Annotated in this window: 106 protein-coding genes and 6 pseudogenes (2 of these 112 cut by a window edge); 75 read left to right on the forward strand and 37 right to left on the reverse strand. The window is 60.3% G+C overall.

The window, feature by feature from the left end; genetic code table 11:
• Both BCY88_RS31395 and BCY88_RS31400 read right to left on the reverse strand, forming a co-directional pair.
• Nucleotides 1–389, reverse strand: the 5' portion of a protein-coding gene (locus BCY88_RS31395; protein ID WP_120348029.1) for an MFS transporter. Its footprint begins 982 nt before the window's first position; only the first 389 of its 1371 coding nucleotides appear in the window; its start codon is at nt 387–389; the stop codon falls past the left edge of the window.
• 738 nt (nt 390–1127) lie between these two features.
• Complete coding sequence (locus tag BCY88_RS31400) at nt 1128–4178, reverse strand: transglycosylase domain-containing protein (protein WP_120348030.1); 3051 nt, start codon at nt 4176–4178, stop codon at nt 1128–1130.
• A gap of 239 nt (nt 4179–4417) precedes the next feature.
• On the opposite strand from BCY88_RS31400, the gene BCY88_RS31405 reads away from it, so the two are divergent.
• The 5 genes and pseudogenes from BCY88_RS31405 to BCY88_RS40530 all read left to right on the forward strand — a co-directional run.
• A complete protein-coding gene (locus tag BCY88_RS31405; protein ID WP_310796140.1) occupies nt 4418–4957 on the forward strand; it encodes a hemerythrin domain-containing protein in 540 nt (179 codons plus the stop codon).
• 468 nt (nt 4958–5425) lie between these two features.
• Nucleotides 5426–5782 carry a SpoIIAA family protein gene (locus BCY88_RS31410; RefSeq protein ID WP_120348031.1) on the forward strand — a complete coding sequence of 119 codons (357 nt, stop codon included), beginning with the start codon at nt 5426–5428 and terminating at the stop codon, nt 5780–5782.
• 506 nt (nt 5783–6288) lie between these two features.
• Complete coding sequence (locus BCY88_RS31415; protein WP_183081496.1) at nt 6289–7200, forward strand: class I SAM-dependent methyltransferase; 912 nt, start codon at nt 6289–6291, stop codon at nt 7198–7200.
• Nucleotides 7201–8179: 979 nt separating this feature from the next.
• Complete coding sequence (locus tag BCY88_RS31425; RefSeq protein ID WP_259461570.1) at nt 8180–8776, forward strand: cytochrome c4; 597 nt, start codon at nt 8180–8182, stop codon at nt 8774–8776.
• Nucleotides 8777–8999: 223 nt separating this feature from the next.
• A pseudogene (locus BCY88_RS40530) lies at nt 9000–9170 on the forward strand (cytochrome C); the annotation flags it as partial.
• On the opposite strand, the gene BCY88_RS31435 reads toward BCY88_RS40530, so the two are convergent.
• On the reverse strand, nt 9160–9375 hold the full coding sequence (locus BCY88_RS31435) for an NUDIX domain-containing protein (protein ID WP_120348035.1): 216 nt from the start codon (nt 9373–9375) through the stop codon (nt 9160–9162). The pseudogene BCY88_RS40530 and the gene BCY88_RS31435 overlap by 11 nt on opposite strands.
• Before the next feature lie 342 nt (nt 9376–9717).
• On the opposite strand from BCY88_RS31435, the gene BCY88_RS31440 reads away from it, so the two are divergent.
• A complete protein-coding gene (locus BCY88_RS31440; RefSeq protein WP_183081497.1) occupies nt 9718–10065 on the forward strand; it encodes a hypothetical protein in 348 nt (115 codons plus the stop codon).
• Nucleotides 10066–10113: 48 nt separating this feature from the next.
• On the opposite strand, the gene phoU is transcribed toward BCY88_RS31440, so the two are convergent.
• Complete coding sequence (phoU, locus tag BCY88_RS31445) at nt 10114–10821, reverse strand: phosphate signaling complex protein PhoU (protein WP_120348036.1); 708 nt, start codon at nt 10819–10821, stop codon at nt 10114–10116.
• Nucleotides 10822–11102: 281 nt separating this feature from the next.
• Here phoU and BCY88_RS40535 point away from each other — a divergent pair, with 281 nt between their 5' ends.
• The 3 genes from BCY88_RS40535 (at nt 11103) to BCY88_RS40540 (ending at nt 13758) form a co-directional block, all read left to right on the forward strand.
• Nucleotides 11103–11312 (forward strand): hypothetical protein, encoded by a 210-nt coding sequence (locus tag BCY88_RS40535; protein ID WP_259461571.1) that lies wholly within the window; start codon nt 11103–11105, stop codon nt 11310–11312.
• Between the two features lie 191 nt (nt 11313–11503).
• A complete protein-coding gene (locus BCY88_RS31455; protein WP_120348037.1) occupies nt 11504–13165 on the forward strand; it encodes a Na/Pi cotransporter family protein in 1662 nt (553 codons plus the stop codon).
• A gap of 251 nt (nt 13166–13416) precedes the next feature.
• The gene (locus BCY88_RS40540) at nt 13417–13758 is read left to right on the forward strand and encodes a GNAT family N-acetyltransferase (protein ID WP_259461572.1); all 342 of its coding nucleotides are present in this window, start codon (nt 13417–13419) and stop codon (nt 13756–13758) included.
• A 282-nt stretch (nt 13759–14040) separates the two neighbouring features.
• On the opposite strand, the pseudogene BCY88_RS31465 reads toward BCY88_RS40540, so the two are convergent.
• Nucleotides 14041–14448: pseudogene (locus BCY88_RS31465) on the reverse strand (chromate transporter); the annotation flags it as partial.
• 132 nt (nt 14449–14580) lie between these two features.
• Here BCY88_RS31465 and BCY88_RS31470 point away from each other — a divergent pair.
• The 22 genes from BCY88_RS31470 to BCY88_RS31580 all read left to right on the forward strand — a co-directional run bounded on the left by BCY88_RS31470 (nt 14581) and on the right by BCY88_RS31580 (nt 37378).
• On the forward strand, nt 14581–15252 hold the full coding sequence (locus BCY88_RS31470) for an ArsR/SmtB family transcription factor (protein ID WP_120348038.1): 672 nt from the start codon (nt 14581–14583) through the stop codon (nt 15250–15252).
• A gap of 25 nt (nt 15253–15277) precedes the next feature.
• Nucleotides 15278–16015: an MBL fold metallo-hydrolase gene (locus BCY88_RS31475; RefSeq protein ID WP_120348039.1), complete on the forward strand. Its 738-nt coding sequence runs from the start codon at nt 15278–15280 to the stop codon at nt 16013–16015.
• Nucleotides 16016–16018: 3 nt separating this feature from the next.
• Complete coding sequence (locus BCY88_RS31480) at nt 16019–17272, forward strand: MFS transporter (protein ID WP_120348040.1); 1254 nt, start codon at nt 16019–16021, stop codon at nt 17270–17272.
• A gap of 236 nt (nt 17273–17508) precedes the next feature.
• Nucleotides 17509–17853 (forward strand): hypothetical protein, encoded by a 345-nt coding sequence (locus BCY88_RS31485; protein WP_120348041.1) that lies wholly within the window; start codon nt 17509–17511, stop codon nt 17851–17853.
• A gap of 81 nt (nt 17854–17934) precedes the next feature.
• On the forward strand, nt 17935–18750 hold the full coding sequence (locus BCY88_RS31490; protein WP_120348042.1) for a creatininase family protein: 816 nt from the start codon (nt 17935–17937) through the stop codon (nt 18748–18750).
• 60 nt (nt 18751–18810) lie between these two features.
• Entirely contained in the window at nt 18811–19986 is a 1176-nt protein-coding gene (locus tag BCY88_RS31495; protein ID WP_120348043.1) for a YncE family protein, read from the forward strand.
• A gap of 553 nt (nt 19987–20539) precedes the next feature.
• A complete protein-coding gene (locus BCY88_RS31500) occupies nt 20540–20902 on the forward strand; it encodes a hypothetical protein (RefSeq protein WP_120348044.1) in 363 nt (120 codons plus the stop codon).
• A gap of 89 nt (nt 20903–20991) precedes the next feature.
• Entirely contained in the window at nt 20992–22287 is a 1296-nt protein-coding gene (locus BCY88_RS31505; protein WP_120348045.1) for a TolC family protein, read from the forward strand.
• A gap of 11 nt (nt 22288–22298) precedes the next feature.
• Nucleotides 22299–23846 carry an efflux RND transporter periplasmic adaptor subunit gene (locus BCY88_RS31510; protein ID WP_120348046.1) on the forward strand — a complete coding sequence of 516 codons (1548 nt, stop codon included), beginning with the start codon at nt 22299–22301 and terminating at the stop codon, nt 23844–23846.
• Nucleotides 23843–27049 carry an efflux RND transporter permease subunit gene (locus tag BCY88_RS31515; protein ID WP_120348047.1) on the forward strand — a complete coding sequence of 1069 codons (3207 nt, stop codon included), beginning with the start codon at nt 23843–23845 and terminating at the stop codon, nt 27047–27049. Before BCY88_RS31510 ends, BCY88_RS31515 begins: the two co-directional genes overlap by 4 nt.
• Complete coding sequence (locus BCY88_RS31520) at nt 27046–27402, forward strand: copper-binding protein (protein WP_120348048.1); 357 nt, start codon at nt 27046–27048, stop codon at nt 27400–27402. The genes BCY88_RS31515 and BCY88_RS31520 overlap by 4 nt, the downstream gene beginning before the upstream one ends.
• A gap of 89 nt (nt 27403–27491) precedes the next feature.
• Nucleotides 27492–29351, forward strand: a complete 1860-nt coding sequence (dsbD, locus tag BCY88_RS31525; RefSeq protein ID WP_120348049.1) for a protein-disulfide reductase DsbD — start codon at nt 27492–27494, stop codon at nt 29349–29351.
• A gap of 624 nt (nt 29352–29975) precedes the next feature.
• Nucleotides 29976–30299 (forward strand): hypothetical protein, encoded by a 324-nt coding sequence (locus BCY88_RS31535; RefSeq protein ID WP_120348051.1) that lies wholly within the window; start codon nt 29976–29978, stop codon nt 30297–30299.
• A gap of 50 nt (nt 30300–30349) precedes the next feature.
• Nucleotides 30350–30553, forward strand: coding sequence for a DUF2933 domain-containing protein (locus BCY88_RS31540; protein ID WP_120348239.1), 204 nt, complete (start codon nt 30350–30352; stop codon nt 30551–30553).
• Between the two features lie 331 nt (nt 30554–30884).
• Nucleotides 30885–31436, forward strand: coding sequence for a PCYCGC domain-containing protein (locus BCY88_RS40545; RefSeq protein ID WP_259461573.1), 552 nt, complete (start codon nt 30885–30887; stop codon nt 31434–31436).
• A gap of 61 nt (nt 31437–31497) precedes the next feature.
• Nucleotides 31498–31815 carry a P-II family nitrogen regulator gene (locus tag BCY88_RS31550; protein ID WP_120348052.1) on the forward strand — a complete coding sequence of 106 codons (318 nt, stop codon included), beginning with the start codon at nt 31498–31500 and terminating at the stop codon, nt 31813–31815.
• An 85-nt stretch (nt 31816–31900) separates the two neighbouring features.
• Nucleotides 31901–33529, forward strand: coding sequence for a multicopper oxidase family protein (locus tag BCY88_RS31555; RefSeq protein WP_120348053.1), 1629 nt, complete (start codon nt 31901–31903; stop codon nt 33527–33529).
• Between the two features lie 79 nt (nt 33530–33608).
• Complete coding sequence (locus tag BCY88_RS31560) at nt 33609–33920, forward strand: high-potential iron-sulfur protein (RefSeq protein ID WP_120348054.1); 312 nt, start codon at nt 33609–33611, stop codon at nt 33918–33920.
• Between the two features lie 261 nt (nt 33921–34181).
• Complete coding sequence (locus BCY88_RS31565; RefSeq protein ID WP_120348055.1) at nt 34182–34829, forward strand: thiol:disulfide interchange protein DsbA/DsbL; 648 nt, start codon at nt 34182–34184, stop codon at nt 34827–34829.
• A 293-nt stretch (nt 34830–35122) separates the two neighbouring features.
• Nucleotides 35123–35647: a TlpA disulfide reductase family protein gene (locus BCY88_RS31570; RefSeq protein ID WP_120348056.1), complete on the forward strand. Its 525-nt coding sequence runs from the start codon at nt 35123–35125 to the stop codon at nt 35645–35647.
• A 442-nt stretch (nt 35648–36089) separates the two neighbouring features.
• The gene (locus BCY88_RS31575; protein ID WP_120348057.1) at nt 36090–36755 is read left to right on the forward strand and encodes a c-type cytochrome; all 666 of its coding nucleotides are present in this window, start codon (nt 36090–36092) and stop codon (nt 36753–36755) included.
• 185 nt (nt 36756–36940) lie between these two features.
• Entirely contained in the window at nt 36941–37378 is a 438-nt protein-coding gene (locus BCY88_RS31580) for a TlpA family protein disulfide reductase (RefSeq protein ID WP_259461574.1), read from the forward strand.
• A gap of 371 nt (nt 37379–37749) precedes the next feature.
• On the opposite strand, the gene BCY88_RS31585 is transcribed toward BCY88_RS31580, so the two are convergent.
• The 4 genes from BCY88_RS31585 to BCY88_RS39985 form a co-directional block, all read right to left on the reverse strand.
• A complete protein-coding gene (locus BCY88_RS31585; protein ID WP_120348059.1) occupies nt 37750–39075 on the reverse strand; it encodes an Nramp family divalent metal transporter in 1326 nt (441 codons plus the stop codon).
• Nucleotides 39076–39140: 65 nt separating this feature from the next.
• A complete protein-coding gene (gene copM / locus BCY88_RS31590) occupies nt 39141–39539 on the reverse strand; it encodes a CopM family metallochaperone (protein ID WP_120348060.1) in 399 nt (132 codons plus the stop codon).
• 23 nt (nt 39540–39562) lie between these two features.
• Nucleotides 39563–40771, reverse strand: a complete 1209-nt coding sequence (locus BCY88_RS31595; RefSeq protein WP_120348061.1) for a permease — start codon at nt 40769–40771, stop codon at nt 39563–39565.
• Nucleotides 40772–40799: 28 nt separating this feature from the next.
• Nucleotides 40800–40967: a hypothetical protein gene (locus tag BCY88_RS39985; RefSeq protein ID WP_183081498.1), complete on the reverse strand. Its 168-nt coding sequence runs from the start codon at nt 40965–40967 to the stop codon at nt 40800–40802.
• An 872-nt stretch (nt 40968–41839) separates the two neighbouring features.
• Between BCY88_RS39985 and BCY88_RS31605 the strand changes: the two are divergent.
• Nucleotides 41840–42292, forward strand: a pseudogene (locus BCY88_RS31605) (DsbC family protein); the annotation flags it as partial.
• A gap of 236 nt (nt 42293–42528) precedes the next feature.
• On the opposite strand, the pseudogene BCY88_RS31610 reads toward BCY88_RS31605, so the two are convergent.
• The 5 genes and pseudogenes from BCY88_RS31610 to BCY88_RS39675 form a co-directional block, all read right to left on the reverse strand.
• A pseudogene (locus tag BCY88_RS31610) lies at nt 42529–42756 on the reverse strand (cytochrome b/b6 domain-containing protein); the annotation flags it as partial.
• Nucleotides 42757–43554: 798 nt separating this feature from the next.
• Nucleotides 43555–43992 carry a DUF4148 domain-containing protein gene (locus BCY88_RS31620; RefSeq protein ID WP_120348064.1) on the reverse strand — a complete coding sequence of 146 codons (438 nt, stop codon included), beginning with the start codon at nt 43990–43992 and terminating at the stop codon, nt 43555–43557.
• Nucleotides 43993–44171: 179 nt separating this feature from the next.
• Nucleotides 44172–44600, reverse strand: a complete 429-nt coding sequence (locus tag BCY88_RS40750; RefSeq protein ID WP_183081499.1) for a DUF4148 domain-containing protein — start codon at nt 44598–44600, stop codon at nt 44172–44174.
• 113 nt (nt 44601–44713) lie between these two features.
• A complete protein-coding gene (locus BCY88_RS31630; RefSeq protein ID WP_120348065.1) occupies nt 44714–45190 on the reverse strand; it encodes a DUF4148 domain-containing protein in 477 nt (158 codons plus the stop codon).
• A gap of 335 nt (nt 45191–45525) precedes the next feature.
• Nucleotides 45526–45915, reverse strand: a complete 390-nt coding sequence (locus BCY88_RS39675) for a hypothetical protein (RefSeq protein ID WP_147408583.1) — start codon at nt 45913–45915, stop codon at nt 45526–45528.
• Nucleotides 45916–46469: 554 nt separating this feature from the next.
• Between BCY88_RS39675 and cueR (BCY88_RS31640) the strand changes: the two genes are divergently transcribed.
• From cueR (BCY88_RS31640) to BCY88_RS31715, 16 genes and pseudogenes are all read left to right on the forward strand, one after another.
• Entirely contained in the window at nt 46470–46916 is a 447-nt protein-coding gene (gene cueR, locus BCY88_RS31640; protein WP_120348067.1) for a Cu(I)-responsive transcriptional regulator, read from the forward strand.
• Between the two features lie 60 nt (nt 46917–46976).
• Entirely contained in the window at nt 46977–47354 is a 378-nt protein-coding gene (locus BCY88_RS39680) for a hypothetical protein (RefSeq protein ID WP_147408584.1), read from the forward strand.
• A gap of 170 nt (nt 47355–47524) precedes the next feature.
• On the forward strand, nt 47525–47779 hold the full coding sequence (locus BCY88_RS31645) for a hypothetical protein (protein ID WP_120348068.1): 255 nt from the start codon (nt 47525–47527) through the stop codon (nt 47777–47779).
• A 93-nt stretch (nt 47780–47872) separates the two neighbouring features.
• A complete protein-coding gene (locus BCY88_RS31650) occupies nt 47873–48124 on the forward strand; it encodes a DUF2933 domain-containing protein (protein ID WP_120348069.1) in 252 nt (83 codons plus the stop codon).
• A gap of 18 nt (nt 48125–48142) precedes the next feature.
• A complete protein-coding gene (locus BCY88_RS31655; RefSeq protein ID WP_259461575.1) occupies nt 48143–49309 on the forward strand; it encodes a cytochrome c biogenesis CcdA family protein in 1167 nt (388 codons plus the stop codon).
• A gap of 11 nt (nt 49310–49320) precedes the next feature.
• Nucleotides 49321–50001, forward strand: coding sequence for a peroxiredoxin family protein (locus tag BCY88_RS31660; protein WP_120348071.1), 681 nt, complete (start codon nt 49321–49323; stop codon nt 49999–50001).
• A 9-nt stretch (nt 50002–50010) separates the two neighbouring features.
• Nucleotides 50011–50271, forward strand: a complete 261-nt coding sequence (locus BCY88_RS31665) for a glutaredoxin family protein (RefSeq protein ID WP_120348072.1) — start codon at nt 50011–50013, stop codon at nt 50269–50271.
• Between the two features lie 385 nt (nt 50272–50656).
• Entirely contained in the window at nt 50657–51316 is a 660-nt protein-coding gene (locus BCY88_RS31670; protein WP_120348073.1) for a methyltransferase family protein, read from the forward strand.
• A gap of 496 nt (nt 51317–51812) precedes the next feature.
• Nucleotides 51813–52004, forward strand: coding sequence for a hypothetical protein (locus BCY88_RS31675; protein ID WP_120348074.1), 192 nt, complete (start codon nt 51813–51815; stop codon nt 52002–52004).
• A 181-nt stretch (nt 52005–52185) separates the two neighbouring features.
• Nucleotides 52186–52805: pseudogene (petA, locus tag BCY88_RS31680) on the forward strand (ubiquinol-cytochrome c reductase iron-sulfur subunit).
• Between the two features lie 272 nt (nt 52806–53077).
• Complete coding sequence (locus tag BCY88_RS31685) at nt 53078–53323, forward strand: hypothetical protein (RefSeq protein WP_147408585.1); 246 nt, start codon at nt 53078–53080, stop codon at nt 53321–53323.
• 533 nt (nt 53324–53856) lie between these two features.
• Nucleotides 53857–56304 carry a heavy metal translocating P-type ATPase gene (locus tag BCY88_RS31695; RefSeq protein ID WP_120348077.1) on the forward strand — a complete coding sequence of 816 codons (2448 nt, stop codon included), beginning with the start codon at nt 53857–53859 and terminating at the stop codon, nt 56302–56304.
• A 31-nt stretch (nt 56305–56335) separates the two neighbouring features.
• Nucleotides 56336–56794, forward strand: coding sequence for a Cu(I)-responsive transcriptional regulator (gene cueR, locus BCY88_RS31700; protein ID WP_120348078.1), 459 nt, complete (start codon nt 56336–56338; stop codon nt 56792–56794).
• A gap of 76 nt (nt 56795–56870) precedes the next feature.
• Nucleotides 56871–57071 (forward strand): heavy-metal-associated domain-containing protein, encoded by a 201-nt coding sequence (locus tag BCY88_RS31705; protein WP_120348242.1) that lies wholly within the window; start codon nt 56871–56873, stop codon nt 57069–57071.
• A gap of 264 nt (nt 57072–57335) precedes the next feature.
• A complete protein-coding gene (locus BCY88_RS31710; protein WP_120348079.1) occupies nt 57336–58409 on the forward strand; it encodes an MBL fold metallo-hydrolase in 1074 nt (357 codons plus the stop codon).
• Between the two features lie 200 nt (nt 58410–58609).
• Nucleotides 58610–59263, forward strand: coding sequence for a peroxiredoxin (locus BCY88_RS31715; RefSeq protein ID WP_120348080.1), 654 nt, complete (start codon nt 58610–58612; stop codon nt 59261–59263).
• A gap of 621 nt (nt 59264–59884) precedes the next feature.
• Here the strand turns inward: BCY88_RS31715 and BCY88_RS31720 are convergent.
• Nucleotides 59885–60379: a hypothetical protein gene (locus BCY88_RS31720; RefSeq protein WP_120348081.1), complete on the reverse strand. Its 495-nt coding sequence runs from the start codon at nt 60377–60379 to the stop codon at nt 59885–59887.
• 615 nt (nt 60380–60994) lie between these two features.
• On the opposite strand from BCY88_RS31720, the gene BCY88_RS31725 reads away from it, so the two are divergent.
• The 4 genes from BCY88_RS31725 (at nt 60995) to lgt (ending at nt 65360) form a co-directional block, all read left to right on the forward strand.
• Complete coding sequence (locus BCY88_RS31725; protein ID WP_404935752.1) at nt 60995–61960, forward strand: Tim44 domain-containing protein; 966 nt, start codon at nt 60995–60997, stop codon at nt 61958–61960.
• 374 nt (nt 61961–62334) lie between these two features.
• Nucleotides 62335–62775 carry a MerR family DNA-binding protein gene (locus BCY88_RS31730; RefSeq protein ID WP_120348083.1) on the forward strand — a complete coding sequence of 147 codons (441 nt, stop codon included), beginning with the start codon at nt 62335–62337 and terminating at the stop codon, nt 62773–62775.
• A 219-nt stretch (nt 62776–62994) separates the two neighbouring features.
• Nucleotides 62995–64329 (forward strand): preprotein translocase subunit SecY, encoded by a 1335-nt coding sequence (secY, locus tag BCY88_RS31735; RefSeq protein ID WP_120348084.1) that lies wholly within the window; start codon nt 62995–62997, stop codon nt 64327–64329.
• 149 nt (nt 64330–64478) lie between these two features.
• Nucleotides 64479–65360, forward strand: coding sequence for a prolipoprotein diacylglyceryl transferase (gene lgt, locus BCY88_RS31740; RefSeq protein WP_120348085.1), 882 nt, complete (start codon nt 64479–64481; stop codon nt 65358–65360).
• 371 nt (nt 65361–65731) lie between these two features.
• Here lgt and tolA read toward each other — a convergent pair whose 3' ends face one another.
• Nucleotides 65732–66730, reverse strand: a complete 999-nt coding sequence (gene tolA, locus BCY88_RS31745; RefSeq protein WP_259461576.1) for a cell envelope integrity protein TolA — start codon at nt 66728–66730, stop codon at nt 65732–65734.
• Nucleotides 66731–67590: 860 nt separating this feature from the next.
• Here tolA and BCY88_RS31750 point away from each other — a divergent pair.
• The 5 genes from BCY88_RS31750 to BCY88_RS31770 all read left to right on the forward strand — a co-directional run bounded on the left by BCY88_RS31750 (nt 67591) and on the right by BCY88_RS31770 (nt 72540).
• Nucleotides 67591–67836 carry a DUF2933 domain-containing protein gene (locus BCY88_RS31750; protein WP_120348086.1) on the forward strand — a complete coding sequence of 82 codons (246 nt, stop codon included), beginning with the start codon at nt 67591–67593 and terminating at the stop codon, nt 67834–67836.
• 275 nt (nt 67837–68111) lie between these two features.
• Entirely contained in the window at nt 68112–68339 is a 228-nt protein-coding gene (locus BCY88_RS40820) for a DUF2933 domain-containing protein (RefSeq protein WP_183081500.1), read from the forward strand.
• Between the two features lie 100 nt (nt 68340–68439).
• Nucleotides 68440–70842 carry a heavy metal translocating P-type ATPase gene (locus BCY88_RS31760; RefSeq protein WP_120348088.1) on the forward strand — a complete coding sequence of 801 codons (2403 nt, stop codon included), beginning with the start codon at nt 68440–68442 and terminating at the stop codon, nt 70840–70842.
• Between the two features lie 98 nt (nt 70843–70940).
• Complete coding sequence (locus BCY88_RS31765; protein WP_120348089.1) at nt 70941–71555, forward strand: hypothetical protein; 615 nt, start codon at nt 70941–70943, stop codon at nt 71553–71555.
• A 367-nt stretch (nt 71556–71922) separates the two neighbouring features.
• Complete coding sequence (locus BCY88_RS31770; protein WP_120348090.1) at nt 71923–72540, forward strand: class I SAM-dependent methyltransferase; 618 nt, start codon at nt 71923–71925, stop codon at nt 72538–72540.
• 720 nt (nt 72541–73260) lie between these two features.
• Here the strand turns inward: BCY88_RS31770 and merB are convergent.
• From merB to merT, 4 genes are all read right to left on the reverse strand, one after another.
• Entirely contained in the window at nt 73261–73920 is a 660-nt protein-coding gene (gene merB, locus BCY88_RS31775) for an organomercurial lyase MerB (RefSeq protein WP_259461577.1), read from the reverse strand.
• A 10-nt stretch (nt 73921–73930) separates the two neighbouring features.
• Complete coding sequence (gene merA, locus BCY88_RS31780; protein ID WP_120348091.1) at nt 73931–75616, reverse strand: mercury(II) reductase; 1686 nt, start codon at nt 75614–75616, stop codon at nt 73931–73933.
• Between the two features lie 101 nt (nt 75617–75717).
• Complete coding sequence (merP, locus tag BCY88_RS31785) at nt 75718–75993, reverse strand: mercury resistance system periplasmic binding protein MerP (RefSeq protein ID WP_120348092.1); 276 nt, start codon at nt 75991–75993, stop codon at nt 75718–75720.
• 12 nt (nt 75994–76005) lie between these two features.
• On the reverse strand, nt 76006–76356 hold the full coding sequence (merT, locus tag BCY88_RS31790) for a mercuric ion transporter MerT (protein WP_120348093.1): 351 nt from the start codon (nt 76354–76356) through the stop codon (nt 76006–76008).
• 71 nt (nt 76357–76427) lie between these two features.
• Here merT and merR point away from each other — a divergent pair, with 71 nt between their 5' ends.
• Complete coding sequence (gene merR, locus BCY88_RS31795; protein WP_120348094.1) at nt 76428–76856, forward strand: Hg(II)-responsive transcriptional regulator; 429 nt, start codon at nt 76428–76430, stop codon at nt 76854–76856.
• Between the two features lie 503 nt (nt 76857–77359).
• Here the strand turns inward: merR and BCY88_RS40560 are convergent.
• Nucleotides 77360–77524: a hypothetical protein gene (locus BCY88_RS40560; RefSeq protein WP_259461578.1), complete on the reverse strand. Its 165-nt coding sequence runs from the start codon at nt 77522–77524 to the stop codon at nt 77360–77362.
• A gap of 20 nt (nt 77525–77544) precedes the next feature.
• Between BCY88_RS40560 and BCY88_RS40825 the strand changes: the two genes are divergently transcribed.
• The 10 genes and pseudogenes from BCY88_RS40825 (at nt 77545) to BCY88_RS31840 (ending at nt 86580) form a co-directional block, all read left to right on the forward strand.
• Entirely contained in the window at nt 77545–77826 is a 282-nt protein-coding gene (locus tag BCY88_RS40825) for a hypothetical protein (protein ID WP_404935753.1), read from the forward strand.
• Between the two features lie 440 nt (nt 77827–78266).
• Nucleotides 78267–79121: a cytochrome b/b6 domain-containing protein gene (locus BCY88_RS31805; protein WP_120348096.1), complete on the forward strand. Its 855-nt coding sequence runs from the start codon at nt 78267–78269 to the stop codon at nt 79119–79121.
• On the forward strand, nt 79108–79878 hold the full coding sequence (locus BCY88_RS31810) for a molybdopterin-binding protein (RefSeq protein ID WP_120348097.1): 771 nt from the start codon (nt 79108–79110) through the stop codon (nt 79876–79878). Before BCY88_RS31805 ends, BCY88_RS31810 begins: the two co-directional genes overlap by 14 nt.
• A 329-nt stretch (nt 79879–80207) precedes the next feature.
• The gene (locus BCY88_RS31815; protein ID WP_120348098.1) at nt 80208–80462 is read left to right on the forward strand and encodes a metal-sensing transcriptional repressor; all 255 of its coding nucleotides are present in this window, start codon (nt 80208–80210) and stop codon (nt 80460–80462) included.
• Nucleotides 80463–80477: 15 nt separating this feature from the next.
• Nucleotides 80478–80564 (forward strand): annotated as a pseudogene (locus tag BCY88_RS40135) (IS21-like element helper ATPase IstB); the annotation flags it as partial.
• A 408-nt stretch (nt 80565–80972) separates the two neighbouring features.
• Nucleotides 80973–81971 carry an integrase catalytic domain-containing protein gene (locus BCY88_RS31825; protein WP_259461579.1) on the forward strand — a complete coding sequence of 333 codons (999 nt, stop codon included), beginning with the start codon at nt 80973–80975 and terminating at the stop codon, nt 81969–81971.
• 12 nt (nt 81972–81983) lie between these two features.
• Nucleotides 81984–82217, forward strand: coding sequence for a hypothetical protein (locus tag BCY88_RS40565; RefSeq protein ID WP_259461580.1), 234 nt, complete (start codon nt 81984–81986; stop codon nt 82215–82217).
• A 2448-nt stretch (nt 82218–84665) separates the two neighbouring features.
• Nucleotides 84666–85166: a hypothetical protein gene (locus BCY88_RS31830; RefSeq protein WP_120348099.1), complete on the forward strand. Its 501-nt coding sequence runs from the start codon at nt 84666–84668 to the stop codon at nt 85164–85166.
• Nucleotides 85167–85175: 9 nt separating this feature from the next.
• Nucleotides 85176–85868, forward strand: a complete 693-nt coding sequence (locus tag BCY88_RS31835) for a nucleotide-binding protein (RefSeq protein WP_120348100.1) — start codon at nt 85176–85178, stop codon at nt 85866–85868.
• Nucleotides 85861–86580 (forward strand): hypothetical protein, encoded by a 720-nt coding sequence (locus BCY88_RS31840; RefSeq protein ID WP_259461581.1) that lies wholly within the window; start codon nt 85861–85863, stop codon nt 86578–86580. Before BCY88_RS31835 ends, BCY88_RS31840 begins: the two co-directional genes overlap by 8 nt.
• 61 nt (nt 86581–86641) lie before the next feature.
• On the opposite strand, the gene BCY88_RS31845 is transcribed toward BCY88_RS31840, so the two are convergent.
• The 3 genes from BCY88_RS31845 to BCY88_RS31855 form a co-directional block, all read right to left on the reverse strand.
• Nucleotides 86642–86881, reverse strand: coding sequence for a hypothetical protein (locus tag BCY88_RS31845; RefSeq protein ID WP_120348101.1), 240 nt, complete (start codon nt 86879–86881; stop codon nt 86642–86644).
• A gap of 115 nt (nt 86882–86996) precedes the next feature.
• Nucleotides 86997–89330, reverse strand: a complete 2334-nt coding sequence (locus BCY88_RS31850) for a ParB/RepB/Spo0J family partition protein (RefSeq protein WP_120348102.1) — start codon at nt 89328–89330, stop codon at nt 86997–86999.
• A 132-nt stretch (nt 89331–89462) separates the two neighbouring features.
• On the reverse strand, nt 89463–90296 hold the full coding sequence (locus tag BCY88_RS31855) for a DUF932 domain-containing protein (protein ID WP_120348103.1): 834 nt from the start codon (nt 90294–90296) through the stop codon (nt 89463–89465).
• Nucleotides 90297–91071: 775 nt separating this feature from the next.
• On the opposite strand from BCY88_RS31855, the gene BCY88_RS31860 reads away from it, so the two are divergent.
• Nucleotides 91072–91314 (forward strand): hypothetical protein, encoded by a 243-nt coding sequence (locus tag BCY88_RS31860; RefSeq protein ID WP_147408586.1) that lies wholly within the window; start codon nt 91072–91074, stop codon nt 91312–91314.
• A gap of 409 nt (nt 91315–91723) precedes the next feature.
• On the opposite strand, the gene BCY88_RS31865 is transcribed toward BCY88_RS31860, so the two are convergent.
• The 11 genes from BCY88_RS31865 to BCY88_RS31915 form a co-directional block, all read right to left on the reverse strand.
• Nucleotides 91724–92347 (reverse strand): SET domain-containing protein, encoded by a 624-nt coding sequence (locus BCY88_RS31865; protein ID WP_120348245.1) that lies wholly within the window; start codon nt 92345–92347, stop codon nt 91724–91726.
• A 187-nt stretch (nt 92348–92534) separates the two neighbouring features.
• Nucleotides 92535–92726, reverse strand: coding sequence for a hypothetical protein (locus BCY88_RS40570; RefSeq protein ID WP_120348105.1), 192 nt, complete (start codon nt 92724–92726; stop codon nt 92535–92537).
• A 499-nt stretch (nt 92727–93225) separates the two neighbouring features.
• Nucleotides 93226–93636, reverse strand: coding sequence for a hypothetical protein (locus BCY88_RS31875; RefSeq protein ID WP_147408587.1), 411 nt, complete (start codon nt 93634–93636; stop codon nt 93226–93228).
• Between the two features lie 327 nt (nt 93637–93963).
• On the reverse strand, nt 93964–95676 hold the full coding sequence (locus tag BCY88_RS31880) for a hypothetical protein (RefSeq protein WP_147408588.1): 1713 nt from the start codon (nt 95674–95676) through the stop codon (nt 93964–93966).
• Nucleotides 95677–96316: 640 nt separating this feature from the next.
• Nucleotides 96317–96856 (reverse strand): AAA family ATPase, encoded by a 540-nt coding sequence (locus BCY88_RS31885; RefSeq protein WP_120348108.1) that lies wholly within the window; start codon nt 96854–96856, stop codon nt 96317–96319.
• Nucleotides 96853–97377 (reverse strand): ASCH domain-containing protein, encoded by a 525-nt coding sequence (locus BCY88_RS31890; RefSeq protein WP_120348109.1) that lies wholly within the window; start codon nt 97375–97377, stop codon nt 96853–96855. The genes BCY88_RS31885 and BCY88_RS31890 overlap by 4 nt, the downstream gene beginning before the upstream one ends.
• Complete coding sequence (locus BCY88_RS31895; RefSeq protein WP_120348110.1) at nt 97364–98599, reverse strand: hypothetical protein; 1236 nt, start codon at nt 98597–98599, stop codon at nt 97364–97366. Before BCY88_RS31895 ends, BCY88_RS31890 begins: the two co-directional genes overlap by 14 nt.
• Nucleotides 98592–99626 (reverse strand): radical SAM protein, encoded by a 1035-nt coding sequence (locus BCY88_RS31900; RefSeq protein WP_120348111.1) that lies wholly within the window; start codon nt 99624–99626, stop codon nt 98592–98594. The genes BCY88_RS31895 and BCY88_RS31900 overlap by 8 nt, the downstream gene beginning before the upstream one ends.
• Entirely contained in the window at nt 99574–100218 is a 645-nt protein-coding gene (locus BCY88_RS31905) for a DUF4186 family protein (protein ID WP_220669707.1), read from the reverse strand. The genes BCY88_RS31900 and BCY88_RS31905 overlap by 53 nt, the downstream gene beginning before the upstream one ends.
• The gene (locus BCY88_RS31910; protein WP_120348112.1) at nt 100218–101681 is read right to left on the reverse strand and encodes a helix-turn-helix domain-containing protein; all 1464 of its coding nucleotides are present in this window, start codon (nt 101679–101681) and stop codon (nt 100218–100220) included. Before BCY88_RS31910 ends, BCY88_RS31905 begins: the two co-directional genes overlap by 1 nt.
• Entirely contained in the window at nt 101678–102121 is a 444-nt protein-coding gene (locus BCY88_RS31915) for a DUF6932 family protein (RefSeq protein ID WP_120348113.1), read from the reverse strand. Before BCY88_RS31915 ends, BCY88_RS31910 begins: the two co-directional genes overlap by 4 nt.
• 239 nt (nt 102122–102360) lie before the next feature.
• On the opposite strand from BCY88_RS31915, the gene BCY88_RS31920 reads away from it, so the two are divergent.
• The 6 genes from BCY88_RS31920 (at nt 102361) to BCY88_RS31950 (ending at nt 111412) form a co-directional block, all read left to right on the forward strand.
• Nucleotides 102361–103074 (forward strand): DUF6088 family protein, encoded by a 714-nt coding sequence (locus BCY88_RS31920; protein ID WP_220669708.1) that lies wholly within the window; start codon nt 102361–102363, stop codon nt 103072–103074.
• A gap of 4 nt (nt 103075–103078) precedes the next feature.
• On the forward strand, nt 103079–104125 hold the full coding sequence (locus tag BCY88_RS31925; RefSeq protein WP_120348114.1) for a nucleotidyl transferase AbiEii/AbiGii toxin family protein: 1047 nt from the start codon (nt 103079–103081) through the stop codon (nt 104123–104125).
• Nucleotides 104126–104584: 459 nt separating this feature from the next.
• Nucleotides 104585–105913 (forward strand): ImmA/IrrE family metallo-endopeptidase, encoded by a 1329-nt coding sequence (locus tag BCY88_RS31930; RefSeq protein ID WP_120348115.1) that lies wholly within the window; start codon nt 104585–104587, stop codon nt 105911–105913.
• A gap of 988 nt (nt 105914–106901) precedes the next feature.
• Nucleotides 106902–108638: a methyl-accepting chemotaxis protein gene (locus BCY88_RS31940; protein ID WP_120348116.1), complete on the forward strand. Its 1737-nt coding sequence runs from the start codon at nt 106902–106904 to the stop codon at nt 108636–108638.
• Nucleotides 108639–109050: 412 nt separating this feature from the next.
• Complete coding sequence (locus BCY88_RS31945; protein WP_183081501.1) at nt 109051–110121, forward strand: GGDEF domain-containing protein; 1071 nt, start codon at nt 109051–109053, stop codon at nt 110119–110121.
• Nucleotides 110122–110695: 574 nt separating this feature from the next.
• Complete coding sequence (locus BCY88_RS31950) at nt 110696–111412, forward strand: glycoside hydrolase family 75 protein (protein WP_120348118.1); 717 nt, start codon at nt 110696–110698, stop codon at nt 111410–111412.
• A 143-nt stretch (nt 111413–111555) separates the two neighbouring features.
• On the opposite strand, the gene BCY88_RS31955 is transcribed toward BCY88_RS31950, so the two are convergent.
• Both BCY88_RS31955 and BCY88_RS31960 read right to left on the reverse strand, forming a co-directional pair.
• On the reverse strand, nt 111556–112740 hold the full coding sequence (locus tag BCY88_RS31955) for a porin (RefSeq protein WP_120348119.1): 1185 nt from the start codon (nt 112738–112740) through the stop codon (nt 111556–111558).
• 72 nt (nt 112741–112812) lie between these two features.
• Nucleotides 112813–114974, reverse strand: the 3' portion of a protein-coding gene (locus BCY88_RS31960) for a glycoside hydrolase family 31 protein (protein WP_120348120.1). The gene runs 262 nt beyond the window's last position; only the last 2162 of its 2424 coding nucleotides appear in the window; the start codon falls outside the window, past its right edge; its stop codon occupies nt 112813–112815.

The raw sequence follows: 114974 nt of genomic DNA on the forward strand, positions 1-114974 counted from the left end.
ACCGTAAGCGCGACGGCGCCCCAGACGCCGATCGTCGCATAGGTCGGAACAAAGGCCACGGCAAACGTGGCCAATCCCATCAGCAGTAGCGTCACGATTAGCGTGGCCTTGCGGCCGATGCGATCACCGTAATGGCCAAAAATGGCGGCACCAACCGGCCTCGCTACGAAGCCGACGGCATAGATGAGAAAAGCCTGCAGTGTGCCGACGAGTGGGTCCGAACCTGGGAAATACAGCTTCGCGAAAACCAGACCGGTGACAATACTGTAGAGGAAGAAGTCATACCATTCGATCGTGGTACCAACCGTGCTGGCGACGACGGCACGGCGCAACTGGCGCCGGGAGTCCTCATCGGAGAGGGGCAGCGCCCCCGAGTGCGTGGCAGCCATTTGACATCCCCCACAAAAAGGGCGACATCATGTATAGACCATTTTCACGATGAGTGGTTCCGGCGGCGGCAAGGAACGCGTCACGATGACAAGCATGTGCGTCTCGGCAGGCCGCCGATGCCGTCGGACTCGATGCGGTTATCCGGCAACCCGTTGGTGCCGCGGCACTTGGCTTACGGGCTCTTGAAGAATCTCAAATAGAGGGCTGCAAACACCAGGACAATGCCGATGTTCACTATCAGCCGTTCCCGGAATCGATTCTTGAAGAACAATAAATCTAAGCTAACGACAACGGCTATCAACACCACAACGTAAAGTACGACGGAAGTGTTCCTTGTCATCCCAATCACCAGTTCGAATAGATCAAGAGCTCATTACCTATGGAGTTCCCGGATTTGCCCCTGGGAATTCGCTGAAGTACAAACAGGGCAGGAGCGAGGATCCGGAGCGCCTCGTCAAGCACGTTTCTTAAATTATCGACGCGTACGGGGGTGGGATCTCATAGCGACACTCGCGCTGAATCCCGGCCTTGCGCGGCGCGATGTCAATCAGCGTCACAGTCGTGCCATCCCTGCTTGCGATCAGGCGCAGCGCGCGACACATGCGGCTGGTTTCAAGCTCGCGCAATGTCAACAGACTCGGTTTGCCTCCCCAGCAAGGGATTCGCTTTTCGGTGGCAAGCTCGTGCAGATTAGCCAACGAACATCGGCTACGCTGCGACTATTCCCAGCGTGCCGTTTAAGATGCGATTGCCCAATGGCTATTGCTATCGAGCAACGGCTGCAACGCCGGCGCGAGCGACTTCAGAAACTGCACCGCCATCGCACTCGTAAAATCGTAGCGGGCCGCATACGGTTCGTGAACGTAAGCGGTCAACGCACCAAAGAAACGGTCGCCGAACGCGAACACAAAAATTGCGGTCCGGTTGACCTTGCGCGACTCGATCAGCCGGGCACCGGGCGCAAACACGTCGAAGCGCTGGTCGCCCGTACCGGTTTTGCCGTACACCGCGAGCGTCTTGCCATCGGGGAACGTCATGCCTTGGGCAAGGCGCCTTGCGGTGCCGCCCTGCACCACATCGCTCAACAACTCACGCACCACGTTGACAATCTGTGGCGACACCATGGCCCGCGGGGCCACCGACGCTCGCGTGAAATGCGTCTCGTACGGCGTATCCTTCGCGAAGTCGAGTCGCGCGATGCTTTCCGTCGGCACCTTGTCGCCGCCGTTGACGATGATGCCGATCAGTTGCGCGAGCGCGGCCGGCCGGTCACCCGATGCACCGATGGCCGCCGCATACGAGGGTGTCAGGTTCGCAAACGGGTACCCTAGCGCCTGCCACGATTTGCCGATCGCGTCGTACGCACGCAGTTCCACCATGCGTTTGATCCGGCGGTCCTGCGTCGCGTGGTAGCGCGTCTTGAAGAGCCAGGAATAGGTGCCAGGACGTACAGCGCGGCTCGCGTTCTGCAACTGGTCGAGCGTTGCGTCCGGATGTTCACGCAGATAGTTGACGGTCCACAACTCCAGCGGATGCACGCTCGCGATGTAACCGCGATCATTCAGGTTGAAGCGGTCAATCGCGTACTTCTTGTAGAGCTTCGCGAGATCGTCATCCGTTAGCGACGCCGCGGATGTGCCCTTCAAGGCCGCGCGCATCCGCGCGTCGAACCATGCCTGCGAGCCGTCGGGCGCGATGCTGCGCAGCACCGTCGCAATCTTCGGCGGCGACTTGCGCACGCCTTGCAGCAGAATCACCAGCGCTTCGTCGGGAGCCTTGCCATCGTACTTCGTGTAGAAGCGCTTCATGTACACGCGGCTTTCCTGATCGGCAAACCGCGTGAGATACAGCTTGCGTGTCGCCGGATCGTCGAGCCAGTAGGAAGACGGCCCCGAGGTGTGGATCATCTCGTAGTGCACGACGTCGCGCATCAGACGCACGAACACGAGATTCACCGAGTGCTGGAACGCCACGTGCACGGTCAGAATGCGGCCGTTATCGCTCGATTCGAAATTACTGAACGTTTGCGCACCGCCGCCCGTATAGAACGTCTCGCCCGGGCTGGCTGAATATTTTCTTTCCACCGCGGCATCGAGCATATCCTGCAAGGAGCGGTCCGACGTATGCGCGAGGTAGTCGAGTGCCCAGCGTGTCAGCACATCCATCGGATCGGGTTTGACGCGTTTGAGCTCCGCCATGCTCAGCGACGCATAACGCGTGTGCAGGTCGGAGACGATCTGCAGGTACGTGATGACCGTGCGCAGCTTGGCCGTCGAGCCGAGATTCAGGCGCGCGCCCTGGTTGATGTCGAACGGTTCATTCACGCTGTCGGTTTGAACCCTCAGCAGGTTCGCGCCGTTGCGCCGTTCAAACAGCGTGAAACTGTAGGCGATCTTCGATGGGTCGTCCTGAGGGCGCAGCATTTCGAAGCCGTATAGTCCCGCAGCCTGCGCGCCGTCGCGGGTTGCCGCGCTCGCGAGCCGGTCGCTCACCGTCTGCTGAACGGCGTTATTGAGCGTACCGGTCACCTGCAGATCGAGCCGGTCGAGTTCATAGAAGCCCGGTATGCCGAGCGCCGCCAGTAGATGGGCGCGCATTGAGGTGACTGCCTTGCGGTTGACGAATGATTCGGTCGAATGGCTGCGCGGCGGTGGACGCAGTTCGATATGCGCGGCGAGCGCCGCATCGCGCAGCGAATGCGAAATGACACCACCTGTCGCCAGCAGCCGCAGATAGCTGTCGGTCCGGCGCTCGAGATCGCCATAGCCATGATGCAGAAAGTACGACGGCGCGCGCTGCGCGATCATCAGCGACAGAACCTCCCTGAACGCCACCGCCTGGTCGGCGAGGCTGTCATCGGACGTAGGCACATCGAGGATGCGATTGACTTCGTCGAAGTTACGCCCGTACCACGCGGCAAGGCCGTCGCCAATACCGTTGATCTCGCCGATGCCAGGAAGCGCCGCAAGCGGCACCGAGTTCAGATAATGCACGACAATCTGGCGGCGTACGGGCATGGTCTGCGGCCCGTCCAGGTAGGCGCGTACCGAAGCCGATGCGATCTGCCGCAGCTTCTCCGGCGGCGTCTTCGTGCGCCCGCCAGGCGAGTGGCGGAATTTCTCGATCTGCGTGGCGAGCGTGCTGCCGCCCGGCGTCGATTGATGCCGGTTGAACACGCGTATGCCCTGGTCAACCAGCGCGCGGCTGAAGCGCCCCCAGTCGATCGCGGGGTTGCGGTCCGGCTGATCCGCGTCGAGCAGGTAACGGTCTTCGATGAACAGCAGCGAGTTGACGACCAGCGGCGGAATCGCCTCGAATCTATTGTAGACGCGGTTCGGATAACGTCTGTCAAACAGCGGCGCGCCGGTGCCGTCAAACAATTGCAGGCCTGCCTGATCTTTCTCTTGGTAAGGCAGGAACAGGCCGTCGTCCGCGAGCGACAGCATCCGCTCGGAATCGCGCGCCTGTGACGCGACAGCGAAGTCGCGCGCAGTCAGACGCTGCTGGAACGACGGCAATAGCGTGTAACCAAGACGCTCATCGTAGGGGCCGTGGGTGGGAAAGCGGATACTGGGGCTCACGCCCTCGCCGAGGGTGAAACCGACGTCGTGCGTCAGTTCGGACAAATAGCGTGCCTGGAACCGGGAGGTTTCGATTTCGATCTGGCAAAGCCTTGCGACGACTAGCAGCGCCAGCAGAAAGGCTGCGACCAGAGACCACTTGAGCCAGTTCCAGACCCGCGCAGCACCGAGCGTACGAAGCGAAAACCGAACCAGCGGCCGGTTCATGGCGGCGTCTCCCGGGTAGCTGCCCGATCACAAAAAACCTAACCAGCTTCAGTCTAGCGCGGAAAACGGATACGGACCCGTCCGGGCTTACCCGACGCTCAGTCCTTCCCGGGTTACAACCAGTAGTATTTCAAGTGCGCTGATCGCGTTGTACGCTGTCGACCGCGCCGGATGGAATGCATTTGCACCTCGGTCCAGGCGGTCTATCGTGCACTTGAACGATTTCAATGGAGCACGCCATGGCCGACCCACTTGCCGAATGGCACACCGAGCACATTAATTTCGTCCGGCTATTCGACATTCTGGAAGAACAGGTAGCTGAGCTCTGCCGGGGCGAGAGTCCAAATTACGCTCTCATGGCCGATATCCTTTACCACATGCGGAATTTTTCCGATCGTGTTCATCATCCGCGGGAAGATGTTGCGTACGCGCGGCTTGCAGAAAGGGATCCCGGCACTCAAATTGTGGTGGATCGCCTTCTGCAGGAGCATCGCGTGATCGCCACGGCCGGCGATGAACTCTTGGTTCGAATCAGTGAAGCCGCGGGAGATGTTGTAATCCCGCGCGCGGCTCTGGAGGCGGCAACGGCGACGTATCTTGTATATTATCGTCACCACCTTTCCACTGAGGAGCGAGGCGTGATGCCTCGTGCTGCGCAGGTGCTGACAGAACAGGACTGGGCTGCAGTCGATGCGACCGTATACCCGCTAGCCCGGATCCGCTTTTCGGAGACAATGTACTGGAGCGCTTCGAGGCGCTTCGCAGGCAGATCGCTCTAGACGTGCAGGTGTCAAAGGACTTGGGTCAACCACCGGGCACTCATTGATTGACGCCGGCTAAGGGTGCTGTTCGCGCGCGTCAGCGATGCAACGGCATCCGGCTCACCTGTCCGTGGAAAAATGTCCTCGCGCAGGCCGTCGACTTACTTGTAAGAGATTGCCAGGTGCGCTGTCAGGGCGTAACGATGCTCGAATGTCCGCAAACGGGTTTGGGTGAACGCCCCGAGCTGGCCGCGAGGTGCCGCACCTTCCTGCTCGTACTCGAACCGAACGGCTGGCCACGCAGCGACACGTGTCGCACGGGCGGGGGCATGGTAACGGGGCGGCGCCGTCAGCGTGCTCTAAACGGCATTAAACCCGCGTAACCGAGCCATGAAAAAAAGGGGTATCGTGAAGAAGTAATTGAACGCCAGGCTCATCCGCGCTGTGCCTGCACATGTAGCGTCTCCGTAGTCAGGCGGTCTTGCCATGATCTTGTATGACACCGAGCCCGATTCCCCTGTCATCGAAATTTTCGTCGAAGGCAAAATCACCGACCACGATCTGGGCGAAGCCATTGAGCGCATGCGTGGTGATCTCGGACTGAACGGCAAGACTCGCGTGCTCGAACGCATCGAGCATTTCGCCGGCATCGAGCCGAAGGCGCTGTGGACCGATATAACGCTCGGTGTTTCAGAGACCCGCAAGGTCACGCGCGCCGGCGTGGTGGCCGATGCGGGCTGGATCCGTGCCTCGATGCATCTGGCGCGGTTCTTTGCGAAGGCCGAGGCCAAGGCGTTCCACGTCAACGAGCTGGACCAAGCGGGCATCTGGATCAAAACCTGAGCGCCGCCCGGTGAATTTCGTCGCGATGAGCGCGTGCGAGCCGGGACGGAGAGGTGGTCGGGCGAGGCTTTAAGAGGGGGCGTTTTGTGCGCTACAGATTTGCTACAGCAATGGTAGCAATCCATATCTGACAGGCCTTGCGCCTGTCATTCCCCCCTGAGCCATCGCCGCGCGAGGAAATCCGGCCAAGTGACTTTAGGCGTCCTAGTTCGGCCTTTACAGTCCTTCGGTAGGCCTTTTCGGAAGTCCGAACCATGATGAATAGCGGTCGTTCATACCCGGATCTGCGCGACTTCAGCGTAACCCGCTCCGTTTCATGTTGTCGGACCTGTTAGCTAGCCGGTTGCGCCCCGTCGTAAATGATGCCGAGCAAGAAACATATCTGGGTGTGTTGCGCGCTTAAGGCATCCATAAGGTATCCCCGATACCATCTCCGCCACTCCCAGCAGACGGGCAACGGACGCGAAACGTCAAGTCGAATGTTTAAGCAGGTTGAGAATCGTTCAGTGAATACCGAAAGCTCCGACATTTGGTCAGAATGGCTTTTAAATCACCGCCACGGCGGTGACGCCGGGCATGAGAAAACTATTCGCGATGATGTCACGCGATACACGGATCGTGTCCTTGATACTGCAGATTTAAGCGAAGGTATGACGCTCGCGGACATAGGCACCGGAGACGGTCTGGTTGGTTTCCGTGCAATCGAGCGCATTGGCCCATCGCTAAACGTACTACTGACTGATGTGTCCAAGCCGATGTTGCGTTACGCGGAAATGCTCGCGAATCAGCGGGGCATTCGACAACAATGTCAGTTTTTTAATTGCTCTGCAGATTCGCTCGCCGGAATCGACGATGCGGCGGTGGATGCCGTGGCGATGCGCGCGGTCCTAGCCTATGTTGCCGACAAAGTCGCCGCGATGCGAGAGTTTTACCGGATTCTCAAACCCGGTGGACGCATCTCGATTGCCGAGCCCATTCTCCGCGATGAAGCGTTCGAGGTATGCGCGCTAAGGAAACTGGTCGACGGATTTACCCCCGAGTCTGACGATCCATTCTTTCCGCTGATGCTCCGCTGGAGGTCTGCGCAATTCCCAGACACCGAAGAAAAAGCTCGTCAACTTCCCATTACCAACTATGGCGAACGGGATCTCATCCGTTTTGCGATGGACGCGGGCTTTACCGAAATCCATCTTGAGCTACATATAGACGTTTTACCCGCCAACGCGCCTTCGTGGGAAGTATTTGTTAACAACTCGCCTCATCCATTGGCTCCAACACTCAGGAGTATTCTTGAGGACAGGTTCACCCCGGAGGAGCGGCAATTCTTCGTATCGAGGTTGCGACCATTGGTCGAGAGTGGCCGACAGTTGTCTGCATCACGAATTGCCTACGTCACCGCGGTAAAGCCGCGTGGGTAGTTGGACAAGCGGCCACAAGTCTGCTCCGTTTCGATGAGGCGTCGCCCGTTTGTGTCGGCAATGATTGCAGCTGGCAAAAATCGAAGAGAGCACGCGAAACAGACGGTTTCGGCGGATATTCTGCGAACTGACTAACTGAAGATTTCTTCCGCGAATCCGGCGAATCGAGCGTGAAGAATAACCAGGTGACGCCGCGGACAAGTTGCCGAAACCGATACGAGACTATGCCGAGCGTCAAGAAATGTCACATCGTTGCGGCCGATGGCAGCCACGAAGGCGATCCGCGCGACGCACCTTATTGCGCCCACCATACCTAGAACCAACGCTGCAGCTGAGAGCCGAAACATGGTTGTCTCGAACAAATGCTCTGGCACCCCGGCCAAAAAAATGGCTGCGAGCGCAACCAACTGAATAGACATCGCCGCCACAGACGCCGCTATTAGATGCGCACGAAAAGCACGCACGGTCTCTCCCGCATTCAGGCCAGGCATCCACCTTGCCGAATTGAACCTCGATATCATTCTCATTTCGGTCCGAACCCCCGCACAACTTAACCAAGCCGTTTGGCGTTGATTATCAGAACAAGTCATAATAGTCCCATGACCACTCTACAGAACGTACCTGAGTGAAACCTGAAGCATTCCAAACGGGCCGCCTCCGATGGAGTATCCACGACAACCTTAGGCGCATGAAAACGGAGTACTGGTTGGTGCCATTGTGTAACGCGCCCCGAAGGGGGCCGATCAGTGCACTTTGGCCGCAGTCCATGGCCATGGCGTAGTCTCCGGAATCAGCTACGTTCTCGGCACGCAAGAATACTGCTACGCGGTCACAGGTCATATGTGTGGCACAAGACGTCGGCCTTCAACTTTCGCTTCACGTTGAGTTCAAAAGTATCCTATTCTGCCTGGCCAGGTTGACATCTTCCATCCGTTCGACTTGAAGACAACGCTGATAAAAAATGATGCTCGGTCCACGAATGCCCGTGATCGCGCTGCTTTCCGCCGCTGGTCTCACGGTGGCGCCATCCCTCGCACAAAGTGAGGATGGTGCCCGCATTGCCATGCAGATTTGTTCCGGCTGCCACGGTGTAGGCGGGCGTAGCGAATCGCCGATGTTTCCGAAGCTCAATGCGCAGACCCCCGAATACATCGAAGCCCAGTTGAAGGGATTCCGAGAGCACGCGCGCGGTGAAAACACCGCTCGCGATTACATGTGGGGCATGGCCGCCCTGCTGGACGTCGCCGCCGTCAAGTCTCTGGCCGACTATTTCTCGCACCAGCCGGCAACGCGAGGCGCGACTGGAGATGTCGCCTTGACGGCCAAGGGAAAGGAAATCTTCGGACGCGGCGTGCCGGACAAGGGCGTACCGGCTTGCGCAACATGTCACGGCACGGAGGCCCAGGGAGTCGGCGCGTTCCCACGGCTGGCCGGGCAACACAAGGAGTATCTATTGCATCAGATCGAGGTTTTCAAAAACGGTACGCGTGGCAATGCGCCTGTGATGAGCGCAGTGGCCCATACCTTGAATGACGAACAGGTCAAGGCCGTGGCGGTCTATCTGCAATCCAAATAAGGTATTCCCCGCATGGCGGGTCGGCGGACTCTGAACAATCTATTCCGAAGGGCAGGTGATCTTGCTCAATGCGACGCTGCCAAGGCACAGCGAGAGTCATTTATGCTTGAATAAATCGCCTTCGCTACCGATTCCTTAAAGGAAGAGTGCGACGCGGGGCGGCACTGTAGAGGAAGAATCGATCATGACGTCCGCTCTTACCCGCGACCAAACATCCTGCTGCATGCTTCGCCGCGCCTGGATTGCTGTGCTGACGGCCCTCTGCCTGCTCCAGGCCTCTGCCGCCCATGCGTTACCCATATTCGCACGACAGACGGGGCAAAGTTGCGTGGCGTGCCACGCTGGTGGGCAATTTCCCGAACTGACACCATACGGGCGCTGGTTCAAGTTAAATGCGTGCCCAGACCACCAAACCGGAACAGATAGGTCAGTGTTGTCGCAACAAGTCCCGTCTCTTCTTCAAGCTCGCGCCGCGCGGCATCAGCAGGCGTCTCGTCACGCCTGATCCTGCCACCGGGGAGCGCCCACCTGGCGCGCTCCCTTGCGACCAGCAGTACCCGGCCATCCCGGATACATAGCACCGTTGCCCTGTCTTTCATGCGAAGTCTGTCCTCTTATGCGAGGCGCCGATTTTATGACGACACGGACGATGAATCGATGAAGTTGCGCGATCAAAACCTGGTGCCTTTCCTTGACGCTGGCAGCAAGCGGCGATCCGTGCAGCGCGACTAGCAACGGCATTCCGATGTGCACTTCGCACACTATATCGTCACAAAAATGTCACAATTATGCGTTTTCAAGGTGTCGCATGGCTATCGAAATAGGGATTTGATAGCTATTGCGATCCGCGCGCGACTGCGAGTGGATTCCGATAGATTGCGCGGCTGAAAACCATGTCAGGCATGCGAGCCTGCAAGTACGGCATGTCAATGGAGCACGCCATGACACAGACATACGAATACAACGGCTTTACCCTGCAGGTCGCGGTCGAATCTGATTTCTGCAACTGCCCGACAAAGCTTGCATCGGCCCATCCGGGCTATGTTGCTGTTGTTCGCATTTTCGAGGCCGGCAGTGCGATGCCCCGATTGTCGCGACTCAGGCTGGGTGAGGCGGGCGGCCAGCCGTTCGATAGCGAGGCCGCCGCCCTGCATGGGGGGTACATCGCAGCATGCACGATCGTCGACGATCTTTTTGGCCAGGACTTGGCAGACACCTTCGTCGTGCCATTACGGCCGCCGGCAGTGATGCCAGGACGCCGGGCATGGTTGTCGTCCAGAGAAACGTGACGATCATCCAGTGCTTCGCCCGATCGTTGAGCCTCCGCTGTCCGGTGCTCAATGATTCAGGGCTTCGCGCTCAAGCCGCTCGCGCGACACATGGCGCACATCCGTGCCCTTGACGACATAGATGGCGAGTTCTGCCAGATTCTTCGCGTGATCCCCGATCCGTTCGATGGCCGATGCAATGAACAGGTAGTCGAGCGCAGAAGCGATGGTGCGTGGATTCCCGGCCATATACGCTGGCAGTTTGCGCACAAAAGCGCGGTACCGGTCATCGATCGCCTCGTCCTCGCGCATGATCCCGGCTGCCGCAACCATATCGAGTCGGGCAAATGCGGCGAGCGCGTGATGGAGGATGGATGCCGCCATCTGGCCGGATGACTGGATCTCGGTGATGTTTATGTCCCTGCCCACACCGTCCATCGCGATTCGCCGCGTGCGCTTCGCGATCTTGCGTGCCTCATCGCCGGCACGCTCGAGATTGGTAGTGCCTTTCGAGATGGCCATCACTCGACGCAGGTCGGAAGCGGTCGGCTGGCGCCGCGCGATGATGTTGCCGCACTCGGCATCGATCTCGACTTCCATTGCATTGAGTCGATGCTCCTGATCTACCACCTTCTCCACCAGATCCATGTCGAAGCGGCCAAGCGCATGCATTGCATCGGTCAGTTGTGATTCGACCAGTCCGCCCATCTCGAAAAATCTCGACGACAGGTGATCAAGGTCAGTGTCGAATCTGCTGGAAATGTGCTTGTCTGACATTGAAAACTCTCCTTGCCAGAAAGAGGATAAACTGTTTGTACGGTTTGTCCAATCTGCGCAAAACCATGAAACCACAGGCCACCAGGAAGAGAAGCGGCAAAGGACGGTCCATGCGCACGGCAACAGGCGCCATCGAGGTACCTGCGGACAGGGAGTCGGTTAGCACGACGAAGCCTCGACGTTCGTCGACGAATGGGGCGGCCCGGAAGGTAGCGCCCGTTGAAGCGCCGCCTACGCGCGTCGCCCGGGACCGCAAGGAGGAGGTAAAGCGGGAAAAGGTCGTGCGAGACACCTTCACGATGCCGAGGGCAGACTACGAAAAGATCGCGGTGCTCAAACAGCGATGTCTCGACGCGGGCGTAGCCGTAAAAAAGAGCGAACTCCTGCGTGCGGCGCTGCTTCTGCTGGCGTCTGAACCGACGAAAGGGCTGCTCGCGACCATCGCGGCGCTCGAGCTGGTCAAGACCGGCCGGCCACCCAGATCGAAGTAGAAGCCGGGCACGAGGCCTGAGGGTCGCGCTGTATGGCGGCCAAAGCCGGGGACTTGTGTCAGGAGAGCGGGCTGTCCGGGTTCCGGGGTCCAGCCTGACGTTCGGGCGCCGTGCGACCTTGCAGGCAAGGCGCGACACACCCGCACGAAGAGTCACATGACCTCGCCGTCCGGCACGGAGGGCTCTGAATCATGACATTGACGTTCACGCTGATCGATCTGGCTGGGTCGGTTGCGCTGCTGCTGTGGGGTACCCACATGGTGCAGACCGGCATCCAGCGCGCGTTTGGTGCCAGCCTCCGCACACTGCTCGGTCGGGCCCTGCATGGGCGACTGGGCGCCTTCCTGGCCGGCATGGGCGTCACTGCGGTATTGCAGAGCAGTACGGCGACGGGACTCATGACGGCCGGCTTCGCTGCAGGGGGCCTGGTTGACCTGGTTCCCGCGCTCGCCATCATGCTCGGCGCGAATGTCGGCACGACACTGATCGTGCAGGTGCTGTCGTTCGATGTCGCCGCGGCCTCACCGGCGCTGATCCTCGTTGGCGTGCTGATGTTCCGCAAGGCGTCGACCACGCGGGCACACGATCTGGGCCGCGTGCTGATTGGCCTGGGCCTGGTGCTGCTTGCACTGCACCAGCTACTCGGGCTGATGACGGACTACGAGGATGCGCCCAGCCTGCGCATGCTGCTGGGTGCCGCATCCACAGTGCCGGTGGTCGATGTGCTGCTGGCAGCGGGTCTGACCTGGGCTGCGCATTCGAGCGTAGCGATCGTCCTGCTCATCATGTCGCTGTGTGCGCAGAATGTGGTCCCGCCCGACGCCGCGTTCGCGCTGGTGCTGGGTGCGAATCTCGGCACTGCAATCAACCCGCTGGTGGAAGGGGCCACCGCAGGCGACCCGACGTCGAAGCGCTTGCCGGTGGGCAATCTGCTTTCGCGGGCCGTGGGCGTCGTGATGGTCCTCGCCGCGCTCGGGCCACTTGGCCGGCTCATGGTCACGCTTGAACCAGACAACGCCCGGGTGGTGGCCGATTTTCACACGCTGTTCAACCTGGTGCTGGCCTGCCTGTTCCTGCCGGTGCTGTCTCCTTACGCGCGACTGTTAGGCCGGTTGCTGCCTCAGCGCGCAAATCCCGCCGACCCGTCGCGGCCGCTGTATCTCGATCCGGCCGCACGCCAGATTCCGATGGTTGCACTTGGCAATGCGGCGCGTGAAGCCCTGCGGCTGGCCGACGTGCTCGGCGAGATGCTCGCGGGTGCCCGCGCGGCGCTGGTAGAGGGCGACCGGAAACTGATTGCGGAAACCCGCCGGCACGATGACGTGCTGGACAGCCTAAATACAGCGATCAAGACGTACCTGACATCGCTCGATTCGGAACAGCTTGCCGACAACGACCATCGGCGGTTGCACGAGATCCTGACCTTCGTGATCAACATCGAGCAGGCGGGCGACGTGGTGGATCTGAACCTGCTCCCGCACACTACCAAGCGCGTGAAGCGCGGACTCGCGTTCTCGAAGGAAGGGGAAGCGGACCTACTGGCCATGATGGACCGGCTGATGGCCAATCTGCGTACAGCTGCGTCGCTGTTCATGACGGAGGATCCACGCACCGCACACATGCTGGCCGACGAAAAGGTGGCTTTCAGGGAAGCGGAGTCTGCTGCAACGGCTTCGCATTTTGAGCGGCTGCGCGCCGGTCGCATCGACAGCGCCCAGACCAGCGCACTGCACCTCGATCTGCTTCGTGATCTGAAGCTCATCAATTCGCATATTGTGGCCGCAGCCGCGTACCCGGTCCTCGAGCGCACGGGCGCGCTGCTGCCAAGCCGCATTGCCGCGAACGAGATGTAGTCGCGAAAAAGAGCGCTGACACCGCGAGGCAAGCCATTTTTCAGCGGAACCCCCCGCACTCATGGGCGGCTATAGTGCGGGAAGACGTATTGTCGATGACTTGTTCACGTCATAACCCTGTGCCGCGGTGGCCATACCGGGTAGGCTGCTATGGTGTTTCATTTTTCCCGTTACCCGACGGGAAACGTTCAGAACGCTCGAAGCCGCATGGGTCAGTAACCATCAAGTCAAGTGCGAGCGAGGATGCAGCCATGAAGATAAGAACGGCCAACGCCGGTGACCTGAGCGAAATCCAAAAGCTTCTACTTGCCAGTGGCTTATTAGTGGGAGACGTTTCGGCATCGCTTATCAAGGGATTTCTGGTCGCAGAAGATGCGAGCGGATCTGTCATCGGCAGCATCGGACTTGAGCGACTCGGCTCCAGTGTGCTGTTGAGATCGCTCGCTGTCGCGTCACAAGTGCGCCGAACGGGCATCGCACGGGAACTGGTCGTGCGGCTCGAAGACAAGATGCGCTCGTGCGGCCAACTGGATATCTGGCTACTGACAACGACTGCGGAGCATTTTTTGAACGAGCCGGCTATGAGCGGGTAACCCGGATCGACGTGCCAGGCGAAGTGCAGCTATCTAGGCAATTCGCCGTCCTGTGTCCTTCGACGGCCATCTGCATGCGAAAGCATGCTTCTCCCGATGCAGCACTCTTAGTCCATCGTCGGAGGGCCGCTATCCAACTGATTTCTGCTGTTCGACTTCAGCTTGCAAACGGCTCTTGGCCGACAGCCGTCTTTTCCGGGTACGGATCCATGGGAGTGACACTTTTATTTCGCGTCCTGCAGACCTTTGTTCCATAAGGCTTGGTGACTGTCGGTACGCCGCGACAGCGCGAAGTGCCAATTCTATTGGCGCAACGGTGACACTTTTAATGCGGTCTACGGGAAAAGCGCTGCCCCACCTTGACATGCCAAACGCAAACATGATCAGCGCGATCGCCGATGGCAGCGTGAATCCAGCCCAGGCGGCGAGCGCGCCTGGGAATCCGGCGCGCGATAACCCGAGCGCCACCCCAACCTGACTGCTGGCTGGGCCGGGTAGGAACTGGCACAACGCAACCAGATCCGCATAGCTACGTTCGCTGAGCCAGCGTCGGCGCGTGACAAATTCGGTTCGGAAGTAGCCCAGGTGCGCGATGGGGCCGCCAAAGGAGGTCAGTCCCAGGCGCAAAAAGACCAGAAATACCGTCCAGGCCCGCTCGTGAGCGACGGTCTCGATTTCGTTTGCTGACATGCATTGCGCGACCGGGTGGAAACAGGCAGGATAATAATCGCATTTCGATATCGAAATGCGATTATTAACGATCGCTAGTGGACCTCTACGATAATTCTCTCCATACATTCTTATATTCGCTAGAATGTACGAATGAATAAACGATCGATCAAGGACCGCCTGTACGAACAGGTCGCCCGCATCGGCAAGGCCGTCTCGAGTCCGAAGCGACTTGAGTTGCTGGAATTGCTCGCACAAGGTGAAAAGACGGTGGAGGTGCTGGCGGACGAATTGTCTGCCGACATCAGGCTCACCAGCGCTCACCTGAAGGCGCTCAAGGATGCCCGTCTGGTCGCTTCCCGACGGGACGGCAAGTACATGGTGTATCGACTGAGCGGCAAGGACGTCGCCGCCTTGTGGGTGGTCTTGCGGGAAGTGGCCGAGGAGCACCTGCTGGAACTGCGCGCGGCACTGGCACAGATGGTGGCCGATCCGGGCCGGCTCGCCTCGGTCGGGCGGGAGGCGTTGCTGGAGCGGGCACGCCATGGCGAAGTGATCGTCATCGACGTGCGTCCGGCAGCGGAATATCAGGCGGCGCACCTGCCCTTCGCCCGGTCGATGCCGCTGGCCGAGCTTGAACAGCGTCTGGCGGAGCTGCCCGCCGACAAGGAGATCGTCGCGTACTGCCGCGGTCCGTTCTGTCTGCTGTCCGATGAGGCCGTGACGCTGCTGGCGTCGCGGGGATACCGGGTGAGCAAGATGCTGGACGGTGTGAGCGAGTGGCAGGCTGCGGGCCTTCCGCTCCAGGTCGCATGCGACGAATGAAGCGGATATCAGTGAGGACAGGATCATGTTTTTCAGACAGCTGGCAACCCGGGAATCATCCCTCTCTTACTTCCTCGGCTGTGGTGGTCACGGTAAAGGGATGGCCGTTGATGTCGTCGCCGGCGACGAAGCCTGGTTCATCGACGAGGCGAAAAAAGCCAACGTCACGATCACCCATGTCATCGACACCCATGTTCACGCGGACCATTATTCCGGCGGGCGCGCACTGGCCCAGACGGTTGGCGCACCGTATTGCCTGCATGAGTCGAACCAGTCTCAGGTGAAGTACGACTTCGAGCCCCTGCGTGACGGCCAGGTGCTCGATATCGGGAACGTCAGGATCACCGTGGTCCACACGCCGGGCCATAGCCCCGACAGTGTTTGCCTGCTGGTGACCGACATGCGGCGCGGTGAGGCGCCCTGGTTCGTGATCACCGGCGACACGCTGTTCGTCGGTGCGACCGGACGTCCCGATCTGGCCGGCCGCGAACGTGAAATGGCCGGCGTGCTGTATGAGAGCCTGCATAGCAGGCTGCTGTCGCTGCCCGATGACATCGAAATTTTTCCCGGCCATCAGGCGGGTAGCGTCTGCGGTGCGGGTCTGTTCGGCAAACCGTCATCGACTTTGGGTTTCGAAAAGCTCTGGAATCCCGCGCTGTCGATGGATAAGGCCGCCTTCATTGACCACGTGACGGCGGAAATTCCGCCGCGTCCCGCCGACATGGAGGCGATGGTGCGCTTCAACCTGGGACTGGCGGCCTGACGCATGCACGCGGCACCCGTTCGGCTCGGACTGCGCGAGAACCTCGGTCAGTTCTCGCTACTGCTGCTCGTCAACGCTTTCGTGGGCGCCATGGTGGGGCAGGAGCGCAGCATCCTGCCCGCCATTGCCGGGCAGGAGTTTCACATCGCGGCCAAGGCCGCGATTCTCTCGTTCATTGTGGTCTTCGGCATTACGAAGGCGCTGACCAACTATTTCGCCGGACGTCTTTCCGACCGTTTCGGCCGCAAGCAGGTGCTGGTGGCCGGCTGGCTGGTCGCGATCCCGGTGCCGTTCGCGCTGATGTGGGCGCCCGACTGGAACTGGGTGGTCGCGGCCAACGTGCTGCTGGGCGTGAGCCAGGGGCTGACGTGGTCGACCACCGTCATCATGAAGATCGATCTGGTTGGGCCCAGGCAGCGCGGTCTCGCGATGGGTCTCAACGAGTTTTCCGGCTACTTCGCGGTGGCCGGCAGTGCACTGGCCACCGGCTGGATCGCGGCGCACTTCGGGCTCAGACCTGAGCCTTTTTATCTTGGCGTCGTCTACGTGGCGGCCGGACTCCTGCTGTCTATGCTCGTCGTTCGTGAAACCCGTGGGCACGTGACGCAGGAACTGCGGGCACATGCTCCGGCTGCGGCGAGCGAAAGTGCCCTCACGCAAGTCGAGATCTTCCGCCGCACCTCGCTCACCGACCGCAATCTATCCAGCGTGAGCCAGGCAGGCCTGGTCAACAATTTGAACGACGGCATGGCGTGGGGACTGTTTCCACTGGTCTTTGCCGCAGCGGGCATGACACTGTCGCAAATTGGCGGGCTGGCCGCGATCTATCCGGCGGTCTGGGGTATCACGCAGATTTTCACCGGCGCGCTGTCCGACCGGATTGGCCGCAAATGGCTGATCGTGTGCGGGATGTGGCTCCAGGCCATCGGTATTGCCGTCACTGTGCTAACGGGGCATTTCGCTGCCTTCGCGACCGGCGCCGTGTTGCTCGGCATCGGCACCGCGATGGTGTATCCGACGCTGCTGGCCGCCATCGGTGATGTGGCTCACCCCAGCTGGCGCGCGTCCGCGGTCGGCGTCTACCGACTCTGGCGTGATCTCGGCTATGCAATCGGCGCGCTACTGGCCGGCCTCACCGCCGACCTGTTCGGCCTGGCCGCAGCCATGTGGCTGGTCGCGGGACTGACCTTCGTGTCGGGCGTCGTCGCCGCAGTGCGGATGAGTGAGACCCGATGGTTGGGGAGTGCCGCGAAATGATCGCCATGTTTTATGAACGACCACCTGCGCAAGAGGCGACGTTCATGCGAGTATCCCGCGCGACGTCATCGGTTTTCAGGCAGCGCATCGCGCTCGCCCTCCTGAATTAAGGCACTGTGCCTGATGGTCGCATTTGCCGGCATCGGTACTACATTGGCCGCGTTCGCCGACAGGGGGAAAGCCTGCGATTCAACGGCCGGCGGCTGTTGCGGCGACAGGTCTCGCCAGATTGAGGCATGGCACGACTGGACAGACCTCCGCCGGGAGCGATCGTTGATGACCAGGCAGCACCGGTGTTTCACCGCATCCGCGAACACAAGAATGGGACCGAGCAGAATCGTATTCCGGGACTGCGCAATGAGCAGCGGCTACCCGGCTCCGACGAGGCCTTCAGGGTCGCCACGATGAGCGGTAAGCACCTGAAGAATCCCGCATTCCTCGGCGGACCGACGTTGGGTGTGCTGGCACTGACCTGTCAAGACAATCGCATCTGGGTTCGGGCTGTCGTTGCCGACCGTCGTGAGAATAACCCGTCAAGGTCAATGATGAGCGCAAAGCGCCGGCAAAATCTGGCAGCATAGTGCCCGTCCGAAGGACCGCGCAACGCGGCGTCTCAATGGACTTACATTGCAGCCAGTTTGCAGCACGTGCCCGGAATCCTCATGCGCCCAACACTACGAAAAGCCTTCGTTACCTTCATTTTTCTGACTGCCTCACATGCCGTCTTCGCACAAACACTGAAGACCGTATTCCTCGATGACCTGACGTGGACCGAACTGCGTGATCAGATTCAGGCCGGCAAGACGACCATCCTCGTTCCCATTGGCGGCACCGAGCAAAGCGGTCCGTATGTCGCACTAGGCAAGCACAATGCGCGCGTGAAGGTGCTGTCGCAGCGCATTGCTGAAGAACTCGGCAATGCGCTGGTCGCGCCGGTCATCGCCTACGTGCCGGAGGGCGGCTACGCACCACCGACCTCGCACATGCGTTTCCCCGGCACCACCACGGTGCCGGACGATGTGTTCGAAAAAACGCTGGAATCCATCGCGAACAGCTTCAGGGTCCACGGTTTCAGGAACATTGTGTTTCTCGGCGATCACGGTGGCTATCAGAACGACATCCGGCGCGTGGTCGCGCAGTTGAACAAAGCCTGGACAGGCTCAGGCGCGCGCGCATTCGATCCGCCGGAATACTACGGCGCGAGCTCGGACGGTTTCGCACAGATGCTGCGTCAGCGCGGTTACAGCGAAAACGAGATCGGTACGCATGCCGGTCTCGCAGATACGTCGCTGCTGCTCGCGGTGGCACCCCAGATGGTGCGGCAGAGCGAATTGAAGAATGCGCCGAAACCCGGACCTGCCGATGGCGTCTATGGCGGGGACCCCCGCCGCTCGACTGCTGGACTCGGCGAGCCAGGCATCGAGGCTATCGTGTCGAAAACGGTCAGCGCCATCAGGAAAGACACCACGAACCGGTGACGGTCCCGGCAGGATCAGGTTCATCTTCCTCCATCATTTCACTGAATAACGGAACTCATCATGTACTCACTTTCCGGTCGCTTCTTCTCGCGACTCGCGCCGTCTGCCGGTGTTGCGCTGGCCGGTTTGTCCATCGCGGCTTGCGTACTGGCAGCCCCGACTCCCGATACCGTCGCGGGCATGCCTGCGGTGGTGAACGCCAGTAACCTCTACAGTGAAGCGGGCGCTGGTCATTTCAGTCCGGCGGTCAAGGATGCATTGCCGCGGATTTATGTGCCCAATCTGCGTTCCAATGACGTCTACGTGATCGATCCGGCCACGTTTAAGGTGGTGGACCGGTTTCACGTCGGCTACAGCCCGCAGCACGTCGTCCCGTCGTGGGATCTCAAGACGCTGTGGGTGGCCAACAATGCCGAGGGCCGACCGGACGGCAGTCTGACACCGATCGATCCGAAGACCGGGAAGCCCGGCAAGGAGGTGATGGTCGACGATCCGTACAACATGTATTTCACGCCGGATGGCAAGGAAGCCATTGTGGTGGCTGAAGCGCATGCACGACTGGATTTTCGCGATGCTCACACAATGGCACTCAGATCGAGCCTGTCCGTACCGGAGTGCAGGGGGATCAATCACGCCGACTTCTCGATTGATGGCAAGTATGTTCTCTTCACCTGCGAGTTCGGCGGGAAGCTGGCGAAGATCGATCTGGTCAATCGCAAGGTAGTCGGCTACCTTCAACTCGACAAGAAGGGCATGCCACAGGATATCCGCGTTTCACCGGACGGCAAGGTGTTTTACGTCGCCGACATGATGGCTGATGGCGTGTTCGTGGTCGACGGCGACAACTTCACGAAAACCGGATTCATTTCGACCGGTGTTGGCACGCACGGACTCTACCCGAGCCGCGATGGCACGAAACTGTATGTTGCGAATCGTGGTTCAAATAAGGTTCACGGGCCGCGCCTTGGCAAGGGTAGTGTGTCGGTGATCGATTTCGCGACACGCAAGGTGATCGCGACCTGGCACGTTCCGGGCGGCGGTAGTCCCGATATGGGCAATGTCAGCGCAGACGGAAAAACGCTGTGGCTGTCAGGCCGGTTCGATGATGTGGTGTACTCAATTGATACAACGACCGGCGCCATGAAGTCCTTGCCGGTCGGCATGGAGCCACACGGCCTCACGGTCTGGCCGCAACCTGGCCGCTACTCCCTGGGCCACACGGGCAACATGCGCTGACCTGCGCCGATGGGTCGCACGGCACGTCCGTGCGACTGCCCTCCCAAGACTGGTGTGCCGAAGGGTACGCTTTCTGTTGCGGGACCATGCAGGCGACTGTTCGTGTTCTGAATCGGGTAGGGTGATGGCTTCGGAAAGGTCTTCATCGTGGCCATTGGGGATGTTGGTTTGGGTGAACTGTTTATCGATTACCGGCTGGCGGCGACGATCCGGGTGACGAAGAAGTTCAAAAGCAGTATGCCCGCGGTTGCGGAACCGCAACCTGTCGCGAGACGATGCTCCAAGCTGCCGCGTAAGTGCATTACACAAAGACGCAGGAGTGCATTGCCCCGAGACACATGAGCGTAATACCCGAGGACGCAGGCGTGTGCGGCGCAATTTGACCTGAACGCGCGAGCGTCGATCTGGTTAGACGTCAGGCTGACGCGGCATCACAATGTCGACACGGTGCCTCGCCGGGAAAGCAAGCTTCCACCTTTTTCCATGCCGGGAGGGCGCAATCGGGTAGGCGTTGCTACAAACTGGCCATATTTTTCACGCTATAATCGCCGCCATGAAATTCCTCCGGACAATGTTCCTGCTGCTGCTCTGCGTCGCGCTACCCGTCAGTGGGCTGGCAGCGAGCGGGCTGACGGGCGCGTGTCCGATGCAGATGAGCATGGACGCGGGTGAAAGCAGCGCAATGTCGTCGGACATGTCCGGCTGCGAAAACATGAAATCTTCACCGGTCGGGAAAACCAAAGGTTTTTCCTGCAAGGTGTCGGCGCAATGCCAGATCGGCAGCCTCTATCACCCGGTCTCCAGCACCGAGGTGACCCATCCCGCCGGGCGCTCCAGCCCCGTCGTTTTCCACTACGTACAGTCGTTGCCCGTCCGTGAGCCGGGCGGTTTCTGGCGACCGCCCCGCGCGATCTAACCCCCTTGCAAGTTCACCGCGTACGCGGTGAGGTCGTCCTGCGTCCAGGACGTGATTCCGTATGGGATTCGACCGTTTGGGGTTAGAACATGTCTTTAACATTCGGCACGCCGTCGTTACGGCGTGCAACGGTGCACGCGCGCACGCTTTTCGCGTTGCTAGCCTTTGCGAGTGCGGCAGCGCACGCCCAGCAGGCAGCACTCACACTTGATGCCGCATTGCAAGCCGCGACGGACCGCTCCGCTGCGATGCAGGCCGCCCAGTCATCGGTGCGGGCCAGCTCGGAGGCGGTGATCAGTGCCGGCCAGTTGCCGGATCCGATGCTCAAGGCGGGCGTCGACAATCTGCCGGTGAACGGACCGCAACGGTTCACCATCGGCCAGGATTTCATGACGATGCGCCGTATCGGCATCGAGCAGGAATGGGTTTCGCCTGAAAAGCGCCGGCTGCGGTCGGCGCTGGCCAACGAGGTCGTCGATCGCGAGCGCTCGGGCTATCTCACGCAATTCACCAACACGCGTCAGCAGACCGCGACCGCGTGGCTGAACGCTGCCTACGCCAAGAAAACGGTGTCGTTGCAGCAGGAGCTGGTCATGCACATGACGCATGAGCTTACGGCCACGCAGGCCTCCTATCGGGGCGCAAAAGCGTCGGCGGCCGACGTCACGCAAGCCCAGCTCATGCTTGCGCAGACGCAGGACCAGTTGCTCAAGTCGCAGCAGACATTGCAAACCGCACTGATTGCGCTGTCGCGATGGACTGCCGCACCGGTCACTGACGTAGCGGGCGAGCCGCCAGCGCCCCAGTCGTTCGTGACTTCACTGCCGCCCGAGGAGCTGCAGCACGTGGAGCCGGCGCTCATTGCGGCAGCGGCAGAGATTGCCGTCGCTGATGCCGACACCGCCGTCGCGAACAGCAACCGCAGCCCCAACTGGACGTGGGAAGTCTCATACCAGCAGCGCGGCGGGGCCTACTCGAACATGGTGTCGGTTGGTGTCAGCATCCCGCTGCCCATCCATCGCGAGAACTACCAGGACCGGGACGCGGCTGAAAAAGCGGAGCTTGGGACCAAGGCACGCCTGATGTATGAGGACAGCCAGCGGCAGATCGAAGCGGATGTGCGGACGCTGTCGGCCACACTGGCTAACGGGCGCGAGCGCATCGCCAGTCTCAATCAGGCCCTGCTGCCGGCGGCAGACCAGCGCGTGCAACTGGCAACGGCGGCGTACAAGGCCGGCACGGGCTCGCTCGCCGACACATTTGCTGCCCGACGTGGGCAACTCGACGCGCAATTGCAGGTGCTCGACCTCCAGCGTGACGTATCCCTGACCTGGGCGCAGCTGGAATACCAGGTCGTGCCCGCCACGATGTCCGCCGCTCAGTGAAGGAGAAACCTATGGAAAAGAAACAACTGGTGCGCGCGGTTCTGGCTGTGTTTGCCGCTGCCGTGCTCGTGGGTGCAGGTTATGTAGCAGGCACGCATCGCGAGGAGATGGGTGGCGCAAGCGCTGTCGCGGCAACCCCCTCCAGCGACAAAATTGATCCGAAGACGGGTCGCAAGGTGCTGTACTGGCACGACCCGATGGTGCCGAACCAGCACTTCGACAAGCCGGGCAAATCGCCTTTCATGAACATGCAGCTCGAGCCGGTCTATGCGGATGAAGGTGGGTCGAGCGGCATCAGGATTGACGCAGGGCTGCAGCAGAATCTGGGCATTCGATACGCAACGGTACGGCGGCAGGACACGGCAGAAAGTTTCGACGCGGTGGGTACGACGCAGTTCGATGAGTCGATGGCCGACGTCGTCCAGTCGCGGGTGACGGGCTACATCGACCGCCTTTATACGAGCGCCCCGATGCAGCGCGTGACGAAGGGCACGCCCATTGCGTCGCTCTTCGTTCCCGACTGGCTGGCGCCGCAGGAGGAATATCTGGCGCTGAAGCGTGGCGGCATGGACGACAGCATGCTGGCCGCTTCCCGCACGCGCATGCGGGCAATGTCGATTCCGGAGGGCGTCATTGCCAGTCTCGACCGGACCGGCAACGCACAGACACACGTCACGCTGTCCGCGCCCGAAACCGGCGTGCTGACCGAACTCAATGTGCGCGATGGCGCGATGGTGTCGCCCGGCCAGACGCTGGCCAAGGTATCCGGGCTGAGCAGACTATGGCTCATCGTCGAAGTGCCCGAGGCGCTGGCCCTTCAGGTGCGGCCCGGGATGACTGTCGACGCGGTGTTTGCGGGTGACCCGACGCAGCACTTCACGGGCCACATTCGCGAAATCCTGCCCGGCATCAGCACGAACAGCCGCACGCTGCAGGCGCGTCTGGAAATCGACAATGCCGGGATGAAGCTGACGCCGGGGATGCTGATGCGCGCGCGTATCGGTGCCGCGAAGCCTGTGTCGCGATTGCTGGTTCCGTCCGAAGCAGTCATCACGACGGGCAAGCGCTCGATCGTCATTGTGAAGAACAGCGACGGGCGGCTGCAACCCGTTGAGGTCACGGTCGGCAACGATACCGGCGACAACACGGAAGTGACAGGCGGATTGACGGAAGGCCAGCAGGTCGTCGCGTCGGGCCAGTTCCTGATCGACTCCGAAGCCAGCCTGAAGTCGGTGCTGCCGAAGCTGGAAGGCGCCGTTGCGCCTGGCGCCGCAGCGTCTGCAACGTCCGCAGTGGTGCCCGCCTCTGGCGCTGCTGCCGCCGCTGCCCAGACCTACGAGACAACCGGCAAGGTTGAAAAGGTCACACCTGGTGACATCACGTTCTCGCACCAACCGGTGCCGGCACTGGGCTGGGGTGCGATGACGATGACCTTCGGCAAGCCATCGCCAACCGCCTTCCCGGACATCAAGGCTGGCGAGGCCGTGCATTTTGTCTTCAGGCAGTCGGATGACGGATACCTGCTGACGAAGGTCGAGCCAGTCGGAGGTGTCAAATGATTGCCCGCCTGATTCGCTGGTCGATCCACAACCGGTTTCTGGTCCTGCTCGCGACACTGCTCGTCACTGCCTGGGGCGTGTATTCATTGAAGGAAACACCGCTCGATGCGCTGCCCGATCTGTCGGACACGCAGGTCATCATCAAGGCGTCGTATCCCGGCAAGGCGCCGCAGGTCATCGAGGATCAGGTGACCTATCCGCTCACGACGACGCTGCTCGGCGTGCCGGGCGCGAAGACCATCCGCGCGTACTCGTCGTTCGGCGATGCGTTCGTCTACGTGCTGTTCGACGACAAGACCGACCAGTACTGGGCACGTTCGCGCGTGCTCGAATACCTGAATCAGGTACAGAGCCGTCTGCCGCAGGGCGCGACCGTTTCGCTTGGACCGGACGCCACGGGTGTCGGCTGGGTCTACGAGTATGCGCTGGTGGATCGTACCGGCAAGCACGATCTCGGGCAGCTTCGCGCGCTGAACGACTGGTTCCTGAAGTTCGAACTGAAGTCAGTGCCGGACGTCTCAGAGGTCGCGAGCATCGGCGGCATGGTGCGGCAATACCAGGTTGTCCTCGACCCGGACAAGCTGCGGGCCTACAACCTGACGCAGGCCACCGTCGCGGACGCGCTTGGCAAGGCGAACCAGGAATCAGGCGGTTCCGTGGTGGAACTGGCCGAATCCGAGTACATGGTCAGGTCGTCCGGGTATCTCCGGTCACTGGATGACTTCCGTAACATCGTGCTGCGTACCAACGACACGGGCACGCCGGTGCTGCTGGGGGACGTCGCGCGCATCCAGATCGGGCCAGAGATGCGCCGCGGCATCGCCGAGCTGAATGGGGAAGGTGAGGTCGCGGGTGGCGTGATCGTGATGCGCTCAGGCAAGAATGCGCTGACGACCATTGATGCGGTGAAGGCGAAACTGGCTGACCTGAAGCGGTCATTGCCGGCCGGTGTTGAAGTCGTGACGACCTACGACCGCTCGCAGCTTATCGAACGCGCGGTCGACAACCTCAAGGACAAGTTAATCGAGGAGTTCATCATCGTCGGGCTCGTGTGCGCGGTGTTCCTGTTCCACCTGCGCAGTGCTTTCGTCGCGATCCTGTCGCTGCCGTTGGGTGTGCTGGCTGCGTTCATCGTGATGCGCTACCAGGGCGTCAATGCGAACCTGATGTCGCTGGGAGGCATTGCGATTGCGATCGGCGCGATGATTGACGCGGCCATTGTGATGATTGAGAACGCCCACAAGCATCTCGAGGCGTACGACCACGACCATCCGGACGAACCGATCACGACGGCACAGCGCTGGGAGCTCATCGCAACTTCGGCGGCGGAGGTGGGGCCGGCACTGTTCTTCTCACTGCTCATCATCACGCTGTCTTTCATCCCGGTGTTTTCGCTCGAGGGGCAGGAAGGGAAGCTCTTTGCGCCACTCGCCTTCACCAAGACCTACACGATTGCCGCTGCGGCCGGTCTGTCGGTAACGTTGGTGCCGGTGCTGATGGGCTACCTGATCCGCGGCCGGATTCCGCACGAGAACGCCAATCCGATCAACCGTGTGCTGATCAGGCTCTACCGTCCGCTGCTCGAAGCGACGCTGCGCCGGCCGTGGGTTGCCATTGGTCTGGCGGTCGTCGCGCTCGCCGTCACGCTGATTCCCGTGTCGCGGCTCGGCGGTGAGTTCATGCCGCCGCTCGACGAGGGCGACCTGCTCTACATGCCCACTGCGCTACCGGGTATCTCGGCAGACAAGGCGGCCGAACTGTTGCAGCAGACGGACCGCCTGATCAAGACGGTGCCGGAAGTGGCCACCGTATTCGGCAAGTCGGGCCGCGCGGATACGGCGACCGATCCTGCGCCGTTCGAGATGTTCGAGACCACCATCCAGTTCAAGCCACGCAGTGAATGGCGCCCAGGCATGACACCGGAGAAGCTCGTCGATGAGCTCGATGCGCGGGTGAAAATCCCAGGCCTGTCGAATGTCTGGGTGCCGCCGATCCGCAACCGGCTGGACATGCTGTCGACCGGCATCAAGACACCCGTGGGGGTCAAGATTTCTGGCGCGGATCTCGGGCAGATCGACAGGATTGCGACGCAGGTCGAGGCGGCGGTGAAGAACGTTCCCGGCGTCACGTCGGCGCTCGCGGAACGGCTGAACGGCGGGCACTACATCGATGTTGACATTGACCGGCTGGCGGCGGCCCGCTACGGCATGTCGGTGGCCGACATCCAGTCGGTCGTGTCGTCGGCGGTCGGCGGCGACAACGTCGGCGAGGTCATCGCGGGGCGCGAGCGTTTCCCGATCAATATCCGGTATCCGCGATCGTTCCGGGACTCGGTCGACACGCTGCGTCAGTTGCCGATCGTGACCGATCGGGGCGCGCAGATCACGCTGGGCGACGTAGCGGCCATCAGGATCTCGGATGGGCCGCCGATGATCCGTAGTGAAAACGCGCGGCTGTCTGGTTATGTCTACGTGGACATTCGCGATACGGACCTGGAATCGGCAGTGAAGGCGATGCAGCAGGCCGTTTCTCAGAACGTCGTATTGCCGCCGGGCTATTCGATTGCCTGGTCCGGCCAGTTCGAGTACCTCGAACGCGCGGCAGCCACGTTGCGCACCGTGATTCCGGTCACGCTCGTGGTCATCTTTGTGCTGCTCTTCCTGACCTTCAACTCGGCGGCTGACGCGCTGCTGCTGATGTCGACCGTACCGTTCGCGCTGGTCGGCGGCTTCTGGCTGATCTGGATTCTCGGTCACGCCGTATCTGTCGCAACGGCGGTGGGATTCATCGCGCTCTCCGGGGTCGCTGCCGAGTTCGGGGTCGTGATGCTGCTGTACCTGAAGGGGGCGCTCAACAGCCGGCTCGAGCAAGGCGCGCCGTTCACGGAGGCGACACTCATTGACGCCATTCGTGAAGGCGCCGTGCTGCGCGTCAGACCGAAGGCGATGACGGTCGCTGTGGTGCTGGCGGGTCTGATTCCAATCATGCTAGGCCACGGGTCGGGATCCGAGGTGATGAAGCGCATCGCCGCGCCGATGGTGGGCGGCATGGTGACCGCACCGCTCCTGTCGATGCTCATCATTCCGGCCGCGTGGTTCCTGCTGCAACGCCGGCGCGTTATCCGTACCAAGAAAGCGTCACAACCTCATGCAGTACCTGTTGGCACATCCGTGCCGCAAACCCTCCCTGGAGAAAACCAATGAAGAAGTTGATTATCGTATCCGCCGTATTCTGTACCGCGAGTGCATTTGCCGGTGCCGCACTGGCAGCCGACGATATGGGCGGCATGAAAGTAAAAACCGGTGCAATGGATGCGGGCAAGTCCGCAGACACCACACTCACTGACGCGGTAGTCAGGAAGGTGGATCCGTCGACCGGCATGGTGACGCTGCAGCACGGTGACCTGAAGAACATCGGCATGTCGGCGATGACGATGGCATACAAGGCCAAGGACGCGTCGATGGTCAAAAGGGCCAAGGAAGGCGAGAAGGTCAAGGTCCGCGTTGAAAGCGTCAATGGCACACTGACCATCGTGAAACTGGAAAAACAGCAGTGATGGGGCGCTGACACCAGCACCCCAGGTCCGTCCGGTAACGACGGGTCTGGGGTCGCGTTTTCGCTCACGTCTTGCGCAGGAGACCTGCCATGCGAATGACATCATCCAGCACACGCTGCGGCACCCGCTGTCTCGCGGAAACGCTGAACCGGGCGTTGCGCATGGTGTTCGCCTTTCTGCTTGTGCTCGCTCCCTTCACCGCACATGCAGTGAACGAGTCCGATCTGCTGTCACCCCGTGATGCCTTCCCATTGAAGGTCAGCCTCAGCGGGCAGCAGCAGGTGACGCTCGATTTCGGTACAAAACCGGGGTACTACCTGTATCGCGACCGCTTCAGCTTCGCTGTGGATGGTGTGCCCGTGAAGCCGGCCGGGATGCCGGCGTCAGAATCGAAGAATGATCCAACTTTCGGCGTGGTGCAGGTCTATCACCGGCCGGTACAACTACAACTGCACCTTCCTCACGTCATTGCATCGAACATCGTGCTTTCCGTCACGTCGCAGGGCTGTGCGGACCTGGGCGTGTGTTATCCGCCGCTGATCCGAACCTACCGGATCGCGGCCGACGGGACCGTCACCGCCATCGTGCAGGACGGAACCGCCACCGCAACGACAGGCCCGGGTGAATCCACGGTTGCCAGCGAAAATCGGTGGTTCACGGCTTTCGGTCTGAATCTGCGGTCGGCGAATGGTCCTGGTGTACCGGAATTACTCGGCTTCGTTCTGGCCGGCCTGTTGATGGCAGCCACGATGTGCATGTATCCGCTGATCCCGATCGTGACGCGCATCGTCGTAGGTGGTGAGAGTGCAGGGAAGCCGTGGCGGGGGTTCGTGCTGACCATGGCCTATGTGCAGGGGCTGGCCATGACCTACGCGCTTGCGGGCACGATCGCGGCGCTGCTCGGCATCCCGCTCGTAATGCTCACACAGACGCCGTGGGTGCTGGCCAGTTTCGGATTGCTGATGGTGGTTTTCGCGTTGGGCATGTTCGGCGTATTCCGCTTGCAGTTGCCTGGCAGCTGGCAAACGCAGTTTGCCGGGTGGAGCGGCTGGTTACCTGGCGGACGGATCTGGTCGACGTTCCTGATGGGGGCGCTCTCCGCGCTCATCGTCGGTCCGTGTTCCACGCCTGCGCTGGCTGGTGCGCTGCTCTACATCGCCAATAGTCATGACGTTCTTTCGGGCATGCTCGATCTGTATGTGATGGGACTTGGAATGGGCCTTCCGCTGTTGCTCGTTGGCACCCTTGGCGCACGGATTCTGCCCAGGGCTGGCCGCTGGATGACGACGGTGCAGAACACGCTCGGTGTGATGCTGCTGGTAGCGGCATTGTGGTTTGTCTATTCGCTACTGCCTGGCTGGTTGCTGATGCTGCTGGTCGCGGCGTTGCTGACCGGTTGCGGGATGATGCTCCGGGCGACCGATCCGCTGGCACCAGACGCCACGGGTATACACCGCGTGGTCAAGGCGCTCGGTGTCCTGCTGGTGGCCGCCGGTATCGCAGAACTGCTGGGTATTGCGTCCGGAAACTACGACCTGCTTCAGCCGCTTCGAGGCGTGAGCGCGGCTTCGTCGGCGACGAAGGAAGCGTCGGCACAATTCGAACCGGTAAGATCGGTGGCCGAACTGGATCAGGCACTCGAGTCAGCACGTGGCCAGCCGGTGATGGTGGATTTCTATGCGGACTGGTGCATCACGTGCAAGGAACTCGAACGCTTCACGTTTTCCGACCCGCGCGTGTTGCATGAATTTGCTCACTGGAAACTGCTGAGAATTGATGTGACGGGGAACACAGCCGGCGATGGCGCGATGCTGCGCCGCTACCGACTGTTCGGGCCACCCGCGCTGATTTTCTATGACCGCAATGGTCATCAGCAGGTCGACGCGCAACTGGTGGGGTTTGTGAATGCTGACGCGTTCCTCGTGCACCTCAAACAATGGGACCGCTAGGTCAGCAAACTTCTGTGCAGGACATCGCTATACCGTGGCGATGTGTAGCCACAGCGCCTATACTGAAGCCATGAAATTCTGGACCCGATTCGTCGCCTGCTTTCTTGTTGCTTGGTTGCCGCTCGCCGGCTATGCCACGCAGGCGAGCGCGTGCCCGGAAATGTCATCGTCCGTGATGCAGCGACCAATGAGCGCCTCGCCCATGACCGGCACGGCGCCCGGTGCACAGACGGCTGCCGCGCATGCTGCCCGCGCGGCACTCGGATGCCATGCTCATCCCGGCAGTCTTTCGTGCGGTATGGCGGCTGCCCTCCCGGCCACACGCGTGATGCCCGACATCCCGTCATCGCCCGTGTACCGCGCAACGATTCCTCTTCTCGCCGAGCAGTTCATTCCTGAACCGCTTCAGCCTCCCCCCCGGACCCTGTAGTTCTCCATCGTCGAGTTCCGGCTGATTGCATGCCACGCAGTCGGCACACGTGCGCCACGCGTGCATCTGATCGCGAACTTGCATGCTCATCATCTACCACGCTTGCCGTGATGTCGGCCTTGTCCGCGCACGCAATCGGATAGACACATCCGTAAGACGCAATACGAACCAACGCACCGGGCCTGGAGAATGATATGAACGCGAAATTTCTACTTATCGTTCCGCTCTCGACGCTCCTGTTGAGCGCGAGCGCATTGAGCATGGCTGCTGTGGGAGGGGGAGGCAACACCGACGCGAAAGCGTCACCTGAAATGCACGCCAAGGGCGGCTCAGGGATGGACGGCATGATGGGGCGCGGCGGCAGGGGTGGCGACATGATGGGTACCTGTCCGATGATGGGCGCAGGCTCCGGCGTGGATCCGAAAACCTCCATGGAGATGCAAGGCGAAATGATGAAGGCGATGGGCGACATCATGCTCAAGTACGCCGACAGGCTGGAGACATCGCCGTCGAAGTGATGGGCGGCGTTCCGTTCCGGAGAACACACCATGTATCGGGGCAATTGTCGATGAAGCGCAACACGAAAGCGATAGTCGTGGCAGCGTCTGGTCTCGTGGCTCTGGTGGTTCTGGGGTACTGGGCGCTGCTTCAGTTCAGGGGATCCTGGCTTAACTTCATCGTCCTCGCCTGCCTGGTGATCTGCCCGCTGTCGATGCTGTTCATGATGCGTGGCAAGCGGCCGGATCGGAGCAAACCGGACCACCGGGACTGATCCGTCACGAAGTGCAGGTGGTGCCGCGTCTGCGCAGCGAACGTGCGTCATGGCGGAATGGCGCGCCAGTGCGGTGGCTGAAAAGAAGCAGGCAATGTTTGACTGATCGCGGATTCCAAACGTTCTGATTGCGATCTTCGCCGTCATCGGCATCATCTCGGTCCGCGAGATGGAGGGGATGGTTGCTGGGCACGTAAGGATAATGGGCGGAATGTGGTTCCGCAGCGCGGCCATGCATGTGAGGCCGTAACGTCGACGTACTGACTGGAGAGAGGCTTTAATGAAACATCGAGACCACAACAGGAAAACGGCGAGTCCGCACGGCAAGCCCGTGCCAGCAGGCTCGCCGGTAATCACGCCCATAACCACTCAACGGCCCGCTGGACGAAGATGGCGTCTGCTGGCGCTACTCTTTCTGGCGTTCGCCGTATTCCCCGCTATCTTCGCGTTATTGCCCCTGATTACGAGACAGCGGCTGCTCCGGCTTGCCACCTCGAAACCGGATCTGTCCACCGCACCCGCTAGCCAACCAGCGTGGCAGGTAGGTATGTTGCGCCCGGACGGATTGCGCATCATTCCGGGCGGACGATCGGACGCGTCTCACGTTCTCGATCCGGCTCAATTCTCCGACAAGGCCGTCAGGCACTCGTATTGGGTGGCGACGCAGATTCCGGCCGTGCTGAACAAGCTCTACTGCTGGTGTGGCTGCGAGAATCGCGGTGTGCACCGCTCTAATCTTCAATGCTTTGAAGACAAGATGGCGGTTGACTGCGCGGTATGCCAGGGTACCGCGGAAATTGCCTATCAGATGACGCAGAGTGGGGTTCGGGATGCCGGGAAAATTCAGGCAGCCGTCGATGCGAAATGGGCTCCGAAAGGGTGACCTAGGGCTTATCCAGGCAGTATGAATAACGCTTCATTCATCCACTACTCAGGAGGCGATCATGGAAATCAGATGCGTTGTCGCCATTGTCAGGTCCGACGTGCTGGAGATGCTTGAAAGACGGCTCGGCGCGATTCACATCCACGGTGTCACGGTCAGCAAGGTCAAGGGGTTCGGCAAACACCCAAACTACTTTTCCGATGACTGGACGACTGACCACATCAAGATCGAGATCTTTATGCAGGAGCCGAATGTCGATGCTCTTGTCAGGGAGATCACGGTCATCGCGCACGCAGGCGCGGGCGGGGAGGGAGTCGTTGCAGTGCTGCCGGTCGAAAGGTTCTTCCGTATCAGCACCTCGTCTGAAGCGGAGCCTTGAGCCGCAGCCCGGACCCGCTGTCACTGACGGACTGGGTAGAGTGTTCAATCACTGAGTCCGAAGCCCCACGAACACGGAGACCGATATGTTACGACTGGAGGATGCAACGCGACGTGCCTTTCTGCGCGAGTCCGCATTGTCATGTCTGGTCGCGGCCGGAGCGTCCGGGCTACTGATGCTGCGTCCCGCGCGAGCGCAACGTGGCGTCAGGAATCCGCAGTTCGTTCCGGACCTCGAGTTCCAGTTGCGCGCCATGGAAGACCACGTGCCGATCCTGCACGGACAGGCCACACGTGTCTGGCGTTACGACGGCAAGGTCGTGAAGGGCGATCCGGGCAGTCTCGGTTTCCTGTCGAACGGCTATCTGCCCGTGTTGCGTGTGCGGCGAGGGCAGAAATTGCGCATTGACCTCGTCAACGACTTGCCGGAACCGACCATCATCCACTGGCATGGCCTGTATGTGCCGTCGGGCATGGATGGGCATCCGCGCAATGCGATTTCCACCGGCCAGCACTACGTGTATGAGTTTGAGGTTCTCAACCGGGCAGGGACGTACTGGTTCCACGCGCACCCGGACGGTCGTACGGGGGCGCAGATCTACTTTGGCCAGGCCGGGCTCCTGATCGTCGCGGACGATCAGGAAGCGGCCCTCGGGTTGCCCAGCGGTCCTTACGATGTGCCGCTGATGATTCAGGACCGCGTGCTGGACGACCAGAACCAGTTCACGTACCTGGCCGACAGCGACGGTGGAATGATGGGGCGCGGGATGATGGGTGGTGGCGGGATGATGGGGCAGGGCATGATGGGTGGTGGGGGCATGGGGCAGATGATGGCGCGAATGATGGGTTTCCTGGGCGACCGGATTCTGGTTAACGGCAAGCCCGATTTTGCGTTGCCGGTGGCGACCCGCGCGTATCGCATGCGCCTGCTGAATGGCTCGAACTCCAGAATTTACAAGATAGCGTGGAGCGACCGGTCACCGCTCGCGGTCATTGGCACTGACGGCGGACTGCTGGACAGGCCGGTGATGCGTCCGTACATCACGTTGGCACCGGCGGAGCGCGTGGACATCTGGGTGGACTTTAGCCAGCGGCCGGTCGGAACGGAGCTCACGCTGCAAAGCCTGGCATTCGATGGCGCGATGGCGATGGGCGGCATGATGGGTAACGTGCCGCTACCGAACGGCGCGTCGTTCCCCATCCTGAAGATCAGGGTCGAACAGCGCGCGAATGCAAAGGTCGATCTGCCGAAGCGGCTCGCATCGCTACCGGCACCACTGCCCCATGACGCGGTCAATGCCCAACATCCGAAGGTGTTCAACATCACGATGGGCATGATGGTCTGGGGGATCAACGGGCGTCGCTTCGACATGGACAATGTGACGAAGACGGAGACCGTGAGGCGCAACAGCGCAGAACTCTGGGAATTCCGTAACGAGAAATCGATGATGCTGATGGCGCATTCGATGCACGTCCACGGCCTGCAGTTCCGTGTGCTCGGCCGTACTGTTCTGCCGGATTTTGTTTCTGCGCACCGCACCGTGGCAGCGGGACTGGTCGACACCGGATGGAAAGACACTGTGCTGCTGATGCCTGGCGAGCGCATCCAGTTGCTGCTCCGGTTCGAGCACTTTACGGGCATGTTTCTCTATCATTGTCACATGCTGGAGCACGAAGATTCCGGATTGATGCGCAACTATCTGATCGAGGCGTAGCGAGGGTGGGGCCTGCCATCCCGTACCGCGCTACGCGGTCGCGAAGCGCAAACAATGGAAGGTCATCTGGAGTGAAGCCATGAAATCGTCCCGCCGTAGCTTTATGTTCACCGTTGCAGGGGTTGCATCAGCGCTCGTCCTGCCGCGTGAAGCGTCAGCCGACGCGACCCCTGTTCTGGAGTCCGATACAAACGCGCAGGCGCTCGGGTACAGAACCGATGCAAGCAAGGTCGACCGCGCGAAGTACCCGAAATTTCAGGCGGGCCAGGCCTGCGCGAGTTGCCAGTTCTTCCAGGGAAAAGCCGGGGATGCCACTGCGCCCTGCACGATCTTCGCGGGCAAACTGGTGAACGCGAAAGGCTGGTGCAGCGCGTATGTAAAAAAAGCGTGAGAGGGTCAACATCAGGCCCCGTCTGGCCTCTCACTGTTGTGGTGACGGCATGGTCCCGCGATCAGGTCTCGATCACTGCGTGGCAACCAGCGAGTTGCGCGGTGCGGGACGTCGCCTGCGCGGTTCTGCCCCGTAGCGCGCCGCGCTGGCCTGCAGGATATCTTGATCGACGCTTCCCACCGTGGCGCCTTTAATTGGCATCTGGTGGTCCAGCAGGGCTGCTTCGGTAATGAGAGTCTCGACACTCAATACGGGTTCGACATGAAAAAAGCTCTTGGCGCGTTACTGGTTTCCTTCAGTTTCGTTGCTGGCGCGATGCAGTTCGCGCACGCGACACCCGCGGCTCCGCTCGCCGGCACCGATTACACCGTGCTGTCCGCGGTCCAGCCGGTCGATGTGCCGGCCGGCAAGATTCAGGTCACTGAATTCATGTGGGTCGGCTGCCCCCAGTGCGACGAGTTTGATCCGTATCTCGAAGCGTGGGTCAGGCAGCAAGAGCCGGACGTTGTCTTCAGGCGCGTCCCGGTGGCTTTCCGCGATGACTTCATTCCGCATTCGAAGATGCTGCCTGCACTCGACGCGATGGTTCTTGCCGACAAGCTGACGCCGGCGGTTTTCCACGAGATCCACGTCAACAGAAACTATCTGCTGACGCCGGACAGGCAGGCCGGCTTCCTCGCAACACCAGGCGTTGACAGGAAGACGGACCTCGACAAGGACCAATCGTTCCCAGTCGCCGGTGACCTGGAACGTGCAACCGTATTGATGAACAGTTACAAGGTCAACGGCGAACCGACGCTCGCCGTGCCGGGAAAGTACGTGACGGGCCCGGCGCAGACCGGCAGCCTGCCGGGTGTGGTGCAGGTACTTGACTGTCTGGTGCTGCAGGTGCGGGAGAAGAAGCTATGAGCCAGAGCCACGCGACCGTGTGTTGCGGACACTGGGGCGGCACGACCAGGCCAGGGCCCTGCGGGCAATGGCGAAGGCCAAGGCCAAGGCCAAGGCACCCTGAGATTTGATGGACCAGGTGTGTGGTGCAGTGATTCGGCGCCGGGGTCGGGACGGCTTCGCGCTACATCGCTGGCGGCTGGACAAGGAGATCGATAGCCGGGGTGGATGTTTTGCATCTGGTTGGTCGGTTCTGTTTCCCGGGATTTGAGGTCTGCAGCGCAGACCGGTATGTTGCTGATTGAGGCTTTACCATGGCAAACGTTCGCAGGTTCAGGTTTTCAGTTGGCGGGACGCTGGCGGCTCTCGTGATTGCCGTCCTTGCTGCGACGGCCTACATGACTTTCGGCAGAACAGAAACGGTTCCGGACGCGACGTTCACGTTGATGTCAGGTCAGAAGCTGACGACCGCGGAGCTGCGCGGCAAGGTGTATCTGGTCCATTTCTGGGCCACGAGTTGCGCAACCTGCATCAAGGAAATGCCGCAAATGATCCAGACCTACAACCGGTTCAGGGGCGAACATTTTGACTTCATCGCGGTGGCGATGAGCTACGACCCACCGCGATATGTCACCAACTACACCGAAGCCCATCATTTGCCATTCAGAGTCGTGATGGACACGGACGGCAGTCTTGCCCGGCAATTTCATAACGTGCAGCTCACCCCAACGACGTATGTGATCGACGGCAAAGGCAGAATCCTCAAGCGGATTCTTGGTGAGGCCGATTTTCACGAGCTGCACCGGATGATTGAAGACGCGCTCTCACAGTTGACGTAAAGGAGCTCAGTCACTGCATGAAGTTCGGTCACGTCATGCAGTGACTGGGGGACGAGCCTACTGACCGCACCGTGAACGCTGTATCGAGACCGATCGTTTGTTCGACACGGTGCGGGGACTTAGGTGCCGCAGCGCCATGTCTGCCTGGCTGAAACGTCCACATACAGAAGATCGGAGCAAGATCTGGACGCAGATTGCAAGGACAGGTCAAACGCTGTGAGCAGGATGTCAGTTACACCTGAGCCTACGGTTGGGCGGATCTGCCTGTCCGAACCGAAGGAAGGAGCGATAACATGATATGGCTACAGGCTACGATCCCCGCCGTGCTGTTTGGACGTGCGCCGGCGGTTCTGGCGGACGCCGCGGCGATTCGGTATGCCACTGCGCGGCTAAGCCCCCATCACGGTCAACGCTTGACCTCGTACACAACACGATCTGTGCGATGAACTGGCAACTTCACCGATGCGCGATCCTGGCCGCGCTTGCCTTTGCTGCGCCAGTTCACGGCGAAGGCGACCTCGTGCGCGGCGCGCAGGCCGCCCGCGCCTGCATGGAATGCCATTCGTTTGCGCCGGGGCGGCACATGACAGGACCGAGTCTGGCCGGCATATGGGGTCGCAACGCGGGTACAGCTGCCGGTTTCGCGCGCTATTCGGATGCGCTGAAACGATCCGGTCTGGTGTGGGACGAGCGGCACCTGGATGCGTGGCTCACGAACCCTGCGGCGGTGGTGCCAGGCAATGCGATGGACTTTCCGGGCATTAACGACGCGCGCACCCGGGCCGATCTGCTTGCTTACCTCAAGGCGGTTTCCAGCGGTCGCGTGTCCGCGCCCGATCAGCGCCTGCCGAACCTGAAGGAGGCGGACGAGGCTTCGCAGGTCATTGCGATCCGCTACTGCGGAGATACTTACCGCCTCACCACGGCGGATGGGAAGGCCCACGCCTTCTGGGAGTTCAACCTGCGATTCAAAACAGACGGCAGTGCTGAGGGTCCGTCCGCCGGCAAGCCTGTGGTTCTCGGTACCGGCATGCGTGGCGATCGCGCCGCAGTGGTCTTTTCGCGCCCCGAGGAAATCTCGGGGTTCATCCGGAGACAGTGCGCATGAACAACGAGACTCCTCGCCACTCCGAGGCGCCAACGCATTCCGGGGAGGCTCTCGCGGAAGGTAAGGCCGGGCGCAGCCGGCGCAACACGAGAAGAGCCTTGCTTGCAGGGCTCGGAGCTGCAGGCCTGGCCGCCGGTGCGACAGCGTACTGGCGTCTCAGCTCCGACGAGATAGTGAGCGGCGTCTTGATCCATGCACGTGCGCGCGAGTTACCGTCGCTGCGATTCACGGATGCGAACGGCGCAGCGACAAGCCTCGCCGCATTTCGCGACCGGGTCGTGCTGCTCAACGTGTGGGCTACCTGGTGCCCTCCGTGTCGTGAGGAGAGGCCAACGCTGGACCGCCTGCAGGCAGCTCTGGGTGGACCGAACTTCGAGGTCGTCGCGGTGTCAGTCGACGCGGGTGGCATGCCGGTGGTTCAGGCATTCTTTCGCAACACTCGCGTTACGCACCTGCATCCGTATCTGGACGCCTTCCACGACGCGGCTACGCTGATAGAGACAGGCATTCCGATCACGCTGCTTGTCGACCGTAATGGCTGGGAGGCGGGCCGCAAGCTGGGGTCCGCGGCGTGGGACGATGCGCAAATCGTACGGCTGATACGACGCTACTTGCCCGCTTAGACCGCGGGAGAGAAGTTGGTGAGTAAGTTGCCGGCAGACCAATCCCTATACATCGCCCGAGACGTTCTTTCTTTTGTCGTGGGAAGTTAGCACCAGTCCGCTGCGATGATCACGACGGTTTTTTGGGGGGACATGTTGGCGATTGGTTCTACGGGTGTCCGTCATCCGGAAGAACGCCGCGACCTTGTTCGCGGAATGAGGGCATCGCTGTTTCGCAGCGAGAGAGGCTGCGCATAGCCGCTTCGCGAACGTCTCGAATAACGTAGCCGGTACCAGGCTTGTTCGCTGCGAATATCTCAGTTCGCGAGAAAGCTAACAGCGAGCCAGGGAAAGACGACGTTTTCCGCGCACCCAGCGTCCACCAATGCCCGTCAGCCTGACAGTAGTCGCTGCAAGCCGGGCAGCGCTATTCCAAGCGTCTGGAGCAGCAAGAGTGCGTTGAGAGACAGAACCGCAGTTGCTGCTACAGCGGCCAACATGATGGTGAACGTGCGGTTCTTGCGAACACCCATGATGTCCTGCCGACAACTGAACCATAGCAGCGCCATCATCGGAAACGGCAGGGCAAGACTCAACACGACCTGGCTGATGACGAGTGCATTGGTAGCATTCACCCCGAAACCGACAACTGCAAAACTGGGCACCATCGTCACAACTCTTCGCACCCAAAGAGGGATTCGAAAACCAACAAAGCCCTGCATAATCATCTGGCCGGCCATCGTGCCTACGACCGAGCTGGATATTCCGGAAGCGATTAGCGCCAAGAGAAAAATGCCCGCAGCGCCTATGCCTAACAGAGGCGCCAGGGTGTGATATGCCGTTTCGATTTCGGCGACATCAGGATGACCCTCGTGGAATGCACCGGAAGCCATGATGACCATGGCCATATTGATAAGGCCGGCAGTGGTCAGTGCGATGACGACCTCGAGGTTCGAATATGCCAGCAGCGTGGTGCGTTCAGCTTCTGTCTGTGGGGCCACGCGATTTTGCGTTAGCCCCGAATGGAGAAACAGTGCATGTGGCATGACCGTGGCGCCAACAATGCCAACAGCAATCGTGAGCGCTTCCGAATCCGGAAGATGCGGCGAGAACGTATGCGTGAAAACTGCTGGCCAGGCGACCGGTACGATAAATAGCTCGGCCAGGTAAGACAAACCAATCACACCCACCAGTCCCCCAATTGCAAGTTCAAGTGGACGGAAACCGGCACGCTCAAACAGCAGAAGCGCATAGGTCACGAGAGCGGTGACAGCCATGCTGACGAACAACGGCATGTGGAACAGCAGAGACAGGCCGATTGCTCCGCCCAGAAACTCGGCCAGATCCGTGGCCATCGCGGCCACCTCGCTCACGCCCCACATGAGAAGGACGAGTGACTTCGGGAAGTGATCGCGGCAGAGCTCAGCGAGGTTTTGTCCGGTAACTATCCCCAGCTTCGCTGAAAGCGCCTGAAACAGCATGGCTATCAGATTCGCCAACAGCACGACCCAGAGGAGCGTATATCCGTACTTCGCGCCAGCCTGAATGTTCGTCGCGAAGTTCCCCGGGTCCATGTACGCGATTGAGACAACCACCGCCGGGCCGAAAAATGGCAGGAACACCTGCGCGCCTCGACCTTCGAGTCGCTCCCGTATCGCCGACGTCGTTTGCTCCGTCAGGGTTTTACGTTTGTCCTTGCGACGAGCACGGTCGTCCATTGCCACTCCAGCGTGTCACTGGCTGCACGCACTGCGCGTCAGCAGTCTGTCTGCGCGTTACAACATCATTCACCAGCGTGCCTGGTCTGCCACTTCTTCATGTACGCAATTTCCTCATTTTGTACCTTGGCGATGCTCCTGGCCAGTCGCTTCATGTCTGGGTCCTTGCCGTACTTAAATCCCACCTTTGCCATATCGATGGCGCCCTGATGATGGGGAATCATGTGCGCAACAAAGTCCTTGTCGGTGTTGCCACCGTATGGAGGAGCGCTCATTTCCTGCATCATCTTTTCATCCGCCTTCTTGAACGCTGGCGTTGATGGACTTGAGCCAGTACCCGCCGAACTGGACATATTCATTCCGGGCATGGATGCACTCTGCTGGGCGTGCGCGGGGAGCGCGGCAATGCTCAATGCGGCAGTTGCGCAGGTAAACGCGACTCGGATGGCAAAAAAACCTTTCATCTTGAATCTCCTGTTGGAATGGGTCATTCGGAGCGGCCATGATGCTGATGGTGTGTATGGCCATGGGAGGCATGATGCTCATGTCCACCGTGGTCATGCTGATCGCTTTCCATCATCCGCATCATCTCCGGGCCGCCGGTTCTGAAAAATACAAACGTCAGGACGATGAAGACTGCACCGAAGATAATGTCGAGCACGGTGGTGTAGTTGAAGGTAATCGCTGCGTCCACGACTGCCGTATGCCGTTCCGTCGGCACCCACCCAAGCGATTGGAACAACGCTTCGACCACGAGTGCCGCTGAGACCATCGCAAGATAGAAGGTCACAGCGAGGAACACCGTCATCCGGCCGCCGTAGTACTTTCTGTAGATGTTGAGGATGGGAAGAATGATGAGGTCGCCAAAGATGAAAGAAGCGACACCGCCGAAGCTGATACCACCATTCCACAGTACAGCGGCGAGCGGCACGTTACCCACCGAACAGGTAAACGACGCAACAGCAATCAAGGGGCCAACAAACGCCCCCCAAATCATTGCCGCCGTCGGATGACTGACAAGGAAGAATTTCTGCCAGAAACTGTCCGGTGCCCAGGCGCCGAGCGCGCCTGCAATGAGCAACCCAATGCCGATGTCGCGCCACAGCATCGACCAGTTCATTACGTAGCTGTGGCTGATTGCTATCCATCCGTCTCTGGATGAGAGACGGTGCTTCCCGGTCCCGTGCTGTCCGGCCATCGACATGGCCGCGTGACCCTCCATGCTGCCGGCGATACCCTTGTCCGCCTGCTCGATAGCTTCGCTTTTGAGCGAGTCTTTGAGAAAGAACCGGAAGAGCAGCACCAGAACGACAATCATGATTGGGCCACCGATGAACTCAGCGGCCGAAAATTGCCAGGAAATCAGCACCCACATCAGCACACCGAGTTCGAGCACAAGATTCGTGGCTGCGAACTGGAACGCCATCGCGGCCGTGAAGTCACCGCCCTTGCGCACGATGGAGCGGGCCATCGCGACGGCGGCATATGAGCATGAGGAAGACGCCGCTCCGAGTAGGCTCGCGACTGTCAGCGAGCGAGGCGATGCGTCAGGCAGAAGCCTCGACATCTCAGACCTCGAGACAGCGACTTCTATCACCGCGGAAAACAGGAAACCGAGACTTAGTCCCCAGAAGATCTGCCACAACATTGTGAAGGCCATCCACAACGCGTGACCTAGGGCTGTGACAATCTGCATCGCGAGCTCCTTGATGAAGACTTCTATATCAGCGCGGCGCGGCTATAGAAGTAGGTGAGAAGTAATCGCCGTAGGGTGATTTCCCGAGCTTGATGCTGTTGAGGAGCTTCAGCATCGCCTTTCCAACCCGGCTCACGCTTGCGTCGGCCAAGTTCATGATGATCACGTTTTCATCATGAGCCGGAAGTTGAAACACGCGCATGACTCGTGACCTGCCGGATGAGAACCACGTTTCAGCTACCACAGTCAGGCGATTTGATTAGACGATGAACGTAGGGTAAAGTCCCGCTGCCTTAATCGCGATAATCAGATGCTCCGGTGGTAACGCCGGAGTGACCTTCACAATTTTAGTGCTGACGTTGATGTCCAGCTTTGCTGCCACGTCAACGCCGGTGACCGCGCGCGGAACCGCGCTGGCGCAGCCGACGCATTACAGATCTCTGACTTCGAACTCCATCTTTTACATCCCGTGGCAAATCAGAACCATCAGCGTGCAATTTTCCATAGCGGGAATGTCAAGCGAGACGGGCCGCCTGCTTGCGCAGTCGACCCGCGCCGGTCAGACAGGTTCAGGACGCGGAGAAAATACAGGGCAAAAGTTGCCCCGTTCTCGACAGCTTGTAAGGTTCGATCTTCCCGCGCGGCCGTTCGGTGATGGACTTCGCCAGCAAGGCCCGGACCCGCGTATCTGGCGAAGCCGTGACATAACGAGCTCCGACGCTTGCGTGGCGGCGTACTGCGCGTAGGGCAACGAACAAGCAAGCAGCAATTCTTTGAGCCTGTGACGACTTCGCAAATTCCCGCGACGCTGAGGGCACTAGCGCTGTAAGCTGTTTCAGGAGACCCCTAATGTCCTCACGGCGCGGGTGGGCGCACAATTGCTCATCAAGACAGGTACGGGTGGTGTTTGCAACGCCGGACTATTTGAACGTGGTACGGCGGCCAGGCACGTTTTTCTTTGGGGACCTTATGGATGCGTTATACCGTACTGCCGTCATGACAATTGCCGCTCTCACGTTAGCGACGGGCACAGCCTACACCGTACAGGCCGACCAGAAGACGGTCGAAGCTCGTCTTGCCGAGCCTGATACGTTTGACTTCACGAGCCTGCCACTCGCGGATGCGATCAAGGTAGTCAAAGGCAACGGCAGTCGCAAGATCGCCGTGTTCTCGGACCCGAATTGCCCGTATTGCAAGAAGCTGGAAAACACGTTGAAGAGTATCGACAACATTACGGTTTACACGTTCCTATACCCGGTACTGACGTCGGACTCGGCGATCAAATCAAAGGCAATCTGGTGCGCAGTGGATAGAGCCGCAGCGTGGCAGTCGTGGATGATTGACAGGAAAGCTCCCGCGACGGCAGCCACCTGCGATACGACGGCCCTCGATAAGAACCTGGCGCTGGGTTGAAAGCTTGGTATCACCGGTACTCCCACGGTGTTCCTCACAGATGGGCGACGCATCATTGGCGCACTATCTTCCGATCGCCTTGAAAAGGAAATATCCGCAGTACGCTAGGTACTGCGAGCGTCACGCGTTACCGGGGGCTGAGTCATTCGGGTGGCTGGCATGAGTTGCCCGAAATTCTGCTCCACGACCGTGAGCCAGTTTTCCTGCGAAGGTTTCCGGAGGGCGGGTATGCTGCCGTTACTGCTGGTTCGCAGGCTGGGCGACGTCCCTATCGGTTTCCGATTCGCTCTCGCTACTTGCCGACAGTCGAGCGAGCGCCTATGGGCTGGATTGCCGGCGTGTCAAAGCGCCGCGAAATGCCAGTGCAACGCCCCGGCGAACCAGCCGTCGAGCGTGAGATGCAACGGGATCATGAACCCTTTGAAGACGGGCGACGCGTCGTGGATGCGCCAGTCCGGGAGCACTATCACGATTGCGGCCAGCGCGTTGAGCCAGTGCGTGATCCGCAGCCAGAGCGGATGCCGGCTCTGCGGGTCAATCGTAGCAACCGTGTCATTGAAGGCATCTGGCACGTCCCAGTGGCGCTGCCTTCGTCCGGTGACGAACAGCGACGGCACGTATATCGTCCTGAGGCGGGTACTCGCCGTCAGTTATCGCTGCCTCCTGGTAAACCGTGTGCCCCGAGGAACGATCAGTCCATCCGGTGTTATTCCAGTCATCGACTTGCAGTGCGATCGGAACCGATCGGGCGCTGTGCCAGCCGAGCGCCGTCCTCGCAGCGCGGCAGATCCTCAGACGGATAGCTGGTGTACGTTTTGGTCCGGATAGCGAGTGCCTCGCATACCGCGCGCGTCTTCCGCCTGCTGTTCGCGCCGCAATTATCCTCCGTGTCTTCAGGCAGGTCGGTACGCAGTTCATGGCGGTAGCCATTTCTTTGAACGAGAATCCGACGCGTCATTCGGAGGGCGCAGCCGACGAGGTTCAAGGCACGCTACGCGACCGGCTATTGTCGATTTGCGGTTAACCCTTTGTACGGACCATCGCTACGCCGGTCGCTTGCGATCGTGCCTGGACTGACTGGTCAATGCATCCCGATGGTCTCGCGCAAACAAAGCCGTCGGGAGTTGCGCGCCATCGAGTTCCGTCACACACGTTCCCTCGGTCTCAGCGCTCGGAGATGCAAACCGCTGCGGCCAGATACTTTGCGCTGAGGCGGGATTAATCGACGCGCGGGAGGGTTCCGCACTCAACTTTGGACCCGGACTCCAACGGACCGTCGGAGCGCAAGCCGTTGCGCGTGTTTCTTCGCAGCACCGGTGGCGCGCTCCCGATCGCTCCCCAGCGATTGCCATTTTCCGGGCGAGTGAGCGTTATCGTGCCGCCACACCCGCCTGAAAATCTGCCCGCCATGCCTGTCGCGTCTGCTGGAACTGCGCCTGATTGCGGACGATCGTATCCGCACTGGGCGGATACTCGGCGTTAAGCGTCGGAAGCAGGCCGGCTTCTTCTGCCTGCAGCAACTCAGCGCGTACCTGTGCCCGCGTCTTGCCTATGCTCGTGCTTGCGCCCGCCGCTGGCGTCCAGCTGTTACCGGTCGGGGAAGACTGCGACCCGGGATATGCGGAGGCGGCGGCAACAGCACCCGGCGTGTCCGGTTGCGAACCGGACGCCGTGATCGGGCGCGGGTACTGGTTATGCTCCGATCCGTTGGAACCACCACCACCACCGCCACCGGCGAACGCCGCTGCGGTCGCGGCCAGCAGCAGGGTTGCCACGAGGGATTGATTCAGAAGAGTACGACGTTGCATGGTTGATTTCCTTATGTCGAGAGTTTCGTTACGCGCCCATGCGCCTAGACTGCGTTGCAAAGAAATTTGAAACAGAGCAGCAATGCAATGCGGTTGATATGTACCCGTGATGTCAGATCAGCGGCGCGGCAGTAAGGCGCCGCGCCGCGTGACCGTTCTTCAACGCCGCGCCCGCGGACTTACTGTTCGCTCGCGGTAACCTGATCGCCTGCGTGCCAGGCCTGCTCGATCTGCTGGAACCGAGTCCGGTTGCGGGCGATGGTTTCGGCACTGGGCGGGTAATCATTCTTGTGAACCGGTGCGAGGCCCGCACGCTGTGCCTGCAATAGCTCTGCGCGTACCTGTGCCCGCGTCTTCCCGTAGCCCGCGCTTCCTGTCACGTTGGCCGTGCCGTCTGCGGCCCTTTCAGGGACCTTCGCCGCAGGATTTCGGTTGCTGGCCAGCGCCGTCTCCTGCGAGCGGGACGCTGCACCCGTGGCCGAAACCGCGTAAGGATTGGGATTGTGTCCCAGTCCATTGGCCTGGCCTCCCGCGGCGAATGCCGTGACGGTGGCGGACAGGAGCATCGTTGCAAAGACAGACTGTTTGAACAAAGTGATGCGTTTCATGGTCGATTGCCTGAAATGAAAAGAACGTCAAATGTGTAGGTGCATTCCATGGCGACAGTCGGGGCGTCAACGTCGGCGGGGCGGCGTCGCGCGGCGACTGTCCGGCAGACGGTTCAGGGCAACGAGGCGTCCGCCCGCGCTCCGCCACCGCTTACCTGTTGCTCCTGCGCAGGAATGTAGCCATGCGCGCGCCAGTAAGGCTCAGCCTGCTGGAACCGGGCCTGATTGCGCGCGATGGTCGTCGCGTTGGGTGGATACCCGGTATGGCCAGCCGGGATGAGACCCATCCGCTGCGCCTGCAGTAACTCCGCACCGACCTCCGCCCGTGTCTTGCCATGGCCCGTGCCAGGGCCCACCACGGGTGCTCCCTGAGCCGCGGGGGGCAACCCGGCTCCATCTGCAGGCGGGCTGGCGGCCGCAACAACTGCCGGCGCTACCGGCTGTGCACCAGCGACCGCATACGCATGCATGGATAGGTTGTTCCTCGGTCCGGAGGGGCCGCCCCCACCCCCACCCGCGAAGGCCGTGATGGCCGTCGACACGAGCAGGGTTGCGAAGGCGGACTGTTTGAGCAGGGTGAGATGTTTCATTGTTGATTTCCTTGATGAGAAAAAAGCGCAATGCGCAATACGCATCGACGACACGAACAACCTGAGTGCCAAAGCGCAAACGATGGGTCCGCGATCAGGACTTCGGCGACTTGCGGGATTTGCGAGCTTCGACTTGATCCAGCGGGTGCGACTATCCGGGTCCGGAGGCGCAGGCGGCACTCGTGCGGGCTGACGAAGACAGCCAGCGCGATGCGACACCCGCGCCTGCACGCAGCGAACGGGCACACGTTGGGAGAAGTCTGGAAACCGTTTCGCGAATGAGCGGGATCGCGCGCCAGCTTTCGCCAGGCACGACCGACGTCAATCGCGAGAGGTCAAATGCGAAAAACCTGGAAGAGGATGCGGGGAGGGGGAACAGCGGAAAGCAGAGCAGGTTCGGACCGGGTCGGCAGGCGCGGCCTGATCGCCAGTTCAGGGATCGTGGAGTCGCCCCAGATCAGCGGTACCCAGGCGAGCGGCGCGGGAGGGGGTTGCTCGGCATGGTCGGGCTGGGCCGAATTGTCGCAATGTGCGTGGCAGACCGCGGCAGTATGGTGATCGCGCTGATCGCTATGGCCATCGGTGACCATGGCCGCTGTCGCAGGACCTATCGACGGAGGATGTTGCGTTGTGGCGCAGGCGTACGCCGCCACCCACAGCTGGCTGAAGAACAGCGCAACGAGTAGCGTGATAACGGTGAGCGTACGTCGGGTCTGGCGGCGCATGATTCGGTCAGGCTGCCTGATGGACGTCAAGGGGAATGCACGGCAGATGTGCGAGCAGCGACCCCGCACATCCAGAAGCCCCTGCGGCGTATGCGGTCGCGCCGTCCGTCCGGTACCCCGGTCGTGCCGTCGCCGCCTTCGCTGTTGTTGTGCACCGCATTTCTGTCGCCTCTAGTGGTTGATTTTCCTGATCGCCGCCGGTCCTGCCATTCGGATCGTGCACGAAAAGTGGCGCCGTCGGTCGAGCGTGTCGCGGCGTTCGCGACCTCGCAGTACCACGCCGTCCCTTATCAGACGATAGACCGGAGTCTAGGCACTCCCATGACGGGAGTGTCAAGGGGCTGGGTACGTTCTGGGTGCGGCAACGCACCAGAAAAAGACCTTGACATTCCCGCAGCGGGAAGGTCTAGAGTAAATGCAGGCTCGAAAACAAGCGGGCGGAGACGGGTGTAGCGGGTTTTCCCGGCGTCGGGTCCGAAGCGTGTCATGCGACGTTTTGGCGCGGCTGACATCGCCCTGGTCCAATCGCTGTGATTTGACGTATGAGGTGCGGGATGAACATTGGACAAGCGGCGAGCGCCTCGGGCGTCACGGCCAAAATGATCCGCTACTACGAGACGATCGACCTGGTGCAAGCTGCTGGGCGCACCGATGGTGGCTACCGGATTTATGGCGACAATGATATCCACGTGCTGAGGTTCATCCGGCAGGCGCGTATGTTGGGATTTTCGATTGAGCAGATCAGACAACTGCTTTCGTTGTGGGAGAACCAGGACCGGGCGAGCGCGGAAGTCAAGGCGATCGCCACCCAACACATTCGCGAGCTGGATACCCGGATCGCGGAACTGGTCGTGATGCGTGACACTCTCACTTATCTGGCACGGCACTGCGCAGGCGACAAGCGGCCGCGCTGTCCGATTCTGGAAGGGATCAGCCACCCGGTTACCCGACAGTTGCCGAATCAAAAAGCAGGTGGGCGCGCCGCGGCGCTTTCGTCGTGATTCGCACTAGAAACGTGATAAAACTGGCTGAAGTGCTCCATTCTCTGTCTGAACGATGCCGTGAAACACGCCGCTAAATTAGTACTGTGCTTCCTGATCGCCTGGCTGCCTTTGACAGGGTTTGCCGCGCCGGTACTGGTTTGCCCGCATGTTTCGTCGTCGATGACGGGATCGCATACAGCACGACATCATCCGGCAATGCAGCAAACATCCTCCCCGGCGGGTGCAACAATGCACCCGCACACCGCCGTATTGACCATGCATCAGGCGGATTGCCACGGCGGCATGGGTAGTCTTGCCTGCAGTCTTGCGGCGATCCCCGCGACTCCGGTTGCGATTCTCGTTGCCCCCTCCACACCCATCTACGCGTCACTCGACGCCACGATACCTCCGCAATTCATTCCCGACCTTCCGCAGCGCCCACCACAAATTCTGTAACACCCGTCGAGGCATCAGGCGTACGCGAGCTGTACCCGCTCGCGAGCGCGGCTTCGCGTCCGCGCACCGATGATTCGGTTTAATCATTGCGTAGAGCGATTTTCCCGTGGCGCACATGAATAACCGGCAGCCTTCAACTCCCGATTCCGGGACTGGCAAAGGAGATTGAGATGAATACCAGACGCCTGGCCGCTGTGTCGCTGGCCCTTGCGCTTTTCAGCGCGAGTGGATGGAGCGTGGCCGCTAGCCCATCGCAACCGGCAACGCACGATGGCGGCAGCTCGATGATGGGCGGAGGAATGATGAGTGGCGGGATGATGGGCCACTGTCCGATGATGGAACAACTCCCTCCGGGGAATGAAAAACTCGCCATGCAGATGCACGGTGAAATGATGAAGGCGATGGGCGACATCATGCTCAAGTAGGCCGACAAGATCCAGACGCCACCTACGAAATAACAGGGTTGTTGCCTGTTCAATCCGGGCAACTTACCGCGACTTGCATAAAGGAGCAACACCATGAAATGCAATATGAAAACAATGCTCACCACAGGGATCATCCTGCTCGCCTTGCTGGCTGCGGCCTATGCGGCGTTGCCTCAGTTCCGCTCGCTCGTGCTGAGCCTCGGGCCATCCCTGCTGTTCCTGCTGTGTCCGTTGTCCATGATCTTCATGATGGCAGGCATGCGTTCAAAGAAGGACGATCATCGTTCGTCTCCGAGCGACGCAGCGCAGGATTCGCAGCCGCCTCAATCGCGTATCACCAGGTAGTGGTCTGCGACGGCAAACGTGCTGGACGAACGCACCATCGTGCGCGTTCGTCCCGGCAGGGGACATCCACGCGATTATTCCCATGATTGCAGGCGTCATGTCGTCGCCTTAACTTTGATGACGTGCGGCAGATGCGCAGCAGACACGTGCCGGATAGGCAGGCTGTGGGAAGAAGAGACCCCGGCAGCGAGTTGCACGGCCGAACCTCAGCAAGAAGACGTATTACGTCAGCAATCCGAAAAATCCGCTGGCGATGATCGAACAAAGGAGGGAAAAATGGGGACCAGTATTTTTTTCGGGGGGTCGGTGATCGCCGCGTTCATTGCCGGCATGATCGCACTGTTCGCGCCGTGCTGCATTTCGGTCATGCTGCCGGCGTACTTCGCGAGTTCCTTCCAGAACCGCAGCAAGCTGGTAGCGATGAGCTTCATCTTCGCGGCGGGTGTGGCGACGGTGATCCTGCCGCTGGTCATGGGTGCTGTGGTGTTGCGCGAACTGTTCGTCACGCAGCACACGCCTGTCTACTTGATCGGCGGCTCACTGATGCTTGGAATGGCAGCGTTCACGTTGCTCGGCGGCAAACTTCAGCTCCCCATGCCGGGGCGATCCGCCAGCGGCGGCGCCGGTCCGATCAGTATCTATTCCCTCGGAATGTTCTCGGGCGTCGCCAGTTCGTGCTGCGCTCCTGTGCTTGCCGGCGTTATCGCGTTATCGAGCGTGGCGCCGTCTGCCGTACTGGCGGCCGGTCTGGGTGGCGCATACGTCTTCGGCATGGTGGCACCACTTTTTGTGATCTCGCTGCTCTGGGAGCGATACGACTGGCGATCGAGCCGACTCTTCTGCAGCAGAAGCGTGACGTGGCGCATCGGTCCGCTGCAGCGCACGCTTTCAGCGTCGATGCTGGCGAGTGGACTGTTGCTTGCCGTGATAGGCATTGCAACATTGTGGACCGGACTTGCCTATCACTCCATGCCGACCTCCAGCCACTGGGCGCTGGTGGTCTCAGTCTGGCTCCAGCATATCGGCCAGCTCGTGACTGATGCGCTTTCAGTCATTCCGAACTGGCTGGCTGCGGTACTACTGCTGGGTGCCGTGACGGCGCTCGTATTGCGGGCCCGCACACAGTGGCGTCCGGCACGGCATGACGACAACGACGTCGACCTTCAAAAAACCCGGCAGGAATAACGGAGGACAACATGAAACAGGCACAGGCGAAACCATTCGTCGGTCAACGAATCGACCTTCGGACAAAACTCATCCTTGGCGTGGCCATCGCGATACTTATTGGCCTGGTGAGCGCCATCGTTCTGCTATCCAGATCAAATGCGCCGGATCACGGTGGAACTTCGACCGGCGACGATCTAGCCGGCAAATACAGTTTCCAGGTCGGAGATCCTGGTCCTGGCCAGGTTGCCCCGCCGATCCAGCTGATGAGTACCGCTGGCAGCGCTTTCGATCTGGCCAGTTTTCGGGGCAAGACGGTCCTTCTGTATTTTCAGGAGGGCGTCACCTGCCAGCCGTGCTGGGATCAGGCTAAAGATGTGGGACTCAAGTTTCAGGAGTTTCACGCGCTGGGCGTTGATCAGGTTGTCACGATTGCGAGTGACCCCGTCGATCTTCTGAAACGGAAGTCGAGCGATGCGGGCCTCTCAATGCCGGTCCTGTCGGACCCTGATCTTGTCGTGTCGAAGGCATATCACGCCAACGATTACGGCATGATGGGCCAAAGCCGCGACGGTCATACTTTTGTGCTGGTGGGTGCGGATGGCCGGATAAAGTGGCGGGCTGACTACGGTGGCGCACCCGCCTATACGATGTACCTGCCGGTCGGGAACCTGCTTGCCGACATGCGACGCGGTTTGCAGAAAACCAACTGAGAAGCACTCATGAAACCACTCAATGTTGTCGTGGTTACCAAGGATGGCTGCATGTTCTGCGATATTGCGATGACCATGCTCAACAGGTTGTCAGCAGAGTATCCGCTGGTGATATCCACGCTGTCCGCCCACTCGGCGGAGGGGCAGGCACTCGCACTGAAGTGCGGCATTCTTTTTCCGCCAGGCATTGTGCTTGATGATGAGCCGCTGTGCTATGGCCGACCGTCCGAGCGAAAGCTTCGGCGTGCGTTCGAACAGAAATTGTCGTAGTGGCGGCCATGACACGTTGATGAGCGCGCGGCCGATCGCATCCAGGTTGCGGTGCCGCGTCACGGGTTTACCGATCAGGTTGCGAACGCCGCGTCCGTTCACGGTTGCGCCCGTGCCTGACCGGTCGCGTGCATTGACGCTGCACGCAGCCTCTGGCGACAGGTAGAGCGTATCGCAAGCTGCGGCCAGCAAAGTGAATCACCGGGCGCGACGGGCGGCGGCAGACTGCGATCGACGGGGATGTCAGGGGGCTGCAGCAACGGACGGGCGGTTGACCCGAAGCCGGCATGACCGCGAGAGCCGGGCGACAGAAAGACGCCGGCCATGAGGGAAGCTATCGAGCTGACGCTGCCTCGGTCGTCATCTAGTGACAGGGAGTCCTGACATGAATGATATGACTGGCTTTGCCGAACACTACGGGCACTGGGGGCTGGTGACGATCATGATCGTACTGGCGAGCTGGATTCTATACCGCTTCGCGGCGCCGAGGGGCTGGCGCCAATGGACCGGCGCCGGTCTGGTCCAGGCTTTCATCATTGCGCTCTACGCCGAGATGTACGGGTTTCCGCTCACGATCTACTTGTTGACCGGATTCCTTGGTATTGACGTTCCGCGCACTGCTTACACGGGTCATCTTTGGGCAACGCTGCTCGGTTACGGCGAAACAGGCGCGGCGGTGGAGATGATGCTCGGCGGGGTGTTCGTCCTGTTCGGTATTTCACTGCTTGTTGTGGGCTGGCGCGCGGTGTGTCTGGCCTCCCGCGAGGGCCGCCTCGAAGTGGACGGTCTGTATGGCGTGGTGCGTCATCCGCAGTACAGCGGAATCATGCTGGCCGTCTTCGGCCAGATCGTGCACTGGCCGACGGTCGTGACGCTCGCGCTGTTTCCAGTCATCGTGCTGGCCTATGTGCGGCTTGCACGCAAAGAGGAACGGGAAATGATCCGCCGGTTCGGCGCGGATTATGAGGCCTACCTGCATCGGGTACCGATGTTTTTCCCACACTGGGGGCAATGGGGACATTTTCTCAATCCGCTCGAGTGGTAATGAATCCGGGGCGGTCGGTCCCGTGGTTTTTCCTGGGAGACTCATCTGGCGAAGACGACTTCGCGGCTGCGTGATATGCCTGACCCACAAAAAAGACCCGGCGTGAACCGGGTCGAAATGGGCGGTGATCGGGACAACCTTGCGCGCCGGAACACCACTCCGGGTTGCCTGGTTCGTGGCCGCGAATACCGCCCGCGTGGCCTTATTGCGTGGGCGACTGCCTGGCAGGGAACATGTTTTCGCGCGCGTTCATCGATGGGCCCGCTCCCTCGTGCAGATCGCGGTTACGGAATATGTGTAAAGGAAGTCGTCCTCGATTGCACATTGAAGAAAGTTTGCAGCGAGGACATCGCGCCTGTCAGAACAGGAAGAAGTGCCGCTACGGTACTGTGCCACCCGCCAGTCGATTCCGTCAACGGATACGGCGATGCGAATCGGCCCAGCCGTGACACGGCGGAGAGCTTGACCCGAAATCACTTGACCGAGAGACCGATCAATGAGACCTGCCGATCAGTCAGTTTGCTGGCGCAGTGCGGCCGACGTGAAAATCGCGATCAGCGCGACAGGTCGTCTGGAGGTGTCTTACGGGCAGATCGACTCCGTGTATTTGCGCGGTGTCCGGCATCGTGCGACAACGCAGGACACCACGAGTACCTTCACGCTGATTGACGCGACGAAGAATGCCTGACATCACGCGCCAGGCGAGGTTAACCCGAGCGGCTCCCGTTCGCCACGGACAGGATCGAACTCCATTGCGCAAAGACGCGGTAGCTGGTGCCGTCCGGGTATGGGATGTCGAATTCCAGACAGAACGCCACGACAGAATCAGGATCAAAGAAGCATGGACAGCGACAGCATGGGGGCGCGCCGTGACAGTAGATCATCAGGAAAGTGCGGACGACAACCGTTGCAGGTGGCTGATCGCAACGTCGGTTGCGGGAGGCATTGGGGGCGTGGCTACCCTCGTGCCTTTTGTCGATTCGTTCGCGCCGTCCGAGCGTGCCAAGGCAGCAGGCGTACCGGTCGATGCAGATATCAGCACTCTGCGTGGCGGCGAAATGATGATGGTCGCCTGGCGCGGCATGCCGGTGTTTCTCGTCAACCGGACCGACAGAATGCTGACAAGTGTGGTTACGGCGGACCCGATGGTCGCGGACCCGACCACCCGACATCCGTTCCCGATGCCCCTGCCGACCTACTGCAGGAACGAATACCGATCGTGTTCCGATCATAAGAATCTCCTTGTTATCGTCGGCGTCTGCACGCATCTGGGCTGCACACCTGCAGCGCGATTCCAGGAAGGCCCGCAGTCCAGTCTCCCTGATACTGGCCGGGCGGCTTTCTCTGCCCGTGCCATGGCTCTACCTACGACCTCGCTTGCCGCGTTTTCGGGAACAAGCCTGCGCCGCAAAACCTCGACGTGCCACGCTTCATGTTCACTTCGCCTGCAAACGTGTCGATTGGGCGCGACGAGCAGGGAGAAGCATGATCCAGCTTGTGAGCTTCGGCTGTGAACTTCATTGGAACAGTGCATGGAATCGTTTAGCAGTCCTATGCGAAGGCTTCAGTGTCTGGACGACTCATCCCGAAACATTATGTAGATGCCAATGAGAAAAACTTTGGGGGCGTTGATATCCAGCGCTGTGCCGGTCCGCGGCAATGCCGACTCCGAAGGTTGATTCAGTGCCTGACCGCGCCAGATCTCATGAGAGAAGCGGGGTGCAAAAAATCATGGAAGAACGGGCTGGAGGCGGTCGGACAATGACAAATCTCCATGAGCAGCAGGAGCTTCTGCACATCCAGACAATGGTCCTCGAGCTCGAACGGATAGCTAGCCGGGGCAGTATCGTGCGCCGGGGCACTTCCGTTACGCAACCCGAATACTGGCGCAACCGGATCCATACGTTACTGGCAACACCTGGCATTTCTGGGTCCACTGCCGCGCAGGCATCGGCGTTGCTGGCAAAACTGGATGGCATCGCAGAAGCGGGGAAGAAATGCAGATGACCTGATGGGCGAGGTTGCAGGACCGGGCAAAGCACACACTGGCTGCGTGGCACAATCAACCTGGTCAAACAAACTTGGCCGTCGGGCGCACCGCGCAATCACGAGGCTCGGCCACGTGGCGTTGGACTGCATTTTCCTGAGTGACATTCCAGGTGCTGAACTGATGCTGCACCGTATAAGGACGCGTGTGCCGGACCAGCTCTGTGTACCGGAATGTTCGCATCCTGACGGCGCCTCTGCCGGCCGGACTTCGGCAAGCGCCACACGCGGCCCGGTCACTGCGCGGTTTCTTCCGCCTGCGCCACGGCACGCGGTTCGATCTCGCGGGACGCGTGTTCCCGAACGTTCCGGCGCCACCCAAATCGGGTGTCCGCCGGAAGACAGATACCTGTGTGCTCCATGTTGTGCATTTTTGAAGCGCACAAGGCCAGGAAACCCGCCGTGCCACTGCCGGGAGCGGGTGAAAATAGCGCTTGACCTTCCCATCGCTGAAACGTCTAGGATGACTTTAGACGGGGGGTATGGAGAGAGTCATGAGTCATCCAGCGACATTTGAGACGGACGAGGATGTCGACACCCGCGACTGGACGGTCGCAATTCAGGGCATGACCTGCGCATCGTGCGTGGCGCGCCTGGAAAAGGCGCTTCTTAGCGTTCCGGGCGTCAAACGTGCAAGTGTGAGTCTCGCCACGGAATCGGCGGTGATCAACGCGCGATCCGATCTCGCGGCGCAGGCGCTCAACGCAGCGATCGACCGGGCGGGGTATCACGTCGCAGAGGCTGAAATCGAGCTGAGCGTCAGCGGCATGACCTGTGCATCCTGTGTCGCGCGTATCGAGAAAGCGCTCGTGCGCACACCGGGCGTCGAAGCTGCGAGCGTCAATCTCGCCACGGAGCGGGCGCGTATCCGGATACTGCAGAATGCCGTCACCGCGGACGAGCTCGTCGCGGCGATTGAACGGGCTGGCTATCAGGCTGCAGTCGCGCAGGAAATCGACGAAGAGGCGGAGCCTGGCGCCTGGATCGAAGCATGGCCAGTGATCGTCGCTGCTGCACTGTCGTTGCCGCTGGTGATCCCAACCTTGGCCGGCTTTCTGGGTATGCACGTCGTCCTGCCAGTCTGGTTGCAATGGCTGCTGGCGACGCCGGTCCAGTTCTGGCTCGGTGCGCGTTTCTATCGGGCTGGGTGGAAGGCGTTGAAGGCCGGTGCGGCCAATATGGACGTGCTGGTGGCTGTCGGGACTTCGGCGGCCTATGGACTCAGTACCTGGCTGTGGCTGACCCGCGCGGGCGATACCGCCCCCGATCTGTATTTCGACGCCGCGGCCGCGGTGATCACGTTGATCCTGCTTGGCAAATGGCTCGAATCGAGGGCGAAGCGCCAGACCACCAGCGCGATCCGGGCTCTCCACGCGTTGCGACCGGAAACCGCCCGGGTCCTGCGCGATGGTCTTGAACACGATATCCGCGTTGCCGCTATCAACGTGGGCGACATGGTCGTCGTGCGGCCTGGCGAGCGGGTGCCCGTCGACGGTGTGATCGTGTCCGGTACCAGTTATCTCGATGAATCGCTGCTGACAGGCGAGAGTCTGCCGGTCGTCAAGGCGCCCGGCGACCAGGTCGTCGGCGGCGCCATCAACGGCGATGGGCTGTTACGGGTCAAGACAACGGCAATTGGCGCGGAAACGACACTGGCGCGGATCATCCGGCTCGTCGAAAACGCCCAGGCGGTCAAGGCGCCCATCCAGCGCCAGGTCGACCGTGTCGCGGCTGTTTTTGTACCGATCGTGCTGGGCATTGCCGCCGTCACACTGGTTGGCTGGTGGATGGGCGGCCGAGGTATCGAATACGCGATCATCAATGCGGTAACAGTCCTGGTCATCGCCTGCCCATGTTCGCTCGGACTGGCCACGCCGACCGCCATCATGGCGGGCACGGGTGCGGGAGCCCGGCGCGGCATCCTGATCAAGGATGCCGAAGCCCTGGAGGCGGCCCATCGAATCGCCGTTGTCGCTTTCGACAAGACCGGTACACTCACGGAGGGCAAACCCGAGCTGCTGGCTTATGTCGCCGCGACGGGCGCCACCGAAGACGAGGTGTTGACGATGTCCGCCAGCATCCAGGCCGGCAGCTCACATCCCCTTGCTACTGCAGTGCTTGCGGCCGCCTCGCGCCACGGGGGCGAGCTTGCCGTATGCGAACGGGTTCAGGCACTACCGGGGCGCGGCATGACCGCCCATCTGTCGCACGCCGGCATGATGCGTGAGTTGCGGCTTGGCAACGCCCGGCTCATGGCCGAGTCGCAGGTCGACATGGGCTCCCTGTTCGCTGTCGCCAGCGATTGGGAGCGCGAAGGAAACACGGTTTCCTGGCTGGCGGACGTCACCGGCGCACCGCGCCTGGTTGGTGCGCTCGCGTTCGGCGACACGGTGAAAGATACCGCGCGTGACGCGGTGAACCGGTTGCGCGCGCTTCGCATCGACACGGTGATGGTCACAGGCGACAACCAGGGCAGCGCGAACGCAGTGGCCCTCGAATTGGGTATTCAGCAAGTGATTGCCAACGTGTTACCCGAGGACAAGGCCGCGACCGTGAATTCACTTAGGGTCGGAAATTGTGTGGTCGCGATGGTTGGCGACGGCATCAACGATGCGCCGGCACTGGCGGCTGCTGACGTGGGGATTGCGATGGCGACCGGGACCGATGTTGCGATGCACACGGCGGGCATTACACTGATGCGGGGTGATCCGTCACTGGTGGCCGATGCGATCGATCTGTCCCGTCACACGTGGAACAAGATTCGCCAGAATCTGTTCTGGGCATTTGCCTATAACGTCATCGGTATTCCACTGGCTGCCCTGGGACTGCTCAACCCTGTGATCGCAGGCGCCGCGATGGCGGCCAGCAGCGTTAGCGTCGTGGGCAATGCACTCCTGCTCACGCGCTGGCGTCCGCCGAGTGAACGTAACAGGCACGTTTGAGTCTACGGATAACCAATAAAGGGGGACAACCATGAACATTGGCGACGCCGCACGAGCCACCGGCATGTCGGTCAAGATGATCCGGTACTACGAAAGCATTGACCTGATCCAGCCACACGGGCGTAGCGGGAGTGGCTACCGGATCTATAAGGACAGCGATGTTCACGTGCTGCGCTTCATCCGGCAGGCGCGCTCGCTCGGCTTTCCCATCGAGCACATCCGGCAGTTGCTGGCCCTGTGGCGAGATGAGGATCGGGCCAGCTCCGATGTCAAGGCCGTTGCCCTGAAACACATCGCGGAACTCAACGCGCAGATAGCCGAATTGACGTCCATGCGCGATTCGCTTGATCAACTCGCGCAGCAGTGTGCCGGGGACAGCCGTTCGGGCTGCGCGATTTTACAGGGCATACAACGGATCGAGGCAGACATCGTTCGTCCCATTGATGCAGAAACGGATACTCCGACGGACGATCGCCGGCCAATGGGCTGACGACCCTTCGTCCGACCGCTGGTCGCCTCAATACGTGACCAGCCCACCTGCTGGCGTAAAACGGGAGAGCATGATCATGCAGTTCTCAGTCGATGACATGACCTGTGGGCGTTGCGCACGCGCAATCACCGAGGCCGTAAGGGAAGCAGACCCGGTGGTTTCGGTCACTGTGGATGTGGGTGCGAAATGCGTGACGGTAATTTCTGACGTGCCATCAGGCGAGATTGTCCGAGCCATTTCGGTTGCCGGCTACACAGCCGTGATCCGTCCCGGGTGATAGCAATCGATGGCAATAGCCGGTATCGGCGTCGCGGGCTATGCCGTGGCTGTCGTCGACCGCTACGGTTTTTTTCGCGGCATTGCGACGGTTGGTGTCTGACTTGCGCCGACGGCCTGGGGGACTTTGGACATCGATCAATGCAACGTCGCCGGATGGTGTTCAGGGCAGATGACCAACCACAACCCGGGTCGCCCTGCCGAGCGCAGTCAAGTTTGTGTATGCGACTTTCAACGGCTCCTCGCCGGGCCATGGAGTTCGACCATGCTCATTTTCCGGCAGCTATTCGACCAGCAATCAGCAACCTACACATACCTCCTTGCCGAGCGTAACAGCGGCGAAGCGGTGATCATTGACCCGGTGTTCGAGCAGGCACGTCGGGACGCGGCGCTTGTCGAAGAACTCGGTTTGCGGTTGTGTTACACGCTGGACACTCACATCCATGCGGATCATGTCACGGGCGCCTGGATGCTCCAGCGCCGGACGGGCGCCCGGATCGCCGTTTCGGCAGCGAGTGGAGCGGTCGGCGCGGACCGCTATCTGACACCCGGGGATGAAATTCAATTTGGCGTGCGCCATCTGCAGATCCGAGCAACGCCCGGTCATACACATGCATGCCTGACCTTTGTGCTGGACGACGCAAGCATGGCGTTCACCGGTGACTGTTTGCTGATCAGAGGCAGCGGTCGCACCGATTTCCAGAACGGCGATCCGCGTGCCATGTACCAGTCGGTGCATCAGCAGTTATTCACGCTACCTGAAGCATGTCTGCTTTACCCCGCTCACGATTACCGTGGGCTGACTGCAACGAGTGTCGCAGAAGAGCGGCGCTTCAATCCGAGGTTAGGCGGCGAACTGGGCGAGGACGACTTCGTCGGATACATGGCGAACCTTCGACTGCCACATCCCCGGAAGATTGATGTCGCGGTCCCAGCCAATCTGAAATGCGGCCTCACTACGAATGATCCAACACAGACGGCTGATCCGGACTGGGCTCCGTTGAACTATACCTTTGCAGGCATATGGGAACTTCAGCCGCAATGGCTTGAAGAAAACGTGGATTCGGTCCAGGTGATCGACGTGCGGGAACCCATGGAGTTCGTCGGTTCGCTGGGACGGATTCGCGGCGCCACGCTCATCCCGCTGGGTGACCTGTCCCAGCGGGTCAGCGAGCTGTCGCGGGACCGCCCTATCGTGACCATTTGCCGGGCCGGAGGGCGTTCGGCTCAAGCCACGATCATCCTCCAGCAGGCGGGGTTCGATCAGGTCGCCAACCTCGCGGGCGGCATGCTGCGCTGGCGCGCGGAAGGTCATGCCGTGGACAGCGGGAGTCTTTGAGCGATGCAAACCCGTCAGGGCGGCGACCATCGCAACGGTCGGACGGCGAGAGTCTGGATACCGCCCCAAGGGTATGGACGTCATCCAGGTTCGCTTCATTCCCGGAAAGGTACACAATGAATATTCGTGATTCTCAACCCGGAGTGCCCGCTGCTTCGCGGCGGGATGACTCCGACTCACGCACGTAGTGGAGGTTTGACATGTCGATCCGCATTGGCGAGGAAGCACCCGATTTCACGGCGGAAACAACGGAAGGAACGATCCGGTTTCACGAATGGATCGGGGACAAGTGGGCCATTCTGTTCTCTCACCCGAAGGATTTCACCCCCGTTTGCACTACCGAACTCGGGTACATGGCCGGCCTGAAGCCGGAATTCGAGAAACGCAACACCCGGATAATCGGACTGAGCGTCGATCCCGTCAGCGACCATCAGAAATGGGTCGGGGATATTGCAGAGACCCAGGGACACGCGGTCAACTATCCGTTGATCGGCGACGCGGACCTGACGGTCGCGAAGCTGTATGACATGATCCACCCGAACGCAAGTGGTGGTCCGCGCACGGCAGTGGACAATGCCACGGTGCGCTCGGTTTTCCTCATCGGACCCGACAAGAAGGTCAAGGCCATGCTCGTGTATCCGATGAGCGCGGGCCGCAATTTTGACGAGGTGCTGCGGCTGCTCGATTCGCTGCAGCTGAACGCGAAGCACGCGGTTGCCACGCCGGTGAACTGGAAGCCGGGCGATGACGTCATCATTCCGACATCCGTTTCCGACGAGGATGCCAGGAAGAAGTATCCGCAGGGCTTCAAGACGCTCAAGCCGTATTTGCGGGTCGTGTCGCAACCGAAGTAACGTCTGCCTGAACAACGATAGACGCATGCCGCGTTGCGCATCAATACCGTTTGCGGTTCGATGTACAACGCGTGCGACGCGCCAAAAGGGGTTCCGCTCGATCGGGTCCACGACCGTGTCTCGCTGCCCGGCGTCGTTTCCCCAGACGGGCTTGGGCTCCCCATCCGCTGGCGCCATGCAGACATGGCGCTCTTCTTGCACCGTCGCTACCGTGCTGTTTGCGTTGCGGAGAAAGTCCACACGTCGCGGACCGAAACCGGCAGCCCGATGCATCGTTGAATCGTACGAATTTGGGCTTGCTGCGGATGAAAGAAAACGCGGTTGCGCCGCTTCGCTTTGCGGCTCGGTGGCAACCCGCCCGTCGCGGGTTCCATACCGAAATTTCGTGACATTTCCATCGTGAGAAGGTGCAAAGTGAATCAGGGTTAGAGGCATCAGCGACCCTGATGGAGTGGCGCTCGCCAGGCCACGATTGGATTCGAAGTCGAACGAACGAGCTGTGCCCGGTTTTGATCGGCCTGCTCGCGGCAACAAGGCTTGCACTGAGAAATTCTGGGCACGCTCAAAGCGCTGGATCGGGCCGTCCAGGCAGGTCAGCCGCTCATGATCGTCTGGTCGGGTTCAGTGAGCTCCCGATGTGGCATGCGCGGACGGTGACTGCGCCGGATCGTCGAACGGTAACGTTAATTCCCGAAGCGCCGCTTCGCAACGGAGGACGGTGTCAGTGCGATTCTCACCACCAATGTTTAGCAAAGCATAGCGATAGTTTTTGCCGTCCTGCAGTTCAGAGGAAAGTCGACGGCCCGCTGAATACAGCAGCTCGAACCGCACATCAGGAAACCGGAGGACGAGATCGTCTATTTCCGTTTGTTCCGGGACCTGCCGCACGAGTCTGTCTTCGAATTGCTGCGGCACGTAGCTGACCGCCGTGCGATAGCGTGCGCCTTTACGCCTCATCGCTGGACGAACACCACTTGCGATCGCGAGCGCGATCTCGTATGTAACCCCATTCACTTTTTCGATCACATCCGCGACCGTTCGCCGAAGAGGGGTGATCGTTCTGATCGCGACTCCAGTTTCCCCCGTCGTCTTCTGCAGTACGGCGATGGTCCGCATGCTGTGCACCAATACCTGGCGACGCCCAGATCGACGCTGACTTCTGCACTCGTGGTCGACTGCATTGATCGGCGTTTGCAATCACGCAGGCGTTGTGCACGCACTGCCTGCTTTCTGCCGTGTAGCGGTACATGGAAATTCTCCGCAAGGTCGACCATAGTCCCGAGTCCGGGGTTTGCCTCGATTGGAAAGTCAATCGTTTGTGCGTAGGGCATTACGCTGTTTCCAGATGCGTCCCGCCCTCCAGAACTTTCGTGACACGGACAACGACGGAACGATCAAGGCGTCGCGGCCAACGACATTGCACGTGTTTTGACGGCAAGGTCTGCATCCGTCGTACGTTGGCTACCTCAGCCGCCTGATGCCCAATGCTGACATGTTCATCTTCGTGGTCACGCATGGCCGTCTGGTTCAACGCGGCACCGAGATCCACATCGGGGGGCGGAGGCGAGATGATCAAAAGAGCTTGACCTTCCTATCGTGGAAAGTTGTAAGGTGAACTTAAGCAATGATCTGTGAGCCCTTGCATGCGAAGGCCTCAGCAACTGCAGCGGTCTGATTCCGTAGTCGTCAGGACCGCCGTGTTCCATACCCTTTGCCTCACGAGGAGGTTTTATGGACAGCCCACATTCAAATCGGTTAAGTCGCGTGTTCCGGTCGATTTCCCTGAACCGTGTGACGATGCTCGCCGCGGCCGCTGTGCTCGCTCTCGGTTTCTTCGCATCAAACGAAGCGGATGCAGCTCGGCTCGGAGGCGGTCGCAGTTTCGGCCGACAATCGCAATCGATCCAACGCCAGCAAAGCACGCCAGTCCAGCCAATGTCGCCATCGCGCGCGCAACAGGCCACGCCCTCCACGCCCTCCACGCCACCTGCAGCCACGCCCCAGCCATCGCCCAACCGTTGGCTCGGGCCGATTGCCGGTCTCGCCGCCGGTCTCGGCATTGCGGCACTGCTGTCCCACTTCGGGTTGGGTGGTGCGCTCGCGGGAGCGATGGCAAATCTTCTGATTATCGCGGCGCTGGCACTGGTCGCGGTCGGGGTGTTTCGCCTCCTTGCCCGCCGCCGCGCCGACGGCGGGCGATGGTACACGCAGGGCGCGAGGCCGGGGTTAGATTCCGCGCCGCACGGTGCGTGGCCGCAGCAGGTACAGGATATGTCTGCGGCCCCCTCGGCGGGCATCGTCGGCCCGGCACAACCTTCGGGCTTGCCGGCCGGTTTCGACACCGACGCGTTCCTGCACAATGCGACGGTCTACTTCGTCAGGATGCAGTCGGCGTGGGACAAGGATGACCTCGATGAGATCCGCGAATTCACCACGCCGGAGATGTTTGCCGAGATCAAGGTGGATCTCGACGAGCGTGGCGCCACGCCAAACCACACCGATGTCGTGCAACTCGATGCGGAAATCGTTAGCGTTGAGGAGAGCGGCGACGAGTCTCTTGCGACCGTGCGTTTCCACGGATTGATCCGCGAGACGGCGGGCGCGGCAGCCGAACCGTTTTCCGAGATGTGGACCCTGTCAAGGCAAGCCAAGCGGGGGGAGGGCTGGCTGCTCGCAGGTATCCAGCAGGTCAGCTGAAACGGCCCGCAGAGGGAGCAGTGGCACGGCGTTACCGGTTGGGTGGTCGTTTTTCCTGCGTCGGCTTTACGGATCGCGTCATCTGACCGTGGGGAGAAAGCGGGCCGCCGATCGCCGGCATTGCACCGGATCGCCGAGCCGCCTGAGCATTATTGCCAGTGCGATGGTTATCCCTGTGCACGGAAAGCCCTTGACTTTCCCATGGCGGAGCGTTGTACGCTGAACTGAAGTAACGAGGTGTCGGCATAGCCCGATCTCTCTACCGGCTATCAGGCGTCATCGGGCGATGGGCGCGTGAGACGGGAGCGCGTACGGGGGCTGTACCGATCCCCGGACAACGGACTGCACGGGACGCGTGGGCGAACGGAGGCAGCGTGAATATCGGACAGGCAGCCAGGGTGTCCGGCGTTTCAGCCAAACTGATTCCCTGCTATGACAGCAGTCACCTGCTGCATCCCGCCTTGCGCAACGCTGCAGGTTATCGCGAGTACGGCCAGCAGGACGCCCACATGCTGAGGCTCATCGGTTGCGCCCGTCGCGTTGGCTTTACGATCGGGCAGATCCAGCGTCTGTTCGGACTATGGCAGGACGCTGATCGCACCCGTGACGAGATTAGGGCGCTCGCTCTCGAGCACATCAATTCGTTAAACGGGTGCCTCGAAGAACTTCGCGCGATGCGTGACTGCCTGAGGCACCTGGTCCGGCACTGCGGAGACGCCAGACGATCAGCATTACCCGAGATTGGGAAGCGGAATGGCGAGGTGAAGGATCGATGCTGTCCGGACATGGACCAGCCCCTGGCGACCCGCGGCTGACAATGGGTAACGATCATGCACGCCACGGAATGAATGGTTAAGCGCGGACCGTGGATCAACGGCCCCCTTTCCAGCAGTCCTGCGTTGTCGGTGCCGCCATATGCGCGAGGGTTGAAGTGGCAGGCGCGACCAGTTGGATCCTCTGGGCTGTGACCCAACCGGCGGGGCAACAGCAGAGCGCGCAGGCTGAATTGTGCACGGGGCAACACGGAGGTGTTCATGGCAAATTCTGAGACTCCTCGCTACGCCAGTTTGCTCGGCCGGAAGTACGGCGATCTGCGCCGCCGGCTGATATTCCTGCTGCTAGGACTGGTCGTCTACCGGATCGGCGCGCACATCCCGGTGCCGGGCATCGACCCCGATCGGCTGGCACAGTTGTTCCAGCATCAACAGGGCGGCATCATGGGCCTGTTCAACCTGTTTTCAGGGGGCGCATTGTCGCGCTTTACGGTCTTCGCACTGGGCATCATGCCCTACATCTCCGCATCGATCATCATGCAATTGCTGGCGATCGTGTCGCCGCAACTCGAGACGTTGCGCAAGGAAGGTCAGGCCGGCCAGCGCAGGATCACGCAGTACACCCGGTATTCCACTGTAGTGCTGGCCACCTTTCAGGCGTTCGGCATCGCGGTGGCGCAGGAAAATCAGCCTGGCCTCGTGATCGATCCAGGCCTGCTGTTCCGCCTGACCACGGCGGTGACGCTCCTGACGGGCACGATGTTCCTGATGTGGCTCGGCGAACAGCTTACCGAGCGTGGCCTGGGCAACGGCATCTCGATCATCATTTTCGCCGGTATCGCGGCGGGCCTGCCCAACGCGGTTGGCGGCCTGTTCGAACTGGTGCGTACGGGTTCAATGGCTATCTTCTCGGCGATCGTGATTGGTGCGCTGGTCGTGTCGGTGACCTTCTTCGTGGTGTTCGTCGAGCGTGGGCAGCGCAAGATCCTGCTGAATTACGCCAAGCATCAGGTGGGTGCCCAGCTCTACGGCGGCCAGGCGTCGCACCTGCCGCTCAAACTGAACATGTCCGGCGTGATCCCGCCGATCTTTGCGTCGTCGATCATCCTGTTCCCGGCGACTTTCGCGAACTGGTTCAGCACGGGTGAGAACACGCGTTGGCTCAAGAACGTCGCCAGCCAGCTTTCGCCGGGCCAGCCGGCCTATGTCTTCCTGTACGCACTGGCGATCGCCTTCTTCTGCTTCTTTTACACCGCGCTGGTACTCAACAGCCGGGAAACAGCCGACAACCTCAAGAGGAGCGGCGCGTTTGTGCCAGGCATCCGCCCGGGTGAGCAGACCGCGCGTTACATCGACACGGTCCTGACGCGTCTGACGCTGGCCGGTGCCGCTTATCTGGTACTGGTTGCCTTGCTACCGGAATTCATCATCCTGCGCTGGAACGTGCCGTTCTACTTCGGGGGAACATCGCTGCTGATTATCGTCGTGGTGACGATGGATTTTATGGCGCAGGTGCAATCCTACGTGATGTCGCAGCAATATGAATCGCTGCTCTGGAAGTCAGGCTTCAAGGGCAGCGGTTTGACGCGCCACTGAGCAATGAAACCCATGACACAGACGGCACCATGGAAAGGCAACTGCGGGCGCGCGCGCCAACGGCTTCCATCGTTGCAGTCGGGGCAGTCACGCGAATGGTGTCGTCAGGCCCGATTGCAGCCAGGCCGAGCCTTTGAGAATGCCGGGCAATGCTGATTCACCCGAACTTCGATCCTGTCGCCATTCATCTCGGACCGCTCGCCGTGCGCTGGTACGGCCTCATGTACCTCGTGGCGTTCATCGCGGCCATCGTCGTCGGCCGGTTGCGGTTGCGTCTGCCACATGTTGCTGCGCAGGGCTGGAGCGCCAGGGACATCGACGACATGCTGTTCTACGGCATCGTCGGCACGATTCTCGGCGGGCGGCTCGGCTATGTGCTGTTCTACAAGGCGAACTACTACCTCGCGCATCCGCTCGATATCGTGAAAGTCTGGCAGGGCGGCATGTCGTTTCACGGCGGCCTGCTCGGCGTAACGCTGGCGATGGTGCTGTTTGCGTATCAACGCAAACGCACCTTGCTGCAGGTCACCGACTTCGTCGCGCCGATGGTGCCCGCCGGTCTTGCCGCAGGGCGTCTTGGCAATTTCATCAACGGCGAACTGTGGGGGCGCGTCACTGATCCGCAGGCGCCATGGGCGATGCTGTTCCCCACTGCAGCGAAAGACGATGCTGCATGGCTCGCGGCGCATCCGCAACTCGCGTCGCGATGGAATCTCGACGCAGTGTTCGCGCAGTACCATATGCTGCCGCGGCATCCTTCCGAACTGTACGAGATCGCGCTCGAAGGCATCGTACTGTTTTTTGTGTTGTGGTTCTTCACGCGCAAGCCACGCCCGGTGGGCGCCGCGTCCGCCATATTCCTGACCGGCTATGGTCTCGCGCGATTCACGGTGGAATTCGCGCGCGAGCCGGACGATTTCCTGGGCCTCCTCGCAATGGGCATGTCGATGGGGCAGTGGCTGTCGCTGCCGATGATTCTGGTGGGTCTGGCCATGATGGCGTGGGCATACAGACGCACAGGAAGCGTTTAGTTGGTGTTTCCTGGACGCTTGGCGCAAGCGCTCGCGAAGCGTCTGGACGCAGACAGCAACAAGTTTGGAGGGGCCGTTTCCGCCAGAGCGCTTTTGGGAGCCAGTTCACCGGACGTCGATCGTTGCGCCTGCGTCTGCGGCAAGTCTTATCGTGCGCCCACCACGCCCGGCGTACCGACACCCAACGTCGGCAATCGCAATGAACTTGCCCGCGCGACAGGCTTTCTTTGCGCAACCGGCGGCATCGACTCCCGCATCCTGCGGTACGAAGCGTCTGTATTCATGCACAGGCAGATGCGTGAGAAGCGGCACCGGGATTGTTGACTGATCTGCGCGACAGGCGCACGGTTGCGCCCGCAGACAGCGCACCATCAGCCGCCTCCGTCTTTCGGCTGCAGCGTAATCAGAAAGCTCGCGGGCGTCTGACCGTTCACGTCGAGCGGCATCGGATCGGATTTCTGGACGGCGCGCAACGCGATATCGTCCCATTGAGCATTGCCGCTCGAGCGTTGAATGGCTGCATTAAGCAGCACCCCGCCCGGCCCCAGGCGAACTGCGATGACGGTAACTGGATTCCCTTCGATGGCGCCCGGCGCGATGATGTTCGGCCGCACGCGCTGCCTGACCCTGTCGGCATAATCGGCCGACGGTGCCGTACCGCCGGAGCCGGTCTCGCTGTTCGCGAGGCCACCCTTCGCTGCCGGCTCTTCAGCGGCCATGGCCTGCAATGCAGCGAGCCTCGCCGTACGATCCTGCTCAGCCGTCTGTTTCGCCTGTTCCCGGGACCTTTGCGGCATCTGCTTCACGTCCAGTTCTCTTTGCTGTTCGGCCGTTCGCTGCACTGTGGTTAGTGGCTGCTTTGCCTGTTCGCGTTTCAGCTGGCTCTGCTGCTGTTGCCTGGCGCTCTGCCGCTCAGGCTTTGTTGGGGTCGCGCGTGGCGCGGCGACCTGTTTCCGGCGTTGCCTTTCCTGCAACGTGATGTCGGCCTGTTCATTGTGTGTGGGCAGCCGGATCGGCTGGGCAAGGGCGCGCGGCGCCTGCGGGTATGGCGGCGCCATGCCGGGCACCGCGGACCACAGTTCCGCATCCGCTCCCGCAGGCGTTCTGCTCTGCCAGCGGATGCCACTGAACAGGAACAACGCGAGCAGCGCGTGCGTCGCCAGTGCGAGTAGGAAAGCGGGCCAGATGCCGCGCTCGCGCGGCGGACGCAACGGGAAGCCCGGGTTTGCCGTCGCGTGCGATCTGACGCGTAGCCCCGCGCGGTTCACGGTGTACGTCTTCGCCCAGGACATCAACCTCACCATCACTGCACCTTCGTACTTCATGCCCACGCCGACGGCCATCAGGACCGGATGGTTCAGCTTCGCCAATATGGCTGGTCACGAAATTCCTGCGATCCGTTTTATGCGTCGTGTTCTTCAGCGTCGCTCTGTCGCTGACGTATCTGTAGCGTACCACTCATCTCGCTATCGGTGCGGACTACGAAACACTGTCCGCGGGGGTAAATCAGGCTCTTTCGACCGTGCGCCGAAGTGTCCGGCAGCCCAGCGAGGCAGCGGGCGACTCAAAATGGCGGAAGGGCGTCGGTGTGGCGATGATGAAAAACGCCTTTACCGGGTGAGGTCGAAGCAGCTCCGGTTAATCGGGCAAAAGGATGCCAGGAAGTGGTACCGGAAGGCATGCTTTCCGGTGGCCGCCCGATACCCGATTGCGGAGGCGTGATTGGGGTCAAACCCGCATGATGCAGTGCGGTTCCGATCCGTTGCGACGTCATGCTGACCGGACATTGTGGCCCGAGAGGAAGGTCGCTCTGCCGACGCGACACCTTTTCTTCATACGAGCGTCGGGCTTCAGATGGTTTCGTCTGTTGTGCAGTTGGGTGCGGTTGAAAGACCTTGACATTCCAATTGGAGGAACGTCTAGAGTGAAATTATGGATAAGTGCCCGGCCCCTTCGCAGATGTCTGGGATGGGGCCGCCTGGCGCGACCGCACCAGTCCGTTATCCGGGTCACCGGTCGACCGATCGCGGGCCGGCTGTTGCAAGGGGCAAAGAGAGCGCCGTGAACGTCAGGGAAGCCACATGGTATGGACGGGCGCCCCAACCGCGATGCAGACGATGAGAAGATGATCCGCGCCTATGCCGACAGGATCCAGACCCGACAGTCGAAATGACATGCCCGTTTTCACCGATCGCCTGAGACAACGGAAGATCGATACAGGAGTGACACCATGAAGTGCACGAAAACCATGCTTGCCACCGGTGCCGGCCTGCTGGGCGTGCTGGCAGTGGCATACATCGCATTCCCGCAATTCCAGAGCCTCGTACTGAGCCTGGGACCTTACCTGCTGTTCCTGCTGTGCCCGTTGTCGATGCTGTTCATGATGAAAGGTATGAACTCATCCAGGGGTCATCGTGACGAGTCTGGCTCGAGCACCGCGCGAGAATCCGAACGGCGGCCTGCGGGCAGGGACTGATGCCCTCCATGCCGATGTTGATGTGGTTCCGTTCGTCCGCGGTCCAGACGCTGCAGGAGCAAGTCGGGCACGGCGCAGCCCGCGAAATAGCCGCCAGGGCCTCGAGCGGCAAGTCCATGCATGAGGAATGACGCAGGCGATCGAGGGTATCCCGTTCCTGCGGTTGAAGTGACATACCTGTCAGCGCTCTCCGGGGACAACTGAAGATCGTGTGAGGAGTCACATTGTGAAAGGCACGAAAACCATGGTTGCGACCGGCGCGAGCCTGGCTGCTCTTGGTCACATATAGCGCCTTCCCCGGATTCCGAAGCCTCGTGATCAGGCTGGAGCACGCCCTGCTGATCCTGGCGTGCCCGTTGTCGATGCTACTCATGATGAATGATATGGGTTCGCGTCAGGATCGCCGCGACCAGTCCGGCGCGGGTACCGCCCGGGAGCCTCGGGCGGCGACTGGCGGGCAAAGAATAGTTCCCGCTGTCTTGCGTAAATACTGCGGGCAGTAGCGCCACGGGTTCGCCTGCGCCCCGGAGCGCAGCCGTCTGGAAGAGCATGCAGCTTCGAAGACAGGACGCGCGCTGCGCGTCGAGCAGGGAAGGAGCGATCATGGCGAACACCGATCCGGTACGCGGGATGACCGTCGAGGAAAATGCAGCGGAGGGCCACGCATCGCATCAGGGGCGGACGTATCACTTCTGTTCGGCGCACTGCCTGCAGCGCTTCGAGGCGGATCCTGCCAGGTACATCACGCCCCCACCCTCCGGCGCGGCGGGCGACGCAGTCGGCAGCTATACCTGTCCGATGCATCCGGAGATCCGCCAGCCGGGGCCTGGCACCTGCCCGAAGTGCGGGATGGCGCTGGAACCCGACGTGCCGTCCCTGGCTCCAGCCACGCCTACCGAATATATCTGCCCGATGCATCCCGAGATCGTGCGCGGCGCCCCCGGCGCCTGTCCAGTCTGCGGCATGGCGCTCGAGCCGAAGGTTGCGGCACCCACACTGGAGAACCCGGAACTGGCGGATATGACACGGCGCTTCTGGACCAGCGTCGCGCTCGCGCTCCCCTTGTTCCTCATGGCGATGGGCGCCGATCTCTGGCCGGCCGCCGCGTCGCGCCTCATCGCGCACGACACGCTCCAGTGGCTCGAGTTCGCGCTCGCTACGCCCGCCGTTCTGTGGTGTGGCTGGCCACTTTTCGTGCGCGGCTGGCAGTCGGTGGTCAACCGCAGCCTGAACATGTTCACGCTCATTGCCCTGGGCGTAGGCGTCGCCTGGGGCTACAGCGCAGTGGCGCGCCTGATGCCGTCCGTCTTCCCGTCAAATATCCGGATGCCGGACGGGAGCGTGCCGATGTATTTCGAAGCAGCGGCTGTCATCACGGCGCTGGTGCTGCTCGGTCAGGTGCTGGAGCTGCGGGCGCGCAGCCATACGAACGCCGCCATCCGTATGCTGCTCGGTCTAGCTCCGAAAACTGCGCGCATTGTGCGGGACGGCGGGCACGAAGAGGACATTCCGCTGGCGCAGGTCCGGCCGGGGGACGTGCTGCGCGTGCGACCGGGCGAGAAGATCCCGGTGGACGGTGTGGTGAAAGAAGGCACGAGCGGGGTCGACGAGTCAATGGTGACGGGCGAACCTCTTCCCGTCGAAAAGCAGGCAGGCGAGCGCGTCATTGGCGCGACGCTGAACGGCACCGGCTCGCTTGTCATGCGCGCCGAACGAGTGGGCGCCGAGACGCTGCTCGCGCAGATCGTGCGCATGGTTGCCGAAGCCCAGCGTAGCCGCGCGCCGATTCAGCGACTGGTGGATGTCGTATCCGGCTATTTCGTTCCGGCCGTAATCGTTGCTGCTCTCATTACGCTGGTAGTCTGGGGCGGCTGGGGGCCGGAACCGCGGATGGCCCATGCGATCATCAACGCGGTCGCGGTACTTATCATCGCCTGTCCATGCGCGCTGGGGCTCGCGACGCCGATGGCCATCATGGTCGGCACGGGCCGCGGCGCCAGTGCGGGGGTCCTTATCAAGAATGCCGAGGTGCTGGAGACTTTGCAGAAGGTGGACACGCTGGTCGTCGACAAGACGGGCACGCTCACGCTGGGCAAGCCGAGGCTCACGGCCGTGATGGTGGCGTTGGGATTCGACGATCATCAGGTGTTGCAGCTCGGCGCAAGCCTCGAGCGGGCCAGCGAGCATCCGCTGGCGGGAGCGATCGTCGCGGGGGCGCAGGAGAAGGGCCTCGCGCTGTTGCCGGTGGCCGACTTCAAGTCGCTCACGGGCAAGGGTGTGACCGGCGTCGTGAATGGCCATGAAGTAGGCATCGGCAACCGCAGTTTGCTGGACGCGCTCAGCGTCGGTACCGCCGCGCTGGACGGGCAGGCGGCGGCCATGAGAGCGGAAGGCCAGACCGTGATGTTCGTGGCAGTGGACCGCGAGGCGGCGGGACTTATCGGCGTCAACGATCCGATCAAGGACACGACACCGGAAGCAATCCGCGCGCTTCACGCGCAGGGGATACAGGTCGTGATGCTCACCGGCGACAACCGCGTGACTGCTGACGCGGTGGCCCGCAAGCTCGACATCGGCCAGGTGTTCGCCGACGTGCTTCCCGAACAGAAGACCGTGGTAGTGAAGCGCCTGCAGGCGGACGGACGTATCGTGGCGATGGCGGGAGACGGTATCAACGACGCACCTGCGCTCGCCCAGGCGCACGTCGGAATTGCCATGGGTACGGGCACTGACGTCGCCATGGAGAGTGCTGGCGTCACGCTGGTCAAGGGTGATCTGCGGGCGATCGTGCGGGCACGGGGCCTGAGCCGCGCCACCATGCGCAACATCCGGCAGAACCTGTTCTTCGCGTTCATTTACAACGCGCTCGGCATACCGGTTGCGGCTGGCGTGCTGTATCCGGTCTTCGGCCTGTTGCTCTCACCGGTCATCGCGGCTGCGGCCATGAGTTTCAGTTCGGTGTCCGTGGTAATGAATGCGCTGCGCCTGAACCGGGTTCGGCTCTGATTTCGCGCCCATACTCCGCAAACTAGGGGACAACCGGTTTGGCGGTTCCTGAGCTGTCTCGGTCCACTTCACTCTCTTCCGACATTGACGGAGCATCCATGTCAATTCGCATGAAACTCGGCCTTACGCTGGCTACCTTCGCTTTCGTTGGCGTGACGCTCGCACAGACGCCGGCGGTCAAGCCGGAACGCATTCGTGGCGAGATTGTTGCACTCGATGGCGATATCCTGAAGGTGCACCGCCGCAGCGGTGAGACCGTGTCCGTCGAAATCAAACCTGCCGTGACGGTCTCGGCAGTCAAGGCGATCAATCTGTCTGAGATCAGGCCCGGTTCGTTTGTAGGTACGGCAGCCACGAGGGGCGCCGACGGCAGGCTGACCGCTACCGAAGTTCTGCTCTTCCCGGAAGCCGCGCGCGGCACGGGTGAGGGGCACTACGCGTGGGACCTGGGTCCGAACAGTACGATGACGAATGGGAACGTGGATGCCGTCGTCGAAGGTACCAGCGGTCGCGACCTGAAGCTTTCGTACAAGGGTGGCAGCAAGACAGTGACCGTGCCGCCCAATGTTCCGGTCGTAACCTTTGCCCCGGCAACGCGCGGCGACCTCACGCCGGGCAAGAAGGTCTTCGTGGTGGCGACGCCCGTGCAGCAGGGCGCGTTTGTGGCGCAACGTGTCATAGTGGAGAAGGATGGGGTTGTGCCGCCCATGTGATGGGCTCGGGCCACGATGACGACTGCGCGCGGCGCGTCAGATCCTGAAGGGCTGCTTTCGAGCAAAGCGACTGACCGGAATGGAGTGCCTGCTGCCGTCCCGACCGTCCGGGTCCGGCCACTATCCACGCAATCGAACTATGCCCAGATGGGGTATTGGACCAGGCGCTGGCCACAGCCCCGATGCGCATGGAGGCGGGCACAGGGCGTAGGCAGGCGACGCGACAGCAGGTGAAACCGCTGCCCCTCGCGTTGTCGAACGGAGACGGAGCGCCGCTGGGTTCAATTGGCGACGAGGTACGTGTTCGCGAACACGTCGCAAGGCGAGCTTTGTCGAACTGCAGCGCTGACCTGAATGAGGATAACGGATGGGTCTCTATCGCAATGTCATTCTGCCCTCGCTTTGCGACTTCGTGATGCGCAACCGGTTTCTTCTGCCCTACCGGGAACGGATCATTGGCAGCGCCGAAGGCACGGTGCTCGAAATCGGCGCGGGGTCAGGTCTGAATCTGCCGCTGTACGACGCGGGCGTGAGAGAGGTTCTCGCACTTGAACCCGATCCCAAACTCATGACCATGGCGCGGCGCAACGCGAAGCAGGCGAGACGACCGGTAACTTTTCTGGACGCGTCGGCAGAGGCGATCCCGCTGGAAGACAGGAGCGTTGATACGGTCGTCACTACCTGGACCCTGTGCACGATCCCGGAGGCAATGCGCGCGCTGGAGGAAATGCGTCGCGTGCTGAAGCCGGCCGGACACCTGCTCTTCGTCGAGCATGGTCTCGCGCCCGAAGCGAGCGTATGCAAGTGGCAGAACCGCTTGACGCCTGCATGGAAGTGCATCAGTGGCGGCTGCCATCTGAATCGGCCCATCCGGCAAATGATCGAAAGTGGCGGCTTCAGCATCGACCAGATCGACACGGGCTACGCGCCGGGCCCCAGGCCGATGAGTTTTCTGTACGAGGGGAGTGCCCGACCGAACCGCTAGTCCGTACCTGCGCGCGGGTGCTCGGTAGCGAAAGTTTGCATGCCGAACATCTCTGGAATACTGCCGCCATATCTGAAAAGGACTATGACTCGCCGGTCGAAGCGGGCACAGAAGCCGCAGGGGCGTCAGCGGGAGAACAGAGCGGGGGACTCTGCGATGAAAGAATCAATCCCGGAACACCGGGCGTCCGGCGCCACACGTCGGGATTTCATCTTTGCATTGACCACGGGGTGGGTAATTGCTGTGCCGTGGTTGCCGGAATCCGTACCGATATTGCATCTGCGCACCTCCGGATTGATATGGATGGCGTCCTCCCGAACAAGGAGATCAGTACAGAGGTCGCCTTAGGCGACTCAATCCGGAAACTGGCGAAGGAGGGGGCGCTCGATTCGGACAAATACCGGGCCGTGAACTCTTCGGGGCACGGTCTCCCCCCGCAAAGACGCAAGTGCCATCCGATCCACGCTGCACGACGACGCGCTGATGGCATTTGAGCGCGCCTGTTCCGAGAAAGACCTCGAAGTTGCCTGGTACCTGCTTCGCACGCTTGAAGTCATCTCGCGCCGCGAGACGAATGACGCGTCGCCCGATAGAGCGTACCGGGTGCTGTCGCATTGCCTGGGAGGAATCCAGGCGTCTTCGAGAAGAAACATGGCGCCGTCCGTCAGATTCGTCCTGGCGCGCCAGCGGGAGCCGCGAGGTGATCCGGAAATGGCGGAATTACACGTGGTCCGCGTTCTTCGTGTTTCGCAACCGGGCAGCCTGCAATAGCCGTTGCGCAGTCTCGCGGCCCACGTCGAAGGCATCGTGGACGTTCACGATGTCCACGCCAGCATGTGTCGAGGTCCAGTCGTGAGCCGCGGCGGCGGAGGCAAAGAAATGCACATGGCAGCAGAAGGCCGCGCGGATATCGGCGATGTCCCCTGGGAGTAACAGCGACACGACCGCGCCGGCCGGTTCGACATCCTGGATCGCGCTCGGCGTGACCGTCAGCGCCACCGGCACGCCAGTGCCGGCGCAGCGCGAGACCACATGGGCCGTCCGATCGATCAGGGCGGGGAAGAACAGGGTGTCAAATGCGCACCACGTGTACAGGCGCCGTCCGTCGATTTCGAAGGCGTGAGCGGTCTCGCGCAGGGTCAGGCCGTAACCGACAACGTTGCCGTCGTCATCCCACTCGGTGCTGACGGCCTGTTGGAGTGCCATTGCCACGCGTTCAACGGGCCAGTCGAGGGCCAGCGCGAGCGTGCCAGGAGAAACCGGCCGTCCCTTGGCGAGCTCGCGCAACAACACGACAAAAAGCTCCTCGAGCCCTTCGGACCGGAAGGCCATCGTCAGCCGGTCGACGAGTTCTGCCGTGTAGCGTGCAAGGTCCATCATTGCGTCCTGGTTATCCGGCGCAGCACGAGAGCTGCTTCACGTCCTTCGAGAAGGTCTGTGCGGTGAGCTTCAGCGCCTCCACCATCGTCAGGTAGGGGAACAGCTGGTCGGCGAGCTCCTGTACGGTCATCCGTGCATGGATCGCGATTGCCGCCGTCTGGATGATTTCGCCCGCCTCAGCGGCCACCGCCTGTACGCCGATCAGGCGACCGCTGCCTGCTTCGGCCACGAGCTTGACGAATCCGCGTGTGTCGAAGTTCACCAGGGCGCGCGGCACGTTGTCGAGTGCCAGCGTGCGGCTGTCGGTCTCAATGCCCGCATGATGTGCTTCCGCCTCGCTGTAGCCGACCGTTGCCACCTGTGGGTCGGTGAACACCACGGCGGGCATCGTGGAGAGATCGAGCCGCGCGTCACCGCCTGTCATGTTGATCGCCGCGCGCGTGCCGGTCGCCGCCGCAACATAGACGAACTGCGGCTGGCTGGTGCAGTCGCCGGCCGCATAGATGTCAGGTGCGCTAGTGCGCGTGCTGCTGTCGATCACGATGCCGCCGCGCTCGTCGAGCTGCACGCCCGCACTCGCCAGGTTCAGGCCGCCGGTGTTGGGCGACCGTCCCGTGGCAATCAGCAGCTGGTCCGCCCGCAGTTCGCCGTGGTTCGTGGCGAGCACGAATTCGCCATCGACGTGCGATACGCGGCTCGCCCGCGTCTGCTCCAGCACGACGATGCCTTGCGCCCGGAAGGCCGCGGTTAAGGCTTCGCCGATGTCCGGGTCTTCACGGAAAAGCAGGGCGCTCCGTGCGAGGATGGTGACGCGGCTGCCCAGCCGGGCGAAGGCCTGAGCCAGCTCGACGGCCACCACCGACGAGCCGATCACGGCCAGCCGCTTCGGGATCGCGTCGCTGGCGAGCGCCTCGCAGGAGGTCCAGTACGGCGTGTCCTGGAGGCCCGGAATCGGCGGGAACGCTGCGCTGGCGCCAGTGGCAATCAGGCAGCGGTCGAACGGTACCTCGCGTTCGCCACCGGCCGTGAGCGCGACGGCGAGCGCATGGGTACCCGTGAAGCGCGCTTCGCCATGCAGCACATTGATGTTCGGGTTGGCGTCCAGAATGCCTTCGTATTTGGTGTGGCGCAGTTCGTCCACGCGCGCCTGCTGCTGGGCGAGCAGGCGCGGCCGGTCGATCGCCGGCGTCACGGCGCTGATACCCGCATCGAACGGGCTCGTCTGCCGCAGATGCGCGATATGGGCCGCGCGGATCATGATCTTCGACGGCACGCAGCCGACATTCACGCATGTACCACCGAGGGTGCCGCGCTCGATCAGCGTTACGTGGGCACCGTTTTCGGCGGCCTTCAGCGCCGCCGCCATCGCAGCGCCCCCGCTGCCGATCACGGCGATGCGGAGCCTGCCGGCCACGCTACGTGCCTTTTCGTGGCCCTCGAGCCACCCCAGCGCATTGTCGAACGATCCGGCTGGCGCGTTCATCGACTGACCCTCGGCCAGCGCTGCGCGATAACCAAGCCGGGCCACTGCGGAGGTGAGCGCATCCACGGACGTACGGGGATCCGTCCTGACGCTCGCGGTGCCTTGTGGATACGACACTGTCGCCGACATCACCCCTGGTACGTTCTCCAGCGCGGACCGGATAGGGGCCGCGCACGAGGCGCAGGTCATCCCGGCAATTCGCAATTCGGTCATGTAAAGACTCCTTTCTTTGACGGTCACGGCGCTCCACCTTATCTGCGCCGAATCGGCAACGCGTGTCAGCACGTCTATCGTGCAGATCCCGGCCGCGAGGCCTATCGCTTCACCGAACACGGATAGCCCGCGTTCGCGGTCGCGCGCGTCAGCGCCGCAATACTCGTCTTCGCGTCATCGAACGTGACCACCGCTTCGCGCCTGTCGAAGTTCACATCGGTGTGAATCACACCCTGGACCTTGCTGAGGGCTTTCTTCACGGTGATCGGACAGGCCGCGCAGGTCATACCCGGCACGGCCAGTGTGACGGTCTGCGTCGCGGCCCAGACCGGAACAGCTACGAGGGCAACCGCGAGCGCAGCGAGCAGCTTTTTCATGACGAACTCCGGTCAGTAGAACAGCGGCAGGACATAGGGAAAACCGAGCGCGACCAGTACCAGCGCGACCACGATCCAGAACACAAGCTTGTACCCGGCGCGCACCTTCGGGAGAGTGCAGACCACACCGGGCTTGCACGCCTGCGCCGGACGGAAAATGCGCCGCCCGGCAAGGAACAGTGCCACCAGTGCCGCCCCGATGAATATCGGTCGGTAGGGTTCGAGCACGGTCAGATTGCCGATCCAGGCCCCGCTAAAACCTAAAGCGACCAGCACCAGCGGCCCGAGGCAGCAGGTCGAGGCGAGGATCGCGGCCAGCCCGCTGGTGAAGAGCGCGCCGCGCCCGTTTCCCTGTTCAGCCATGCGCGTGTCCTTTCGAATCCTGGATGAATAGCGTAACCTTACTTCCGTACCTGTGTACGGAGTCAAGCGGTATGGAGAACGATCGTGAAAGTCTGACCATCAGCGCTTTCGCCAGGGCGGCCGGCGTCAACGTGGAAACCATCCGGTTCTATCAGCGCAAGGGGTTGCTGCATGAGCCGGATAAGCCGTCGGGCGGCATTCGTCGCTACGGTGAAGCCGATGTCAAGCGCGTGCGGTTCGTCAAATCTGCCCAGCGGCTCGGCTTCAGCCTCGACGAAATCGCCGACCTGCTGAGGCTGGAAGACGGGACGCATTGCGATGAGGCGAGCAGTTTGGCCGAGCACAAACTCGGGGACATCCGGGACAAGCTCGCGGACCTTCAGCGCATGGAAGCCGTGCTGACCGAACTCGTGTGCGCGTGCCACTCGCGCAGGGGCAGTGTGGCGTGTCCACTGATTGCCTCATTGCAACGAGGCGAAGAGCCGCGCCACGCCGATTAGGGATTGCTTCGAGGTGCCATTCGGAAAAATCAACTTCTCGTGGCACCGCATCAACAACAGGGAAGTGCCAGCCTATACACCGGCCGGCGTGGCGGAGTCGTCGCGGTCAGCTAAAGCCCGCGCGTGCCCGCTCATTCGGACGCCCGGGCGCGCCTGACATCATGACGTTTGCGAGCGATGTGTGCGACGCATCAAGACGATTCACACCTGGTGTCGTTGCTGGCTGCGGCCCAGCTTGGCGATCAGGCGAGTTACACGCGACTGCTTCTCGATATAACCCCCTATTGCGCCGCCTCACGCGGCAGGGGTGGCTATGCCTATCATGTCCAAGTTTGCATGACGCAAGCATCACACAAGATATCGAAGGCTCTATGTTCATCAGTTGAATCGGTACTGCAAGTCCAGTTCTGTCGTGCACGAAGGCCGACAGCCTGGTGGCATTCCAAGGTTCGGAATGGTCCTAATCGCCTTGATGCACGTTCGCACTTCGTGCCCGCACTCTCTTACGGCGCGATAGCGGCATTGAGGCGCGCCGGCTTGCGCTTGCGTCGATCGACGATATTTTTTGCTATCGATCCGCACACGCTTTCCAAACAGTTTTCAGAGCAATGCGCCTCATCTCGCCGCGCCGGCAGCAGCGCGGGCACTGGATCGTGCAGCGTTGGCATCTGGCGAGATTGATGCGGTCGTGGGCATTACAAGTGCCAGATATATGTGTCCGGGCCTATCGGGTTATGTCGTTGAGCGTGTGGGCCTGCGCGCAGACGTTCAGGCATTCGACCTTGTGGGACAGGGTTGCGCCGCCGCTTTGCCTAATCCACCACTCGACCATGCGTTCGTGGGGGATCCGCTGCCGGCGCATCTTGCGGCTGCGGGCACGTGCTGTGAATCTGCGTCGAAGTCAGTAGAGCGGCGGTGTATCTGGATAACGTCCCTGGCGTCAATACAAGCTCTCGTTTTTCGGCCGTAAGCACGGATCGCTCGTGAGCCGATACGCGACTCGCCCGGACCGACGCTCTCCAGTTCGTCTAATTGGGGAGCGAACAAGGTCCGCGCTAATACTCTGCAGCGCATTAGCGCCGTATCCCGGCATGCCTCCTTTATCGCCAAAAGGCGCGACAGTCAGTTGCGGCACAGCAACAGCTCTCACCGTAATACCACTCAGTTTGCCGCGACTCCGGAATATCATCCAACGCCTATCATTGATACATCGCCACACGACATCGTTGGTCCGCTCGTCGCTTGCGCCAGCGAAGTCAGGGCGTGTAGCACCGAGCGCTGGCACGCGCGGAAAGATGTCGCGTGAGCCGCCGGACGTCAGTTGCGCGGCGGCGAGCCTGATGTGGCGTTTGGGCGCCGTTCCTTGTCGCGATGGCGCAGGATCGAGTTTGATTCGATGAGCACTACACCATGCCGTCTTCCGATGCAGCAGTCCCCCGCAGAGATGCGTTTTATTACCGCCACACATTGCCAGTGCGGATCATGCACTGGATCAACGTCATCGCGTTTTTCATCCTCCTGATGAGCGGACTGCAGATCTTCAACGCACACCCTGCGCTCTACTGGGGCAAGTCGTCTTATACGGGCCGGCCGCCGATCCTGCAAATGGTGGCGAAGGAAACCGAGGACGGAAAGGTGGTCGGCGTAACCAGGATATTTGGCCGCGAATTCGTCACGACCGGTGTGCTCGGCGCGTCGAGAGGCCCGGACGGCGATCTGGTCGGACGGGGTTTTCCTTCCTGGGCAACCATTCCCGGGCCCCAGTGGCTATCGCTGGGACGGCGGTGGCATCTGTTCTTTGCCTGGATCTTCGTCATCAATGGTCTGGCGTATGTCATCCACGCGATCCTCAGCCGGCACCTTGTGCGCGACCTGATGCCGACCAGGGCGGACTGGCATTCGATCGGCAGTTCGCTCAGGGACCACCTGCTGTTGCGCCACCCCAAAGGCGAAGCCGCGAAACATTACAACATTCTCCAGAAGCTTACCTACCTGATCGTCATCTTCGGCCTGCTGCCGCTCGCTATTTTGATGGGATGGGCAATGTCGCCGCGGCTTGATTCGATCATCCCCGGTTGGGTCGACTGGTTCGGTGGCCGGCAGTCCGCTCGCTCGATCCATTTCATCGTCGCCCTCGCGCTGGTCGCTTTCGTCACCATTCATGTATTTCAAGTCATCATCACCGGGCTCTGGAACAACCTGCGCGCAATGATTACCGGGCGCTATCGGATCCCGGCGACGGGGGACCGTCATGGCACCGAGTGAGCCGAGCCGCCGCCGCGTTCTTGCCCGCCTCGTGGCCGCCGGCGGCGCCCTGTTGCTCGCAAGCTGCGATCGGTTGTCAGGCACCGTATGGTTTCCGAAGCTTCTGGAGGGCGGGGAAAAGCTTAGCCAGGTCACGCAGCATCTGATGATTTCGCGCCAGTCGATGGCGCAGGAATTCACCGAGGCGGACCTCTCGCCAACGTTTCGCAGCAATGGCACCGCCAATCCGGACGACCCGCGATACCAGTTCCTTGCCGCTGGCGAATTCGCAGCGTACCGGCTCAAGGTTTTCGGCCTGGTCGAGCAGCCTGCAACGTTTTCGCTCGCCGAACTGCGCGAGCTGCCAGCCCGAACCCAGATTACCCGCCACGATTGCGTCGAAGGATGGAGCGCCATCGGCAAATGGAAGGGCGCGCGATTGAGTGCCTTGCTGTCGCGTGTCCGCCCGAAGCCGGGAGCACGCTATGTGGTCTTTTACTGCGCCGACCCGATGGACGACGAGGGGACGAAATATTACGAGAGCATCGACATGGAGGATGCCTACCATCCGCAGACCCTTCTCGCCTACGAGCTCAACGGCCAGCCGTTGCCGATCGCCAATGGCGCGCCGTTACGCATCCGGGTAGAACGGCAACTCGGCTATAAGATGGCCAAATACATTATGAGCATCGAGCTCGTCAGCAGCTTTGAAAATATAGGCGAGGGCAAAGGCGGCTACTGGGAAGACCAAGGGTATGAGTGGTATGCCGGCATCTGAACAAAAGCTGGCTTATTCGTAGCATTGCGGTTCAACTAACGTGCGATTTCCTCCGATTCTCCGACGTTTGTCTTTCGCCGCTCCCTCCAGCGAGCCGCTGCCTTTAATAAATCGACCGACTCACGATCTTAGCTCCCAGGAAATCCCGAGAGGGCATCGTGAGCTGAGGGCGCATAGGTCGAATGGACATTAATCGAACCGGTGCGCGTCGATGCGTTGACAGTTTCCTACTCCGCTGGATAGCAAACCGGCATGAACAAGAATACTCTCCATGAATCCCACTCCGACTCGTTTTTTGCCTGAAGCGAGCAGAAGGCCATTTGCGCAGTATGATTGCGATGATCGAGGCTGGCCGGAATAGCGTCAACATCGTGCAACAGCTTCACGCCATCGAGAAGGCCATTACAAACGCGAAAAAAGCGCTTGTCCACGACCACGTGGCCCACGGCCTCAAATTGCAGTCCACGTCCGATGCTGCGTCAGCGCAGGCCGTGGTTACAGAATTCAAAAAATCAGCACGTACCTCGGGGTGGAGCAAGCTATGCGCCAATACGCTGCAGAGCATTAGCGCTTATCTTGGCTGATCTCCACAACCGGCCGCTGCCATCGATCGGCTCGTACGTCACTCGACGATCTTCGAACTCAACGTCGAAAGTTACCGTCGTCGCAACGCCATCGACAACAAGACTGCCCGGCGTGACAATTACTCCACGCCGAATCTGAACGCGCATTGGCTCATCAGAACTGCAACTCGTGTTGACCTGTTGCCTCACGTAGTTTGCTACCCGTCGGATTGTCCGGCGGGAGCGGCACGAGGTGACGAGGCAAATCAGCATGACAACACGCAAGGAGTTGGTCGCAGCATTGCAATCGCGGTATAGAAACGCGACGTTCGATGACCGCGTCAGGATTCTCGACGAGTTCGTGGCTTTGACCGGCTATCACCGCAGGCACGGCATCCGGCTGCCGGGAGCAACCCGGCGAAACGAAGGAGACCCGCGAGCGCAACCGGTTATACGACGAGGCGGTACGCCAGGCGCTGACGGTGTTGTGGGAAGCGGCCGTCCGGGGTTTGTGGCAAGCGCCTGAAGGCGTTGATTCCGAAGCTGGTTGACGCTATGGAACGGCATGGCCATCTCGATCTGGATCCGGTCATCAAGGCCAAACTCCTTCAGGTCAGCGCAGCGGCCATCGACCGCCTGCTGGCCAATGCGCGTTTGCACATTGACGGGCCGCGCAAACGTCGCAAGGGTGTGGGCTCGGCCATCCGGCGTAGCATCCCGGTGCGCCCGTTCGCCGACTGGCGTGATCCGTCGCCGGGTTTCTTCGAGATCGATATGGTCGAACACTGCGGCGGCTCGAAGACCGACGGTGAGTTCGTTCACACGCTGACATTGACCGATATTGCCAGCGGCTCGACAGAATGTGTGGCCATGCGCACGCGCAACCAGATGCTTGTTATCGAAGCGTTTGAGAAGGTGGCCGCCGATCTGCCATTCTCAATGCTTGGGGTGGATTCGGATAACGACACCGCATTCATGAACCAGAGCGTATTCGACTACTGCAAGGGACATGGCCTTGAGCAGACTCGCTCGCGTGCGTACAAGAAGAATGATCAGGCCTGGGTGGAACAGAAGAACGGCGCCGTCGTGCGACGGCTGGTTGGTTATGGCCGTCTGAGCGGTACCAATGCGAAGAACGCGCTAGCGCAGCTATACGCGTCATCGCGTCTATACATTAACTTCTTCCAGCCTTCATTCAAGCTGAAGTCCAAGACGCGCGACGGCGCTCGTGTGCACAAGGTCTACCTTGCGCCGGCAACACCGTGCGATCGGCTGCTGGCGCACGACAGCGTCGAACCCGCGATCAAGCAAAAGCTGCGGGCGCAGTTCAACAGCCTCGATCCTGTACGACTGCTGCAGGAGATGCGAACGGCCCAGCAGACATTGAGCGAGTTCGCGGCCCACGGTGTGCGCGCTGAAGCAGCGCCAGCAAGCGAATCAGATGTTGCCGTCTTCCTCGCGAGCCTCTCTTCGGCATGGCAGGAGGGGAGCACGTCCGATGCACAGAAGCACCCCAAGGCAAAGCACTGATGGAAGACCCGCTTGGATCCGTTCGCCGACGTGTGGCCGGTCATTGAAGGGTGGCTGATCTCCGAGCCCACAGTTGCAGTTAAGGAGTTGATTGACCGGTTGGCAACGATGGTTCCGGACGTCTATGCACGCAAGACGCAACTACGAACGCTGCATCGCCGGGTCAACGCATGGCGCGCGGAGCGTGTGAGAGAAATGGTTCTGGGCAGCATGCGCCAGTGCACCGAAACGCCGACTGACGCGTGAACTGCTGAAAAGTTGAAAACCGGCGGGGGCCGGGCGCTTCGCGCCCGGAAAACCACGAAAGAAAAGAAGAAGGAAAGCGAAACGACAACAATCCGTCGGGTAACATTGCTTCGTGAGACAACACGCGCAGTCTGCATTACTGACTGACGGCGCATGAAAGGGTGTTGCTGTGGCCGTTAAGATTTCCTTAAGGATCACCGATTCAAAATCTGGAGACATGGTGAACAGCGTCATCGATTCCGCTACCTCGTTGCTCGCGTCGTCGCTGAGGCTGCGGAATCACATCAAGCGACAAGTCAGATGTCATGTCCATTTGCGTTTCTGTTCCCCACCACCAGCACTTCCTTCTAAGTGGTGGCGCCAAGCGACTATCGGAGGTCGATTTGAAATTCCGGAAACGTAACTGGTTTGTTGAAGCTACGCAGTGGTTTTCGCCGGGAGATCACCCAGCGGTAGAACAACGCAATGGCGCATGGTCCATCGCTACATCCGAAGGATGGATCGACGTGCTTCCCGGCGACTGGGTAATCACCTCAGCGGACGGCTCAGTTCACTGCGTCAGCAATAAGCTATTTTTCGGTCTGTATGAACCGCTTATATAGCCTAGCGGCGCACCCCTGCGACTGTCAGGAACCATCGCCATACTTCAACCGGTCATCATGCGATGTGCCACTGGAGACCGCGGCAACATCTAATTGTGGCTGGCACTCACTTATCCGAACTCTCAATCGATATCTCGCTGGCACATTGCGGACGAACGCTGTATCCACAAGACTAAAAGTCGATTTCCCCGGGCGATCTTTATTTTCGATTGGAGCGTCGTTGTATGCGAAAGCGGAGATCAGCTCAACTGCGGCGATCGGATCCGTCGAAGTGTCTGTATGAGGCGGTCGCCTCGCAAGAAATACCAGCCGCCGATGCATGACAGGACCGGACTCATACAGCAGAGGCGCACCAGCGCGCAGAGATCGGAAAGTGAATCCATGACATTCCTCGTTGTCGTCATTGGCTTAAGCATCGATCGTTTCTACACCTGTATATACAACGATCTGTCATCTTAGTCCCTTTAGTGGCGGACGGACATCGAGTCCATCGGACGTGTTTCGCAGACCTACTCTCCTTTTATCCGGGCAAGGCAGATTGTTAAAAAGCGTAATCAGACGCAGTGGACCTGACGCGCCGAGCGCCGGTCGTGCTAATGGACAACTATCAGCCTCAAAGGGCTCCATTCACACGCGCTTAGACGCTGACCGCAGTGTGCGGGCTTTTGGCCAGCGATTCGGTGAAATCGCGACGCTGGATGACTGATCAAACGTAGGTGCCGAGTGTACTCTTCGCGGAGGTTCGGAGCTTATGGGAGGCTTAGGAAAAGACGTCTATGAAGAAGAATTACCTCCACAAAAGATAATTTGCCTGTGGCCCAATTGGGATCGGGAGAAGCCGGCTGCGTTCATCCGTTTGACGACCGGATTTGGACCGCGCACGACATGACGATCTTCCAGAACGGTCAGGTTTCCGGTGGTCACGTGTGCGTTATCGAATACGTCACGCAACCACCCTCCTCGTCAAACAAATATCTTCTTGCAAATGGGAGACCATATAAGAGGTGTGTGTCGCGTATGGTGCCTAAAACCGGCGGTAGCCTATCCTGCAATACCGTGTTTTCAGTGCGTTTTTTGTCGCCTGGAGTAAACGTGTCACGCAGAGGTAGCGGCTTTCACGCAAATGACAGTTCAGGCCCTGTAGAAACGTTGCGTAACCCCGCGCGAAGAAATGGCGTAACGGTCGCCGTGAAAGCGTAAATGCCGTGCGCTTTCGGGCGCGCAAAAAATGCGTAACCCGTGCGTCATGCTCTCCCGTCTCGGGTTAAACCTCGTGCATACAAAGGTGCGTATCAATATGTGTACCTCGTGCGTATCAAGGTGCGTACCGGCGTGCGTCAAGGTGATCACTCAAGGCGCAAGCCGCGTGCGTTAAAAGTGCGCTTTGGCGGAACAATACGATGCGTTCCGACTGCGTCGCGGAAAACGGGCGAAAGCCCATCGTCTGCGCGCGGCGGATACAGGACCTGCCCGGTGCGGTGCGTAACACAAGGCGCAAGGTGAGCGTGCTGTGTACGCAGAAATGGCGATCCGCTGGCAAACCTCACGCATTGAGGGTTCACAAGGATGTGCAAACCGGTTGCGTCAACGGCGGTGATGTTGCGGCGTCAAGGTGTCCGTGTTCAGCGGGAACGCAATGCGCAACGGCGGTGAATGGGAATGCGTCAGGGTGGAAACGTTGCGAGCGTACGACACGTGAAAAAAATGCGCTGTTCTCCTGGGTTCCCATGAGTTCCCCGGAGTTTCCACGGGGCCGCGCGGCGCAAAAGGACGGCGTTGACAGGTGCGTTACGCGTGAGCAGGATGGTGCGCAGGCGGTGTGTACCGATGTGCGCTGGAGGTGGTGATGCCTGTTGCCAGGATCTATACAAAATCGCAATGGAATGCGTTTGCCCGGACGCTCGATGCGCTGCCTGAAAAACCGGAGGCCGAACGTGGCTTGAGCGTTCGCGACGCGATGAAAGACATGCGTGGCCATATACGTACGGCACAGACAAAGGGCTACACGCTGGAGCAGATCTCGGAGCAGGCAAGACAGGCGGGCATCGATATCACGGCTGGAACGATCCGTTACGCGCTGCGTCCTGCGGGAAAAGGAAACAGCGCAGGAAATACGGCACGTCCGGCAGCAAAGACGCCTGCGCAGGGCACGGTTACGGCACTGTCCCGCGCACATGCGGTGGCGCAGGGCGGTGCGTCACGGGCGAACAGTCCGCGCGCAGAGGGACGCCCTGAGGGGCGCACTGAAGCGCGTCCGCATGGGGGAAAGGCAGAAGTTAAACCGCAACCCATGCCGGTGCAGGGTTCGCTCGCATTTGCGATCAAACCCGATACCGACGACCTGTAAAGGACGGCAATGGCAATGACCCTCAACCCCATCTATCTGGTAGGTGGCAGCAAAGGCGGTGTGGGCAAAAGCATCGTTGCGCTGGCGCTGACCGATCACCTGCAACGGCGCGATGCGAGCCTCGTACTGATCGAGACGGATACGTCAAATCCGGATGTCATGAAGGCGGTCCACGGCGAGATCGAATGTGCGGCGTTCGACCTTGACGAGGCGGATGGCTGGATTGGACTCGTCAACTATTGCGATGCGAAGCGCGATGCGGTGGTAATCGTCAATACGGCGGCGCGCAATCAGGCGGGCGTGGCGCGCTATGGCGCGACGCTGGCGAGCACACTCGACGAACTGGCGCGGCGGCTCGTCGTGTTCTGGGTCATCAACCGGCAGCGCGACAGTCTGGAATTGCTGCGTGAATTTGGTGCGACGTTTCCTGACGCGATGACCCACGTTGTGCGCAATGCCTACTTCGGCACGGCGGACAAGTTCACGCTCTATCAGGATTCGAACATCCGCAAGGGGATCGAAGCAAAGGGGAAGTCACTGGATTTTCCGGACCTTGCGGATCGCGTGGCCGATGATCTGCGCAGCCAGCGCCTGTCGGTGCGCAAGGCGGCAGAGACGCTGCCCATCGGGCAGCGTGCCGAACTGTTGCGCTGGCGCTCGCTCTATGACGCAATGTTTACCGGTGTCATCGCCGATGGCTGACCGACTCTCGGGACTTGCGGCACACCCGCGACGTTCGGGACGCACGCGGCGTGCGCACCCGCCCGATCCGCTCGCGCGCCTGTTCCTCGATGTGTCGGGCGAAGTCCCGGACGACGCGAGCATCGCGCGCATGCGGCGCGTGTCGGCCGCATTGAACCTGCACGATAACGATGCGCTGTGGTCGGTGCTCGCCGTACTCGAATACTATGCGCGGCTGTATGAGGTGATGCCGGATCGCATCAGGAAAGCGAGCGAGGGCAGCCTCGATGCGATGCGCGCCGAAGCGAGGGAAGCGACGGATGCACTGATGGCACAGCACCGCGATGCGCTCGCGCGCTGCAAGGAAACGATACAGCTTGCCGAGCACATGATCCACGAGCATGAGGAACGCTACCGGGCCGTTCTCGCGGGGCTGAACGAGGCCGCGCTCGATGCGCTGGTGGACCGCGCCGCTAACCGGATCGCGCGTGCTGCGGGCAACCGTCTGGTGGGCGCGTTTGCCATCGCGGCACGTGAGCAGCGCGCGCGACTTGACGGGGCCGTTGCGGCTTTCGGGCGGGCAACGCAGGAAGCGGGGCGGCAGGCGCAAGCCGGGGCGCAAACACTGGAGCGCCGGTACTGGCGCGCGCTGAGGGCCACGCTGGCGCTCGGGCTAACAGTGCTGGCCGCTGCGGTAGCGATAGCTGTCTGGCTGGCCGCGTGGCGGGGATAACAAACAGGTGCGACAGGCGCGAGAGGTGAAAAAAGGGGTTCCCGGTCTGTCGCGTGATGCGCTAGTGCATGGCGTTGCTCCGCGCGATGAATGCGCTGATGTCCATCAGCAGCCTGACCAGATCGTCGGCCTCCAGTGCCAGCATGGGAGACACGAAGCCCGTGTCGGTGGCCCGCGTGACAGCGATACGGAAATGCTCGCCGTTGCGGTATTCATCGTCAGTCACTTCAACCTGGGTTGTGAAAACGTGGCAGGAGTCGTCGTTGATCGCGATCACGATGACCTTGATGCATTGTTTCATGATTGCCTCTGTCCGGATATGCACGCCTGACGGCATGCGGGGAGTGAGGCGCAGTCCTGCCGGGCTGTGCCGGGTCAGTGGGTTCCACCGGACTGACCGGCGGAACCCACGCGGATCACGCAGCGTTCTGCGTCATTGACGCGTCGTCAGGCGGCGTTGAGGTTGCGGCAGTTGGGAACGGCCACGCGGATAGCGCACCGTTGCGGTCTGTCGCGGCGTGCTCCTGTGTCCCGGTCGGGCCGCCCGCCCGCGACGGGGTTCCGGCGCCTTCGCCGGGTTCCGTGCCGTTGATGCGGTCGGGGCCGTGGCTGTTGCGTTGGTCATCGCCTTGCGCGTCGCCGTCCTGCTGCGCTTCGTCGCCGGTGTCACCTTCCTCGTCGTCGTCCTCGTCAGGCTCATGGGCCGCGCCATAGGAGCGCGCCGCGGGGACTTCACGGTCAGTGAGGATTTCCGGTAACCATGCCGACTTCGCTAGTCGCAGTTCTGCGGCGGCTGCCGCATCGATTTTCTTCATCTTGCCGAGGTCGGCGGCGATCTTCGGTGACACAGCGCTGGCGACGACTTCCGCGATGCGCGCCTTGCTGACATGATCGAAATACGAGGCGCGCGTGGGCGTCCAGTACCGGGTCATGTCGAGGTTCAGCACGCTGGCAAGCGCATTGATGGCGTGAGGCTTTTCTTCTCCAGCAATGCCGTCGAGCAGGGTGCCGGTGCAGAAGGCGAGCAGGTCCAGCAGGGTTGTGCCGGGGTCCTGTTCAAGCAGCCACGGCAGCAGGTCCGCGCGCCGCGTGGGCAACTCGCGGCCCCAGCGCTCGCGCTGTGCCTCGATGACGCCCCACGCGGTGGTGGCGGGCAGGTCGTCCGCCGCGCCGAGCAGGTTCTCGCGGTTGCTGTTACAGGACAGTGCCAGCGCATGCGGCGCGAAGCCGATCCCATACCGCTCCGGAAAGACTCCCGGAATCACGCGGTGCAGGAGGGCGGCGAGTGCGACGCACGGCTGCGCGATGAGTTCCGCATGAACGGCTGCGGTACGGTGCGCGGTCAGGCGCTGGCAGAGCTTCGCGCTGTGAACTGGCTTTTCCTTCTGCGCTGGTTGTACTGCCGTGTCCGGTTCACTGTCCGCTTCCGGCGTGCCGGTCACGGTCGCGCCCGCCGCATCGAGTGCCGCGCTGTTCTCGCGGCGCACCAGACCCCGTTCCACCTCCAGTTCGCCCTGCGGGCTCAGGATCACGAATGCACCCGCCTCGGCCATCTGCTGAACCTCCCATGTCAGCACGCCGCTTTCGAGCGCGATGAGGGCGGCGTTCACCCGTTCGATTTCGGTTTCGAGCCGTTCGGCTTCCTCGTAGGCGTTTTCGTCGTCCTCCCCGAGGGCGTCAAACTTTTCGGCCAGTTCGTCCTGCTGTGCGGTGAGCGCGTCCATCTCCCGCTGTTCGTCGTCGGTGAGGGCGCGCTGCACCGGTTGCAGCCTGCCGTAGCGGTTCAGTTCGAACACGTCCCGTTCGATACGCGTTTCGGTCCAGCCCCAACCTTCGGCACGGACTTCTTCGGCTGCGACATCGAGTTTCGCGGCGGCGAGACGTTGCAGCAGTTCGGCGTCGGCAATGTATCCGGCGTTTTCATCGTCGCTGAAGAGGTCACGTCTCACATAACCTCCCGCTGCTTCATAGGCGTCCAGCCCCACGAAGCGCACCAGACGGCTGCGGCTCGCGTCAATCTCGGTACGCGTGATCGCCTGCCGCAGATAGTTGGGCTGGCGTTGCCACTCGTTTGCATCGCACCAGATGCGCTCCTGCGTTTCGTGATCATCGGTGAGCGCGAGCGCCGAAAGCTGGTCGAGCGTGATGGCGTCCTCGCGTAGGAGAGCAAGCAGCTTCGGAGAGGCGCTGGCGAGCTTCATGCGTCGTTTGATCGTGATCGGCGCGGCCGAGAAAAGCGCGGCAATGTAATCGACGCTGCGACCTTCTTCGGCCAGCATCCGGTAGGCGCGCAGCACGTCGAACGGGTCGAGTCCTTCGCGTTCGCTGTTCTCGATCAGCGAAATGGCGAGGGCTTCGCCTTCGCTGACGATGCGCACCGGGACGGGATGATCGGCGGCGATGTGTTTCTGCTCGAACAGCAGGTCGAGTGCGGCCTGTCGGCGCTGACCGGCACAGACGCCAAGCTTGCGATGTTTGCCTCGCGAGCCCTTTATTTCGTGAACAATGAGGTTCTGCAGCAGCCCTTTTGCCCTGATGTTCGTGGCGAGCGAGTCAATGCCCGATAGCGGTTTCGTACGGGCATTGAGCGGTGAGCGCCGCAGGGCGGAATACGGCACGGTCACGACCGGCTGCTCGTTGCCGAAACTGGTTTCGAGCAGCGGCGCAGCGTTGGCCGTCGCGTCTGTGACGGTGTCGGCTTCGACGGCGTTTGCGGCGTCGTTCATTTGCGTGTTGACTTTGGCTTGCATGATTTACTCCAGATATAAAAAGGAAGGTTTCGGGTCACGGTGCTGCGGAATATCGTCAGGACTGGACCCGGATAGGAGTCCTGACGGAGTGAACCGGAATCGGGTGGCGATGGGCTGCCACCCGTGCCGTGGTTACGCCTTCATCTGGCGCATCGCTTCCGCGAGCATCCACAGCGCGCGGTTCAGTTTCACGTTCTGGTCGATGCCGGTGATGGGGCGGGTGGACATGGAGCGTCCGCTGCGCGAGCGTCCGTGGAGGCCACCCTTGGTTAGCGATTCCTGAATCCGGTTAAAAACGGTCCAGAGATCGTCGCGGCGGTCCTCAAAGCGGCGCACGTTCAGAAGCTGGCTTTCGGTGATGGGGGCGGGCGCTTCCGCGTCGGTAGGGTCGTAGCGCAGCGCGAGGGCGGAGCGGGCGAGCGCCTGCTGTTCGTCGCGGGTGAGCGTCACGGCGCGCATGCCGTCCTTCTGTTCGCGGATCAGGTCGAATCCGTCGAGCACATCGAACGCGCCGTTGATGACGTTCTGCACAATGGAGCCCTTGTGGGGAACGCGTATTTCGCCGACGGTTTCGCCCGCGACCATGCCGTTCTGGCAAACAAATCTGTAGACACCACCGAGCATTTGATAGCTGCTGGTGCCATCGTGCGAATTGAGCAGGATGATCTCGTTGACGTCCTCGCCGGTAATCTCGTTCGCAGGGCGCATGCGGATCAGATGTTTTGTGAACTCGCGCTTGTCCTGATCGCGCACGCGGGTCTGGCAGACCATGAACGGCTGGAAGCCTTCGTTGCGCAGGCCGCGCAGCACGTCGATGGTGGGGATGTAGGTGTAGCGCTCGGAGCGGCTTTGATGCTTGCCGTCCGCGAAGATGGACGGGGCGACGCGGCGGATCTGGTCATCCGACAGGGGCGAGTCGGAGCGGAGCATCGGCGAGCCGTAACGGAAAGAGGAAGCGAGTTGCATGGCACTCTCCACAACAAAAAAGGTTGATCGGTGTTGCGCTGACCGGGCTCCAAGATTCCGCCCCGTTGTAGGGGTTGGGCTCGTCCTGGTGGAACCCGGGGGTTGGCTTTATCGCCGCCAGTCTCCTGAGTTCGCGCCCGTGCGACTCAAGGAGCCGGTGGCGGGCAAACGTCAAGGAAAAAAGGCGAGGGAGGGGTGCGGGCAACACGGTCCCTCGCCCCTTGACGTTTGCCCGCCATCGGCTACGGTCGCGGGTTGTCGGGCGGGAACACAGGAGACTGGTGGATGCGAAGCGTCGGGTTTGACCGGGATGAGCCGCCGCGCGGCGAGCGCGAATGTGGAGGCCGCGTGCGGCCTTCACCTGACTGGGGGTAAAGGTGTTGGTTGTCGGGGGCTGAGGGTTTGCGCCAGGGATTGAAGCCCGGGAGGGCCGGGACGCCGCCGGCGGCCTGGTGCGAAGCACGAAAGCCCGCCCGCAGCGCAGCGTGGGGGCGCCCGGAGAGGGCTTCAGGACTGCGATGACACAGCCTGCTGCACCGAACTACTGACACTGGCCGTTGAGGACAACGCCATGACAGGCGGTGGCGACGTCAGGCTGGACACGCCCCTTGCGGCGAGGTCTTCAAGGTATGCACGACGGATAGCCTATGCCCACGCCGGTACCTGCCGGCAGCACCGGCATCGCCCACATCGTTGCTAGAATGCCGGACTTGAGAACAGACCGTTATGACCGATGCCTTTGCCAGCCGATGTTGAACTGCTCGCGGGTTTGAGCATGAATGACCGGGATGCCACATCGAAGCCGCATGGCCCCGCACCCGGGCGTTCACGAACCAGCGCGTTCACCGGATCGCGCATCACGTTCCGGGGCCACGAACTCGTGGTGGTCGAGATTGGACCCTTCGCGCATGCGCAGGGCGCCACCGTGACATTTCGCGCGCGATCGGTGGGCGCGCAGGCCGTACGGGTGGGCGCGATCATCGAGACGCGCTGGGGCCTTTGCGAAGTAGTGGCCTGAACAGTGAGCAGACCGGAGATCCCACGCCGACTGCTCACGCGTGCACACGGATGCGGCCTAGAGCGACCGACCTGGTTCGCGCGCTGGCGCAGATCCTTGCGGCGTTCGGGCAGATGGTGATGACGTCTTTGACGCTCGAGGTTTAGCAGATCGGGAACCAGACGCATCGCCCGCACGGGTGTGAGCTATCGGGAGGGCTGTGCGAAGCGCAGCCCGTGTGCGAGACGGGTTTTCCTGACCCGCGCCCAGGCAGGAAGCTGGACGAGATCGGTCGGTGTCGACCATGCTCATGCTGGAGGTGCCGCTGTTCTCCCCGGTGTTGCCCGGCCGTTGCACGGGAGTTTCACGCCGGGCACGACGCCCTGTGAATTCCCCTGCGCCACGACGAAGCAGCATTGGGGGCTTCCTGCTATGCGTCGATCAGTGTGTCCGCGATAGTCGTTCGAATGTGGATTGCGGCTCGTGCTGTCACGTCCGCATCCACACTGCCCTCGACCACCCTACGGTCAGGCGCTGAAATATGCTCTTTCCCTGACTGCCTTCCCCGTTTGGCCAGCATGGTTCCCCGGCAGTCCGGCGCGCCGCAGTGGCAGGCGTACCGCTCCCGAAGCTGACGGGTGTGCCGTCCTTCCACGAAGAGCGCATAGTCGATGCTCAGTTCTTTGCCGGCCGGCACTGGCTCCACAGTGCGAATGAAGATCCGGCCATCGCGGTCCTCGGCTTCGCAGTTGGGGCGACATGCATGGTTGATCCATCTAGCACTGTTACCGCCGATTGCCCCGTCGATGACGGTACCGTTACCGACATCGAAGTAGAAGGTGTGATCCGGCTGTGCGGGATCGCGCGGGTGACGGAGCACGGCCTCGCCCCAGGAGATCCGTTCGCCCAGGTACTCGCAGACGAGTTCGCCGGCCACAAGCGCGCAGGTCGCGAACACCCCTTTGCCGTGAACGGGCGACCGCCGCACAGTAATCCGGCAGCGATGACGCAGGACATTGGCAGGTTTCAACGAGAAGGCATCAGGGGCGTTCATTAGCGGCATCGTCGATACGGTTGCGGGGGCCGACGTAATCGACCCGCGGAAGGAACATAGATTGCACGACCGAAATTTCCGTTGCAACCGGTGCAGCGCGTTAGCTACGTCAACGCCGACGATGGCAGGGGAAACAGCTGTGTGGCGTGAACCGGGCTGCGAAACAGTTGCGTCTGGCCGGGAAGCGCTACAGTATCCTCAGGTCACGGATCCTGCCAATCTGGGGTGATCGTTTCAGGATCAGATCTGCGATGAATTCGGGGAGCAGGGCGCGCGGAATGTTCGCGGGGACGTCGTCGACCCGATGCGAGGTGATACGCGCGATAAAGTCGTTGGGGGCGCTTGCCAGACTGTGCTCAAAACTGACTCGGTACTCCATGATCAGCCGCGCTCCGACGGATATTTTCTGTGCGACTGATTCTATCAGCAGTTGGCGCGATGATTGGCGATCGAGCCTTGGGCTTCCGGTGAATGCAGAGAGACGGGGCTCTGGATTGTCAGGGAAAGTTCCGGGTCGGAAGTCTGGCTTTGCACGGTGTTGCCCTGGCGCATCGCTACGGAGCCACCGCACGATGCCGACGTGCACATAGAGGACTCCCGAGGAGCGATGCGCGATCAGTGCTCGCCCTGCTCCCATGTGCGGTGCCCACACCGGGGAAATGACTCGTTCGCAAAGATCTGTTACCTGAGGAAGCGCGGGCAGATCGCCTGTCCATATAGCCGTACCACCCTGACTGGTCTCACGAAGCAGGGTGTCCATCAGTCTGGCGAGGTGCTCGATTTATCAACGAAGTTATTGTGTAAAGGGCGGCGCCGCGCGAGTTCTTTTTCCTGGACGTCCGACTATGGCCCGACGTGTGCGTCGGGCTCCCAGCGATTCAGGCATTGTGAGCGTTATCTGGCGCGATCGGCGACAGCGCGTCGTTGGCAAGAAAAATGTTCAACTGTTCATCGGCCTGTGCAATCCGATGCGAGGGGAGCATCGAGAGCTGTTCGTCGTGCAGCGACAGAACGTGTGCAAGGGTTCGCCCGTCAGCTTCAGGCAGCGACCAGTCGCCTGCGGCCTTGATGCGCGCGGCGATAGCGTGCAGTGCCGCCTCGGAGATACGGAAAGCCGCGAGGGAGCGACGGCCATTCAACGTTTCGTGAATGAAATAGGCGAGGTACACGGTCCTGAACAGCCGGCCGATCAGTTCGATATTGCAGTTTCCCGAGCGCAACGCGGCAAACGCCAGATGGTGTTCGAGTGAGCGGCGACGCCAGATCGTCGCCGGGAGCGGCAGCAACATGTCCCGCGTCATCGGCCGTCTGCCACCAGGTTGTCTTGACTTGCGTGGCTTTGGAGTCGGTGCCATAGAATCGTTTTCAGTCCGTTTGCGCATTCTACGGCACGCGCAGGATCCGGAGGCCGGCCGCAAAAAGAGCATGGCAGGGCGTGCTGGTTAAGTCCTGCAACATGTTTCGCGCGGCTTTTCCGCAGCGAATGACGCTGGCGGTCCGGGTCCGATCCCGGATTGTCGGGGAGCCGATGCAATCCGCGTATCCTGCGCCGATTCGTGTTCCGGACGGCTTTTCTTGTCGGCCGGCCTTATGTTGTCGTTAACGTGGGAATAGGCTCAGGTCTTTGTGGAGGGCCGTGTGCCGATAAATTCGGAATAGCCATCCTTGTATGAACGGATCCCGTCCTTGTCGAAGTCAAGCAGTTGATCCGCAGGTACATTGACCGTCACGCACCATAGGCGGACATACTTGTTCCGGCTCGCGAGCCGGGTCTTGTCGGCTTCCCAAGGCGACTGTAACCAGCTGGCGATTGAATCGTCACACTGCCGCGCCGCGATGATGCGTTGCTTCGGATTTCCGTTTATAAAGTCACGAACCGATTGCTCCTGGGTCAGGAGAACCGGTTTCGGGCTGAGGGTCGCTGAAGGATCCGACAGATCGGCGGAAACCGCAAGTCCGGCGGTGTTCAGCGCCCTGTCGATGTCGGGTCCTTGACGCCGGATCTGGAGTTCCAGTGTGGCTGTCGATCCCAGCCTGTTCAGGACGTTGACATTTGTCACGACGATGGCATCGTCCTTTTTGGCTTCGCATTCGATTCCGTACATGGCGAGGCGGGGACACTGGAGGGAGGACAGCAGAATCGCGGAGGAGTGGAAATTGCCTAAACCCAGCGCAAACACGACCCCCGTCGGAATGACCGTTGGACGTTGCGTGGGCACCATTACCGTAACTGCAAAGAATCCGACGGCGATCAGACACGTCTTGAAGAAATCACGCTTCATGCTTGCCATTGAGAAAAAAGCAAGATTGAAGACCGCGAGGTACAGGACTATCGTGCCCAGCGTTCGGATCGCGTGCGCCGGTCCATTCAGCTTCGCAAATTCAAGTGCGAGCATCAACGGAGAAAAACTGAAGGCGACGTAGATCAGTGTCAAGCACAGGCGTATGGTGAACATGGAGGGGGGCAGTTTGGGGCGCAGTGGACCCGAAATGGTGTCGCGCCATATGCGGCGACGCTCAGCCAGGATTGCAGCGTATGAAAGAATCCCCGTTGCCATAGCAGCAAGCGACAGAGCGAGCACATAAACGTGGACACGCAGGAACTGTCCGGATACAGAGGGTCCAGCTATGTCAGGAATCGTACCTCCTGGAACACTGAACGAAAGCAGCGGAGTCGCTGAATCAAGGCCGGCTTTATGAAGGAGAAACAGCGTCGCAATGGCGCAGAGCCCGAATACGACGAGCATTCGAAGTGCGATTCTGGGTTTTCTGCCCAAGTGGGCGCCTGCGAATACCAATGTGAGCAGGGCAAACACCGCGACTGCGTAAATCGCCATCACGAGCCCCGGATCACTCGGCCAGAAAAAATCTGCGAGAGACGGGAATCCGATGCCGCTCCACGCCAGTACTGAAAGCGTGCTGAGTTCAACCGCAAAGTCACCTCTCAGCAACTCAGCCCGCATTCGCGACGTCACTTTGGCTGCCTGTTCTGCTCTCGCCTCGCCAGGTAACCAGAAATGCGAGGAAGTCGGGTTTTCCGGAAGCATTGCATCCAGTGCATATCTTGCAGAGGCGGCAGGTGCCACGCAGGTCAACGCCAGGGTACCGATAACGATAATCCCGGCGAGGAATGCCGCAGAGAAAAGCCCTGTTGTTTGCGGTAGAGTGAAATCTGGCATCTGGCCAAGCAGCATGTAATACCAGAAAAGCGTTCCGCCGCCCACTATCCCGCTGAGCAAGCCCAGTGAGGCGATCGGATTATTCCTGGCATACCGTTTCGCCCAGAACGCGAACCGTACCATCCAATTTCGTTCAGTCTGATTTGACATTTTGTTTCGATATATGATATGCACTACTTATTTTTATGAAGAGATTCTCCGTATTCTGGAAATACGGAGCCGGCTTTCTGGTTAGCCGCAGGGGATTACTCGGGGATCGAAATAAACCTGTCGGCAGGCGCGTCGAGAAAGTTCTGGATAAACATCGGGAGCGCGTTCCGCGCAAAACTGCGCTTAGTCGTCGAGGCCCGCCTCTCAGTGGCGTTAGGCCATCCATTTTTGCAGGCCATCCGATCAAGCCAGCGATGCGATCTCCTGCAGCGCGCCGTCGCGGAGCAACTGACTACCCACGCCGCTTAGCCTTGCTTTGCAGCTTTTCAGCTTTGCAGCGGCGTCCTACGTGGACGACGATTTCGCTCGGACGGTTACGGCTGCTTGAGGCCGGCGAGTAGCGCCGATCATTTGTGCGGTGAGGCCAGTGCAGTCGACACGCGCATCGAGATGAGAAATGGATCGTACCGGTGAAGGTCCTGAACTCGTAAGGCGGTTGTGGTTCCCTTTCGGTTGTGATCCAGTCGATGCCGCTCCTTGAACGGTTCGACGACGCAGGTTGAAAGGGGCGTGGAGACAGCATCGCCGAAGCGTACGGAGCGCCGCGTCGGACCCACTTAATCCCCGGCTGGACGGAGCCTTAGTTAAGCCCCAAGCTTGTCACGATATCGGCGACAATTTCCTCGACGGGACGGTCTGCGTCGATGAGGATATCGGCCAGACCAGGAAGACTCTGAATTACCTGTATCTCTGTAGAATGGGTTTCCGCCAGGGAGCCAAGATCAGGTAGCTGCCGCTGGAGCCGCCTTTCCCGTAACAACGATTCCTGTATGTCCAGATAGGCAAGTGCCGTTCGACGGGGTGCAACGAGTTTCTGCAGGGCTGTGTACGCCTCGATATGTCGGATACCGTCTACGACTAGCGATTCGTTGCCGGACCAGCCGGAATGGCTGACAACCTTCTCGCAGAAGGTCTGCCAGCCATGCACTTCGATCAGGGCGGCGCCTAGGGCCTGCAGAACAGAGCGATCTTCAGCATCACTTCCTCTTTCGCGTGCTACAGACCGAACGTAGTCTCCAAAGCTCACGTACTTCCAATGGGCGCGTTCGGCGAAAGACCGCGATACGCTTGACTTCCCCGAGCCGATGCGGCCGGCAAAGCAGATGACTGTTGGGTTCATAGATCCAGCTCAAATTGGGCGAAGCGACGTTTCTCGACAACCCATCCGCGTCGGTCGCTTTTTGCGTACGGAATGGCCTGAATCGGCAAAACGTTATCCAGCGACATCAAGGTTGCAAAGCGTGCGCCTTTGCGGGCGTCCCAGAAGGATTCGTCGACTTCACCAATCAATGCACCGAAGCGTGACCGGATAGTGTGCAAGGTTCGAGGGGAAAGGCGATATGACCAGTTGGAGGCAATCCTGGAAATCGCCACCACCGGTCCCGCGACCGCTTTCAGTAGTACGATATCTCCGTCTTCGATGGCTCCATACGGGGCTACCTCGTTCCTGGAAAAGCGTGACTCAACCGTTTTCTTGCCGTCAATGACCCACTGCAGGAACGGCTCCTGGAAGATCGCAACGTGTACGGCCGCCTTTGGATGAGCGGTGCATACATGCCGTTTCAGATATTCCGGCCAGAACGGATCTGTCTGGCACACATCCAATAGCAAGTCAAAAAACGACTGCCTACCATTTTTCATAACCCAGTTCTTGTTGCTCAATGAGGACCAGACGAGATAGTTGGGTCAGCGTCTGTCTTACAGGTTCAATATGTCGCCCGACAAGCGCGGCGGCGCGTTTCGCACCCAGCCGTAGTTTTAGACACTCAGCGAGGCGAAGTAGGGTGCCCGGATCATCGCACGCGAAAATCCTGTTGCCGGAAGTCCAGACGGCCGCTAGTTGCCTGAGGGCGCTACGCCGACTCACACTTGCCAGTACGTCGCCGCCGACGACGGATCTGAGGTCGGTCGACTCGCTCAGTTGCGGAGCGGCTGTGTCAATCCGCAGGCGAACAGGGCCGAATGAAACTTCGTTCCAGTGCGCCTCCCCCATGTCACCCGGCCAGTCAAAGGTACTGCTCCGTACGCGCCGGAGAATAACGAGGTCTGCCTTGCGCCAGTCGCTGCGCACATGGGTGATGCCCGCAGCCCGCAACGCGTTACGTTCGAAGGGCGGGCTTGCGTACGGCAGGAAACCCGGCCGACGGCCCATCTCCGTAAATCCCGCCAGTTCCCACCATTTCCGGTACCTGGCGTATTCACTCTGCATACCAGGCCGTGTACCCACGGGTGGAAGCGATAGCAGCACGTGACCATCACTATTGCAGACAGCAGCGCAGAACCAGATGAACCGAAGCATGTACTCATCGTACCAGGGCGGGTCAATTATAACCGTGTCGGCCGCCACAGCCGGAACCGTCCGCCTGCCGAGATCCACAACGGCACTGCCCGCGAGATTCCGGGCTTCATGAGATTGACAAACCGTATCGGCATCCCGGCCGAAATACCAGAACGCGAGGTTTGAGGTCGACCTGATCTCCGACACCGCGATGGAGGGGGTGGCAACCAGTGCGACCCGACCAGCTGATGGTGTGAGGACCGTGGCTTCGTCCACGAGGCGGGAGATGGCCGTGTCCGAAAAGCGCCATTCGAAGTCAAGCGGGTGGGGTGGTAGCAGCCTGTCGAATCGGGTGATTGCGTCGTTGGGCGTGGAGGATTGGGCGGATGCAATGAGGGCGGTGGCCTGGTCGTGATGCGGATCGCCCGGACCTGACTGTATGTGTTTCAATGTCTCGAGGACGAAACCTGGATAGATACCGGGCAATTGTTCAACGAGTTCGGCGAAGTCCGCGCTTCCAGCGGATATGGTGTCGTTGATAAGCGAGCGCGCCCAATCGCGATATTCGATGTCCGTTTCAGTCAAGACGTACCTCTGTGATAGGCATGGCGAGCTCTTCGGAGGAATAGCGCTTCTGGAGGGCCTCTTTCCAGGCGGTTATGGCGCGCTGCTGCTGCTCCAGCGCCTGTTCACGGGACGTGTCCAGGCGCGGCAGGACAGGAGAAAATGCCTGGATTTCCAGTGGCACGGTTCGGAGGGGCAGGTTTGCGTGAATGCTGCAAAGTCGGTCGACAAATTGCGCTATCCGTGTCTCGAGGTCATCTCGGTACGGCGAGGTCAGCGTGACGTAGGCGTAAAGGTCGATCCGGGATCCGGCAAGTCGAGAAAACCGGGCGAGTTGGCGCTCGAATTCATCGGAGCTGGCTGCTGTGTTGAATGCAAAGGATTCAGCGTCGAAGCCCTTGAAGCACGTCACCCGACCATACATCCGGTAGCTGCCGATTATTTCCTTGTGTTCGGGAGCGAGATTCCAGAAAAAGTCTGCGCTCAGGTTGTCATCCGACCATAGATAAAAATCTTTCTCCAGGCCGCGTTTGACCATCGCCTCCATGAACCAGGCAATCCATTCGGGAGTCAGGTCCGGGGACCCGCCAGTCAGATCGATGACGCGAGGCTGTTGACGTTCTGCGAGAAAAAGATCCAGCATGTCGTCCGCGGTCATCCATCGTGCGCGACGCTCGTCGGCGCTGAGCAGGTTGTACGGGACAAAGCAGTACCAGCAGCGCCATGCACAGGCTGCGTTCTGGAATACCTGGGCCTCGAGGGCGTCCGAAGGTGGGAGCCCTAAACCTCTCGAGGCCGGATCGATCGGTAGTGGGTTGCATGGCCAACGTTGACCGTCGCCACGCCTGAAGTGCCGGATGCGACCGAAGCCACCACAGTTCGCGGGCACAGTGAGATCGCGTGCCTGATCCGAGTCATCGAGCCTCGAGACAAGGATTGACCTGGTGTCGAGGTTGAGAATGCGCGATCGGTACTTTTGTGCGGTCCCGGCGGTATCAATCGCTGGCGGGTTGTGCCGACCCGTCGGCGCCAGAGGATGAATTGTCATTTTTCGGTTTCCTCGGAATTTTCTCCGGACCGGCGGGTAGATCAGGAATCCGGCGGTTGAGGAACTGGATGATGAGCGCTGTCAGATAACCGATTTCATCATGGGTCAGTTCGCGACCTTTCGGGATGCCATGCCAGTATTCGATGCAAGTGCGGCAGCATGACGCCGTCGCGTGCTGCGCATAGTAGAGAACGTTACCCTCCATGGGCGTTTGCTGGCCGTCACGGTAGGGCGTCGCACGACCGACCGACGTTTCCACGCGTCGGCGGACAGATGCGATTAGCGCCGTGCGTCCTTTTCTTCGTGCATGGAGTGTTGCCTTTTCATCGATGGCCTTATGCCAGAAGTGGTGACGGATGTACTCGTGCTGGAGCTCATCGAAAGTGTGCTGGACGTCACCGCCGTCGCGCTCATGAACACGTTCCCAGTCAATAAGTTTCACGCCGCAATACCTGCAGGCACCATGATCCGTTTCCGGCATCGTCCGTTTCAGGAACTTGAAGCAGTGAAGCTCGCGGTTACAGTCTGCATCAGTGCATTTGACCTTTAGCGGTGGCAGTTCAAAGTTCGTTTGAGTTATTTCCATATCCATCACAGATTCTCCGACGGCGTTAGTGCTCGCCGCAACAATTGTCTGTCCACCTCATCGAGCCGAGCAAAGTCAAACCGTTTGAAGAATACATCCCTAACAATCACATAGGGGTCATTTTCTCGATGTTGCAGATTACCCGCCGCTCCCCACCAGTTGATTTTCTGTAACGAAAGCCGGTATGCCAGATAGTTAGCCAGATGCGCCTGGGAGACGTCATGGCGCGATGCAATTTCCACTACAGCGCGCTTCAGATAGGACACGTTGCCATTGGCGAGATCAACGCATTCAGCTACCAGCACTTCGGCCTTTTCCCCGAGCAGTACATCAGCTGCAAACCGGTTTGCAGCCTGCTCCTCAGCAGACACGCGCCGTGTTGAGGTAAGGTCAGCATCTTCAATCCATGCAAAGGTGGATTCGCCTGCGGACTGGCAACTGTGAAAATACTCATGCAGAAGATCAAAGAGCCAACGGCTCTCAAACAATGAGCGCTGTTTTACGACGATAACGTTTCTTCCTGATACACGCCAGCATGCGCCATGAAATGCGCCGCTGTCATTCAGAGGAATAACGGGCACGCCCACGTCCCAGAGATAATCCACTACGCCCGCGAGATCCAGGTTTTTGCCAGTTTTTTTCATTGCTGACAGGAATGAGGCTGGTTTGCAGTCGAGCTCCTTTAGAGGCAAATCCCGGCTGGCATTCGCGATAACCATTGCCAGATAGTGAGCGTAGACGACATAAGCACTTAGCTTTTTCCCCTCGGCGTGTGCGGGTACCTTGAAGCGCGCCAGTGACGCGGCCTCCCTGGGTAGTTTCAGGGCGTCAACGCCCATGAGGCGATCTGCATCCCATCCAAATACACGTTCAACGATACTTATGGACCGTGCTACAGACGGATCCGTACCTTCAACCGTCTGTTCGCCTTCGTCTACCGGTGTGCTCAGTTCAGGCGGAAGTAGCCGACTGGTCAACCAGTCAACGGAAATGCCGGACGTCGACAGTCGATCGAGGAAGCTCCTGCGGTCCAACCGTGCCTGAGGCAGAAAAACTGTCTCGGCCACACGTACGCCAAGTGCCTTCGCAATTTCCGAAAGTCGGGTTAATGTTGCTGACTCATAGTTGGTTGCTTCGTAACGCTGTATCTGCTGTTCCTTCAGGCCTGTGCGCCTGGCCAGCTCCGCCTGGGACAGATCCAGCGCAATACGGGCGCTGATCAGCGCGGCAGGCAGATCTTCGAGTGTTGCGGCGTTGATCTGTGATGGCCTGTGAGATTTCAGTACTTCATATTCTTTCAAGTCTGAGGAGAGTTCGTCGTATTGACTCTGCAGGGCATCGAGCTGGGCTTTCCAGAGAAGCGGGTGAAGATCGGCAGGCCTATCCGATCTGTGCAGATTACTGATCGCGAGCTCGAACTTTCGCGCCTGCGCAGCAGTGATCTTGTACTGACGATCGTTCTTGATCATATTGCCTCCTGAGGTATCAACATCACGATGCCTTTCGGATTGCCTGTTGCCTTGTCGATTTGGAAGAAGTCAAGAAACGTTTTGCCACTTTGCCCTTCCGCCCAAGAGGCGGCAAAGATGTCGCCTCCATATTTGAGTTTCATGGCGCTCCTGCCATTGCTGAAATCCAGTAGCACTGGATCAATGAGATTGGGGGCGACGCCGCTGGGGTCCCAGCAAAGGTCGTAGTCCGAGGGCAGAAGCTTGCTGGTCACAAAGCTGCCATCGACATAAACCTTTGTGCATCCGGCACTGGCGAGATTGCCGAGCAGTAGCAGTAGTAGCTGGATCAGGCCGCTGCGGTGTTTATTGGTGCCAAAATATTGAACAAATTCCGGCCATGCTGCGTTATGTATGCCCGGCGGGAGCAGGCCCGTAGTGGCGTCGAGCGGAGGCATCATAGGGCAGCCTTTTTGCTGGTGATATGCAATCGTAACACAACGAAATCGTTGTGTTGAAACGTCTGCTATGAAAATCGGGGCGTGCGGAGCAACGTCAACTGATGTCTGAAGCGTCTGCTGTATTGGTTTTGGGGCGTATCCGGAAGTATATCTGTCCGAAATTTGTCATCTTTTTTCGGACGTATGACTTGCGCTCTGTCCGGAAAAAATATACAAATATCGGACAAGGAGTATTCCTCATGCCCGATCTCAAATCCAGAATCTCAGCGTTAATCGATTCCGCAGCGCCTGGCCAGGTTTGGGGACCGTCCGACTTCGCAGATCTGGGAAGTCGCGACGCGGTCGACAAGGTTTTGCAGCGCATGGTTGTGGCAGGAGAGTTGCGGCGAATTGAACGGGGACTCTATGATCGACCGACGCTGAATCGGCTGACGAAAAGTCTCACTACGCCGGACTATCGCGCCGTAGTGGCCGCGATCGCCCGACGTGATCAATTGCGCGTACTGGTCGATGGCATGACCGCAGCAAACGACCTGGGTCTGACCGATGCTGTGCCCGCCCGAGTGATAGTCCATACGGATTCCCGGCGCCGCGGAGTCCAGCTTGGGAACCTGAATATCCAGTTCAAGCAGACTGCCCCGAGCCGGCTCTATTGGGCGGGACGGCCGGCTATGCGAGTGGTGCAAGCCCTGCACTGGCTCAAGGATATGCTGGCCTCCGACCGTGGTCGCATACTCGATCGGTTGAGGTGTGTTCTCGCTGACCCGGTAAACGGAGACGCTATTCGCGAGGACCTTATAAGTGGACTAGGAATGATGCCCATCTGGATGCAGGATGTCGTGCGGGATCTGCTCGATTGTGATCCACCGGACGCGCAGACACCTGTACGGGGACCTTCGATGAAACAGGAGTCTGCACCGACGCCGGGGCAATCGTCTAATACACGGGAGTGAATGATTGAACGACGCTTACCAGGAAGTTATAGCTGCTTCTGATCTCGACCGGCGTGACCTTTTCCTGCGTGCTGCCACCCGGTTGGGGACGGCGGTGCAGAATGTCGAGAAGGACTTCTGGGTCTGCTGGACATTAGACGCATTGTTTAATGGGCTCCCCGCCGGCGGCCCGAGGCTGCTGTTCAAGGGCGGCACGTCTCTATCGAAGGCATTTGGTTTGATTACGAGATTTTCGGAAGACGTCGATGTAACTGTTTTCCGCGATGATCTTGGTCAGCATGCGGATGCGGGCGAACTTGACACGTTGAGCGGAAAGAAGCGTCGAGGGCGGCTCGATGCGATCCGGGAAGCCTGCCAGGCATATATCGCTGGCCCCTTGTCGGATCAGTTCAGTCAGTGCGCACTTGCTGCGATTGGCGACGGGCGCTTCCGGCTGGAGTTGGATCCGGATGATCAGGATCGCCAGAGTCTCCTTTTCTGGTATCCCGCTGTCACGCCTGCAGCAGGAGACTACGTCCGCTCGGCCGTAAAAATCGAATCTGGAGCCAAGTCGGCGCTCGACCCGCACCTCGTTTCCAGCGTCGCGCCATACGTTGATCAGGATCTGCCAGAGCTGGATCTGGCTGTGCCGAACATCACCACCGTGGAGGCAAGACGCACCTTCTGGGACAAGGTCATGATCATTCACGGACTGAGGCAATGGCACGACCGGCGTGCCGAACTTCGGCACGGTGGTCAGCGGGTCTCACGCCACTACTATGATTTGCATCAACTCATTCAGGTCGCTACGGAAGCCGGGTGGCTTGCGGATCGCGAACTTGCTACGGACTGTGTCCAGCACGCGAGGCTCTTTTTTGGCAGCACTGATCTGGGGCTTGAAATAGCGCGGCCGGGCACTTTTACCTTGGCTCCGAGCGCGCCTATGCGCGAGGCGCTCGCCCGGGACTATGCCGCAATGGTGGGAATGGTCTTTGGCGACGTCCCGGCCTTCGACGCGTTGTTGGACGCTGCCGGTCATCTCGAACGAGTCATCAATGAGGCTGCGCCCTAGCGATTGGCGATGGCTCGTTGCGTCGATGACCATACCCTCGCAGGTTGATTCCCGTTTTTCGAGCATATCTATTTGCCGATGCAACAATCCGTTTGATGGACATCGGACCGCGCCCAATTGTGTGTGCTCACCCGGCCAGTCTGTCGCCATATAATCGGTTGCTAGCTGTTTGCTTATCAACGATTGGCGCACGAGTTTACGGGCATGCAACTGTCGCTGAAAGCTACGAGGCGAGCCCGCGTTCAGTAAAGGAGCATAGCGTTATCGTCGCCACGGACGTCTGCATGTTTGAGATCTCATACACGCGCTAAGGTGAAGTTCCTTTGTGTATCACCGACGTTCAGGGCCAAAAAGTAAGATTTGCCGGCGCGAGAGAGAATGGCTAAAGTTGCGCCTAGACTTCGAATTGGCGCGCCACACAAGATCGTAACGGTCCTATCTATCTTCCGATTCTGTTAAATGAGCACACCGCAAAATACAACACGGACTGGCGACGAGTTCGAGAGACGTATTTTTGAACTATTTCGAACAGAAATAGACGCTGAGCGCTTCCCATTTAAAAGAGACTGCTGCAAGCTTTTTTCGAAAAAGGGCTACTATTCGCGCGATCGCTGTTCGGAAATTGTTTTCGATATTGCAATCGAAGTGTACTTTCCCGGGGCGCAGGAATATTCAATGCTGCTCCTCGTCGAGTGTAAGCGATACTCCCACGCTGTGCCGGTTGATGATGTCGAAGAATTCTTCACAAAGGTTCAACAGGTCGGAGCAGCGAACGCAAAGGCTGTGGTCGTCAGTACAGCGGCATTTCAAAGGGGGGCGCTCGAATTTGCGAAGGCTAAGCGAATTGGCCTTGCACGCTATTTCGGGCCTGAAAACTTCAAATGGGAACTGAGACGCTCACCGTCAACGACAGTTCAAAGAAACGCTGATTCTAAGGAGAACGTTGAGCGGGGACTTTCCGACGAAACGTTCAAAAGCTCATCGTTCGATTTTTATTTTCAATCGCCCGGCCGGCTGACTAACTCGTTGTGGGAATTCATTGAAGATGCTTTTTCGGACCTTATATTGGCGCTGGATGTAGCTATACGCGAAATCAAGAACCTACGACGCGACTTGGAAGAAGTCGCCTTTGTGGAAAAAGGAGCAATTGAAGAGATTGGCGCATCCGTCCTATCGAGAATCGGCTACGCCGATGGTGAAGTCGCGCTCCAAGAAATTTGCAAGCTAGAGGCTGAAAGATCTGGACTGCAGTTGCGACTGAACCACCCGGTGGTCGATTCGGGCGCAGAGCCGCATGCACTGGGGCGCATCACGTTTGATCCACTAGTCATTGATGTCTACGCGCAACAGGAGCCAAACCGAGGCCGAGAACGGTTCACATTGGCCCACGAGATGGCGCACCACTTCCTTGACCACGGCCGATATCTGGTAAGCGAATCCTGTGATAGTGACGACTTCGTTCTGCACCGTGCTGGCCTAGATGATTTGGCAATTTCGCGCCTCGAATTTCAAGCTAATTACATGGCCTCCAGCATACTGTTGCCGCGCGCCCAAATCGTTGCCGATTTTTACAGACTCCTACAGACAATCGGGGTGTCGGATAAAGGATTCGGCTCGCTGTACGTGGACGACCAGCCGTGCAACATACAAAATTACGATTTCATAACGGGACGATTGATGCAAAAGTATGGCGTATCTCGCAGTGCCGTTCGAATCAGGCTAGAGACTCTTGATTTGTTGCGAGACAATCGACGCCAACTCGCTGTGGGGCAAATGTTGCACCGATAGGATGCTTTCGCGAATGGATGCGGAGCTACGCAAGTATTGCGGTGACGCGCAAAGACGCGGGGCAGGCCGATCAGCCAGTTCGACGTCGTGATCGCAGCCTGTGCGCGTTCAAGAGGGGACGCACTGGCCACGCGCAATGCGAAGGATTTCTCCGGTTGCGAAGTTGCAGTCATCGAACCGTGGGCGCTGTTCTGAATTGGGATTCGAACCGTCTTTCGGCGGAATGAAATCGGGAATCGGGCTGTCCCAGGCGACAGAAAAACGGGTCTTTCTTAATATGGGTAGAAGTATGGGTAGCGGAAAGGTGTTTTTTCAGAGCCTTGCCTGTAAAGCGCCTTCGGGCGTTTTGGCATCCCTCCGTCTCCGCCAAAAGCGGTTAAAAAACCCCGTAAGCTCAAAGGCTTACGGGGTTTTTTGTTTTTGAGCCCGTCGTCAGGTCCGTCATCCGGTGGCGGCTCGATTCCCTCGATTCTGTTCTTCCGCGTCGTGCCTTGGATGGGCAGTGCCCGACGCTACCCAAGATTTTGTCCCCCGCACTTCTTAGAGGGAAATGGCGCGCAGCCTGCGGCCTTTTGCACTCACAGAAATTTACGACGTAGTCCTACGGGGTATTTGTACGAGTCCACATCAGAATGCCGCCCGACCCGCTGATCGAGTATTTGAGTTCTGCGAAGCGATAGCCGAAGCAGTCTGTCTCAACTGGAGAGCGAGGATTTGAAGCCAGCAAGGCGTGCAATTCTGGACGCGCCTGCAACTCCGTCGTGCACGGCGTATCTCGTCTACAGGCACCACCAGACATCCCTACCGAGAAATCAGCAAACCCCTACATCGATGAACCCTTCATAAGCCAGGGTCCTGGTCGTTTACAAATATTAAGGGCTATTCCTGCCACAACATGCCACTTCGCGGACGCCGGCACGGTTCCCGATCAACTCTGATCGGCTGGGGTGGAGGAAGGGACGCCAACTCTTAATGGTAGGGAAAGAAAATGCAAGGCTTCACACAGAGCATCAAGTTCAAGATCGTCCTGGCCTTCGGTGTGTGTTTAGCGCTGACGGCCGCGGTCGGTGCTTTTGGTATGCAAGGCTTGTGGAAGATGAACCTGGCCATGAGCAGGGCTTATTCACAAAACACAGTTGCGATAGCCGATCTGTCCGAGGTTCGCGCTTCTCAAATCGACTCCCGTCTGCAATTGCGGCGGATTCTATATTTTCGCAACCCCGAAAAGACAGAGACTGCCAAGGAGATTATCCGCGCCGACTGGCAGCGCATCGACAATGCCTGGAGTGAGTACTATCCGGGCGGCGTTTCCAGTGACAGGGAGCGCGCCATAGCCGATGGCATAAATAATCTCCTGTCACAGCTCAAGTCCTCAACAGACTCAGCAGTTGCGGCTATGAGCGCCGGCAACTACGACGCCGCGGCTCCGCTGGTCGAAGATCAGGCTCAGATTGCCGAGTCGATACAGAAACTCATCAATGATGACGCTGCTTTAAACAGAGCCGATGCAAAGCAGGCTGCTGAGGACGGCAACTCTCTGTTCCGGACACTGTTTGGGGTCGCGGTCGCGCTGGTGGGTGCGGGCGTCGTCCTCGCAACCGGTATGTCGATCTACCTGATCCGCGCGATCACGAGGCCTCTAGGCATCGCCGTGAGCGCTGCGAATGCGGTCGCTGACGGCAAGCTTGAGAATCAGATCATCGTGGACTCGCGCAACGAATTCGGCCAGTTGCTGGAAGCGTTGAAGAAGATGGACGGACGGCTCAGCGAGACCGTGCGCGGAATTAAAGGGAGCGCGGAGTCGGTGACGGTGGCGTCTCGTGAAATCGCGAGCGGCAATACGGATCTTTCCGCCCGTACGGAGGAGCAGGCCGCGTCGCTTGAAGAAACCGCAGCCAGCATGGCACAGTTGACCGAGACGGTAAAACAGAACGCTGACAATGCCCGGCAGGCAGACGCACTGGCCACGCGCGCTACTGACATTGCCGATACAGGTAACGATTCGGTTCAGGCCATGGTCGGGACAATTAGCCAGATCAGCAGTAGCTCAAACAAGATTTCAGAAATCACCGGCGTCATTGAAGGCATTGCTTTCCAGACGAACATTCTGGCGCTCAATGCCGCTGTTGAAGCGGCACGGGCAGGTGAGCAAGGGCGAGGGTTTGCTGTGGTGGCCAGTGAGGTTCGCAGTCTCGCACAACGCTCCGCCACCGCCGCGAAGGAAATCAAGGAACTGATCAACTCGTCCGTGACAACGATTCAGGACGGCGCGCAGCAGGCAGCCGAAGTTAGCGCCACCATGGGGCAGGTCAAGCAGGCAATCAAGCAGGTGTCCGATATCGTCAGCGAGATCGCGGCCGCGTCCGACGAGCAAAGCCGTGGCATTGAACAGGTGAATCAGGCCGTCGGTCAGATGGACGAAGTCACGCAACAGAATGCGGCGCTTGTCGAGCAGGCAGCCGCTGCGGCACAGTCACTTGAAGAACAGGCCAGCCGTCTGAAGGAGGCCGTTTCCGTGTTCAGGGTCGCCAATACGAGGCAATCTTCCGCACGTACGGCGATTCCGCAAAGCAAGCCTCGCACCCCTGTAACCAGAGTTTCCGACGTGCGTTATTTGGAGCCCGCAAAGCCGAGAGCTGTCCCCGCCATCATCGCAAGCGGAGCGACCAACACCTCGACCAACACCTCGACCGATATCGCGAAAGCGGACTGGGAAACGTTCTGATTGCAAGACGCGTCGTGCTCAGAAGCGTCAGGGTTCAGAGCGATAAGCACCCTTCAATTCGGCTGGGCGCTCTATGAGAAGAGCCTGGAGTTTCTGGAATGGAATCGCCACAGCTTTAGTTCTGCTGTTGGCTTGTTGTTTGCCGTTGATCGCGCCGCACAGAGGCGGATGGACATCCGCGTCTCTATTCCTGTTAGGGGCGGGGTTGATTGTCCTCGGGGTTTCAGAGGCTCGCCTGACAAAATTGTGGCGAACTTCGATGGTCTGCATCGGAATTTTTCATGTTGGTACAGCGATTTTTTGATGGGTCGGCATTTCGTGAGGCTGCAATCCTGCGTCGGACGATGGCCGACGTGCAATTACCATGTGTCGCCGGGAAGTCACTACGCTAGCAATGTACAAGGACCTTGATATGCAGTTGATGCACAAAATCAGGTCCCTCGAAAGAGATGTCATCTTTCGAGACCGCTCAGAGCGATGGCTGTTTTGGCACCATTCAGCCCTCAACTTGCGACATCTGGCGGTTTGTCTCGGAATCGTGGGATTCGCGGCCTGGACTTTGTCGAGAATTTTCGCTCAACCGGGTCCTCCGTTTGATGTAGCGGAAACGATCATGGCAGTGGCCGGCATGCTGATCGGATGGACAACGGTGTATTTTTCCCGTGGAGCGGTCACACATTCGATTGGCTGCTCTGTTTTTGTAACGGCACTCGCGCTCGGTCTTCACGGTGACGTTGTCAGGACATCAAATCCCGAATTCTGGACCATTCCGTTGGGCATTGTGATTACTCTTGGTATGGTCGCGGTTTTCGCAGATTATTATAGTTATTTTATATGCAACATGATCGTCTGGTTTATTATAGCGCGCAATGAGGTTGATCTATTGTTGAACTTGCAAGATTTAAACTGGATAATAATCGCTATTTCATCGGGAATCACGTTGGGATTCCTGCTTAACTACCTTTTCGTGCAAGAGAGAAAAAAGGTATTTCTTGTTCAGAGAGAGTTGATCAAGCTGGCCTTTAAAGACGCGCTGACAGGCATTGATAATCGCCGAAGCCTGATGGAGTCGATGCAGGATCATCACGCTCGCGCCGCAACAGACGACTTCTACCTTTTGCTCATTGACATCGACGACTTTAAACGCGTTAACGACACGTTGGGCCATGACGTCGGGGACCAGGTGCTGGTGGCAGTAGCGGCTGTCATCGACCGGTGTGCGCAGATGCATACTTTCGGGCGCCTTGGCGGCGAAGAGTTCGGTGTCATATTTGCGGGTGAAGAAGGCGCTGCGTGTGCTTTGGCACAGCGGCTTTGCGAGAACGTTGCGAAATCGCGCATTTCAACTCACGCCGTTACGATCAGCATCGGGTTGTCAAAATTTTATGAAACAGTAAGTCTCGCGGACATTTTCAGAACCGCCGATCAGGGGCTCTATGAAGCGAAGCGGCAGGGTAAAAATAGATATGTTTTGATTTCCTGATGTGTTCAGGTGTCGGGCAATCTATGATTGAGCACGAGAACCTTGGGTTTCAGATCGCGATGGGCATGTTGTTTCGCCGCACTCGAGTGGCTTACGGTCGATAAAATAGACACGACGCAGGAAATAGGCGGACCATCAGGTCGACACGGGAATCGATCTCGCATGATTCGCGTCACTTTTCACATGTTTGTAACTGAAAAAAACATCAAATGGGAATTTCAGAATGTCTGTGATTATCGGCATTGATCCTGATACAACCAGTAGTCTTTCCGCGTTTTGGCAGGGGAGCGCGCGACGCTACCAATGTCCGGCTGACGTCTGGGCCGGTTACCCGGTACGTCTTTGAGTGCGCACAGGAAGACCGCTTCGAACGCCGTCCCACGCGGGTGCTGTACCGGAAGCCGGAGTGCATCTGGTGCCTGCAAACCGCGCTGCATGACCGTTGGCTAGTAACAGCAGCAGACAGAAGATATAGAGTCATTTGTCGACGCCAGCATTAGCGGGCAGACAGGTATTCCGCGGCAGTTTGCGGTTGTGCCGAGACGCAGGTAAACACATAAACGGGGAACGAAATATGCGAATTCGACATAGTGCGACACTGATTGCGGCAACGTTGCTGATGTGCGGAGTTGCGGAAGCTGGGCCGCTGGAAGATGTCACGCGGCTGATCGGCAAGGCAAACCAGACGCCGCAACAGCCCATCAAGTTCTCGGACGGTAGCGTCAATTGGATCGACGGCTCCTCTGTTTTCAGGCTTCCGGCTGCCCAGGCGGTCATCGTCAAAGCGCGAAACCTCGCGCTCGACACGGATGGAGCTTCTGCAGAAGTTCGAAGTTGCGACCCGGATGCCCAAGGTGGTACTGCACTTCCGGACCGCCATGGCAACGCCATCGATTCGAATGCGACGCCATACTACGTTCTGCCCTCATGTGACCGGGGGTCCAAAAACTATGCAAGCTGTAAGAAGAATCCTCCGTATCGGCAGCTTGGCTTGCAGACGGGTGACCTTGCGGCGGTTATAACGGGCGACAAGATTGCCTATGCCATCGCGGGAGATACTGGTCCGGAAAAGAAATTTGGCGAAGGCTCCATTCAGCTTCATCGGCGACTCGGTCACGAGGTTATCGGTGCGAACCCGAGGAACCCGCAATGCGCAGCGAATGTGAGCCTGCCGCAAGAAACCTACCTGGTGATTTTTCCAAAGTCGAACCACAAGTGGTTGCCCAACGAAGAGATTGATCGCGCCGGCGCGGCGCTGTGGAATAACTTGCTGGCGGTAGATGGGCAGTGACTGCCTGCAACGTCAGTCAGGCATGCGGCTATGCCGCGAAGATCGTACCGGGAAGCGGGACTGTGTTGCACGCGTATCCGGTTTGTTTTTTTCCGCTCCAGAATGTCCTTCATTCTGGAGCGGCATCCAACCGGGTATCTGCATCAAAACGCGTGCCGCAGTCCCACCATGCCAACGAATTGCGACGGCCCGGACGACGGCGTCGTATTCTGCGAGTCGCCGACCACCGCTACTGCGTCGGTAATGCCCGTTCCTGTGCCCGCTGAAACCAGCGTCTTGCCTCGCGCATGTTGGTACGCTTCCAGTGCGTACACCGTGGTGCGAGTCGAGAGGTTGTAGGTCTGCTCGAGCGAGATCTGGTGATAGCGCGCGGCATCGTTGATGCCATTTGCCTTGCTTGTCTGCGTATAGCTATAGCCGGCGCCCACAGTCACGGCCGGCGTAATCCGGTATGTGGAAATCACGCCGTACGTATTGAACACACCCTCGTCGGTGAACAGTGAACCGGAACCCGGTGCGTACTGCACGTTCGAATAGTTCACGCCGACCATCAGGTCCTGGTGCGTGTAGCGAGCCGCTGCGGCGAACAGTTGTGCGCTACGTGCCGTCGCATAGCCGCTGTTCACCGGCGAGTTGACGGCGTAGGTGCCGAGCGCCTGGCTCGTCGCGATGTCTTTCAGCTTCACATAGCCCACTGCGATCGCAAACGGCTGGTAGTCGTAGCGAGCCGCCGCGCTGAATTGGCTGCCGCTGGCCACGCTGCCCGGCACACCGCCCAGACCGTACTGCGCGCTGAACTGCAAGCCGGCCAGGTTCGGCGACAGGTAGGTTACCGAATTGTTAAGGCGCAGCGTGGTGTCGAGTGCGTCGAGGTCACCGGGGTGCGCACCTGTCGCACCCGTTAGTACACCTGTCGGCCCGAGCGCGCCGACCATCTGGAAGTAGGGCGTGTACTGGCGGCCAAGCGTCACAGTCCCGTACTTGTCATTGCTCAGCCCGACGTACGCCTGTCGATTGAAAATGAAGCCTGAGCTGCTTTGCGCGCCAGTCAGCGAGTTGAAGCCGCTTTCGAGCCGGAAAATCGCCTTCGTGCCACCGCCAATGTCTTCCGCGCCAAGCAGGCCGAATTTGCTTGCCTGCAGGTTGCCCTGGCTCATGTAGAAGTTGGCGTGCCCCTTCTGGTTGCTGGAGTAGGCGAAGGCGTTATCGACAACGCCATACAGCGTCACGCTGCTTTGCGCCGCCGCACCAGTTGATAGCACGGCGCCCGCAAACGGCAGGCACGAGAGGACGAGTGCGCGTGTCCGCGCGCGCTTCAATGAATTCATGGCTAGCAGGTCTCCGGATTAGATATCGAGCGTTGCACTTACGGTCAGCTCGGGTCAGTGATGCATGCCTGGTTAGTGGGCAATGGAAATCGTCAGGCACCGCCAGCCGTCGACCGTGTGGTCGGCGACCAGCGTGCCGTCGATGCAGACGGGCGTGCGTACTTCGCTTGCAGGCACGAACAGTCGAACGTCCTGCTGTGGCTGCTGGACCCAGCCTTCGCGCAGGATCGAAATGCGTAACGTGCTCGCATCGCCGGTAATCGTGACGTTCCAGCGGCCTTGCGCGCCTGTGCGCCAGGCTTCGCTTTCGCCATCGTCCTCGACGCAGCCGCCGCACGCGACGCCCGTGCCGGTGTGCGGCACGGCGATGAACGCACGTTCGTCGGCGGGGCGCCCAAAGTGCTGTTCGGCGATGTTCAACGGAATCACGCTGCCCTCACGCAGCAAGGTCACCGGTCGCTCGAATGGGGCAGGCAGGTTCACCGTCTGACCGCCTTCGAACACCTCGCCACTCCAGTACGACGCCCAGCGCGTGCCGGCCGGCAGATAAACATCGCGCGTCGACTGGTCTGCCTCGACCACGGGCGCAACCAGCATTGAGGAACCCAGCATCATGTCGTCGCCATCGGCGAGACAGCGCGGATCGTGTGGAAACTCGGCGAACAACGGGCGCAACACAGGCTCGTACGCGCTGTGCGATTGCCACAACAACTCGTACAGGTAGGGAATCAGCCTGTAGCGCAGTTTGATCAGGTCGGCCACCTGACGCGTGACTTCGGGGTACATCCACGGCTCGTTGACCGTGCCGTCGTCGTTCCAGGAATGAATGCTGAAACGCGGCAGAAAGATGCCGAAGGCGACCCAGCGGACGAACAGATCCGGACCCGGCGCCGGACCCGAGAATCCGCCGATATCGTGACCGCTGTTCGACACACCGGACATGGCGAGCCCGAGGCCCATCTTCAGATTGAAGCGCAGCGTTTCCCATGAGGTGTAGTTGTCGCCGGACCATGTCTGCACATAGCGCTGCATGCCGGCGCCACCTGAGCGGGACACGAGGAACGGCCGGCGCTCGGGTGCATATTCGCGCTGCGCGTCGTGTGATGCACGCATCATCAACTGTGTTTGCAGTACCTTGGCCTCGCGTGCCGGATACGGCTGGCCGAAACCCTGAGCGATCGCGTCGGACGACCAGATTTCGAATTCGTTGTTGTCGTTCCAGGTGGCGGCGATACTGTGCTTCAACAAGCTGTCTTTCACGCGCGCTTTCCACCAGTCGATGGTGGCGGGATTCGTGAAGTCCAGATAGGCGCCTACTTCGTCCCAGAACTGCACCCATGCCGGATCGCCGTTACTCGATGCGATCAGCAGGCCGGCGCGCGCCACTTCGTCGAACGCCGGGTGATCCTGCAACAGGCACGGCTTGATGTTCGCGCACAGGCGCACGCCATGTTCGAGATAGCTCCGCACGAAACCGTCGATATCGGGAAACTTCTCGTGGTTCCAGTTGAACACGTAACGCTTCGCACCGATCGACGTATAGCCCGACGACAGATGGAATGAATCGCACAGCACGTCGTGCTCGCTGCATCGTTCGATGAATTCGCCCATGCGCTGCTGGGCGTCGGGCGCGTCGGTATAGCTCATTGTCGAGCCGGAGTAGCCGAGTCCCCATTTCGGCATCCAGGCCGGACGCCCAGTCAGCCAGGTGAAGCGGCGCACCGCATGCAAGGGCGTACCCGCCGACGCGATGAAGTAATAGTCGAGATCGCCATGCTCGGCGACAAAGTGCCGGTAGTGGCCGTGATAGTTATCGAGCTCGCGGCCCATGTCGAAGCGGCAGTCGGCAAGCGTGTCGTAGAACAGGCCGAATCCGGTCGACGTTTGCGGCTGCCACGTCACGTAGAAAGGGATGTGCTTGTAGAGCGGGTCGGTGGTGCGCGCGCTATAGCCCATCGCGTCGATGTTGCGCATTTCGTAGGACTGATCCGCGCGGTTGAGCGAACCGGCGCGCTCACCTAAACCGACATATATTTCGTCCTTGCGACGCTCGACGTAGTGGTACACGCGCTCGTCCCACCAGCCGAAGTTGTACGCCTGGGTCTTCCGATCGGTCATCACGCGATGCCACGCAGCGTCGTGCAGGATGTCCCAGGCGCAGAATCCGCCGTCCAGCGTGACGGTCAACCGCACGCGGGCCGTTTCAATGACAAGGTGCCCGGCGTCGGTCGAGA

The organism is Paraburkholderia fungorum, assembly GCF_003610895.1.
Classification (GTDB): Bacteria; Pseudomonadota; Gammaproteobacteria; order Burkholderiales; family Burkholderiaceae; genus Paraburkholderia; species Paraburkholderia fungorum_B.

Bases quoted from the DNA above. Each gene is read 5' to 3' on its own strand.
- BCY88_RS31725 (WP_404935752.1), top strand. From the start codon at position 60,995: ATGGACAGCCCACATTCAAATCGGTTAAGTCGCGTGTTCCGGTCGATT.
- BCY88_RS31710 (WP_120348079.1), top strand. From the start codon at position 57,336: ATGCTCATTTTCCGGCAGCTATTCGACCAGCAATCAGCAACCTACACA.
- BCY88_RS31900 (WP_120348111.1), bottom strand. From the start codon at position 99,626: ATGACAATTCATCCTCTGGCGCCGACGGGTCGGCACAACCCGCCAGCG.
- BCY88_RS31835 (WP_120348100.1), top strand. From the start codon at position 85,176: ATGGCAATGACCCTCAACCCCATCTATCTGGTAGGTGGCAGCAAAGGC.
- BCY88_RS31670 (WP_120348073.1), top strand. From the start codon at position 50,657: ATGAATGATATGACTGGCTTTGCCGAACACTACGGGCACTGGGGGCTG.
- BCY88_RS31435 (WP_120348035.1), bottom strand. From the start codon at position 9,375: ATGAAAGACAGGGCAACGGTGCTATGTATCCGGGATGGCCGGGTACTG.
- BCY88_RS31695 (WP_120348077.1), top strand. From the start codon at position 53,857: ATGAGTCATCCAGCGACATTTGAGACGGACGAGGATGTCGACACCCGC.
- lgt (WP_120348085.1), top strand. From the start codon at position 64,479: ATGCTGATTCACCCGAACTTCGATCCTGTCGCCATTCATCTCGGACCG.
- BCY88_RS31850 (WP_120348102.1), bottom strand. From the start codon at position 89,330: ATGCAAGCCAAAGTCAACACGCAAATGAACGACGCCGCAAACGCCGTC.
- BCY88_RS31410 (WP_120348031.1), top strand. From the start codon at position 5,426: ATGATCTTGTATGACACCGAGCCCGATTCCCCTGTCATCGAAATTTTC.
- BCY88_RS31400 (WP_120348030.1), bottom strand. From the start codon at position 4,178: ATGAACCGGCCGCTGGTTCGGTTTTCGCTTCGTACGCTCGGTGCTGCG.
- BCY88_RS40540 (WP_259461572.1), top strand. From the start codon at position 13,417: ATGAAGATAAGAACGGCCAACGCCGGTGACCTGAGCGAAATCCAAAAG.
- BCY88_RS40750 (WP_183081499.1), bottom strand. From the start codon at position 44,600: ATGAAACGCATCACTTTGTTCAAACAGTCTGTCTTTGCAACGATGCTC.
- BCY88_RS31830 (WP_120348099.1), top strand. From the start codon at position 84,666: ATGCCTGTTGCCAGGATCTATACAAAATCGCAATGGAATGCGTTTGCC.
- secY (WP_120348084.1), top strand. From the start codon at position 62,995: ATGGCAAATTCTGAGACTCCTCGCTACGCCAGTTTGCTCGGCCGGAAG.
- BCY88_RS31630 (WP_120348065.1), bottom strand. From the start codon at position 45,190: ATGAAACATCTCACCCTGCTCAAACAGTCCGCCTTCGCAACCCTGCTC.
- BCY88_RS31480 (WP_120348040.1), top strand. From the start codon at position 16,019: ATGCACGCGGCACCCGTTCGGCTCGGACTGCGCGAGAACCTCGGTCAG.
- BCY88_RS31560 (WP_120348054.1), top strand. From the start codon at position 33,609: ATGAAATCGTCCCGCCGTAGCTTTATGTTCACCGTTGCAGGGGTTGCA.
- BCY88_RS31620 (WP_120348064.1), bottom strand. From the start codon at position 43,992: ATGCAACGTCGTACTCTTCTGAATCAATCCCTCGTGGCAACCCTGCTG.
- BCY88_RS31865 (WP_120348245.1), bottom strand. From the start codon at position 92,347: ATGAACGCCCCTGATGCCTTCTCGTTGAAACCTGCCAATGTCCTGCGT.
- BCY88_RS31765 (WP_120348089.1), top strand. From the start codon at position 70,941: ATGTCAATTCGCATGAAACTCGGCCTTACGCTGGCTACCTTCGCTTTC.
- BCY88_RS31750 (WP_120348086.1), top strand. From the start codon at position 67,591: ATGAAGTGCACGAAAACCATGCTTGCCACCGGTGCCGGCCTGCTGGGC.
- BCY88_RS31940 (WP_120348116.1), top strand. From the start codon at position 106,902: ATGCAAGGCTTCACACAGAGCATCAAGTTCAAGATCGTCCTGGCCTTC.
- BCY88_RS31570 (WP_120348056.1), top strand. From the start codon at position 35,123: ATGGCAAACGTTCGCAGGTTCAGGTTTTCAGTTGGCGGGACGCTGGCG.
- BCY88_RS31650 (WP_120348069.1), top strand. From the start codon at position 47,873: ATGAAATGCAATATGAAAACAATGCTCACCACAGGGATCATCCTGCTC.
- BCY88_RS31475 (WP_120348039.1), top strand. From the start codon at position 15,278: ATGTTTTTCAGACAGCTGGCAACCCGGGAATCATCCCTCTCTTACTTC.
- BCY88_RS31535 (WP_120348051.1), top strand. From the start codon at position 29,976: ATGAACGCGAAATTTCTACTTATCGTTCCGCTCTCGACGCTCCTGTTG.
- BCY88_RS31440 (WP_183081497.1), top strand. From the start codon at position 9,718: ATGACACAGACATACGAATACAACGGCTTTACCCTGCAGGTCGCGGTC.
- BCY88_RS31920 (WP_220669708.1), top strand. From the start codon at position 102,361: ATGCCCGATCTCAAATCCAGAATCTCAGCGTTAATCGATTCCGCAGCG.
- BCY88_RS31485 (WP_120348041.1), top strand. From the start codon at position 17,509: ATGGCACGACTGGACAGACCTCCGCCGGGAGCGATCGTTGATGACCAG.
- BCY88_RS31905 (WP_220669707.1), bottom strand. From the start codon at position 100,218: ATGGATATGGAAATAACTCAAACGAACTTTGAACTGCCACCGCTAAAG.
- BCY88_RS31455 (WP_120348037.1), top strand. From the start codon at position 11,504: ATGACATTGACGTTCACGCTGATCGATCTGGCTGGGTCGGTTGCGCTG.
- BCY88_RS31950 (WP_120348118.1), top strand. From the start codon at position 110,696: ATGCGAATTCGACATAGTGCGACACTGATTGCGGCAACGTTGCTGATG.
- BCY88_RS31495 (WP_120348043.1), top strand. From the start codon at position 18,811: ATGTACTCACTTTCCGGTCGCTTCTTCTCGCGACTCGCGCCGTCTGCC.
- cueR (WP_120348067.1), top strand. From the start codon at position 46,470: ATGAACATTGGACAAGCGGCGAGCGCCTCGGGCGTCACGGCCAAAATG.
- BCY88_RS31665 (WP_120348072.1), top strand. From the start codon at position 50,011: ATGAAACCACTCAATGTTGTCGTGGTTACCAAGGATGGCTGCATGTTC.
- BCY88_RS31855 (WP_120348103.1), bottom strand. From the start codon at position 90,296: ATGCAACTCGCTTCCTCTTTCCGTTACGGCTCGCCGATGCTCCGCTCC.
- BCY88_RS31760 (WP_120348088.1), top strand. From the start codon at position 68,440: ATGGCGAACACCGATCCGGTACGCGGGATGACCGTCGAGGAAAATGCA.
- phoU (WP_120348036.1), bottom strand. From the start codon at position 10,821: ATGTCAGACAAGCACATTTCCAGCAGATTCGACACTGACCTTGATCAC.
- BCY88_RS31520 (WP_120348048.1), top strand. From the start codon at position 27,046: ATGAAGAAGTTGATTATCGTATCCGCCGTATTCTGTACCGCGAGTGCA.
- BCY88_RS31880 (WP_147408588.1), bottom strand. From the start codon at position 95,676: ATGTCAAATCAGACTGAACGAAATTGGATGGTACGGTTCGCGTTCTGG.
- BCY88_RS31575 (WP_120348057.1), top strand. From the start codon at position 36,090: ATGAACTGGCAACTTCACCGATGCGCGATCCTGGCCGCGCTTGCCTTT.
- merR (WP_120348094.1), top strand. From the start codon at position 76,428: ATGGAGAACGATCGTGAAAGTCTGACCATCAGCGCTTTCGCCAGGGCG.
- BCY88_RS31810 (WP_120348097.1), top strand. From the start codon at position 79,108: ATGGCACCGAGTGAGCCGAGCCGCCGCCGCGTTCTTGCCCGCCTCGTG.
- BCY88_RS40560 (WP_259461578.1), bottom strand. From the start codon at position 77,524: ATGCCAACGCTGCACGATCCAGTGCCCGCGCTGCTGCCGGCGCGGCGA.
- BCY88_RS31720 (WP_120348081.1), bottom strand. From the start codon at position 60,379: ATGCGGACCATCGCCGTACTGCAGAAGACGACGGGGGAAACTGGAGTC.
- BCY88_RS31555 (WP_120348053.1), top strand. From the start codon at position 31,901: ATGTTACGACTGGAGGATGCAACGCGACGTGCCTTTCTGCGCGAGTCC.
- BCY88_RS40570 (WP_120348105.1), bottom strand. From the start codon at position 92,726: ATGGAGTACCGAGTCAGTTTTGAGCACAGTCTGGCAAGCGCCCCCAAC.
- BCY88_RS31715 (WP_120348080.1), top strand. From the start codon at position 58,610: ATGTCGATCCGCATTGGCGAGGAAGCACCCGATTTCACGGCGGAAACA.
- BCY88_RS31890 (WP_120348109.1), bottom strand. From the start codon at position 97,377: ATGAAAAATGGTAGGCAGTCGTTTTTTGACTTGCTATTGGATGTGTGC.
- BCY88_RS31490 (WP_120348042.1), top strand. From the start codon at position 17,935: ATGCGCCCAACACTACGAAAAGCCTTCGTTACCTTCATTTTTCTGACT.
- BCY88_RS31585 (WP_120348059.1), bottom strand. From the start codon at position 39,075: ATGGACGACCGTGCTCGTCGCAAGGACAAACGTAAAACCCTGACGGAG.
- BCY88_RS31770 (WP_120348090.1), top strand. From the start codon at position 71,923: ATGGGTCTCTATCGCAATGTCATTCTGCCCTCGCTTTGCGACTTCGTG.
- merP (WP_120348092.1), bottom strand. From the start codon at position 75,993: ATGAAAAAGCTGCTCGCTGCGCTCGCGGTTGCCCTCGTAGCTGTTCCG.
- BCY88_RS31805 (WP_120348096.1), top strand. From the start codon at position 78,267: ATGCCGTCTTCCGATGCAGCAGTCCCCCGCAGAGATGCGTTTTATTAC.
- BCY88_RS31815 (WP_120348098.1), top strand. From the start codon at position 80,208: ATGATTGCGATGATCGAGGCTGGCCGGAATAGCGTCAACATCGTGCAA.
- BCY88_RS31595 (WP_120348061.1), bottom strand. From the start codon at position 40,771: ATGCAGATTGTCACAGCCCTAGGTCACGCGTTGTGGATGGCCTTCACA.
- BCY88_RS31505 (WP_120348045.1), top strand. From the start codon at position 20,992: ATGTCTTTAACATTCGGCACGCCGTCGTTACGGCGTGCAACGGTGCAC.
- merA (WP_120348091.1), bottom strand. From the start codon at position 75,616: ATGACCGAATTGCGAATTGCCGGGATGACCTGCGCCTCGTGCGCGGCC.
- dsbD (WP_120348049.1), top strand. From the start codon at position 27,492: ATGCGAATGACATCATCCAGCACACGCTGCGGCACCCGCTGTCTCGCG.
- BCY88_RS31550 (WP_120348052.1), top strand. From the start codon at position 31,498: ATGGAAATCAGATGCGTTGTCGCCATTGTCAGGTCCGACGTGCTGGAG.
- BCY88_RS31500 (WP_120348044.1), top strand. From the start codon at position 20,540: ATGAAATTCCTCCGGACAATGTTCCTGCTGCTGCTCTGCGTCGCGCTA.
- BCY88_RS31930 (WP_120348115.1), top strand. From the start codon at position 104,585: ATGAGCACACCGCAAAATACAACACGGACTGGCGACGAGTTCGAGAGA.
- merB (WP_259461577.1), bottom strand. From the start codon at position 73,920: ATGATGGACCTTGCACGCTACACGGCAGAACTCGTCGACCGGCTGACG.
- cueR (WP_120348078.1), top strand. From the start codon at position 56,336: ATGAACATTGGCGACGCCGCACGAGCCACCGGCATGTCGGTCAAGATG.
- BCY88_RS31915 (WP_120348113.1), bottom strand. From the start codon at position 102,121: ATGATGCCTCCGCTCGACGCCACTACGGGCCTGCTCCCGCCGGGCATA.
- BCY88_RS31705 (WP_120348242.1), top strand. From the start codon at position 56,871: ATGCAGTTCTCAGTCGATGACATGACCTGTGGGCGTTGCGCACGCGCA.
- copM (WP_120348060.1), bottom strand. From the start codon at position 39,539: ATGAAAGGTTTTTTTGCCATCCGAGTCGCGTTTACCTGCGCAACTGCC.
- BCY88_RS31660 (WP_120348071.1), top strand. From the start codon at position 49,321: ATGAAACAGGCACAGGCGAAACCATTCGTCGGTCAACGAATCGACCTT.
- merT (WP_120348093.1), bottom strand. From the start codon at position 76,356: ATGGCTGAACAGGGAAACGGGCGCGGCGCGCTCTTCACCAGCGGGCTG.
- BCY88_RS31875 (WP_147408587.1), bottom strand. From the start codon at position 93,636: ATGTTGCTGCCGCTCCCGGCGACGATCTGGCGTCGCCGCTCACTCGAA.
- BCY88_RS31405 (WP_310796140.1), top strand. From the start codon at position 4,418: ATGGCCGACCCACTTGCCGAATGGCACACCGAGCACATTAATTTCGTC.
- BCY88_RS31425 (WP_259461570.1), top strand. From the start codon at position 8,180: ATGCCCGTGATCGCGCTGCTTTCCGCCGCTGGTCTCACGGTGGCGCCA.
- BCY88_RS31645 (WP_120348068.1), top strand. From the start codon at position 47,525: ATGAATACCAGACGCCTGGCCGCTGTGTCGCTGGCCCTTGCGCTTTTC.
- BCY88_RS31685 (WP_147408585.1), top strand. From the start codon at position 53,078: ATGACAAATCTCCATGAGCAGCAGGAGCTTCTGCACATCCAGACAATG.
- BCY88_RS31910 (WP_120348112.1), bottom strand. From the start codon at position 101,681: ATGATCAAGAACGATCGTCAGTACAAGATCACTGCTGCGCAGGCGCGA.
- BCY88_RS31510 (WP_120348046.1), top strand. From the start codon at position 22,299: ATGGAAAAGAAACAACTGGTGCGCGCGGTTCTGGCTGTGTTTGCCGCT.
- BCY88_RS31470 (WP_120348038.1), top strand. From the start codon at position 14,581: ATGAATAAACGATCGATCAAGGACCGCCTGTACGAACAGGTCGCCCGC.
- BCY88_RS31955 (WP_120348119.1), bottom strand. From the start codon at position 112,740: ATGAATTCATTGAAGCGCGCGCGGACACGCGCACTCGTCCTCTCGTGC.
- BCY88_RS31860 (WP_147408586.1), top strand. From the start codon at position 91,072: ATGAATGACCGGGATGCCACATCGAAGCCGCATGGCCCCGCACCCGGG.
- BCY88_RS31515 (WP_120348047.1), top strand. From the start codon at position 23,843: ATGATTGCCCGCCTGATTCGCTGGTCGATCCACAACCGGTTTCTGGTC.
- BCY88_RS31845 (WP_120348101.1), bottom strand. From the start codon at position 86,881: ATGAAACAATGCATCAAGGTCATCGTGATCGCGATCAACGACGACTCC.
- BCY88_RS31565 (WP_120348055.1), top strand. From the start codon at position 34,182: ATGAAAAAAGCTCTTGGCGCGTTACTGGTTTCCTTCAGTTTCGTTGCT.
- BCY88_RS39675 (WP_147408583.1), bottom strand. From the start codon at position 45,915: ATGCGCCGCCAGACCCGACGTACGCTCACCGTTATCACGCTACTCGTT.
- BCY88_RS31675 (WP_120348074.1), top strand. From the start codon at position 51,813: ATGAGACCTGCCGATCAGTCAGTTTGCTGGCGCAGTGCGGCCGACGTG.
- BCY88_RS31840 (WP_259461581.1), top strand. From the start codon at position 85,861: ATGGCTGACCGACTCTCGGGACTTGCGGCACACCCGCGACGTTCGGGA.
- BCY88_RS31945 (WP_183081501.1), top strand. From the start codon at position 109,051: ATGCAGTTGATGCACAAAATCAGGTCCCTCGAAAGAGATGTCATCTTT.
- BCY88_RS31540 (WP_120348239.1), top strand. From the start codon at position 30,350: ATGAAGCGCAACACGAAAGCGATAGTCGTGGCAGCGTCTGGTCTCGTG.
- BCY88_RS31885 (WP_120348108.1), bottom strand. From the start codon at position 96,856: ATGAACCCAACAGTCATCTGCTTTGCCGGCCGCATCGGCTCGGGGAAG.